Below are 115,343 nucleotides of genomic sequence, written 5' to 3' on the forward strand. Positions count from 1 at the left end.
TTTTAATCCACCATTACCATTAGAAATCATTGCATCAGATCTTAGTTCTTCTGATTTATATTTAACTATTTCTTGGAATGCATCTCTTGTTCCTGATCCTTCTTCTCTTGAAGCAACAACTATTGGTGCATCTTTTCCGCCTTCAATTTCCTTCCAATTAGTTATTTTACCAGTATATATACCCTTTATTTCATCTAGTGTAATATTCTTAATAGGATTGTTTTTATTAGTTATAATTGCTATACCATCATATGCTATAACTGTTCCCTTAACTTCTTTTGCCTCTTCAGGTTTCAATTCTCTTGAAGACATTCCAAGTTCTGATACTCCATTTATAGTATCTTTAATTCCTGCTGATGATCCTACTTGATTTATCTCTATTGAAATATTCTTATTGTCACTTTCATACTTTTCAGCAAGTTTCTCCATTAATGGTCCAACTGATGTTGATCCTGAAATTGATATAGTTGTTGACTCTTTCTTGCTTTTTTTGTCGCCTTCTTTATCGCTTGAACAACCTACAAAAGCTCCTCCTACTATTGAAACTAATAAGGCAGTGCATATAAGTTTTAAGCTCTTTCTTTTCATAAAATTCTCCTCCAAATTAATAATTTAAATTTAAAAATTTAAATCTATTCATTTCTATTATTAATTTTCTTTACATACTAATATTAGTCCCTAAAAGTTAAATAAATATTAGTTAAAAGTTAAAAAAAGTTATATAAATGTTAAAAATTTTTAACAATAACAGCTTTTTATATGCAAAAAAGGAAAAGACTAATAAAATCCTTTCCTTTTAATAGATAGAGTCATTAAATTTTATACTTTTTCTTAATTTTATAGTGAATTTAGTACCTATATTTAATTTAGACTTAACAAAAATTTCTCCATTAAACATCTTTACTATATGTTTTACTATTGCCAGCCCTAATCCTGTTCCACCCTTAGCTCTTGATTTATCAACTCTATAAAACCTTTCAAATATTCTTGGTAAATCTTCTTTTGGAATGCCGACTCCATTATCTTCTACTTCTATATAAACATATTCTTTAATATCATAAGTTATTATCTTTATATTAGATCTATTGCTTGAATACTTAATTGCATTTTCTACTAAATTTAATATCATTTGAAAGAACTTATCACTATCTCCAATTAATTCATTAGTTCCTTCATTTATAAATTCAATAGTTATTTCTTTTTTGCCCATTTGAGGAGTCACCATATTTATTACATCTTCTATAACTTTATTTGGATTAAATTTATCTTTTTTCATTTTATGATTATTTTCAATATTAGAAAGAATTAAAATATCATTTATTAAATTTGTAAGCCTTTCTGCTTCTTTATCAATTATATCTAAAAATTTATTTCTAGTATTTATATCCTCAACAAACTTAAGTGTTTCTGCAAAACCTTTTATAGATGTTAATGGTGTTTTTAACTCGTGGGAAACATTTGCAACAAATTGGCTTCTAATATTTTCAAGCCTTTTTATATCTGTTATATCTTGTACAGTTACAACAACTCCTATAGGTATCTTTTTATCATTTATTATAGGAGATTTTTTTATTCTAAGTTCTTTTGGTATAGGATGAATAAGTTTTATTTCTTTCGTTTCTATTGCTGGTATATTTCTCATGAAACTTATTATATCATAATCTATTATATACTCTGATATATTTTCACCTATAATATCCTTTGTTATTCCAAACAAATTTTTAGCATATGGATTTATCAACATTACTTTTTGCTTATTGTCTATAGCAATTACTCCACTTTCCATACTTTCTAAAATGGCCTCTAATTTATTCCTCTTGTCTAAAGAATCATTTATTTTAGATTGTAACTGATCTGCCATATTATTGAATGTATTTGCTAATGAACCTATTTCATCATTTGTATATATATTCACCCTTCTACTATAATCTCCATTAGCTATTTTGTTTGTCGCAATTTCTAGTTCTTTAACAGGATAAATAATAGCTCTTATTAGCTTTAATGATAGCCCTAAGGATAAAAGAACTACAAATATTATTACAATAATATAGTATTTAATATAATCTTCTGAAAAGACCCTTATTGTATATAAAGGTAATGAAGCTCTTATTATCATGTTATCATTTATCTTTGTTGCATAGTAAACTACATTAGTCCCTTGAGTACTACTATATCTAGTTGAAGACGCCTCGTCATTTTTAAATGCTGCAATTACTTCTTCTCTATTTAAATGATTTTCTAAATTTTCATTATCTGTATCACTTAACACATTTCCATCTTTATCTATAAGTGTAAATCTAACTTTAGTATTATTTATTTTAAAATCTTGTAAGTCCTCATTATTAAATCTATTTAATTTTATTACTAAATTGTTATAAATAGATAAAACTTCCTTAGTTTTATCTATTTCTTTAAGGTTTACTAAGGCAATAAAAGAACATGTAACTATTAGTAATGCAAATATTACAGTTATTAATGATGATAATAATATTCTTTTTTTCATAGCTTAATTATTAGGATTAAACCTATATCCTACTCCTCTTATAGTCTCTATAAATCTTGGATTTTTATCATCTACTTCAATTTTCTTTCTTAAATATCTTATATGTACATCTACAGTTCTAGTTTCACCTACATATTCATATCCCCATATTTTATCTAAAAGAGTTTCCCTAGTTAATATTTTACCTCTATTTTTAACCAATATTTCTAATAATTCAAATTCTTTTAATGTTAAATCTATTTTTTTATCTTGTATAATTACTTCTCTTCTATCAAAGTTTATAAATATACCATTAGCCTTAAAGATTTCTTCACTTCTATCTAAGGATTTTGTTCTTCTTAAAACTGCTTTTATTCTTGCTAATAATTCTCTTATAGAAAAAGGTTTTGTCATATAATCATCTGCGCCAAGCTCTAATCCTAATATCTTATCTAATTCTTCCCCCTTTGCTGTAAGCATTATTACAGAAATATCTTTAGTTTCACTATCATTTCTAATAGCTTTACAAACATCAAATCCATCTAATCCAGGAATCATTAAATCTAATAACATAAGTTTTGGATTTTCTTCTTTGGCAAGTCTTACAGCATCTAACCCATTATTAGCTGTTATAACTTTATAACCTGAGCTTGTTAAATTATAACTTATTAATTCAACTATATGATCTTCATCATCTACTACTAATATCTTTTCTTCTGACATAAGTAACTCCTCCTTACTCTATAAATGCAAATGAAAATAATCGACCATAAGTACCCTCTGATTTTCTATAAGAATAAAGTTCTATATCATTTTCACAATAAGTACATAAATCAAGTAAATATATATTATTATCCATAATACCTAAATCTTTTAGGTCCTTTACAATGCATTCTTTTAAGCTTAAATTTCTTCCATTAAATAGTTTTTCCTCATCTATACCTGTTTTATCTAAAAAGTTTTGTTTCAATTCATTAGAAACTTCATAGCAGCATTGTTTTATATGTGGACCTATGAAAATCTTAGTTTCTTTTATATCTATCTTAAACTCTTCCTTCATCTTTATTAATGTTTTCAGTACTATTGAATTAAATGTTCCTTTCCATCCACTGTGAATAGTAGCAATAGCCTTAGATTTTTCATTAACTATAATTATAGGAACACAATCGGCTGTAAATACCCCTATTGCAATATCTTTCTCAGAAGTTATTATTCCATCTCCTTCTTCTTCTTTTATGTTTTTATAATCTTTGTTATAAATATAAACCTTGTCACTGTGGACTTGATTTAAATAAATAACATCTTTTAACTTAAAATCTTCCTTTATACTATTTAAATTTTCTACTCCATACTCTGTATGCCTATTAAAACTTCTATCTTCTTCTGCTGTAGAAAATACTACATTTGTACTACCAACTTTGTAAATTAAAAAATCTCTTTTTTTATCAAAATTATTTGGTGTTAAGATTATCATAACGCCACCTCTTTTAATTTATTTTAATATATTTTACCATTTATTGATCATATTTTCTATTTTTTTAATTATTTAAGTATATTTTAACCTATTTTTAACCAAAAAAGTTAACTTAAAATAGATCTTTCTATTTTAAGTTAACTAATTATTCCTTAGAAACTAGATTTTTAATTTCTTCCAAAAATGTATTTATGTCTTTAAATTGTCTATAAACTGAAGCAAATCTAACATAAGATATTTCATCTAAATTCTTAAGTCTTTCCATAACCATTTCTCCAATAATCTTAGACTCTACTTCTGTTATCATCTTATTAGAAATAGATTTTTCTATATCTTCTGCCAGCTCTTCTATTTGTTTTCTTGATATAGGTCTCTTTTGACAAGCTATTATAAGTCCATTAATTATCTTTTCCTTATTAAAATTTTCTCTTGTCAAATCTCTCTTAACAACTAATATAGGAATGTCTTCAACTTTTTCATAAGTAGTATATCTTTTATTACAACTTAAACATTCTCTTCTTCTTCTAATAGTAGTGTTATCGTCTGTAGATCTAGAATCTACAACTTTACTCTCTTCAAATAAGCAAAAGGGACATCTCATTTCTATCCACGCCTTTCCTAAGTATTATCTTAAGTATATATAAATTATACAAGCTTTTTTAATCTATTGCTAGATATTATTTGATAAATTAAAATCATCTATATCAGAACCATTAACTAATATAACCTCTATACCTGCTTTTGTTACTTTACTCCATGGTATTTCCAAGTCCTCTTCCTTACTAAACCAACTCTTGTTAGTTCCTGGTAATATAATTGATATTACTTTGCTTTCTTCAACATCAATAACAAAATCTTTTATAAAACCCATTTTAGATCCTGTTTTTATATCTATTACCTCCATTGTTCTAAGAGCATTTAAAGAATGTAATAAAAGTTCTTCCTCAGTCTCTGAATACATATCAGCTTCTACTTTTGTGTTATCAAATAACCCCATAAACTTATCCCCCTTTAAATAATGGCATGTACATATTTTATTAGTTTAAAAGAGCTCTTTAAGAGCTCTATACATATTTTCTCATATGCTTTAATGCAGTTTTTTCTAATCTAGATACTTGAGCTTGAGATATGCCTATCTCATCCGCTACCTCCATTTGAGTTCTTCCATTAAAAAATCTTAATGTTAGTATTAATTTTTCTCTATCATTTAATTTTTTCATAGCCTCTTTAATAGATATATTTTCAAGCCAGTTTTCATCAGTATTTTTAGAATCACTTATTTGGTCCATTACATATATAGCATCTCCACCATCATGATATATAGGTTCAAATAGAGACACTGGATCTTGAATAGCATCTAATGCAAATACTACCTCTTCTCTTGGTAAATTAAGTTCTTTAGCTATTTGTGAGATATTAGGTTCCTTATTATTATCTTTTATAAGTTTATCTCTAACTAATAATGCCTTGTAAGCAATATCCCTTAATGATCTACTTACTCTTATTGAATTATTATCTCTTAAATACCTTCTTATTTCACCTATTATCATGGGTACTGCATAAGTTGAAAACTTAACATTTTGACCTAAATCAAAGTTATCTATGGCTTTCATTAATCCTATACATCCAACTTGAAATAAGTCATCAACATTTTCCCCTCTATTATTGAATCTCTGTATCACACTTAAAACTAACCTTAAGTTTCCCTTAATAAAAGTTTCTCTAGCATCTTTATTTCCATCTCTCATACTTAAAAGTAGTTCTCTTTTTTCTTTCTCTTTTAATATAGGTAGTTTGGAGGTATTTACACCACATATCTCTACTTTATTAATAATCAAGCTCATCAACCCCTTCGGAAGTAATAACATACTGCATTAAAAAGTATCCCCGAGAGTTATAGCTTTTATACTAAAGACAACCTAAATCATTTTATTGATTTCTTTTTTTAATCTATTTATTATTTTCTTTTCTAATCTAGAAATATAAGATTGAGATATTCCAAGCATGTCAGCTACTTCTTTTTGTGTCTTTTCTCTAGTACCATTTAAACCAAATCTTAGTTTTACAATTTCTTTTTCTCTATCATTTAAATGTTTTAATGCTAAAAATAATAATTCTCTATCAACTTCATCCTCTATTAAGTTATAAACTGTATCATTTTCTGTTCCTAAAATATCAGATAGTAAAAGTTCATTACCATCCCAATCTATATTTAAAGGCTCATAAAATGATATTTCTGCTTTTACCTTACTATTTCTCCTTAAATACATCAAAATTTCATTTTCAATACATCTTGAAGCATATGTAGCTAACTTTATTTTTTTCTCAGGATTAAATGTATTAACAGCTTTAATTAATCCTATCGTTCCTACAGATATTAAGTCTTCTACGCATACTCCTGTATTTTCAAATTTTCTAGCTATATAAACAACTAGCCTTAAATTTCTCTCTATTAATATATCTCTTATAGATTCATCTCCATGTATAAGCTTTTCTACAAGTTCTTCTTCTTCTTCTTTTTTTAATGGTGGCGGAAGTGCATCATTCCCACCTACATAATGAACTTCTCTTCTAAAAATTTTAATCTTTTGTAAAATCCTATTTATTAATACTCTTAAACTTATCATAATATCACCTATATTACCCCTCTTGATAGTAATGCATTAAATTCATTTTCTTTACTTAATTTATTTTTACAACTACAAATTATAACTTCTACTGTTTTCCATTCTTTATCTTCTCCTCGAATTCTAACTCTTTCACTTTTGAATCCCTTTAAATTTCCTTCTTCTCCTATAGTGCTATATGGAATATAAAATTCTTCATCACTTGGTAAATTAAATCCATTCAAAAAATTATTTTCTATTATTATACAAGGCAAATTTGTTACAGGTTCCCTTAGGGCATTTCCAGTATCTAATAAACCTTTTAAAAATAAAGTATTCTTCTCATGTGAAATCTCTATTTCGTATATAAAGTTTTTTATTAAGGCTCTTTCTCTTAAGTAATCTACTACTCTAACTATAACTATGTATAGTATCATTATTGAGATTATTAAATATTTTATAGAATAATTTCTAATTTCAAAAACTCTAAAAACACTATATTGATTGTCCATCATTGAAAAGGCAAAGCAAATCCCGCATAATGTAAAAGATACTATCAAAAAAGTTGCTGAAGCCTTTATTATATTTATTGTTTTAAGACTTTTATTAGTTATTACTATCATTAATAAAACAACAGCAATTTTAAATGGTAAAGATGTTAAAATACTATTTTCTAAAAATAAAGCTATTGTATAAAAAGCTCCTACTATAGCCCCAATATAAATAGTTTTGCTATATTTATATCTAAGTACTTTCATAGTAATTAATAATAAAAATAAGTTTACAATAAAGTTTTCTATTATAAGTATATCTATGTAAACTACCATACGCATCTCCCCCTCTGTAATTAAATTATAAACTGTTAGCTTTTAAAATTTTGTCATAAAAACTCTTTATAAAATATATTTTCATCCCTTATTTACTACATATATTTACACTTATTTGATTATTTTAATAAAAAATAACAAGGAAATACTATAATTATTAATATGTGATAGAAATAAAAAAAGACTAAGAAAGCATCACTTTCTTAGTCTTTTTTATAATTTACTTATTTTCTTGATCTTAAGAAACTAGGAATATTTACACTATCAGTTTCAATATCTAAAAGAGGATCTACTCTTTTTGTTGGTTCTGATATCTCTACTTCACTTTTCAATGGTTGCTCTTTAACAATTCTCTTTTCAAATATAGGCTCGTGATTTAATATTTTATTATTATCTTCTTCGAAACCTGTAGCTATAACAGTTATTCTTATTTCATCTGTTAAAGTTTCATCTATAACTGCACCAAATATTATGTTTGCATCTGGGTCTGCTGATTCTCTTACTATATCTGCTGCTTCATAAACTTCTATAGCACCTAAATCAACTCCACCTGTAAAGTTTATAATAACTCCTGTTGCTCCATCTATAGATGTTTCAAGTAATGGAGATGAAATAGCTTGTCTTACAGCATCTTGCGCTTTATTATCCCCTGTTCCATGTCCAACACCCATATGTGCAAGGCCTTTATTTAACATAACAGTTTCTATGTCAGCAAAGTCCGCATTAACTACCCCTGGGATTGTAATAAGGTCTGAAATAGCTTGTACCCCTTGTCTTAATACATCATCAGCTAATCTAAATGAATCTAAAAGAGTTGTCTTTTTGTCAGCCATGCTTAATAATCTTTCATTTGGAATTATAACTAAAGTATCAACTGCCTTCATAAGGTTCTCTATCCCCATTTCAGCATGTCTCATTCTTCTTTTTCCCTCAAATGGAAATGGCTTTGTAACTACTCCTACAGTTAATATGTTCATAGATTTAGCTATTTCTGCAACTACAGGAGCTGCACCAGTTCCTGTTCCACCTCCCATACCAGCTGTTATAAATACCATATTTGCGCCTTTTATAGCTTCTGCTATTTCTTCTCTACTTTCCTCTGCAGCCTTTTTTCCTATTTCAGGATTAGCTCCAGCTCCAAGACCCTTTGTTAACTTTTCTCCAATTTGAATTTTAACATTAGCATGAGATAGCATTAAAGCTTGTTTATCTGTATTAACGGCAATAAACTCAACGTTTTTTAGCCCTTCAGCGATCATTCTATTAACGGCATTTCCACCGCCGCCTCCACAACCAATTACCTTAATATTGGTTAATTCTTGCATATCTACTTCGAAATCTAACAAAATAATTCCTCCTTTAGAAAATATCTACTAGTAATTTTTCTACTTTGTTTCTTCTCTTCTTAATAATCTCAATTCAATCCTAATATATAGTAATATATATTAATTCTACATCATACTGTACCTTTTTAACAATACTTTAATAAACTAAATAAGAAAGATTTTGTTATTTAAAGACAATAAATGTATATTTTCGAACTTTTATTTACATTTTATTACTTAAATTCTTTGTGATTATTCTTACAATATGGAAATTAATATAAAATCTATTCACTTTTATAAAAATAACCATTATTTTTATAATTAAATTTAATAAAATTCAATTATTATTTTATCATTTATAATTAAATAACTCAACTATTTAGTTCATATTATAATAATTTTTAAATAGTATTATAAACATACATCATTATCTATTATTAAAATATATTAAAAATATTTATAAATCTTATATTCAACAAAGATTTTAAATTTCCTTTATTAAATTTTATTATTTTATAAATTTTAATAAAAAAAACAGAGATGTTCTCTGTTTTTTTATAAAACCATTATTCTTTTTATAGTTTCTCTATCAACTGAATATGTTAGTGCAGTTTCTTCATCTATAATTCCTTTTTTATATAATTCTGCTAATGCCATATCCATTGTTTTCATACCATATTTTCCACCAGTTTGAATAGCTGATTCTATTTGGTGTGTTTTACCTTCTCTAATTAAATTTTGAATTCCTGGTGTTGTAGTCATCACTTCTAAAGATGCAACTCTCCCCTTATTATCTTCAGTTGGTACTAGCTGTTGCGATATAACTCCCTGTAGTACTGCAGCCAGTTGAACTCTTATTTGTTGCTGTTGGTGTGGCGGAAAAACATCTATTATTCTATCTATAGTTTTAGCAGCTCCTATTGTATGTAGAGTGGAGAATACTAAATGACCAGTTTCTGCTGCTGTTATAGCAATAGAAATAGTTTCGAGGTCTCTCATCTCCCCTACAAGTATAACATCTGGATCCTCTCTTAAAATAGCCTTAAGTGCAGTTTTATAACTTTTACTATCTTTTCCTATTTCTCTTTGATTAATTATGCACTTATTATGCTTATGAAGATATTCTATTGGATCTTCTAATGTTATAATATGCGCTTCTCTTGTATTATTTATTTCATTTATCATAGCTGCTAATGTTGTACTTTTACCACTTCCAGTTGGTCCAGTAACTAATACTAATCCCCTCTGTTTGTTTATTATGTTCTTTATTACCTTTGGGTGTTTTAGCTCATCTAAAGTCGGTATTTTTAATGCAATTACTCTTACAGCAATAGCATCACTATTTCTTTGTTTAAATATATTTACTCTAAATCTACCTGTTCCCGAAATAGAATAAGATGTATCCATTTCACCTATCTTTTCATATAATTCAAAATTATCTCCTAGTATTTCCTTAGCAAAATCTCTTAATGCATTGGGACTTAATTTCTCAGTCCCTAATTTAATCAAACTACCATTAACTCTTATTGTTGGCGGTAATCCAACTGTTAAGTGTAAATCCGACGCTTCTTTTTCTATTGTCTCATTTAATAAATCATTTAACACATACATTGCTTTATATCCTCCATGTTGATATAATATGTTTCTTTTACATATTCGATAAAAATTCCAACATTCCTTCTTTATATTGCATAATATTTCAACATAAGATATATTTATATATGTTTTTATTTGCTAGACATTTCTTTTCTCAATTTTCTAAGAGCTTTTTTTTCTATTCTAGAAACATATGATCTCGATATTCCAAGTAATGCTGCTATTTCCCTTTGCGTTCTACATCTTCCATCAATTAATCCATATCTCATTTTTAAAATTTCCCCTTCTCTTTCACTTAGAGAAACACAAATTTTATTGTACAATTGTTTAATTTGAAGATTACTTTCAACTTTTTCTAATACTGAATCTTTGTCACTACTTAATACATCAATTAAACATATTTCATTACCTTCTTTGTCCACTCCAATTGGATCTTGTAAATAAATTTCATTTTTTTGCTTCTTATTATTTCTAAAAAGCATTAATATCTCATTTTCTATACATCTTGATGCATAAGTCGCTAATCTAGTTCCTTTTGATGAATCAAAAGAATCTATAGCCTTTATAAGTCCAACTGTTCCTATAGATATTAATTCATCTATATCTTTATTTGGAAAATTATACTTCTTTACTATATGGGCTACTAACCTAAGATTTCTTTCTATCAATATACTTTTTGCTTCCTTATCTCCATTTTTTAAAAGTTTTAAATAATGCTCCTCTTCTTCTTCTTCAAGCGGTTTTGGAAATGTATTATTTCCTGTAATATAACCAGTTAAAAATATAGAATTACATAACAGCTCTATAATATTAGATAAAAAAAACACAGAACTTCCTCCTCGTAGTGCTTATTATATAATATGATGAAATCCAAAAATATTGCTTGTGTTTTTTAAAATAAAATTGGAATATTTTCTTATATAGACTTATAAAATTATTTTATCCTTTAATAATTAGTTTAAAATTAAAAAAACTATTTAATATATTATTTATGAACTTATAGCATAATAAAAACTGCTATAAGCTCAAATCTTTATTTGAGCTTATAGCAGCTTCATTTATTTAAGAAGTATTTTTATTATATCCCTAAAAATAGGTGCTCCAGTATTTCCCCCACCTAGTTCTCTTCCATCTGGGTGCTTTTCTCCAATATTGGGAGCAATAACAACTATAGTATATTTTTTTCCTTCCATTTCAAAATATCCTGCAAACCACCCATGGTTAGTACCACCAGTTCCCGTAGAAGTTCCTGTTTTTCCTCCTATGTTTACGCCTTCTACCTTAGCCTCAAATCCTGATCCTTCCCAAATTACCTTTGACATTGTTTCTTGAGATATTTTAGCTGCGGTTTCACTAAATATTCTAGTAGATTTTTCTTTAAATTCTTTTACAACATTATCATTATTATCTATAATGGATCCTACTATTGTAGGCTTTATATAAATCCCATTATTTACTATTGTATTGTATAATCCTGCCATTTGTACTGGTGTAACCATAATAGTTTGACCTATAGATATATTGTTCATGCTATTTTCTTCAGTAGGTTTAACTCCTGAAGCTTCATTTCTATTTTCTCCCTTCAGGTTAAATACCGGCTTAAATAACCCCATTTTCTCCATATATGTCACCATTTTATCATATCCAATTTTTGCTCCTACCTTTGCAAAAACATCATTACAAGATACTTTCAACGCATCTTCTACAGAGATATCTCCATGACCGTAGGCTTTGCCATTTTTACTGCATATTTCTCCTGTACATGAAAAAACATCATAAGGACTTATTAATCCTAAATCTAATGCAACAGTTTCTGTTATAACTTTAAATATAGAACCTGGCTCATATCCTAGTTGCTCTATTCCTAAATTCACGTTAGCTTGAGTTTCGTCCTTTTGAACCATAGCTCTTATTTTACCGCTTTCTGCTTCAGAAACTACAACGCCTACGTTCTTTAAAAAAGAATAATCCTCTTTTTTAAGTACCTCCCTAATCTTTTCTTCCCACTCTTCATTTATAGTTAGTTTTATATTATTATTTTCTCCCTCATTTAATAAGCCGTCTCCATAAATAGCTTTTTCATCTAAATAAAACTTTGCTTCTGGGTAATTATTGTATTTTATATAAGAATTTAAGTCATTCTCTAAAGAATCTTCTACTACATTTTCATCATTTATATTAGCTAAAAAATTATTCGTTTTCCAAGCTTCTTTAGTATCTACTTCATCATATATATATGTGTATATTCCTTTTATATTTTTTAATTTATTTACCTTATTAAAAGTTTCCTCACTCACTGTATAATATATTTTTTTTCCACTATTTTTCATTAAGTCTGAATAATTAAAGTCAGGATTCTCAGATTTCATTATAAAATTTAAGGCCATTAAATCTTCTAAGGTTTCTTCATAATTATTAAGCATAAAAGGCTTTGTATCTACTATAACAATGTACTTTTTTGTATAATCTATTAAGTCTTTTCCATTAGTATCAAATATTCTATACTTCATTTGAGATAAATTTTCAGATTGATAATTTTTCATTTCACCAGAAACATATGATGATGGATGTATTTGAAGGAAATATAATCTTAATATTAATAATAGAATAATTAAAAGATAGCCCCCCATTATAATTACAACTCTTTTAAAATTCACTTTATTTTTTACTTCTAACAAAAAAACACCTCCCTAGGCTTAATTCTAGCCTTTAGAGGTGTCTTTTATACATTTATTTACTATTTTAATATATCTTTTATCTTTGTAACAAGTATATCTATAGCAACTTTATTTTGTCCGCCTTCTGGAACTATAATATCTGCATATCTTTTAGTCGGCTCTGTAAATTGCATGTGCATAGGTCTTACTACACTCAAATATTGGTTAATAACTGATTCAACAGTTCTTTCTCTTTCATTAATATCTCTTACTAATCTTCTAAGAATTCTTATATCAGCATCTGTATCTACATATACCTTTATATCTAATAGTTCTCTAAGTCTTTCATCTTCAAGTACTAATATACCCTCAACTATTATTATATCCTTAGGTTCAACTCTTACTATTTCTTTTGCTCTATTATGCTCAGCAAAGTCATATATAGGCTTATCTATTCCAATTCCATTGATTAAATCAGACAAATGCTTAATTAATAAGTCATTATCAAAAGCTTTTGGATGGTCATAGTTAGTTTTTACTCTTTCATCCATAGTTAAATGACTTTGATCTTTATAATACATATCCTGTTGTATCATTGCAATACATTCATTGGAAAAACTTGAGTATATAGCATCTGCAATACTACTTTTGCCTGATCCAGTTCCTCCTGTTATCCCAATTAATATTGGCTTTTTCATTATAGTTCCCCCTTCTTTTGTCTAAAGCTCTAAAACTTTCTTTCCTTTAATTAACATGTCTTTTTCTTTTAATGGAGTTTCAACCTTAGCTTTGAACATCATATGAGCTCTATTAGCTACATTAGTTTTAACATCCTTTTCCACATCGAACATCTCATTTAAAGTTATATTAAAGTTAGGTGTATGAGCTCTTAAAACTTCAACTTCATCTCCTTCAAAGACTCTATTTTTTTGAAGAATAGTCGCCTCTTTAGTTTCTGAATCATAACTTTGAACAATACCTACTATATCATAATCTCTTACATAAGATGATACATCATAGTTTTGTTCACCTGTTTTACCAAAGAAGAAACCTGTATGATACTGTCTATGACTTATCTTTAATAATGTATCCATCCATTCTTGCTTAAACTCGTAAGTTTCTGGATTAGCCATATATGCATCTATAGCTTCTCTATAAGCCTTAACAACAGAAGCAACATAGAATTCACTCTTCATTCTACCTTCTATTTTAAAAGAATGTACTCCACTTTTCATAAGTTCAGGAATATGCTTTATCATACATAAATCTTTTGAATTCATTATATATGTACCATCATCATCTTCTACAACTGGATAATATTCACCCGGTCTTGTTTCTTCTACTAAGTAATATTTATATCTACACGCATTTGAACATATACCTTTATTAGCATCTCTTCCTAACATATAGTTTGAAATAAGACATCTTCCTGAATAAGCTATGCACATTGAACCATGTATAAATACTTCTAATTCACAATCTTCTGAAATATTCTCTTTTATAACATTTATTTCATTAAGTGTTAATTCTCTAGCTAAAACTATTCTTTTAACTCCTTGCTCATACCAAAACTTAGTTGCCATCCAGTTAACTGTATTAGCTTGAGTACTTAAATGTATTTCTAAATCTGGTGCTGCTGATTTAGCAGCCATTATTATTGAAGGATCTGCTACTATAATTGCATCTACGCCTAAATCATATAAACCTTTAATATATTCTTCTACACCCTTTAAATCATGGTTTCTTGGGAATACATTCATAGTAACATATAATTTTTTACCTCTATCATGGCAATATTTAACTCCTTCAGCCATTTCATCATTGGTGAAGTTATCTGAGAAAGCTCTTAAGTTTAACCTTCCTCCACCTATATATACAGCATCTGCTCCAAAATCTATTGCTATTTTTAATTTTTCTAGACTTCCTGCTGGTGCTAAAATCTCTGGTTTAATCATAATTTTACCTCCTTTTAGTCACTGCAATTCCATCCCCCATTGGTATTACAGAAGTAATTAAATTTCTATCTTTTGATACTAATTCTAAGTATTCTCTCATTCTTTTAACTATTGTTATTTTTCTTCTTTTTACTAATTCATTTGATGCAACCATACCCCTAAATAAAACATTATCTGCTACTATAATTCCATCACTTTTTAACAGCCTTAAACAATGCGGTAAAAAATGATTGTAGTGTCCTTTGCCTGCATCCATAAATATTAAATCATAAGGTTCATTTAGATTTTCTAGAATCTCTAAACAATCCCCCTCTTTAATTTCTATTTTTTCACTAAGACCGTACTTATTAAAATTTTCTCTAGAATATCTTATCATAATTTCGTCACGTTCTATAGTAGTAATACTTGGTTTTGTTCCTGAAGCTTCATACATTAAAATCGCTGAATATCCAATTGCAGTTCCAAGTTCTAAAATTCTTAAAGGCTTCTTCATACTAACTATGAATTCTAAAAACTTTGCAGTTTCCTTTTGTGCTATAGGAACCTTATTTTCCTTCGCAAAATTTTCTAACTCTTTATACTTATCATCATTTTCTAGTATTAAGCTTCTTATATATTCTTCCATATAATCATGGGTTATTCCACTCATGTTACTCCTCCGAATAGTAAGTTTGTTATTAATATCCAAGTTCCTTTAATTTATTCATAAAGTCAACATCACTATTAGTAAAATAATGAGTTTTATCATCTTGAAGTACATAAAATAAATAATCAGTCTTCTCTGGTTTTAATGCGGCCTTAATTGATTCTAAACCTGGATTAGATATAGGACCTATAGGTAAACCATAGTTTTTATATGTATTATATGGAGAATCTATTTCTAAATGTTTATCTAAAACAGTATTTACATGTTCTCCTAAAGCATAAATAACTGTAGCATCTATTTGAAGCATCTTATCATCATTTAATCTATTAATTATAACTGATGAAATTAAAGGTCTTTCACTATCTATCCTTGCCTCTTTTTCTATCATAGAAGCTATATTTACAACAGTTTCTATATCCTCATCTTTAACTGTCATATTTGTTTCCTTAAGAGCTCCCTGTAGGACTTCCTTAAATCTAAAAACCATTTTACTAATTATTTCTCTAGGTGTTTCTCCAACTTTTATTAAATATGTATCTGGAAATAAATATCCTTCTAAATTATATCTCTTTTCACTATTTATCTTCACAAATGATGGTGGTTCATACTCTTTTACAGCTCTAATGAAATCATCTTTGCTACAAATTCCTTCTTTTTCTAGCTTTTCAGCTATATCATCAATTGTGTATCCTTCAGGTACTGTAAATTTAACTACATCTAGTGTAGAATCACTAGTTAATGTATTTATTAATTCATTAACACTTAAATCATTACGTAAAACATATTCACCTGGCTTAACATCTATGTTTTTACCTGAAAGTTTAACATATAATTTAATAATCGGTACACCTTTAATTTGATTTTCCTTAGATAATGAATCTATTATACTATAAAAACTATCCCCTTCTTGCACATTTATAACTATATCTTCAGATGTATTAAAAGGTTTGTTTATTATTCTTTTAAATAAAACAAAAGAACTTATTGTTAATATTAAAATGATTATTATGGGAATCATTTTTGACTTAAAGCTTCTCATAAAAACCCCCTATATATAAAGTAAATAGCCATTATAGGCTATTCACTTTATTATAATACTTTTTTTTCAACTTATAAAGACATTTTATTTCATTTATTATTTTCTATTTCTACTTGTTATTCTTCTTCTTTCTGCTGAATCTAAAACTCTTTTTCTCATTCTTATGCTTTCTGGTGTAACTTCAACTAATTCATCTGAATTTATAAACTCAAGACATTGCTCTAATGTCATTTGTCTTGGAGGTATTAATTTAACTGCATCATCTGATCCTGATGCTCTAGTATTAGTTAATTTCTTTCCTTTACATATATTAATATCTATATCTTCAGCTCTAGAACATTCTCCAACTATCATACCTTGATATACTGGTATTCCAGCATTTATAAATAATATACCTCTTTCTTGAGCATTGAATAATCCATATGATATTGCATCTCCATCTTCAAATGAACATATTGAACCTCTACTTCTTCCTGGAAGTTCTCCTTTATAGCTATCATAACCATGGAATACATGGTTCATTATTCCATTACCTTTTGTATCTGTCATAAATTCATTTCTAAATCCAATTAATCCTCTTGCAGGTACTATGAATTCAAGTCTTGTATAACCATTAACAGCTGAAGTCATATTAACCATTTCAGCCTTTCTTGGTCCAAGCTTTTCCATAACTGGTCCCATAAATTCTTCTGGTACATCTACAGTTAAATATTCCATTGGTTCTAGTTTTTTACCATTTTCTTCTTTGAAGATAACATTTGCTTTCGAAACTTGGAACTCATAACCTTCTCTTCTCATTGTTTCAATAAGAATTGATAAGTGTAGTTCCCCTCTTCCTGAAACTTCGAAGCAATCTGAAGATATTTCATTAACTCTTAAACTTACATTTGTTTCTAATTCTTTTAATAATCTATCTCTTAAATGTCTTGAAGTTACGAATTCACCTTCTCTACCGGCAAAAGGAGAATCATTAACCATAAAGTTCATACTTAATGTAGGCTCATCTATTTCAACGAATGGTAATGCTTCAGGTTCTTGAGCATCTGCAATAGTTTCACCTATATTACAATCTGGAATACCACTTAATGCTATTATATCTCCAAGTGAAGCTTCTTGAGCATCTTCTCTATTTAATCCGTTATAAGTAAATATACTTGAAACTTTATAATTTGATGTAGTTCCATCTTTTCTTACTAATGCAACTTGTTGATTCTTTTTAACAATTCCTCTATGTATTTTACCAATTGCTATTCTACCTACATATTCGTTTGTATCTAAAGTAGTAACTAACATTTGGAATGGGCCGTCTATATATCCCTTTGGTGCTTCTACGTTTTCTAATATAGTTTCAAATAATGGAACCATATCAGTATTTGTATCTTCAACATTATATCTTGCAAATCCCTCTCTTGCTGATGCATATATTATTTGGAAATCCAATTGTTCATCATCTGCACCAAGTTCTAAGAATAATTCGAATACTTCATCAATTACTTCTTCTGGTCTTGCATTTGGTTTGTCTATTTTATTTATAACAACTATAGGTTGTAACCCTAGTTCTAATGCCTTCTTTAAAACGAATTTAGTTTGCGGCATTGGTCCTTCATAAGAGTCAACTACTAATAAAACAGAATCAACCATTTTAAGTACACGTTCAACTTCGCCACCAAAATCAGCATGTCCTGGAGTATCTACTACATTTATTTTTACTCCATTATACATAATAGCTGTGTTTTTTGAAAGAATTGTAATTCCTCTTTCCTTTTCTAAGTCATTTGAATCCATAACTCTTTCTTCTACTTTTTCGTTGCTTCTAAAAACATGGCTTTCTTTTAATAATGCATCCACCAATGTAGTTTTACCATGGTCAACGTGAGCTATTATAGCTATATTTCTTATATCATCTCTACTTATTAATTTCATTTGATTTCCTCCAGTATATATTTTTATAATGTAAACCTATAACTTATTTTTCCCAAAATAAAATTGGATACACTGGTATCCAATTTTAAATAAAAATTTATTTTAGACTATAATATATTCTAAGATTATTATTCTAAAATGTCAATATCACAGATTATATTTCCATGATTATTGGTAATATCATAGGCTTTCTTTTTGTTTTTTCATAAAGGTAACTTCTAAGCTCATCTCTTACTTTAGACTTTAAGCTTGCCCAATCAGTTATGTTATTTTCCTCACATTCCCTTAGTGCATTCTTAACTATTTCTTTAGCCTCGTCCATTAATCCTTCTGATTCCCTAACATAAACAAATCCCCTAGATATTATATCTGGACCTGCAATAACTGAATTATTTTCTCTTGATAAAGTTACTACAACAGTTAATATTCCATCTTGAGATAAGTGTTTTCTATCTCTTAGAACTATGTTTCCAACATCTCCAACACCTAATCCATCAACAAAAATTTGCCCTGAAATAACTGAACCATTTTTTCTTATACTACTTCTGTTTACTTCTATAACTCCACCATTTTCTGGTATAAGGACATTGTTTTCTGGCATACCTAATGATATAGCTAATTCTCCATGTTGTTTTAAATGTCTATATTCACCATGAATAGGTATGAAAAATTTAGGTCTTACTAAAGATTGCATTAACTTTAGTTCTTCTTGACATGCATGCCCAGATACATGAATTTCTGCTAAAGATTTATATATAACTTCAGCACCTTTTTGGAATAATTGATTTATAACCTTTGAAACTAACTTTTCATTTCCAGGTATAGGTGTTGCTGAAATTATTACAGTATCTCCTTCAACTATATTTACTTTTCTATGCTCTGAATTTGCCATTCTTGTCAGGGCTGACATTGGTTCCCCTTGACTTCCTGTAGTAATAATAACAACTTGATTATTATTATATTTATTAATTTGATCTATGCTTACTAGAACATCTTTTTCAAACTCCAAATATCCAAGCTCTGCTGCTACTGCAACTATATTTTCCATACTTCTTCCTGAAACTGCAACTTTTCTTCCATACATACTCGCAGCATCAATTATTTGCTGTATTCTATGAACATTAGATGCAAAAGTAGCAACTATTACTCTCCCCTTTGCCTTTGAAAATAGTCTTGCAAAACTTTCACCTACTACTTTTTCAGACATAGTGTAGCCCGGCTTTTCAACATTAGTTGAATCAGCCATCATAGCTAAAACTCCTTTTCTACCAATCTCAGCAAATCTTGCAAAATCCATTGGTTCTCCATCTATTGGGGTGTAGTCTATTTTGAAATCTCCTGTGTGTAGAACTACTCCAAGTGGAGTGTGTATTGCTATTGCTACTGAATCTGCAATGGAGTGATTAGTTTTTATAAACTCCACTGATACGGAGTTTAATTTAATTACATCTCTTGGCTTTACTCTTATTAGTTCTGTTGAACTTAACAATCCATGCTCCTTAAGCTTTGTTTCAACAATTCCAAGTGTTAACTTTGTTCCATATACAGGTACATTTAATTGTTTTAAAACATATGGTAATGCTCCTATATGGTCCTCATGTCCGTGAGTTAAAAATATTCCTCTTACTTTATCTTTGTTTTTTAATAAATAATTAACATCTGGTATTACTAAATCAATACCGAACATATCTTCTTCTGGGAATTTTAGGCCACAATCTATAACTACTATATCATTTTTATACTCAATTACAGTTATATTTTTACCTATTTCATTTATCCCACCTAAAGGAATAATCTTAACTTTTGCCTTTTCGTTTTTCAATATGTCCCCTCCTTCTTCTTAAAATATGTATTACAAAGGTTGTCATCTCCTTAGAGAGGAGCTCCTTTATTTATCCTGCTTATAATTCATCTCTTTTTGGCATTTTCTACAAACACCAAAGAATTTAACACTATGATCTAAAATTTTGAATCCATATGATCTCTCAACTTCTTCTTCAAGCTCATCTAAAAGATCATCTTGAACTTCTATAACACCCTTGCATTCATTACAAACTAAGTGATGATGTCTATGACCTTCATCCTTGCGAACCAATTCATATCTGCTACAACCATCATTTAAGTCTAGTTTGCATATAACCCCTAATTCTTCTAATAAAATAATCGTTCTATATACAGTAGCTAAACCAATTTCCGGACAACTTCTTTTAACTTCATCATAAATTTCTTCTGCAGTTAAATGCTCTCCTTCTTTATCTATAATAGTATCAACTATAGCTCTTCTTTGAGGAGTTAACTTATACCCTTTTTGTTTTAAATCTTCTTTTAGAACATTAAAATCTATACTATTTGATTGTTCCACAGACAACACCCCTTTCTTTATTTCTAGTTAGCTTTTATTCTTCATCGGCAAAAATAGTATCATAAGCTTCTTGAACTGCCGCTAATTCAACTTCATCATCTATAGGTATTAAAAGATCATCTCCATCTTCATCTACTCCTACCCTTAATGCAAATATATCATCCTCAGTATAATCATTATCATATACTATGACATATTCACTCTTTTCTTCTGTATCAGGGTTTACCATATCAAAAAATGCAACAACATTTAACTTTACTAAATTTCCATCCTCATCATATAATTCCAATTGTTTTAAATCTTTATCCATTAAATTTCTCTCCTTTTTATAATTGTAATTTTTAGATTATAGGTTGTCAATAATAATTTTCAATTGGGAATCAAATATTATTTCATACTAAGTCTATCTAAGTACCCTTGCAATATGTACGTAGCAGCTATTTTATCAACTATTTTCTTCCTTTTCCCTCTTGATAAATCAGCCTCTAGCATAGCTTTATGTGCAGCTACTGTAGTTAATCTTTCATCCCACATCTCAACTTTTATTCCAGTAGATTCTTTTATAACTTCTGAAAGCTCTAATACTCTTTCTCCAGATTCTCCTATGGTGCCATTCATATTTTTAGGCAAACCTATAACTATAGTTTCTACTGAATATTCTTTACATAACTTTTTAATTTCTTCTATGTCTTGCTCTTTTTTAGTTCTTCTTATTGTAGTGATTCCTTGGGCAGTCCATCCTAATGGATCACTTATAGCAACACCTATAGTTTTAGATCCAACATCTAAACCAAGTATCCTCATATTTATCTCCTTAAACACTAAAGAGTGCCCGATTAAACGGGCACTCTTTATTTTATTTCTAAATAAGATTTTATAACTTCCTCAAGAATTTCATCTCTTTCAAGTTTTCTTAGTAAAGCTCTTGCTCCGTTGTAGCTTGTAATGTAAGAAGGGTCCCCTGAAATAAGATATCCAACCAACTGGTTTATCGGATTATAACCTTTCTCCTGTAACGCATTGTAAACATCTGTTAGTATTGATTTTGTTAAATCTTCTTTGTTGATGTTTAAGTTAAATTGCATTGTTTGATCTAAGTTATTATTCATATAACTGCTGCTAATTGCAGCTCACCCCCTTACTTATATTTAGTTAATAGTATCCCTAGTAATAGTATTTCACATTTTTAAAATTCTATTCACTGATTTTACTTAATTTAATTATACTCCATATAATTATAAAAGTACACTATTTTACTAAAGATTCTATTACTGAATATGTTTTTTCTATTGCAGATTTAATATTTTCAGGATTCTTACCACCAGCTTGAGCCATATCTGGTCTTCCTCCACCGCCTCCGCCAACAACTGCTGCAACTTCTTTAATTATCTTTCCACAATGGATTCCTTTTTCTAATACATCCTTTGTAGCCATAGATATTACATTAACCTTTCCACTTACATTACTTAATAAAACAACCACTCCACTTGAAAGCTTGCTTCTCATTTTATCCCCTAGGTCTCTTAAGGCATTTCCATCTATTCCTTCTAGTCCATAAGCTACAACCTTAACTCCCTTTACATCTTTAACTGAAGCTAAAATATCATCCTCAATTCCTGATGTTAATTTACTCTTAAGTTCTAAAATTTCTTTTTCCTTTTCTTTAATTTCTGCACCTTGTGAAACTATCTTTTTGAGTACATCTTTTTCATTGCATTTCAATGCACTACATGCTTCTTTTAAAAGTCTTTGCTTTTCTTCCATATGCTTTATAGCATTTAATCCAGTTACAGCTTCTATTCTTCTTATTCCTGCTGCAACACCAATTTCAGCTATTATTTTAAATAATCCAATTTCTCCTGAGTTATGAACGTGAGTACCTCCACAAAGTTCTTTTGAGAATTCTCCAACACTTACAACTCTAACTTTATCACCATATTTATCATCAAATAAAGCCATTGCATCTGATTCTCTTGCTTCATCTAAAGTCATAAGATTTGTATCTACTGCAAATACTTCCATTATCTTTTTATTAACTAATTCTTCAACTTTTTCTATTTCTTCTTCTGTTAACCCTTGGAAATGTGCAAAGTCAAATCTTAATCTTTCATCATCCACATAAGAACCAGCTTGATTAACATGCTTTCCTACAACTTGTTTTAAAGCTTCATGTAACATATGTGTAGCGGTATGGTTCTTTGCTATATTATTTCTTCTTAAGATATCTATTTTAAGATTTGCTTCTTCATTAATTTTTATTGTACCATCTACAACCTTAACGTAATGAATAGTTTTTCCACCAACATTTTTCTTTGTATCATAAACATATGCTTCTCCAGACGCTGTCTTTATAGTTCCTTTGTCTCCTACTTGACCACCCATTTCAGCATAGAAAGGAGTTTTTTCAGTAACTATATACCCTTTTTCTCCATTAGATAATTCTTCTACAAAATTATTATCATCAGCTAAAACTAATATGCTTGATTTTTCATCAATATTACTATAGCCTATAAACTCTGTATTTATAGAAGCATCAATTTTATTTATTGGATTCTCATCATTTCCCATATATGATGACTCTCCCCTTGCACTTCTAGCCCTTTGTCTTTGCTCATCCATTTCTTTTCTGAATGCTTCGTGGTCAACATTCATCCCCTTTTCTTCTAATATTTCTTCTGTTAATTCTATAGGGAATCCATAAGTATCATATAACTTAAATGCCTTTTCGCCTTTTAATATTTTTTCGTTAGAAGACTCCATTTCTTCTATATAATTATTTAAAATATTCATTCCAGAATCTATAGTTTCATTAAATCTTTCCTCTTCTAAAGAAACTATTCTTTCTATATATTCTTTATTTTCTAAAAGAATTGGATAAGCACAGCTATAATTTTCAACTACTGATTCAACTATTTCAGTTAAGAATAAATCCTTTATTCCAAGCAGTCTTCCATGTCTTGCAGCTCTTCTTAAAAGTCTTCTCAATACATATCCTCTACCTTCATTACTTGGTTGAACCCCATCAGAAATAAGCATAGTTACAGATTTAACATGATCTGTAATTATTCTTAAAGAAATATCCTTAAGCTTATCTTCTCCATATTTTACACTTGAAAGCTCTGATACTTTTTGTAGTATATTTTTAACTGTATCTATTTCAAATATATTATCTACACCTTGCATTATTGTTGCTATTCTTTCAAGCCCCATTCCTGTATCTATATTAGGATTTGCAAGTTTATTATAACTTCCTTCTTCATCCCTATCGAATTGAGTAAATACAAGATTCCAAAACTCAACTACTCTATCTTCGTCACTAGCTCTTACAAATTCATCTGCATTTGTAATTACTCCTTCACCTCTATCATAGTGAATTTCTGTACAAGGTCCACATGGTCCTACTCCTATTTCCCAGAAGTTATCATCTTTTCCAAGTCTAAATATTCTCTTTGGATCTACATCTGTTTTCTTGCACCATATATGAAAAGCTTCATCATCTTCTAAATATATAGTTACATATAATTTATCCTTTGGAATTTGAAGAGTTTCAGTTATAAACTCCCAAGCCCAAGGAATAATCTCCTCTTTAAAATAATCTCCAAAAGAGAAGTTCCCAAGCATTTCGAAAAATGTTCCATGTCTTGATGTTTTACCTACGTTTTCTATATCACCTGTTCTTATACACTTTTGACAAGTTGTTATTCTTTTCCTTGGTGGCTCTTGTAATCCAGTAAAATATGGCTTAAGTGGTGCCATACCTGCATTTATCAATAATAATGATTTATCATTTTTAGGGACTAGAGGGAAACTCTCTAATCTTAAATGATCTTTTGATTCAAAAAAGCTTAAATAAGCTTCTCTTAATTCGTTTGTTCCCATGAATTTCATAGCTATTACCTCCAAATTTGCTTTATATAATAAAAAAAGTTTCCATCCCTAAAAAAGGGACGAAAACATAAATTCCGCGGTGCCACCCTAATTATGTATTAAAAAAATACATCACTTAGATAATATAGCTCCAAGATAGCTTCAATATATAATGTAAGAAGTTTTCAGCATCCACTTCCTCTCTGCATACATAAACTATATTTACTCATTCTTTTCAACGCTAAATATTAAATTTTCTTATATTTCAATGAAATTATAGTTTATTTATTAAAATATGTCAATTATTTTATTTAAAACAAATAATTATTAATATCATCATATATAACCTTTATTATAACTCCTATTGGAACTGCAACTATCATACCTACAAAACCACCTAACTTCTGCCCTACTAAAAGAAGTATCATTATAATTATAGGATGCATATTAGTACTATCTCCAGTTATTTTAGGAGACAATATATTTCCTTCTATTTGTTGAATTATAAACACAGCAATAAGTGTCCACAGAGCCTTATTAGGTGATTCAATTAAAGCTACAAATATAGCTGGAACTCCACCAATTATTGGACCAAAATAAGGTATTATATTTAGTACACCATTAAAGATTCCAAGTATTAAGGCAAATTTCACTCCTATAATCATGAGAACTGCAAAGGTTAAAACTCCAATTATTCCCGATAACAACAACTGACTTATTATGTATCTCGCTAGAACTTTATCTATATGACTAATAAGCTTTTTAGTTATTATTCTTTTTTCTGTAGGTAATATTAATAAAAGTTTATTATAAATCAAATCTCCATCTACTAAAAAATAATATGTAACTATAGGTATAATGGCGAGAGAGATTAAACTTTCAAAACACATAAATAACTTCTCAAGGAAATTGCCAGCGAGATTGCTAAAAAATATATTTACTTCCTCACTTATTTTAAAATATAGTGTTTGAAAAAATGATATATCATTTAAATGCATCTTATAAGCTAAATTTTCAATATATTCATCAATATTATCTAATATGTATCCAATATTATAACTTTCTCTTATTAATGAAGGTATTACTATATATGAAATTAAACATAAGCTTAATAATATTATTAATATAATTGAAATTGATGATATTTTTTTGCTTATATTAAATTTCTCACTTATACTATCTCTCATAGGTTTTAGAGCATAAGCTAAAATAAAGCTAATAAAAACAATATTTACTATACTATTTATTGTATTTATTTTTATATATAAAATTAGGATTATTATAAAAGATAAGATTATTAAAATTGGATTTATCACTTTTTTATATTTTTTATAACTCAGCATGTTTTTCTCTTACGAGGCAAGCTTTGAAGCCTAACCTCATCACTACCATAATATAAAATAAAATCTTCCCCTAATACACAATTTTTTAAAAGCAATATTTCCTTACCCTTTATTATCCTATCAAATATTCCAGAACTCATTATTAATCCTTTTATAGAAAAATCATTTTTTTCTATAATTAAATCCTCTAAAATCCCTCTCATAACATTATTTTTATCTTTTATATCAATATCTTTTATTGATTTAAATGATAATCCCTCTTTTTCACTTAACTCTTTTACAATCATAACTTCTTCTAAAGAAATTATATCATCAACCTTTACAAAATTCTTTTTGCTAAATAAAAAGTAGTTAGATATAAAAAAACCTTTTATTTCACCATTGTAAAAATCGATATAAATATCATCTACTATCCCTAAGTACTTCCCCCTTATATTATAAACCTTTAACAAATAGAAATCCTTGGTCTTTAACATAGTTAATCTCCTTTCTATAAAACAATAACTATATTATCCCCCAAAGAACAAAAAAAAATTCTCATTGATCATCTATGAGAATTTTTATTTTATTTATAGAATTTTTTCTATTATTCCACCACCAACAACTATATTTCCATCATAAAATACAACTGATTGACCTTTAGTAATTGCTCTTTGTTTATCTTTAAAAGAAACTTTAACTCTACCATTAGGAAGTGGTGAAATTGTAGCTTCTGCTGGTTTTGCTTGATATCTTACCTTAGAAGAAACCTTTATTTCTTCATTTAAAGTATCAAATGGAATAAAGTTAACATCCTTAGCAACTAAGTCTGTCTTAAACACATCTTCTTCTGGCCCTATAACAACTTCATTAGTTCTTGGATTTATATCTGTAACAAAAACAGGAGTACCTAAAGATAAACCTAACCCTTTCCTTTGGCCTATTGTATAATAAACTATCCCCTTATGCTTACCAAGTACATTACCATTTTTATCAACAAAATTCCCTTGTTGTATTTCATTAGGTCTAACTAGTGTAATATACTTACCATGATTATTATCAGGTATAAAACATATTTCTTCACTATCTTTTTTATTGTGAACAGCAAGACCAATTTCTTTAGCTATTTCCCTTATTTTATCTTTAGTATAATCTCCACAAGGCATTAATGTTTGACTTAATTGTTCTTGAGTAAAGTTATATAAAGCATATGTTTGATCCTTTTTATCATCATCAGCCTTTATTAAAAAATATCTACCATATTCATTTTTTTCTATTTTAGCATAATGTCCTGTAGCTACATAATCAGCTCCAATACCTTTAGATCTTCTTAAAAATTCATCAAACTTTATATGTTTATTACAAGCTATGCACGGATTTGGTGTCTTTCCTTCCATGTATTCTTGAACAAAATAATCTATAACTTTTTCTTTAAAGGAATCCTTAAAATTTAGAACATAAAAAGGGATTCCTAATTTGTCAGCAACTCTTCTAGCATCTTCTACTGATGAAAGTGAACAACATCCACCTTCTCTTTCAATATAATCTTCAGATTCATCATCAAAATGTTTCATTGTCACGCCTATTACATCGTAACCTTGTTCTTTTAAAAGGTATGCAGCAACAGAGCTATCTACTCCACCACTCATACCTACAACAACTTTCTTTTTCATACTCTGTTACCTATTCATGACCGTGAACATGATCATGTATATCATCATGCTCTTCAAAATCCCAAAGCTCTAAACCTGAATTTTTTCTATAATCATTAATTGCCTTATGAATTGCTTCTTCTGCTAATACTGAGCAATGCATTTTTACAGGTGGAAGTCCATCTAAAGCTTCTGCAACTGCTTTATTGGATAATTCCCAAGCTTCTTCTACAGTCCTTCCTTTAATTAATTCTGTTGCCATTGATGATGAAGCAATAGCTGATCCACACCCAAATGTTTTGAACTTAACATCTTTAACTATATTTTCTTCAATTTTTAAATAAACCTTCATTATATCTCCACATTTAGCGTTTCCAACTTCCCCTACTCCATTTGCATCTTCAATTTCCCCTACATTTCTTGGATTTCTAAAATGATCCATTACCTTATCGCTGTACATCATAATATTTTTCTCCCTTCTTTAAAAAGTCTTCCCATAATGGAGACATATTTCTAAGTCTTTCTATAATAGGTGGAACAACTTCTAATACATAATCTACATCTTCCTCTGTTGAAGCATCACCTAATGTTAATCTTAAAGATCCATGAGCTAACTCATGAGGTAAACCTATTGCTAATAACACGTGAGATGGATCAAGTGATCCTGAAGTACATGCACTACCACTTGATGCACATACCCCTTCAAAATCTAAAGATAGAAGTATTGATTCACCTTCTATAAATTCAAAAGTTATATTAGCATTACCTGGCAATCTTTTATCACCTTTAGGTCCATTTAATCTTGTATGAGGCACCTTTAATAATCCCTCTATTAATTTATCTCTAAGTGCAGTTAATTTCCTATTATGTTCTTCTAAACTCTCTGTTGCAAGTTCTATAGCCTTTCCAAGACCAACTATTGAAGATGTATTTTCAGTACCTGCCCTTCTAGCTCTTTCTTGGCCACCGCCATGAATTAAATTATCTATTCTTACACCTTTTCTTATATAAAGTGCACCCGTTCCCTTAGGTCCATAAATCTTATGTCCTGCTAATGATAATAAATCTATATTCATTTCTTTAACATCTACAGGAATATTTCCAATTGCTTGAACTGCATCTGTATGGAATAATACTTTTCTTCCTCTACAAATTTCACCTATTTCTTTAACAGGTTGAATTGTTCCAATTTCATTATTTGCAAACATAATTGAAACTAATATAGTTTTATCAGTTATAGCATTTTCTAATTCTTGTAAATTTATAAATCCCTCTTCATCAACATTTAAATATGTTACTTCAAATCCATTTTTTTCTAAATACTCACAAGTGTGAAGTACTGCATGATGCTCAACCTTAGTAGTTATAATATGATTTCCTTTTTTTCTATGGGCTGATGCTATTCCCTTAATAGCCCAGTTGTCTGCTTCTGATCCACCCCCTGTAAAATAAACTTCATTTGGATCACAAGTCAAAGCTTTTGCAACTCTACTTCTAGCTTTATCAATAGCCATTTTAGTTTCTCTAGAAATACCATAAAAAGATGATGGATTTCCATATTTCTCTGTGAAATACGGCATCATTTCTTCTAGAACTTCTGGTTTAACATATGTAGTTGCTGCATAATCCATATAAACATTTCTCATATTTATTCGCTCCTCTTTACAATCTTAATGGATTGATTTTCATCCTTCATTCTCGTATAGTCATCAACTATATCTTGAAGTGTTATATTTTTCATTACTTCATCAATACTATTTTTAATTTTTTCCCATAACAATCTAGTAGCACAAAAATCAATATTATCACACTCTGTTCCTTCAATACATTCTGCAATTTCAACAGGACCTTCAAGAACATCCATTACATCTGCTACTGTTATATCCTTTGGGGTTCTATTTAATACATAACCACCTTGAGCTCCTCTTATGCTCTTTATAAGTTTAGCTTTTCTAAGTGGTGAAAATAATTGCTCCAAATAATATTCTGATATACTTTGTCTTTGTGATATTGTTTTTATTGAAACGGGGGCATCTCCGTAGTGCATTGCAAGGTCTACCATAGCCTTGACCCCGTATCTACCTTTAGTAGAAAGCTTCATTATACTTCCCCCTTTTTAATGTTGACTATTTTAGTAGCCTTTACTTTTATATCTTATCAAACCACTCTACTATTGTCAATAATTCCAACTCTTCTCATAAAGCCTATTTTATGCTGGTCCAGTACTTATTTATACTTTCTTCATATTTATTTTTTTGAGGAAAATAGTATTTTGTATTATCTAAGTTATCAGGCATATATTGTTGTTTTATATAATGATTTTCATAATCATGGGGATATTTATAACCTCCAACACCTAGATTCTCTGCTCCACTATAATGGGAATCCTTTAGGTGATTTGGTACATCTCCTATATTTTTATTTTCTAAATCCTTTATTGCATTAGAAATAGCTAAATATGTACTATTTGATTTTGGTAATGTTGCTAAGTATATAACAAGCTCTGATAATATTAAAGAAGCTTCTGGAAGCCCTACCTTTAAAGCCAGTTCTATACCTGAATTAACAACAGTCAATGCATTGGGATGAGCAAGCCCTACATCCTCAGCTACTATTACAGAAATTCTTCTTATTATTGCCGTTAAGTTTCCTGATTTAATAAGCCTAGCTAAATAGTGTATAGCTGCATCTGCATCACTACCTCTTATACTTTTCTGAAGAGCACTTAACAAATTATAATACTCATCTCCACTTGCATCTGCTCTCATATGAGATTGATTTAAGCTTTCTATATATTCTACAGAAATATTTTTCACTTTTTTAAGTTGAGAATTTATAGCAAGTTCTAATATATTGTAAGCCTTTCTATAATCTCCTTGAGAAATTTCACTGATATATTTTAATGCTTCTAATGAATATTCCACCTCTATATCTTCATTAATTAACTTCTTTATTGCCTTTTCTAGCCCCTCAGTTATTTCTTCTATATTTAAGGCTTCAAATTTAAATATGTTGCATCTACTTAATATAGCCTTATGAATTGCAAAATATGGATTTTCTGTAGTGCTAGCTATTAATGTAACTCTACCATTTTCAATAAACTCTAACAAAGCTTGTTGTTGCTTTTTACTAAAATGCTGAAGCTCATCTATATAAATAACTACTCCATTATAATTAAGTAAACTATCTAAGCTTTCAGTTATTTCTTGAATATCTTTAACAGAAGCTGTAGTTGCATTTAACTTATAGAATTTTTTATCCACATAGTTAGCCATTATATTAGCTAAAGTTGTTTTCCCCGTTCCTGGTGGCCCATATAATATACAGTTAGGAATCATCTTGTTTATAATTAAATTATATAAAGGTTTTCCTTTAGCCAATATATTTTTTTGACCTACAAAATCCTCTAATCTTTTAGGTCTCATTATTTCTGCTAATGGTTTCATATCATATCCACACTTTCTTAAATACTTTAACTTTATTTAAATCCTTCATTTAATTCTGCTGCTTTTTCAATGTTTTCATACTCAGTAAGCCCTTCTATAAAATATAGCCCATCTTTTTCTTTTACAACAACTTCAACAGGAATATTTTCTCCTGTTGCTTCATCACTTGCTTTTTCATCACCATGAATCTCTACTGCCTTTGCTTTTATATTTAAAATCATACAAACCTTATACTTACCATTTTCTTCTTTAATACTTTTAACTGAGCTTTCATATTTTTCAAGATTTAGTTCACCTATATATAAGGAATAAAATTCTACATAATTGCAAACATAAAAGTTTTTTTCACTTATATGCTTTTTCATAGTATCATCATATCCATTTTTATAAGATAAAACTAGATCTATTGTTTCTTTTATGTCTTTTTCTTTTCCTTTACTTATACCCTGAGAACATCCAAACATAAGTATTTGTATAAATATTAAAAAAGTAACTACTAAAATTCTTTTTTTCATAAACTTCCTCCACTTTTAATGTTAATCTTATAAGCCCTTAAATAAGTTGTATTTATAAATAATATCATATTTTTTTTGTATATATGTATAGTTAGGCAATAAAAAATAGAGGATACTTTTAAAATCCTCTATTTTTTCTCTTATATATTATTTTTTCTTAGTTTCTTTTTTAACTTCTTTTACTTTTAGTCCTTCATAAGCATTTATATACATTTGTTTAATTTCGCTCATTAATGGATATCTTGGGTTAGCTCCTGTACATTGATCATCAAATGCTTGCTCAACCATTTCATCAATTGTTGCATAGAAGCTTTCTTTTAATACTCCTGCATCTGCTATTGATTTTGGCATTCCAACTTTATCTTTTAATTCGTCTATAGCCTTTGTTAATAATTCAACTTTTTCAGCTTCTGTATTTCCACCTAGTTGTAGGTAATCTGCTATTCTAGCATATCTCCAAGCTGCATTTGGATATTTGTATTGAGCAAAGGCTGTTTGCTTAGTTGGTGCATCTGCTGCATTAAATTTAATTGATTCATTTATTAATAATGCATTAGCCATACCGTGTGGTAAGTGATGGAATGAACCTAGCTTATGAGCCATTGAGTGGCAAATTCCAAGGAAAGCATTAGCAAATGCTAAACCTGCTATTGATGCAGCGTGAGCCATTTTTTCTCTTGCTTTTACATTTGTACTTCCTTCATTGTATGCTACTGGTAAATACTTAAATACTAATCTTATTGCTTCTAACGCTAATCCATTAGTATATTCTGATGCTAATACTGAAACATAAGCCTCAATTGCATGAACTAAAACATCAATACCTGAAGCAGCTGTTAATCCTCTTGGCATACTCATCATAAGTTCAGCATCAACTATAGCCATATCTGGAGTTAGTTCGTAATCTGCAAGTGGATATTTAACACCTGTTTTTTCATCAGTTATAACTGCAAATGGTGTAACTTCTGATCCTGTACCAGCAGAAGTTGGAATAGCAACCATCATTGCTTTTTCACCCATAGTTGGGAATTTATAAACTCTCTTTCTTATATCCATAAATCTCATAGCTAAATCTTCGAATCTAACTTCTGGATGTTCATACATTACCCACATAATTTTAGCTGCATCCATTGGTGATCCTCCACCTAATGAAATTATAACATCTGGATTGAATGCAAGCATTGCTTCTGCACCTTTTTTAGCTGCTGCTAGAGTTGGATCTGGCTCAACTTCTGAGAATATTCTAAAGTCTATTCCATATCTTTCTAAAACGTCTGTTATTCTAGCTGTATATCCAAGTTCAGCCAAAATTTTATCTGTTACTATAAATACTTTCTTTTTACCCATATCATGTAATTCTTGTAAAGCGATTGGTAAACATCCATATTTGAAGTAAGTCTTTTCTGGAACTCTAAACCAAAGCATATTTTCTCTCCTCTCAGCAACACTCTTTACGTTAATTAAATGCTTAGGACCAACGTTTTCTGAAACTGAGTTTCCTCCCCATGATCCACATCCTAGTGTTAATGAAGGCGCTAGTCTAAAGTTGTATATATCTCCAATAGCTCCTTGTGATGCTGGCATATTTATTAATGTTCTTGCAGTCTTCATAGCTGCTCCGAATCTAGCGATTCTCTCTGTTGATTTTATTTGATCTGTATAGAATACAGAAGTATGACCCATGCCACCTAATTCTATTAATCTACAAGCTTTTGTTAGAGCTTCATCAAAAGTTTTAACTCTGTACATAGCAAGTACTGGTGATAATTTTTCATGTGAAAATGGTTCTTCTAACTCTACTGATTCAACTTCCCCAACTAAAACTTTAGCTCCTACTGGAACTTTAACCCCAGCCATTTCAGCTATCTTGTATGCTGGTTGGCCAACCATATTAGCATTTAAGCCACCTTTTTCATTTAAAATTATCTTTCTAACCTTATCTACTTCTTCACCTTTTAATATGTATGCTCCTCTTGCAGATAATTCCTTTTTAACTTCTTCATAAACTTCATCCATAACTAAGATGCTTTGTTCTGATGCACAAATAACTCCATTATCAAAAGTTTTTGAAAGAAGTATTGAGTTTACAGCCATTTTTATATGAGCTGTTTCATCTATAATAGCTGGAGTATTTCCTGCTCCAACTCCTAAAGCTGGTCTTCCTGATGAGTAAGCTGATTTAACCATTGCAGGACCACCTGTAGCTAGTATTATATCGGATTCTCTCATAACATTTTGTGATAATTCAACTGATGGTTCATCTATCCAAGCTATTATTCCTTCTGGTGCACCTGCTTTAACAGCTGCATCTAAAACTATTTTAGCTGCTTCAATTGTAGCTTTTTTAGCTCTTGGATGTGGTGATATAATTATTGCATTTCTTGTTTTTAATGCAATTAATGTTTTAAATATTGCTGTTGATGTTGGATTTGTAGTTGGAACTATAGCTGCTACAACTCCTATAGGCTCTGCTATTTTAGTTATACCAAAAGTATGATCTTCTTCTATAACTCCGCAAGTTTTCATATCTTTATATTGATTATATATATATTCTGCAGCAAAGTGATTTTTAATTACCTTGTCTTCTACAATTCCCATTCCACTTTCTTCAACTGCCATTTTAGCAAGTTTAATTCTATTGTCACTTGCTGCCATAGCTGCTTGTCTGAATATTTCATCTACTTGTTCTTGTGTGTAAGTGGCAAATACCTTTTGCGCTTCTCTTAATTCTTTAATTCTTTGAGTTAATTCTTGTGCATTTGTTACAGCCATTTTAATTCCTCCTACATATCTATATAATAATTTTATTTTCTAAATTTTCTTTTTTGTCTATCGACTAAGTACAAGTTTATTTTAGTATATTGTCTAATTTTTGTCAATCTTTTTTGTTAAAAATTTATCATATTTTTTAAAATTATTTTTTCGTCCTATTTTAATACATTATTATAAAGTTATTTTGCACATATTTAAACCGTTTTCCCCTTATTATGTTCATATAATATAATATTCGACTTTTATTATTAAGTTATTTTCTGATTATTTGTGTTATTTTGAATATTGATATAATCTAATCGTAACTAATCTCTTAAATGTATATGGCATTTTAAGTAATATTATTGTTATATATATAACAATAATATTTTAATTTCTTACTTTTCATCTTTTTAAATACTCTCATCTAGATTTTAATATACAATTAGAACTTAATTACTATTACTTTTCCTAAAAATCATATTAAATATTCATATCATATAAAGGTTGTTATAAAAAAATAAATAGAAGGTTGTAATATAAATAAAACCTTCTATTTATTCAATAATACTATGCTAGTAAAGTTCTATCACTTAAATCTTCATTTACATTAGCTTCCTCAAATAATTTCATTAATTTGGAATGAGTTAACTCTTCTTTTTCCTTATCTTTTACATCAATTATAATTTGTTCACTATGCATCATAATAAGTCTATTTCCACTTTTAATAGCTTGTTTTAAATTATGAGTCACCATAATAGTAGTTACTCCAGTTTCTTTAACCATTTTTTCCGTTATATCCATTATCTTTAAAGAAGTTTTAGGATCTAATGCTGCAGTGTGCTCATCCAATAATAATAATTTGAGCTTTGTCATAACAGCCATTAATAATGTCAAAGCTTGTCTTTGTCCTCCAGATAATAAATTTACTTTTGTATATAATTTATCTTCTAATCCTAAATCTAATTCTTTAAGAATATTTTTATAATAGTTAATTCTTTTTTTATTTATTGCGAAAGACAATCCATAAATTTTTCCTTTGTTATCAGCTAACGATAAGTTCTCTAATATAGTCATGTTCGGTGATATACCAAGAGATGGATTTTGAAAAACTCTACCTATATTTTTGGACCTTTTATATTCATCCTTATTTGAAACATCTTCTCCATCTAATAGTATAATTCCACTATCACACTCTATATTACCAGATACTATATTTAATAACGTTGATTTTCCAGCACCATTAGATCCAATTATACTTATGAAATCTCCTTTTTTTTACTTCTAAAGAGAATTTAGAAAAAACTTTATTTTCATTATTTTTTTGTAAATAAAAATATTATAAAGCTAAAAATAAATTAAAGTTTAAGGGGCTGTTATAAAATAACAGCCCCTTAAACTTTAATTTTACTATTTATTCCGGAACAGCTCTATGTCCTATTCCTATCACAACCTCATCTAAATGTAATAGTCCAACACTAAGGAAAATACATACACTTAAGTGCTCACCTTTTCTAGCAATGCCTACTTTTCCTCCTACATTTTGACCACTTGCTCTATTCCAAACTTGCATTAAAGCATCTCTTGTTGCTCCTATTACTCCACCTTCATGCAAGTGTTCTTCTCTTATTACTCCATTTCTTTTAGAGGCTACTAAAGCCCTTTCTAATATTTTAGAAGTTGAGTCATTTATATTTCCGCCTATATTAACAGCAGTAACTAATACACCTTTTTTCTTGAATTCAGTTTTTAATTCTTCTTCCTCTTCTCTTGATGAAATAGCCATTCTTACTGAATATTTAGCAACATCTAAACTAGTGTTTCCCATAATATCCTCCCACACTCTAATTATTTACCCCTTAATAATATCACAAATATATTACTGAATATAGTAAAATTAAACTGTTGAAAGTAAATAACTGAAAGTTTATTCCAAATATTATTCTATTGATTCACATTTCTCCTTAAAATAATTATTCAGTTTTTCTAAAGATTCTACAAGGACATCTCTTTCGTTATCTAAAAGTCCACCCATCATAGATTTAACCATTTCATTATGAAATCTTTCGTGTAGCCTATGTGCAACTTTTCCTTTCTTCGTTAACTCTACAAGAACTACTCTTCTATCTTCTTCTATTCTTTTTCTATCTACATACCCCTTTTTAATTAGCCTATTTATTGCTGTTGTTAAGGTACCCACAGTAATCCCTAAGTCTTGTGCAACCTCACTCATCATTCTTTGTTTTCTTCCTATTGCTTCAATAGTATGCATTTCTCTAACTGATAAATCTGAAAAATGTCCATTTCTTAATGTTTTTTCTTCAATCTGTAGTATTTCGTTAAATATCTTTACTAATAACTCATTAACTACATTTTCACTTCTTTCCATAATAATTTTATCCCATCCTTTTTCTATAGTTCCTCAATTAAATAATAATCTAATATAAACTAAAATTCAATTACATAATGAATATTTTTATATAAAATATTTTGATTATCAAAGTTGTTTTACCTTTATTATATTAATATCATTTTATTACATTTAAATATACTATATTTTTATTATTTTTTAGATCATTTAATATAGTTTCAAAGCTAATATATTGAGGCTTTAATATAGTATAAATTGCATGAACTTCTTCTTTTGAACTATCTTCTTCTAATAAATACTCTATAACTTTAATAATTAAATTTTTACCTTCTAAATACTTTTCTATTTCTAACTTAGTATCCTCTAAATTATTATACTTAATTTCAATTTTTTTAATTACATTTTTAGATATGAACCTGTTTTCTATGCTTTTTAAAAATACTAGAGTTATTACAATTATTATAGCTCCAAATATACTTACATAATACTCGCCCATACCTATAGATAATCCTAAACATGCTACCACCCATAATGTTGCTGCTGTTGTTAACCCCTTTATATTACCTTTAGTATGCACTATAGCTCCAGCTCCAATAAACCCAACTCCAGTTATTACTTGAGCGCCTAATCTTCCATAATCTATTTTTATAATTTCACTTAGATCCTTGTTAGCTTCAATAATTGCTATAGCCTTATTTCCTATATCAATTTGTAGCAAAGATATTATTGTAGCTCCTACACAAACTAATATATGTGTCCTAAGTCCTGCTGCTCTGCGTTTTCTTTCCCTTTCATATCCTATAATACCACCAACAAAAACTGAAAATATCAACCTTATTATTATTTCCCTAATACTTAATGGCATGTTTTCCTCCCTTAAGAGTTTATAATATTATAGTATTTAATTTATATAAATTTGCCATCAGCCTATATATTTAGTAAAGCCTTATGAATATATAAACTTATAAAAATAAATTGAAACAATATTATTAAGGGAGCTAATTTTTAGCTCCCTTTATTTAAAGCATTGTGATCGCTAATAAAGTTACTATTATTCCTATAGCTATAATTAGATAGTAAAACCTATACTTACTTTCATTATCATATAGTTTTAATTTTTCTATCTTCCCTTTTGGATATATTACTTCAATTTCATCTCCTCGTTCTAAATTAATCTTATTACTTAAATATGAAATCGCTATTCTTACTTTTTTATCATCATCTTCAACCTCTAATATAGGATATAAATTTGCATTATATACTGTATTATATTCAGTTCCAGGCATTAGATAAGTGTAACTTTCAAAGCCTATTACTTTAGCTTTTTTTATAATAGATTTTTTATTTAATATAATGTTTTTCTCTAAATAAAAGAAAGTAAATATAGTTAAAATCAACCCAATAATTGCAAATAAAACTCCCATGGAAATCCCCCATTTAATGTATTATTTTATTATCTTCTTCACTAATATAGTATGCTATATCTTTTTAAAAGATATCTAATATGCTATTTTTCATATTTTTCTAATAAATTCTTTAATTATCTACTATTTTCTTTCACAATCTATACTATTAATAATAATTTATTAGTTTTTTAGGCATTTTATAAACTTTTTTAAATTTAACTTTTGTAAATAATAGACATTTATTTCGTTTACTAATTTACGTTATTAGGCTATTATTTAATTATAGCTATTAATAGGAGGTATCTTGTTTATATGAATTATACAAAAGTTAAGTTTGAAATATATATTCCTTCTGATTATTCAGACAAATTAAGAGAAGCTATAAATAGAACAGGCGCTTTAACTATAGGAGATTATGATAACTGTATGTCTATAAGTGAAGTCTCTGGATATTTTAGACCTTTAAAAGGATCAAATCCTCATATTGGAAAAGAAGGAGACTTATCTATTGAAAAAGAGGCTAAGATAGAATTTAGATGTGATAAAGATTTAGCCTTTGAGGTTATTAATGTTATAAAAAACCTTCATCCATATGAAGAACCAGTTTATAACATATTTCCAGTAATAAATTAAATAATAAAGATATTTGTGGTGGCTTAATTATAGTCACCATTATCTTTATGTTATAAATTTTATTTATAAGTAGCATTTTTATATAATTAGAATAATTTATTATAAACATTAATATATGAGGTACAAAATAATGAAAGTTGTTATAATTGGTGGTGGATTTGCAGGCTGCCAAGCTGCTATACAATCAAGGAAAATGGGTGCTGAAGTTCATATCTTAGAAAGAACTGATATGCTTTTAGGAGTTGGAAATGTAGGAGGTATAATGAGAAATAATGGTAGGTACACTGCTTCCGAAGAACTATCATTATTAGGAGCTCCAGAATTAATAGACATAATGGATTCTTTAGCTATCCATAAAAATATAGATTTTTCTGGTCATAAACATGCAAACTTAACGGATATAGGTAAAGCAGAACCAGAAATCAGAAGATATATATTATCTTTAGGTATTAATATACATTTTAAAAATAGAGCCATTAATGTACACCTAGAAAATAATACTATAACTAAAATAAAATTATCTGATGGGTCCTTTATGGATGGTGATGTCTTTATTGAAACTACAGGTTCTACCGGATCTATGACTAACTGCTCACGTTATGGAAATGGATGCTCAATGTGCATTTTAAGATGTCCAAGCTTTGGAGGTAGAGAAAGCTTAAGTTCTAAAGCAGGTATAAAAGACATTATTGGAGAAAGAAATAACGGTGTACCAGGAGCCATGAGTGGATCCTGTGAATTACCACGTGAATCTTTATCTAAGGATATATTAGATAAACTAGATAAGTATGGAGTTGTTTCACTACCAATTCCTAAAGAGGATATTAATTTAGATAAATTAAGTCAAAAAGTTTGCCAACAATATGCTTTAAAGGATTTTGCAGAAAATATTATTTTATTAGATACTGGTCACATTAAACTTATGACTTCATATTATCCTTTAGAAAAGCTTAGAAAAATACCTGGACTTGAAAATGCAAGATATATAGATCCTCTATCTGGTGGCAACTCTAATTCTATTAGATATCTAGCCTCTAGTCCTAGAGATAATACTATGAGAATACTTGGCATAGATAATATGTTTTGTGCTGGTGAAAAATCCGGATTTTTTGTTGGCCATACAGAAGCAATGGTTACAGGTGCACTAGCTGGATACAACGCTTTTAAATATATCTCAAAGGAAGAACCATTAATACTTCCTAGAAGCTTAGCAATTGGAGATATAATAGCTTTTGCAAATGAAACTATAGACATGGAAAATGGCAAAAGCATTAGACATACATTTTCTGGTGGAGAGTACTTTGAAAGAATGAAAGAATTAAATTTATATACAACAAATAAAAATCAAATTCTAGATAAAGTAAAGACTCTAAAGCTCCTAAATATATTTAATAAATAAAAAATGTTAGCCTTAAATTGATTTTAAGGCTAACATCTCTTCTTAATTAAATATAGTTACTACTAATTAGAAAATATATTTTTTATTGCTCCTGTTGGACATTTCTTAGTACATAATTGACAATTTACACACTTATCATAATCAACCTTAGCTAGATTATTAACCACGTGAACAGCATCTTTAGGACAGTTTCTTTCACAAAGCTTACATCCTATACAGGCTGCTGAACAATTTTCCTTTACGTGCCTTCCTATTTCAATATTGTTACACTCAACTCTTACTTTCTTTGAAACTGGAACAGATTCAATAAGTCCTTTAGGACATATATTTATACAAGCTCCACAATTTGTACATTTATCTAAATTTACTTTAGCAATTCCATTTATTATTTCTAATGCATCAAACTCACAAACATTTACACAACTTCCAAGGCCCAAACATCCATATGAACATGACTTTGAACCTCCATCAATCATAAGTGAAGCTGTTAGACAATCACTTACCCCTTCTAACTCATATCTTGATTTAGCTGAATCACAATTTCCATTACATTTTACAAAGGCAGTCATCTTTTCAGCGGCATCTACCTTAATACCTAAAATCCCACCAATATCTTCTGCTGTTTTTGCTCCCCCTACAGAGCATAAATTAGGCTTTGCTCCTACTGTTACAACTGCTTCAGCATATGCATCACATCCAGCAAAACCGCATCCCCCACAGTTAGCACCCGGTAAACATTCTCTTAACATTGGTATTTTAGGATCAACCTTTACTTCAAAAGCTTTTGCTGCAAAACCTAGTAGTACTCCAAAAATCAACCCTAGAATTCCCAAACTTAAAGCTGCAAATAAAATATTCATTTTAAATCTCCTCCTAGTGAATTAATCCCTGGAATCCTAAAAAGGCAATTGACATTAAAGCTGCTGTAAATAATGTAATTGGTAATCCTCTTAGAACTACTGGTATATTTTCATTATTATCTATTCTTTCTCTTATAAAAGCTAGTAGCACTATAGATAACATATAACCTAATGCAGCTCCTAAACCATTTACTATAGACTCTATAAAGCTATATCCTTCTTGTATATTTAAAGTTGCCACACCTAAAACTGCACAATTTGTTGTTATAAGAGGTAAATATATCCCAAGTGCTTTATGAAGAGCTGGAGATAATTTTTTCATCGCCATTTCAACAAATTGAACTAATGCTGCAATAACTAGTACATTAGCTATTGTCTTTAAGTATTCTAATTCTAATGGAACTAGCATTCCATTATATACAATCCATGACATTATAGAAGCTAATGTCATAACGAAGGTTACTGCAAGTCCCATACCTATAGCTGAATCCTTTTTCTTTGAAACTCCAAGGAATGAACATATTCCTAGGAATTTTGAAAGAACAAAGTTATTTACAAGCATTGCTGCTATGAAAATCATAAATAATTCCATTTGTTACACCCCTCTTAGTCCTTCTTTTTCTCTTTTATTTCTATTTCTTTTATTTCTATTCCGTTATTGCTTCCACAAGAACCAGTTCCACATCCTGAACAACTTCCGCAACTATGTTCTAAAGATTTAACTGCTTCTCCAGTTCTAGCTGCTTTTCTTATATTGTAGGCATTTAAAATTACCATAAGTCCACCTAAAGTAAAGAATGCTCCTGGTGCTAATATCATTATAGAAGCTGGTTTAATGCTTTCTGGTAATATTTGAATTCCTAGAATTTGTCCAGCTCCTAAAATTTCTCTAAAAGTTCCTATTAGGAATAATGCAATTGTAAAGCCAATTCCCATTCCAATAGCATCAAAAATAGATGGTAAAACTGGATTTTTTGAAGCATATGCTTCTGCTCTACCTAAGATTATACAGTTAACAACTATTAATGGTATAAAAATTCCTAAAGATGAATAAAGACTTGGAACATATCCTTGCATTAACATATCTACTATTGTAACGAATGATGCAATAACTACTATATATGCTGGTATTCTAATCTTATCTGGAATTAATTTTCTTATTGCTGAAATCATCATATTAGAAAATATTAAAACTATAGTTGAAGCTAGTCCCATACCTAATGCATTTTTAGCATTTGTTGTAACTGCTAAAGTAGGACACATAGCTAAAACTTGAACAAAAATCGGATTTTCGGTAATTATTCCATTTTTTAATCTTTCAATTAATTTATTCATTTTTCTCCTCCTAATTTATTATTAGTTTGCACTTGCTCCTGTATCTGCGTCAGTACCTTCTTGTGGTGCTAATTCCTCACCTTTTATATTTTCTAAATAAAAAGAAATTGCTTCATTTACTGCAGTCACAGATGCCTTACTTGAAATTGTAGCTCCTGATATAGCTTCTAATTCATTATCTTTATTAGGAGTTGTTTTAACTACTTCTAAATATCCATTTGCAGGTTTACCTTTAAATCTTGAAGTAAATTTATCTTCTGAAATTTTAGCTCCAAGACCTGGTGTCTCACTATGTGATAGAACTTTAACTCCTGCAACTTTATCATCTTTTGATATACCTACAACAAAATCTATTGGTCCATGGAAGCCTTTACTGTTGATCTTTAATACATATCCAACAACGTCACTCCCACTTACTGCTTCGTATATTTCCTTTACATTGCCTTCTGAATCTAAATTTATATCCATATCTTTAATACCTTCAGCTTGTGGTAATATATAACTTAAATCCTCTTTACTAATTTTAGAATTTTCTATAATTGCTTCTTTAGTTAAATCATTAGCAAAACCAAGTAATAGTCCTGCTATCATAGTTATAATTAGAAGGATTCCTCCTAGCTTAAAATTCTCTTTCATACTCTATTAAGCCTCCTTCTTAACTTTTATTTTTTTAGTTGTAAAATATTCTATAAGAGGAGTAAATAAATTAGTTATTATTATTGCATAATAAGGCCCTTCTGGATTAAAACCTTTTACTGCTATAATTGATGCACAAACCCCTGCTATTAATCCAAATATGTACTGCCCAACTTTTGTCATTGGTGTTGTTCCATAATCTGTGGTCATAAATATTCCTGCTATAAAAAATGCTCCTGGAAGTAATAAGTCTTTTCCAAAATAATTATACATTAGCATTGATGATATTATAAATGTAAGCGGAGCTCTTAAACTAATTCTTCCTCTTAACACTAAATATAATCCACCTATACATAGAGCTAAAATAGAAACTTCTCCTATGCTTCCATTTGCTTGTCCTATTATTTTGTCTATTAAAGGTACTACTACTTCTGAAGTTTCAGATGCTGATGATGTTGCATCTGCTACTGGTTTTGCCATTACTCCAGCCCATGATGCAATTAAAAACGCCTTAGTTGCAGCTGCTGGATTCATAAAGTTCTGTCCAAGGCCACCAAAAAATTGTTTTACAACAATTGTTGCAAATATTGATCCTATAATTGGTATCCATAATGGAACATAGGTTGGCATAATAAGTGCTAAGATAATACCTAATACTATTGGACTTAAATCACTTAAAAAAGCCCTTTTCTTTACAAACTTATTCCAAATACCTTCTGCTATAATACTAGTTAAAACTGTTGCAACTATTACTTTAACAGCATCAATTTTATAAAAATATACTCCTGCAAATATTGCCGGAATTAATGCTATAATAAAATCGATCATTATCTTATTAATCCCAAGCCCCTTTTTAATATAAGGTGCTGGTGATATTTTAAGATTTCTATTTTCCACACTCTTCACTCCTATTCAGATTTTATATTACTTATTTGAATGTTTTTGCAGTTTTTATAGTTTGTGCGATTTCTATATTAGAAGGACATACAAAGCTACATAAACCACAATCAATACATTTTTCTCCACCAAATTTAATAAATTCTTCTTTTTCTCCCATTTTATGAAGTTCGACTAATTTTATTGGATTTAATCCTTCTGGACAAATTCTTAAACATTTTCCGCATCTTATACAGCTATAGCTTTCCTCAGATAGTGAATCTTTTTCTGTTAAAAATAGTATTCCTTTAGAATTGTCTGATACTACTGAATCTAAATTATATATAGGTGTTCCATTTATACTTCCACCATCAATAACCTTCTTAAGTTCATCAGCTTTACCATTTAAAGCTTCAAAGACTTCTTTATATGTTGTTCCTTTTTTTAACGCAACAACTTTTCTACCATCTATAGCACTTCCATAAACAGTAGATAATATCTCTACTCTTTTTCCTCCTAAAGTTTGTCCCAATTGTACTACTTCTACTAAATCATAAATAATAGCCTCTTGAACATTTCCATAAGCTTTAGAAATTAATTTATTAGAATATAAATCTGTTATAGGTGATACTTTTATAACTTCTCCATATTCTTTCAATGCTTCTTGTAGACTTTTATCTTTTCCATCTACTACAAATTTCATTTCTGAAATTGACTTAATTTTTTCTAGTCCTTTTTTTAAATCTTCTTTTCTTTCTTTTACTATTGTTCCATATCCATTTAAATTAGGTTGAAAACTAAAAGCTTTAATTATAACTTTTTTACCTCTATTATTTTCATAAGGTAAAATCAAGCTTTCTTCGATTTCCTTAGCATTTAATTCTTTAGAATTATCAACTGATAATTCTAATATGCTAGCATCACTAAGTGTAAATAATTTGTTCAAAACATTTACACTATTAAAAAGACTACTTAACACTATAAAAAACCTCCTACTTTTATGCAAGTATTTACCGTTAAAATATACCACATTATCCGTATATTTTAACGGTTACAATGATATAGTACCATAAATAGAGTATTCTCACAACTTTTGTAATATTTTTAACAAAGTTTTTAATAAAAATTTAAAAATTTTTATACAAAACATTATAAACTCAAGAATCTCCATTAAAATCATAAAAAAGATTTTTTTTAAAATTTGTTTTTTAGTTATTTTTTTAACTATTCCTTTCAAATGAAAAAAGCAAGCTATTACAGCTTACTTTTTAAATAGTCATTATATTCCTTTAAATTTCTTAATTTATCTAATTCTTTGTCCTTCATCATATAATCTAAAAATAAATCATTTAATTCTATACTCTTTACTAAATCCTTAAAAGATTTATGTAATTCATCTATATTAGAGTAAAAACAACTTCTATTATAATATAAAAAGCCTGAATCGCTATTATTTTCTATTCCTTCCGTAATAACTTCTATAGCTTTATAAAAATAATTTTTCTCTCTATATAAAACCGCTAAATTTAAATAACTATATGGATAATATGGATTTTTTTCTATAGATTTTTTATAATATTTCTCTGCCTCATTGGCTTTATTTAGATTTTTAAGCAAAACTCCCATATTAAATAGAATTCTAAAATTGTTTGAATCTATTTCTAATGCCTTTTCCATATATTTAAGTGCTTTCTGAAACTCTCCAAGTTCTTCATAAATACATCCTAAATTTGCATTTGCCCATAAATCCTCTGGAACTAAATCTAAAGTCTTATTATAATATTTTATTGCATTTTGCTTATCACTTATTTCATCATATGCATTTGCTAGATAAAAATATGCTCTATCATAGTTATTATCTAACTTAATAGCAGTTTTATAATATTCTATAGCCTCTTCTAAAAATTCATCTTCATCATATAAAACCCCTAAGCCATAATAAGCCCTTGCATCTTTTTCCTCTACTAATATAGCCTCTCTATATTTTTCTTCTGATAAGTCCTTATACCCTAATTTATCATATAAAAGTGCCATATCTAGTATAAGCTCTATATCTTTTCTACCCTCTTCAAATCTATATGCCTTTCTGTAAAACTTTAGTGCTTTTGCATATTCTTTTTCAGTTATAAAGCCTCTTGCTATATTAATATAATTTTCAAAAAGATATCTATTATCTTTCATTTTATGACCTCATTTTAATTTTATTTATCTAATCTGTAAAGTTTCTTATTCCTTTACTTATTATGTTAAAGAAAAATATTTCTATTAGAATTATAAATACTATAACAATAAATATATTCATATTAAAGTATATTGATGCAGATGCTAAGAAAATATATAATGATCCCTCTAATAAAACAACTTCTCCAATCCATTTAGAAAATAGCTTTATATCTTTAATTTCTGAAAGATTAAAATTATTATTTATCATAGAAAAACTTTCTACTATAACTTTTAAAAGTAAAAGTTTCTTTTTTAATAATACAGTTATTCCAAGTATAAGCTCAATAAATCCCCATATTAATAATATATATTTAAAAACCATACTTAACTCCCCTTTATTATTTACCACAACACTTTTTATATTTTTTATTACTTCCACAAGGACATGGATCATTTCTTCCTATCTTGTCACTATTTACTATAGTCTTTTTATTCTTTTCAATTTCACCTTCTGAATTTCCTTTTAAAGTCCATCTTCTTACAGTCATAGATAGCTTTTTTAGCTCTTCTTTAAGTATATTATTTTCTTCTTCACTTTCTATTTCATATGCCTCTAAAAATACCTCTATAGCCTCTTCCAATGAAGCTTCATTTTTTATAGCTATAGAAAAGCTATCTATTTCCTCTTTTAGTATCTTTTTATCTATAACAAAAAGTTCATTTAGAACCTTTTCAAGCCTATTAGTTTGTTTGTTTTCTTCAATATAATCAGGTTTTGCAGCTTTAAATAATGTCTTTTTATCAAACTTTGCAAAACTTATATCTGTATTTTTATTAGTTTCTTCTATTATTAATCTAGGTTCCTCTACATCTATATGATAAATAATATCTTCATCTAATTGATAATCAAAGCCTAGTTCTTGTCCATCTAAAAGTAAACTTCTAATTCTTTCTTCTTCAAACTCATAATTGTAATCTTCTCTAATAATCTTACAAATATCCTTTATTGTAAGAGCACCATAAAAATAAATTATTCCAGCTGAAAGCTTTATAACTTCTGAGTTTAAAATAGAATTTAATCTTAATTCTTGATTTAACTTATCTTTTATTATATCACATAATTCTTTAGGCGTTACCACAAATAGTTTTGCTTTTTCAACTCCAGTAAACATTATTCCTCTATTTCTAAAATAGTTAGCATTTATCAGCTCTGAACCAAAATATTGTTTTTTACCATTTAAATTTATTATTTCACTTAAGTATGAAAATGCATCAAAATCTAATAAGTTTAATATATAATCAATATTATTTATAATTCCATCTTTAACTTTTAATAGAGCATCTGATTTTTTTAATGATGTAATTCCTTTAACTGAATATTTACTTCCTACTTTCACTAATTCTTCTTTAGTCATTCTATCTAAATGATATTCTAAAGATTCATTATCTTCTACATCTTTCCAAAGCTTTTCTACTTTTCTAATATCTTTTTTTATTATTTCTTCTTGTATTTTACTTATATCCTTATCCATACTAGTCACCTCTTAACTTCAATTAAAAAACATATACAATTATATATGTTTTTTTAATTTGTGTACATATTAAGATTTTTAACATAATAAAATAGATGATATAATTTTTAGCTATATCATCTACTTGTCTTTTAATAATTTATTTAACTTCTCTCTATTTTGAACTCATTATTTTCTATAAATACTTTACACTTCCCTCCTTTTGAAAGCCCTCCAAATAGCAATTCATCCACCAATAATGGCTTTACCTCAGAATTTATTACTCTTAATATTTCTCTCGCTCCAAACTCTTTAGATAATCCCCTTTCACTTATAAACTTAATACATTCACTACTAAATTCTAAATTTACGTTTTTACTAAGAAGTTTTTCACTAAATTTCTTTAGTTCTTTTTCTGCTATTTCCGTAGCTATTTCTTTGTTTATTTGGTTAAACACAACTATTTTATCTAACCTATTTCTAAATTCTGGAGTAAATATTTTCTTAACTTCATCATTTATAGCTTCCATTTTTATAGAGTCTCTTCCAAAACCAACAAGATTTTTACCTATATCTCTTGCACCAGCATTAGAAGTCATAATTATTATTACGTTTCTAAAATCAACCTTTCTTCCTCTATTATCTGTAAGTGTTGCATAGTCCATCACTTGTAATAATACACTTAAGATATCTACATGCGCCTTTTCTATTTCATCTAATAGTAGAACACAGTTTGGTTTTTTTCTTATAGTGTCTGTTAATAATCCGCCTTCTTCATAACCTACATAACCTGGTGGAGACCCTATAAGCTTTGAAGCAGCATGTTTCTCTCCATACTCACTCATATCAAATCTAACCAAATCGATTCCTAGTGTCTTTGCTAGTATTTTTGCTATTTCTGTCTTTCCTACTCCAGTTGGCCCAACAAAAAGCATTGATGCAATTGTCTTATTATCATCATTAAGCCCTGCTCTAGACATCTTTATGCATCTTGTTACTTCTTCTATAGCAGTATTTTGCCCAAAAATATTTTTCTTAAGTTCACCTTCTAAGGCTTTAAGAGAATTTATCTCTGTATTTTCAATAGTTTGTTTTGGTATAAGACAAATCTTTGATATTATTTCTTCAATTATATTTTCATCTACAATTCCATCTTTATAATATTCTCTATTTATATCAACATAAGCTCCTGACTCATCTATAATATCTATTGCCTTATCTGGTAAAAACCTATCACTTATATACTTTGAACTTAAATTTACAGCCAGTTCTAGTGCTTCTTTTGTGTATCTTACATTATGATAATTTTCAAAATTTTCTTTAATTCCTTCTAATATTTTTATGCTTTCTTCTATACTAGTTTCTTTAACCTCAACAATTTGAAATCTTCTTATTAAAGCCTTATCTTTTTCAAAATATTTCTTATACTCATCAAATGTAGTTGCTCCTATAAACCTTATTTTACCCTCTAATAAATATCCTTTTATTAAACTACCACCATCTAATGAGCCTCCATTTAAGGCACCTGCTCCTACTATATTATGGATCTCATCTATATAAACTATAGGATTTTCATAGCTTTTTATTTCATCTAATATTTGTTTTATTCTTTCTTCAAAGTCTCCTCTATATTTTGTACCTGCAAGTATTGATCCAATATCTAAGGAAAATATTTGTGAGTTTTTAAGCTTATCTGGTACATTTCCTTCTTTTATAAGCTTTGCAAGCCCTAAAGTTATTGCTGTTTTTCCAACACCCGGCTCTCCTACATGAACTGGATTATTTTTAGTTCTTCTACAAAGAATTTGGATAGTTCTATCTATTATATCCTTTCTTCCTACTAAAGGATCATTTTCCTCGTTAGATAGAGTCTCTGTTAAATTAATACAATAACTACTTAATATACTCTTTTTGGAGCTATTTCTATTATTAATCCCCATCATATTTATAGAGTTTCTAGTTGCATTATCTTCTCTAGATTTGTTATGAGAAAGTTGAAATAGCAAATCTGATCTATTTATATCTTGCTTCTGTAAAAAATATGCTGCATAACTGTCTTTAAGAGCATAAATTGCTGCTATTATATGTTCTAGTTCAACTATATTTCTCTCACTAAATGCAGCTTGTTGTGTTGCTAATATAAATATATTTCCTATTCCATAGCTTTCTTCTGGATCTTTATCCTGTGATTTTTCTACATACTCATTTATATAGCTTATTAAGTCATTTTTTAGCTCTTCTATGTTACAATTTAATTTACTAAGTATTTCTTTAAAATTTTCTTCTTCTAATGCACTTAGCAATAAATGTTCCGGTGTTACATATTCATCTTTATTTTCTTTTGCCATTTTATATGCTCTAAGTAAAATATCCTTAACAACTTTACTAATATCCATTTTAATCCTCCTCTACTGTAAGCTTAAAGGGAAATTCTTCTTCCTTTGCAATAGCCATAGCTTTACTTGCTTTAGATATAGCTATATCATATGGATATATTCCCGCTGTTCCCTTACCATTTTTATGAACTTCTATCATTATTTTGTTAGCTTCCTCTATACTTTTATTAAATATATCACTTAAAATAGCAACAACAAACTCCATAGTTGTAAAATCATCATTATGCATTATAACTCTAAACCTTTTAGGTACTTTTATATCTACAAGTTCTTTTTCTATTACATTAACATTAGTTTCCAAATTAATTCCTCCATAATTGTAATTTTTTATATAAATCTTATTTAAAATTATAGAATTTTTGATATCCTATATAAATCATACTAAAATATAATTATATATATTATATTATTTAAAGTCATAAAATATCAATCATAATAAACCAACTGATTAAACCTATTTAAAATACTTTTGAGCATTTATCTATTTTCTATGTACCTAATATATGCTAAATCATATATTATAATGAGGTGATAAAAATTGGAAGATCAAATTTTAAATTTAGTAAATATAACATCTCATGCTAAAAACAATACAGATATTACATTACAAGAAACAAACGAAATCCTTAAACAACTACCTAAAATATTAAATCAAATGAAAAGTGTTATTTTAAATACTAGTCATAACCTTGCTGTTTTACAAACAGAAGTCCAATTTATAAAAACTGAACAAGATAAGTTTAAAACTGATATTACTCAAGTGCTAAATATTTTATCAGATAAATATACATCCATAGATAAGGTTCGAGAAGATTTATCTGTGTTAGATCAAGTTTTAGGAAAAAGAATGACTGAGCTAGAGGATGAACTAGTATTAACTCAACAAATGTCGACCAAAAGTTTGAATGAAGTTCTTAAATTCAAAGAACATTGGAAAATCTAATAGGACTGTATAGTAATTACAGTCCTATTAGATTTATCTTTTACTTTTTAAATAAACTACGTGTAAATTAAAAGGATAAATACAATGATAGCATTTATCCCTTAAAATTTATTTAACTTCCATAGTTCCTGTTACTTTTGATTTTTCATCCATATGGAATGTATTTTTTGCATCTTCATTTTTGAAATAAACATTCCCATCTATTATTGCATCTTGTAATATCACTCCATTTACTTCTACATATACATCACCTTTAACTGTTCCACCTTCAATTTTTGCATTTTCATCTTTTATTGTAAGCTTTGGTGTAGTTAATGTATATGTGGCTGCTTTAGCATTGTTTTCACCCTTTTTATATAATGCTAAAACACGAGGTGTTACCACCATTTTACTCGGATCATTTTTGTCAGCTTTTTTAAAGCCAGTATTAAGTACTACTTCTTTAGTAGTGTTAACATCATTTTCTAAAATTACAATCCAGCTTCCTTCAACTGCTTTAAATAGATTTCCTTCGTCTGTTACTCTTGATGGAGATGTCACAGCATCTGTTACTGGTGGTGTATTTTGATTTGTAGTACCATCTTCGGTTTTTTTATTACAACCAACGGATATTAGTGCTACCATTACTAAAGGAATTATTAATGATTTAGATTTCATATCAATGTCCTCCTTAAATTTTTCATTAATAATTTTCCCTTATTTATATTAAATTATTTATACTTAATTTATTTAATAATTAAAAACTTAATCCTGTAAGCAAATAGAACAATAATAAAATACTTATTATTGCACAAATATTAGTAGCTGCTTTTGATTTTCTTTTTTTAACATTTTCATCATTTTTATCTTCTGTTACATAACTAAATAAACTTTCAAATTTTTGTTTAAAATTACTCATAATACCAACTCCTAAAATTTGTGCAAAAAGGATAGCTTTAATACTATCCTTTTTGCTTTTCATTTTATTTTAATATTATTATTTATAGGGCACTTTATACTTCTTAAGCAATTTCTGCTTGCTCCATTTCTAAGTTCTTCTTATCAGCATAAGCAACGAATGGTAAGTAAATTATTATAGAAACTACGATGTTTAATAATGCTACTGCACCACCTTGCCATTGACCAGTTGCTAAGATTGCGGATATTACTGGTGGACAAGTCCATGGAACTATTACTGATGCTGGTGCAACGAATCCTATCACACTTAATCCATAAGCTATTAAAGCTGATGCTATTGGAGCTAATATAAATGGTATAATATATATTGGATTTAATACTATTGGTAATCCAAATATAACTGGTTCGTTAATGTTAAAGAATGCTGGACCTGATGCAATATTTCTTATTGATTTATTAATAGCACTCTTTGACTTAATCATCATGGCTATCATTAAAGCAACTGTTAATCCAGCTCCACCAAGGTTAACATATGAATCTAAGAATTGGCTGTTTATAATGTTAATTCCTTGAGTGTTTCCTGCTGCTATAGCTGCCATGTTGTCAGCTGTTAATGCAAGGAATATTGAACTTATAATTGGTGCTAATATATTTGATCCATGTAATCCAAAGAACCATAAAATTTGTTGTATTAGTATTAATAGTAATAATACTGGTAAAGAGTTTGCAAGCCCCATTAATGGTTTTTGTATTAATGTATAAACTTGTAAGTAAACTTCTTGATATCCAAAAGCTTCTAATATCGCAAATACTATACCTACTAAAGTTAAAGTAATCATTGTTGGTAATAAGGCTGAGAATGATCTTGATACTGCTGGTGGTACTCCATCAGGTAACTTAATAACTAACTTCTTATTTTTAGCTAATTTAGCAAAAATTGTACCTGTAATTAAAGTTGTTATTAATATAGTAATTAATCCTGAAGGTCCAAGCCATTTTGTAAATAAACCAGGTTCCCATCCAAGTGTTCCAGCATCAAATCCTCCCCAAGTAACTGGAGCTTTGTAAGCAAACATATTTGTTAAAATTAAGCATGATGCTAATGTAACTAATCCAGTTGCAAATCCATCAACATCATATGACTTTCCTAAAGCATATCCTATTGATATTGCAGCGAATAATCCCATAAGGAACATTGATCCCCCATATACATTTAGCGCAATCACATCTAACCAATGCAAAGGTTGCCCTGCAGCAAATAAATCCTTAACTGCTTTAATTGGAAAGTTGTGAATTAAAAGACCGAAAGAACCAATAATCATAAGTGGCATTATTGTAGCAAAACCATCACGTATAGCTACTAAGTGTCTTTGAGCACCTACTTTAGATGCTATAGGAACTATATATCGTTCCATCCAATTCATGAATTTTTCCATTTAAATTCCCCCTTAAAATTTTTTGTTTATTTTTACTGATTTTCTCTAGAATATTTTTTATTGATAATTTCACTATAAAGAGTAAATCAGTTAATAACATTTTTTTAAAATCCTTTACATAAAAAATTTGTTTATTTTTGTTTTTCTCTTGCCTATATATAAAGCAATTTGCGTGCCAACTTTTTTTAAAACATTTTTTCTTAAAACCCTTGATATATCTAGCTTTCATCAACTGTTTTTTTACACACTTATTTTTTTATCTCTGTGTAATCGCATTACACAAATTTATATAAAAATTTATTTGTGTAATAATATGTTAATATTTCAAACTTTAATAGCTTATATGCTATAAATAATTTATCCAAAAATTTAAAAAATATAATTTCCTATAGAGTAAAAAAAATTCTGGAAAAAACCAGAATTTTTTTTAACCACTAGATTAAATAATATCTATTTTTTTAATTTAAATGAAAATTTACTCCAAGGTTTTATATAATCTAATAGGAATATTTCATCTTCAACTATCTTAGCAACTACATTTGTCTTTCCAGTATTTTTCATATCCTTTAAAGCTACTTGTAGCTCTCCTGCATATCTAGTGTACAGCTCCGTATCAATTAAAATATCCCCTCTTTTTATATCTACCAAATTATATGGTGGGAAGCTTTCCTCCTTATATTTAACTCTACTTTGAGTACTTCTTGCCATATATTCTGAAGAATCTCCTCTATTAAAATGAAACTCTTCTAAAACTATTTTTTTATCTAAATCTCTTATTTCATTTACTAATTCAACAGTAAACTCTAGCATTTCCTTGTTTAAATCACTTAAAGCTTTAAGCTCCTCTTCTGATGCAAAAGCATTTGCTATTATAACATCATCAATTAAACCTGTTGCAAATAAGTGCTTTGCTTGTACATCTATCGGCAAATCTCTATGCATTTCTAAAGTGCATAGCCCTTCTGATACTGGCCAAGGCCCATATTCTGCAGAAGGTGAATTAACAAAAGCTGCTGTTCTTATCCCTAACTCTTTAAATTGCTTACTTGAATTTATAAAGTTTTCATAAGATAAGCCTGTATAAATATGAGGATAAAAGTTATGACATCCATAAAGGTTATTTAAATTAGCTTTATATGAAAGTATATTATCTACATATCTTGTTCCATTACTAATGTTTAACTCTATTTTCAACCCATACTCGTTAAATGTCATAACTGACTCTTCATATCCACTAAACCCCATATCAAGCCTTATACCTGAAAGCCCCATATCCTTGAATACTTTTAAATCAAATATAGATGCCTTTAATTTATTAAATACAGTTGGATCTATATCTGCTATAACTTCCATACCATTTTCATTAGCTACATTTAATATATCCTTAAATTCAGCCAAAATACTATCAATATCTTTATCACTTGCAGATATTAAACATGTAAATATTCTTTTAAACCCATACTTAGCAGCAAGCCTTATATAATCTTTTATTTTATCAATTGAAGTATTATTAGGATATATTGATATCCCAAGCTTATTCATTCTTATATTCCACCTTATTTAATTTTTCATGAAGATCTATAATTTCTTCTGCTAAATCCTTTACAACCATTGATGTCATTAAATGATCTTGTGCATGAACTAATAATAATGATACTTCACATCTATTTCCTGATGCTTCTCCTTGAATTAAGCTAGTTTGCGTTGCATGGGCATCACCTAAAGTCTCTTTTGATTTTTCTATTAATTCTCTTGCTTCATCAATTTGTCCACTTTTAGCTAATTGCATGGCTTCCATTGCATAGCTTCTAGCTTCCCCACTAAAGATAATTAGATCCATTATAATTTTTTCCATTGGTTACACCCCTTTTACGATTATTGCTACTTATTGCTTATTAAAAGCGCTTGTTTTAAAACCTTTTCCCCATTCATTGTTCCATAGTCCACTGTGTTAATTACTTCCACTGGAACCCCCATTGGCTCGAATTTAGCTTTCATTTTGCTTAATAAAAATCTAACTTGTGGCCCTAATAATAATACATCTATTTCATTTTCATGTTTCTTTAATTCTGCCTCTCCAACAGCATTTATTGTACAATCAATTCCTTGAGCCTTAGCTGCTGCTTGCATCTTACTAACTAATAATGATGTTGACATTCCTGCTGAACAAACAAGTAATATTCTTTTCATTTAAATTCCCTCCTCATATATATAATTCCTTACACTATATTTAATAGCAATTTTAATGCCAAATTGAATTTTATAAAATTTCTAATTACTATTAACTTGAAAGCCCCTTTTTTAGGGACTTTCAAGTTATATTAAAAGAAACTTTAGTGTGTAACACTTAATTACACACTTTTAGCTCATATTATATGTTCAATCTTATTTTACACAGAAGTCTTATTATTAACTACCATCTTAACAATATGGGCTAACTCATTTTCACCTATATTTACATTATAATTTTCTTCTAAAAGTTTTAAGCATTGTTTTATAAGTATAAATTCTCTATTATTAGAATGTCTAAATTCATTTAACATAACAAATGGAGTTTCTTTACCACCTTTATTTAACTTATCTATTAGAAAACATATATGAATAAGAATACCAATCTTTACTTCATGAATTAACCTAATATTTAAATGCTCTTCAATATGAATTAAAGTTTTTCTTATATCTCTTATTAATTTATATGAATCTATATTTTCTATTTGTTTTTCCATGCTTTCCACTATCTTATGATACTCTTCTTCTTGTAATATAAGTTTTTCTAAATCGTTAATCCCTTCACCTGAAAGTATATCTGCTGCAGATATAAATTGAATATTAGGAACATAAGTATTCATCACTCCAACCATTGCAATAATATTATATTTTTCTTCTAAGGATTCTATATTACTGTAAAAATCATCTTTATATAATATGTTAAGTGCATGAATCTTAATATTTGTTTTACTATTAATATTATTTTCTATTATTTCTTTTAATCTTTGTGCTGATCCATCTCCAGTAAAGCAGGATGTTATTATAATGCTTTCCTTTTGGTCTATTTTAGATGCAGCTCCTTGAATTCCATATCTCTTAATTTCTAAGCATGATTCATATATTTCTTTTAAACCTCTTCCATTTAAAGCTTTTCTACCAGCTTCAATAACTAATAAAGTAGTAACCATATCAATAGTTTTTACATTAATATCAGTTTCATCCTTTATCATATCTGCAAAATTAGTCAAAGATCCCATATCTACTAATAAAAAGACACCTTTTCCAGTATGAATTTCCTTTATTTTTTCCATAGCTAATTTATACATATCTTCTGCTTTCATACTTAATGGCATATCCAAAGCCTTAACATATTCTTCCCCAATTAAAGAGTTTGCAACTTCTACCATAGATGAAGCTGTAGAATGACCATGCATTATTACTAAAACAGCCACTCTTTCATCCTTTGCTTTATCTTTTTCATAAGGATTTGTGGCTAAGAACATAGTTATATAACCAATTTCGTCTAAGGGAACTTCTATTACAAATTTTTTATCTATTATACTAGCTATTTCCATTGCTACTATAAATTCTCTAGCATACTCGCCTCTAATAAAGTTTAGTTTAGGATGAAATATCTTAACACCTTTCCTTATTCGCTCTAGGCTACCTTGAATATGAAGGGCTAACCCAAAATAAACTTTTTCATCGTAATCCCTATTTATTTTTTTTGATGCATATAAAAGAATTTCTTCAACTAAATTAACTATTTCAACATCAACAACTTTTGATATTTCTTCTTTTCTAAATCTTTCTGGCAAATCTCGTATATATTTTCTGAAATATTTTTCTATATCTATATTTAATATTTCATCTATTTCTTTTTCTTCTATTCCATCTTTTCTTAACTCTTCTATTTTTTGCTCTATTCTATCATAAAACATAGTTCCATCTTTAAATTCTTCTAAACCTGTTTTATCTTCAATTAAAGCAATTTTATCTTTATATGAAAACTTAAGCACATCTCCCATATTGCTTAATATCTCATCAACCTCATCCCTATATTCCTGTAACTTCATAAGTCCCACTTTCACTCGTTGATGCAAATCTTCTTGATCTACTAATATATAATCTTTATTTTTTGCTTTATATTTCAAAAAGGCTCTTGCACATGAAAGTTGAATATCACTTTTTAACTGTCCTATATTATTAGGACAATCATATAATAAAAATGATATTAAAGCACTTTTATTAAAATAAATACTTTTTGATACTCTTTGTGATTCAATTTCTATAAATTCCCTTAATAAGTAATATCTTTCCTTTATATTTTTTTCTTTTAAGGATGGTAACGTTATAACCATTGGTATTCTTCTACTAAAGGTTTTAAGTAAAAATGATTGAGGATCCTCAGTTGTAGCTGCAATAATTTGTGCTTCTACATGAACTAATTTTTCTGTATCACCTAAAACTCTAAAATGTCCTTTATCAATATATGTAAATAACATTTCTTGACCTTGTGGAGATAATCTATGAATTTCATCTAAAAATAATATTCCCCCATTTGCTTTCTTTAGTAAACCATCTCTATTAGAATCTGCACCTGTATAAGCACCTTTCTTAACACCAAATATTTGTGCCATAACTAGTTGTGGATTATCTGCATAATCAGCGCAGTTAAATCTTACAAAAGGTGCTTCATCATTTATAACTTTAGACTCAATTGCAAAATTATACATAGCTTCTGCAAACATAGATTTACCAACACCAGTTTCCCCTAAAATTAAAGTGTGTAATCCTCTTGGGGGATATAAAATTGCTGCCTTGGCTTGTTGAATCGGAATCTGCAAACTTAATTTTGCACCAACTAGTGTGTCTAGACTATTTCTTTTTTTCTCTTTTACGACTTTCTTATTTTCTTTTGATTTAGATACTTCGGTTCTTACTATAGAACTATATTTTACTGGATGGCCATCTATTTTATCAACTACACCATCTTTATAAAGCTGATTTAAATATCTGCTTACATTAGCCCTATCTAAGTTCATAAAAGCACTAAGCTCGCTTGCTGTTATTCCTTTTTTACTTTTCATTTCTAACCGCTTTAAAGCATCATAAACTTCATTTATCTTACTCATATTTTTTAATATCACCCCAATGTAAACATTTATTTGCTATTAATTTTAACATACATTTATTTTTTTTACATTAGTAAAATTTTTTAATTCAAAATAAAAACCCTTCTAAAATTTTAGAGGGTTTTTTTCTAATATTTATAATTTAGTTTAAATTGCTTTTATTCTTATGGTAATTATATATATAAAATGGCACTCCTAATAACATAAGTATAAATCCCCACATTACAATTTCTGCTCCTGAACCATATATTGTCCATAATGTATATATAAATGCTAGTAATGGAATTATTCCTTTTTTAATGAAAATTTGTAAATTAAACTTACTTTCCCCTCTAAACATAATCATCATTTCTGCTGCTGCAGTTAATAAATATATTGGCAAAAATGCTAGCGTTGCTAATATAGTTATAAATGTAAATGCTGAAACCATACTTTTTTGGTAATTCATTATTAAAAGTATATTAACTAATATGGATCCAATTATTAAAGCATTAGCTGGAGTTGAATATTTAGAATGTAATTTCCCAAAACATTTAGGAAATACACCATCTTCTCCTGCTGCATAAGCAACTCGTGCAGTAGATAATAACCACCCAATAGTTGTTCCTAAAATACATATAACTACTGAAATTGCTAATGGCTTTCCAATTGATGTTCCTAAAATTTTAGTTAATATATCAGTAAGTGGCGCGGAACTTGAAGCTAATTCTTTGTTAGACATTACTCCCATACTAGCAACACTTATTAATATGTATATTACTGCTGATATTAGCATTCCATAAATAGTGCTTTTCTTAACATTTTTTTCTGGATTACTAATTTCTCCTGCAGTTACTGTGGCACTTTCTAAACCTACAAATGCCCATAAAGTTGATGTTGCCGCAAGAGGTATTGAATTTACTCCCTTTCCTTCTGGCATTAAAGGCAATAAATTGGAACTATCAAAATTTAAAAATGCTATTACTATAAACAATGCGAAAAATACAATTTTAAATACAGTTACAAACGATTGAACCTTTCCAGCTTTTTTTACTCCAACAATGTTTATAAATGTAAATATCCATAAGATAGAACTTGTATAAATTATTGATATTAGTGGATTATTTAGTGCTGGAATTATAGCTGCACTATAACTTGCCAATGCTACTATTATAGCTGCATTTCCTATCCATGAACCATTCCAATAAAGCCAAGCACTTAAAAATCCTGCAAATTCTCCAAAAGCTTCTTTTGTGTATTGATAAGCTCCTCCAGTAGATGGATACTTTGAACCTAAATTAGCAAAGGATATAGCTATTAAAATAGATCCTATAGTTGTTATTACCCATGCAATAATAGTTGCCATTGGACCTGATAATTCTGCTAATGTAGCAGGTAACATAAAAACTCCTGAGCCTATCATATTTCCACAAACAAGCATTGTAGCCATAAATAAAGTGATTTCTTTTTTCATATGTTTCTTTTCCATTTTTTTCTCCTAAAAAAAGTAAGCTCAAAGATTATTCTTTGAGCTTATATTTATTGCAAACTTTAGACAATAATAAAGATAGCTCTCCACAAAAATATTGTGGCAGTTTTGTATATATTTTATACAATCCCAGTATATAACCTTTAAGCTAATCTATATACTTCGGCAATAACCCCTTTCATATTAAATCATAGTGCTTACCTCATTAATATTACTTTTAGCTATTGCAGCCTCTACCAATAAAATATTAAATTTCCTTCTTAATTCTATCAAAATTTATATATATGTCAAGGAAATATCAACTATTTATACATTTGCCTTAAACTTTCTAAGCCTTAAGGCATTTAATAATACTGATACTGAGCTTAAACTCATTGCTCCTGCTGCTATCATAGGATTTAATAATGGCCCACCAAACACATGAAGAATTCCCATTGCTACTGGTATTCCTAGTACATTATAAGCAAATGCCCAAAATAAATTTTGCTTTATATTATTAATAGTTGCTTTACTTAATTGAATAGCCTTTATAACATCTATTAAATCACTCTTCATTAAAACTATATCTGCCGACTCTATTGCTACATCTGTACCTGATCCTATTGCAATTCCTACATCTGCTTGAACTAATGCTGGTGCATCATTTATACCATCTCCCACCATAGCAACCTTCTTATTTTCGCCTTGTAACTTTTTAACTTCATTTGCTTTATCCTCTGGTAATACTTCAGCTAAAACTATATCTATTCCAACTTCTTTTGCAATTGCTTTAGCTGTTTTTTCATTATCACCAGTAATCATAGCCACTTTTATTCCCATACTATGAATTGCTTTTATTGCCTTTTTACTATTTTCTTTTACAGTATCAGCTACTGCTACAATTCCTTGGATTTTATTTTCTACTGCTAAGAACATAGGTGTTTTACCTTCTTCTGCTAACTTATTTGATTTCTCTTCTAAATCTTCTAAGTTTATTCCCCTATCCTTCATTAACTTTTTATTTCCTAAAAGAATATTTTCATTTTCTATTTTAACTTCTATTCCATGTCCTGGTATTGCCTTAAAATCATTTATTTCTTTTAGTTTGAGACCTTTATCTTCAGCTTCTTTAACTATTGCCTCACCTAATGGATGTTCTGATCCTTTTTCAGCACTAGCTGCTAAAATTAAAATTTCTTTTTCACTTAAATCCATTGTTATTATATTAGTTACTTTAGGCTTTCCTTCTGTTATAGTTCCTGTCTTATCAAATACAATAGTCTCAACTTTATATGCAGTTTCTAACGCTTCTCCACCTTTTATAAGAACTCCATTTTCAGCACCTTTTCCTGTTCCTACCATTATTGCAGTAGGTGTTGCTAATCCAAGTGCACATGGACAAGCAATAACTAGTACTGATATAAATATAGTTAGTGAAAATACTGCTGACTCTCCTGATATATACCATCCTAATGCAGCTATAATGGCTAATATAATTACAGTTGGTACAAAATATGCTGATATTACGTCTGCAAGTTTTGCAATTGGCGCTTTTGTTCCTTGAGCATCTTCAACCAATTTAATTATTTGTGCAAGAGCAGTATCATCCCCTACCTTAGTAGCCTTATATTTAATAAATCCTGTTTTATTTATACTTGCTCCAATAACTTTGTTTCCTATACTCTTTTCCACCGGAATACTTTCACCTGTAAGCATAGACTCATCTATTGATGTATTTCCCTCTATAACCTCACCATCAACAGGTAACTTTTCACCTGGCTTTACTAATACAACATCTCCTACTATTACTTCTTCAATAGGAACAGTAAGTTCGCTACCATCTCTAACAATATTTGCAGTTTTAGGAGCTAATCCCATAAGTTTCTTAATTGCCTCAGATGTTTTTCCTTTTGATACAGCTTCTAAATATTTTCCTAGAGTTATTAATGCAAGTATTACTGCTGCTGATTCAAAATATAAATGCATTGCATAATCATGATCACCTAGATTTATTTTATATATAGCAAATAATCCATAAATTACTGCTGCTAAGGTTCCTATTGATATTAATGAATCCATGTTAGGACTCAGTTTAAATAAGTTTTTAAATCCTATTAAATAGAATTTATATCCTACTATCATAACTGGTATAGTTAATAACAATTGCGTTATTGCAAAATTTAAAGGATTCATCATAGGATCTATAATTTTCGGCAAATGCATTCCTACCATGTGTCCCATTGATATTATTAGTAATGGAACTGTAAATACTAAGGATAATACAAATCTATACCAGAGTTTTTTATAATCTGGAGTTCTATTTGAGGAACTCTCCTTTTTCTCTTCTATAATTAATTTATATCCCGCTTTTTCTACTATGCTTTTTATATCTTTGATAGATATTTTATTTTCATCAAAGCTTATATTAAGCTTTTCAGTAGCAAAATTTACAGATGAATCTAATACACCATCCGCTTTTTTAGTAGCTCTTTCCACTCTATTTGCACAAGCTGAACAAGTCATTCCCTCCACTTTAAAACTATAGCTCTTAGTCTTCTTTTCTACACTATATCCAGCTTTTTCAACTGCTTTCTCAATGTCCGAGCTATTTAACTTTTCATTGTCATATTTAATACTTAAAGTTTCTGTAGCGAAATTCACACTTGCACTATCTACTCCTTCAAGCTTGTTCATTACTCTTTCCACTCTACTTGCACAAGCAGTACATGTCATACCTGATATTTTAACTTTTTCTTCTTTCATATTAAACCCTCCTTTTACCCCTCCCCAGGGGTGTGGTATAACTTTATTATACTCTTTTCATTTATAATGTCAATAATAATTCTCAATATAAATAAAATAGACATATGTATACATTGTACACATATGTCTATTATTTAACTTCCTGCACTCTCATATACGCTAATACCTTTTAGCCATATTTTATATGATACTATTATAGATATTAAACTTACTAAAAACGGTAAGAGTACACCGCTTATCATATTACCTTTCCCAATAAAATATGCTCCCGGATAATAACCTGTAAATGCAAATGGAATAAGAAATGTTAATATAAATTTTATAGCAGCCGGATAAATACTTATAGGATATTTAGCAAATGTACTTATCTGATATGTCATAAACATATATGACTGTGAGAATTTTACCCAAAATGCTATTGATGCTGTTGCAAGCTTTATAGATGTATATATTAATGTTGCACATATAACTACAAAAATAAACTCTACTATCTTAATAGGTGAATATATAATATTTAAATTGCATGATGCTGTTATTAATAAAATTAAACCAATTATAACTTCTCCAAATCCATCTGGTTGAAAACTTTCAGATATAACTTGAAATAATGGATTTATAGGTCTTAATAAATATTTATCAAATTCACCTTTAACTATAGTTTTCCAACTAAATATCCATAGATAATCAGTAAAAATATGATCTATACCTCTTGGTATTTGAGCAAATCCATATATAAATAATATTTCGTAAAAGCTCCATCCATCTAATGTAGGTATAACGTTAAAAATTAACTTTATAAATATAACTCCAGCAAATTGAACAAATATAAATCCTATAAGCCCTAATATAAAATCAAGTCGATATTCCATTAAAGTTTTTATATATTGTTTAAGAAATTTTACATATAATTTTATATATCTATTCATTTTACCCTCCTAATATAGTTAATTCTTTTATTAAAGCTTTCCACATTAATCTAGCTATAATCATAAGTATTAAAACCCATAGAAATTGAATGGACATAGCTTTAATAACTTCAATATTAGTCAACTTTCCTATATATATCATACTAGGAGTATATATCATAGAACTAAAAGGAAGAAAATTAAATACACCTTGTATCCAATTAGGAAAAAATACTATAGGTATTAGTGCACCTGATAATAATTGTGATATAGCATTCATAATTTGAGCTAATCCCCACATATTTGTTACTTTAAAAGATAATAATCCGAAAATATAGCTATAATAAAAATTAATCATAAACCCATTAATAATACTTATAAAATATAAAACTATATTTATAATTGAAAAACTACCTCCATAAGATATTTGTAATATAGTTACTATTATAAAACCTATTAGAAATACAACTATGAAGCTATACATTAGATTTCCTAGGGATTCAAAAAACATTCTTTTTTTATAATTTATGGGTCTAATTAAATTTATGGCTATAGACCCATCTTTAACTTCCCTACTTATTGAATGACTTATATCTGAACTAGTTACTACAGTTGTTATAAATGATATAAGCACATATATTATCATTTCATTTAAACTAAATCCTTTTATAATTAAAGTTTCTGAATTCCTATATATTGCTTTCCACAAATAATATGTAACAAATAACATAATAAGCTCACCTAAGAAAAATATAATTGCATTTGCTCTATAAGATAAATTTTTTTGAAATGTATTTTTTGTAAAGGTTAAATATGATTTTACGTCAAAAATAGACTTCAATATTTACACCTCTTTTCTATATATCTTTTTTATTATATCTTCAATGCTTGTCTCAACAATAGAAAAGTCCAATACATTAAATTTATTTATAATTTTAGAAATTATTTCTGCTTGAGTGATAACGTTTCTATTGAATCTTATTATAATTTTGTTATCTTGAGATTCCATATTTAAGTTATCGTCACTTATATTTAATTCATTATTAATATTAAACTCATTATAACCATTCAAATTCTTCACTTGAACTTCAATAGTTGTTATATATCCATAATTATCTTTTATTTCTTTTAAACTACCATCGTATATCTTGATGCCATTATCTATTATTATAATTCTATTACATAATTCTTCTATATCATTTAAATCATGAGTTGTTAATATAATTGTAGTTTCGTATTTTTTATTTATTTCTTTTATTGCACTTCTAACCTTTTCCTTAACAACTACATCTAGTCCTATAGTAGGCTCATCTAAATATATTATTTTAGGGTTATGTAATAATGCCGCAGCTAAATCGGCTCTCATTCTTTGTCCAAGAGACAATGTTCTAACAGGACTCAGTATGAAGTCATTTATATCTAAAACCTCACTCAAAAATCCCATTCTTTCCATATAATCGTTATCATTTACTTCATATATATCCTTCAGAAGAGAAAATGTTTCTGAAAGTGGTAGATCCCACCATAATTGAGTTCTTTGTCCAAACACGACACCTATATTCTTTGCGTTCTTTTCTCTATCTTCATATGGAATCAATCCATTTATGGAAATGTTTCCAGAAGTAGGCGTCAAAATTCCTGTCATCATTTTTATAGTAGTCGACTTTCCTGCGCCATTTGCACCTATATATCCTACAATTTCTCCATCATTTATTTCAAAACTAATATTATCAACTGCTTTCTTGATTACATATTCTCTTGAAAAAAAAGATTTGATTGCTCCTTTAAATCCAGGATACTTCTTATTACTTTTAAATTCCTTAGTTAAACCTTCGACTTTTATCATATTTTCACCAACTTTCAAACTACAATTAAATATTTCCAATTAATTCTACAGCCCACTAACTATATAGTCAATAAAATATACTTTTAAAATACTTTTATTTAAAATATTTGTATTTTAATACAATATATAGTCAATTAAATTGTTTTATTTTATAAAATTCACTATTAAATTTTAAACAATTTGATTTTTATAACTAAAAAGCCACCTAAAATTAGGTGGCTTTGAATTTATTATTTAACAGAATCTAAGACATCTTTTACAGCTTTTACATAAGTTCCAACTTTAATTGATACTCCTGACACCGCATCAGTATTTCCTTCATCATTAGTTAACTTAACCTTTGAAAGATCGAAGTTATTTTCAATCATGAACTTTTCTAATAATTCCATTTGTTCATGCCATTTCTTTGCTTCGCCTTCCTTCATTACATATTTTCCTTCTTCTGAAGCTTTTCTCTTCATTGTTCCGTCTTCTTGCTTAACATCAATATTTACTCCTACTGGTTTTCCATGATTAAATACAACTTTTGTAACCACAATATCTTTTTTCTTTCCAGTTGAATCATAAGGTGTCTCTGCAATTTTAGCTCCAGTATAGCCTGTTTCTAGTTCTTTTCCTGACTTAACTGAATCTACAACTTCTTTAATAGCATTTAAGTATGAACCAACTTTAATTGATACTCCTGATACTGCATCAGTATTTCCTTGATCATTAGTTAGTTTAACTTTCGATGTATCCACTTTGTTTTCATTAAGGAAAGATTCTAACAACTCCATTTGCTCTCCCCAGTTCTTAGCTTCACCTTGCTTCATTACATATTTTCCTTCTCTAGCTGCTGCCTTTTTCATTGATCCATCTTCTTGACGAACATCAACTAAAACCTTTACAGCCTCCCCATCTTTAAACTCCACTTCTGTCACTATAACGTCACCTTTTTTACCAGTTGAATCGTATAAAGTTTCATAAGTTTTAGTTCCAGTAAACTTTTCACTTTTCTCTGTTGATGTAGCATTTTTACTATTTGAATTAGAAGCTTCTTTACTACCACATCCAACTAGTAATGCTGTTGATAATAGACATACAGCTATAATTTTTTTTGATATCATAAAATCTCTCCCCCTAAAATGAACTTTACAAGACAATTTTATAATGACTTTATATTTTTTTCAACAATATTGTTAAATTATTATCTTATATATATATCAATTTCATTTATTTATATAATATAAATTATTAATTTATTTATATTATAGGTTATTAAAAGTATTAATATTAAAAATATTAATACTTTATTATTAAATAACTATATCTTACCAATTACAATTGTATATTCTATAAAATAACATACTACATTCTTACCCCATTGTAAACGTATATATAAATTTAATAATCATCTTTTTTTAACGCTTATTTCTCTATTTTTCAATAAATATATATTAGTTTTATACTTATATCTTTACAAAAATTACTTTAATTTATTATTATAAAAAACCTCTATATCATTTCTAATTGCATATATAGTAGCTTGTACTCTATCTTCAACTTCTATTTTTTTAAATATACTTGTAATATAATTTTTAACTGTTTTCTCTGATAAGAATAGCTTTTCAGCAATTTCCTTATTCTTTAACCCCTGTGATACCTCATATAATATGCTTAACTCTCTATTAGTCAATAATTCTAAAGCTTCCACTTCTTTATGGTTATCTCTTATATTACTTTTAATATCTAAAAATATAGCTTTAATCAGAGATTTATCAATATATTTTTCTCCTAAATACACACTTCTTATTGCAGTTACAATTTCACTTCCAGCTGACTCCTTTAATATATATGCATCTGCTCCTACGTCTATTGCTTTCATTATAGTTTTTTTATCATTTTCAACTGTTAGCATAACAACTTTTATATCTTTATAATGTTCTTTTAGAGTTTTTAATGTATCTAACCCATTCTTTATTGGCATATTTATATCTAATAATATTACATCAGGCTGTTTATCATCTACTGCTAATAGTAATTCTTCTCCGTTTCTATATTGTCCTAATATTATTAAATCATCTTCAAAGCTTATTATTCTAGTCAATCCTTCTCTAATTAAATCATGATCATCAACTATTATAACCTTTATCTTATTATTAACCATTTTCTTGTACCTTTCTACTTATTGGAAGTCTTATTTTATATGTTGTGCCTTTTCCATAAGATGATTTTATTTCTATTTTCCCTCTTAACTGTTTAACTCTTTCAAATATGCCAATTAATCCATAGCAATTACCTTTTTGTTTTACTTTTAATAAAGTTTCTTTGACATTAAACCCAACTCCATCATCTTGAATGTAAATACATATGCAATCTTTTATATAATTAATTCTTAATTCTACAAACTTGGCTTTAGAATGTTTTTTCATATTATTAAATATTTCTTGAATAATTCTATATGTAGCAACTTGTATTATTTTTTCTACTTTATACTCACCTTCATCAATAAATGTTTTTATTGTTATATTATTTTCTGATGATATGATATTTACCATTTCCTTTATAGCTTCATATAATCCTAATTCTTCTAATGACAATGGTCTTAAATCATATATTATTCCTCTTACTTCTTTTAAAGCCATTCTAACATTTGATTTTAAATCATCTAATTCCCTTATTCCTTTATCTAAATCCTTTTTTACGACAACTTTACAAAAATCTACTCTCATCATAGCATTTGCTATATATTGTGCAGGACCATCATGTATTTCTCTAGCAATTCTTTTTCTTTCTAATTCCTGGTTTTCTAAAATCTTTATTCCTGTTATCATTTGAAATTTTTCATCTTTATCATTTAAAATATTTAAAACATTTCCTTCTAAATATCCTAATGCTATATTTATTTGATTCACTGCACCTTCAGCTTCTTGTATACTTAAACTATAATTTTTCAATGTCCTCTCTAGCGAATCTCTTTTTTGAACTAATTCTTTCTCCTCATTTTGCTTAGTTACATACTTTACTCTTATATCTAATGCTTCTTCATATACTTCTTTAAAAAAATTATTATCTGACTCTGATAACTTTTTAGACTCCTCAACTAATTTATTTCTCATAGATCTATCTATTTTTTCTAAATAGTCTACTTCATCAATAACTACAGAAAGTCTATTTTTAACTTCTATAAGCTCATTTTTTTTCACTTCTAATTCATCTCTCATTTTATCAGCTATATGAAAGATTTTACTCTTACTTGAGTCTATTTCTTCAATTACATCATGAATTACATCTTTTACATTATTTGTGAAATTAATTTCTTTTTCCATAATACCACCAGTCATATTTTAATAGTTAAATAATTAAATACTATTTTAAAATAACATAAATCCGTAAAATAGTAAAATATGTATAGTACTTTGTAACATATATAAAAATACTATCCTAGATTAACTCTAGGATAGTATTTTATATAGCCCATTTTTTGTTTTTAGTAAATGAGACATTCATCCATTTTTTTAAATCAAAATGATTTGTATTATTATCTATTATTTCTCTAACCTTGTCCATATCTTCTACTGATCTTATCTTTGAATCCTTAGATACTATAAAATCAATTTCTATTCTAAGCTCTCTACCTACTTTAGCAACTCTAGCTATAGAATCCTCTAAGTTATACTCTTCTTCAATTTCTTTTACTAATGTATTTATATCATAATTGATTTCATCATCAACCTTAAAATTAGTTACTTCTCTAAATGCTTCTAATATAGAAGTTATAGGCATTCTTAAAAATATTGTAGAACTTAAAATAACCATTCCTGGATCCACATAATTTGCTAAATTTGCTAACCCAATAGATTTTAAAAGTATTGAAACTAAAAATCCTACTAATACTCCTACACTTAACATAGCATCCATAAACCACTGATTACTTTCAACTTTAACTATCTCAGATTTTAGATTTTTTGATTCCTCCCTCATATATAAATAGACTGCAGTACATCCAATAGATGAAATCAATGCATATCCTAATGCGAATCCTGCTTCAACATCATTTCCTCCATTTAAAACTTCCCTTATAGAAGAAATCATGTTTATAGAACAAGTTATTAAAAGTACTAATGACTTAATAATTACTAATATAGGTTCTAATGTAGCCTTTCCAAAAGGATAATTTTTAAAATCGTTTTTGTTTATAAAATTAGTAGTAATAATTGCAAATAATGCTAAAATTAAACTTATAAATGAGTACAGTCCATCAAAAGTTATCATTTCTGAGTGTATAGCTCATCCCCATGTAATACCTAAGGCAGCGAAGAACAATCCACCTACTGCTGAAAACCTAAGAATTCTATTTTCCGCCTTCATAATATCACTCCTTTATACAAAAATATTCTAATAAAATTTTATTCTTTTACACTTATTTTCTCAACTCATTAAAATGTTATATAACTTCTATTAATATGACTATTCTCACTTTTATATTCTTATAAGAAAAGCATAAAAGTACATTTTATGTATTATATCTATACAAGGCAATACTCTAACTTACTATAAAGTGCTTATATTAATTTTTTACATTATTGTACTTATATTTATATATTTTTTATATTTCTTAAAACTTGCGATTTTTAATAATATAAAATGTATATTTATATAGTAATTTTTTTCCATAAGTTCTTGAAATTATTAGCGCTTAGGGGTAAACTATATATGTCAATTGAATGACAAAGTAATTTTATAGAAAGTTGGTATTTATGAGTAATAATAATCTTAATCCCCAAACACCAGAGGAAGTGGTGAAAATTAATGAAAAAAGTATAATTCCAATTTTGAAATCTTGGAAGTTTATACTTGCCTTATTTCTAATCCTAATTTCCGTTTTAGGTTATTGGTTAGTTAAAAATATCAATTTGGTTAATAGTTATTCTGATAAGGTATATCCTGGTGCTTATATACTAAATAAAGATCTAGCTGGATTAGATAGTAGTGATTTGCACACTACCCTTTTATCTTTAGTTGATGATATAAGTAATAAAAAAATTAGTGTTCAAGCTAATGGAAAAAACTTTGATATCTTATATAAAGATTTAGAAGCTACAATTAATTATGAAAAGCTTGAAAGTGAAATTTTAAGCTTTGGAAAAAATGATGGTTTTTTCAAGAAAGTAAATTTAATAAAAAGACCTGAAAATAGGGAGTATGAATTTGAAGTTCTTTTTAATGATGAAAATTTAAATTCATTCGTTACAAATATCTCTACTAATGTAGATACTAGCCCTACTAATGCTTCTATAAATATTTCTGGTAATTCTATAAATATATCAAATGATTCTACTGGACTTAAATTAAATTCAACAGAATTATTAGAAAATATAAAATCTAAAATAAAGGATATGAAAGCACCAAATGTGGTAGAGGTTGTTGGAAATGTAGAAGTTGTTGAAGCTAATATTAAAGCTGATGCATTAGGCACTGTAAATAATAAGATCTCATCATTTTCCACAAGCTATCCTGCGGGTCCAAGTGGTACAAACCTTCAATTAGCTGCAACAAATATAGATAATACAATAGTTATGCCTGGTGAAACTTTTTCAACCGAGAAAGCAATTGGACCAACTACTATTGAAAATGGATTTGTAGCTGCTAATACCTACGTTGGTGGTCAAGTAGTTCCAGGAATAGGTGGCGGTGTTTGCCAAGTTGCCTCAACACTTTACAATACAATGTTAAGAGCCGGAATACTACCTACAGAAAGACTTAATCATATGATGAGAGTTTCATATGTTCCTATAGGACTAGATGCAACTTTAGCTGATAACCTTATTGATTTAAAATTTACAAATAATTTTGATTTTCCTGTTGTAGTAAACTCTTATGCAGGAAATGGGAATTTAACCATTGAATTTTGGTCAAATGATACTGTTAAAAACGGAATAACTTATGAACCAGTATCAATACCTTTAGGTCCATTAAGTGCAGACGCTTATCTCCGTGGATATAATTCAAATGGTGAATTAGTTATTGATCAGTACTTAGATAGAAGTACCTATCAACCATTTCAATAATTAAATTTAACTAATTAATAAAAAAAGATAATTTGCATTTATTTAGCAAATTATCTTTTTTTATTTTTATTCTCCTAGCATTCCTGCTAAATATCCAGTTGAAAAAGCCATTTGAAGATTATATCCACCAGTTTCAGCGTCTATATCAATAACTTCTCCAGCAAAAAATAATTTTTTTATTTTCTTTGATTCCATAGTAGAGGAATTTATTTCTTTTACACTAACTCCCCCACTAGTAACCATAGCTGCTTTAATTGTAATTGTATCTTCTGCAGTTAAAGGCATTTCCTTTATATATTCTATTAGTTTTAATTCTTCTTCCTTTTTTAACTCTGCAATTTTAACTTCACTTAAATTCAGAATATTTAATATTTCTTTTATAAAATTTTGAGGTAAGTAGACTTTTAAATTATTTAATAAACTTTTATTTGAGTTAGATCTAATTATTTTAGATAATTCATCTTTAGATATTTCAGGTAAAAAATCTAATTTTATTTCTACTTCTTTTTCTTTTAAAATTTTATTTATGTAAGAGGAAAACTTTAAAACTCCAGGACCTGATATACCAAAATGGGCAAATATCATATCTCCTTGACGTTGAATTTTTTTCTTTTTTATAGTAGTACTTATAATTACTTCTTTCATTGATATTCCTTGAAGATTCTTAATAAATCCTTCTTTTATAACGAGAGGAATTAATGCTGGGTATAATGGATTTATAGTATGCCCGTGATTTTGTAATATATCATACATGCTACCATCAGACCCTGTAGTAGGATAACTTTTTCCTCCTGTTGTTACTATAACACTATCTGCGTATATTCTTTTTCCTTCTTCTGTTACTATTCCTTTAATAGACTCATCTTCCACTATTAAATCATTAACCTTTGTATTGTATAAAACTTTTACATCATTCTTCATAAGATCTCTCTTAAATATTTCTATAACTTCATCAGCCTTATCGCTTTTTGTAAATACTTTTTGATCATATTCCACTTTATATTCTAAATTATTATTTGAAAAATACTCAAGTAAATTAGTATTTGAAAAAGTATAAAATGCACTATATAAAAATTTCTTATTTGTTACTATTTTATCGAAAAACTCTTCTATATCTCTATTATTAGTTATATTACATCTTCCACCACCAGTAAGCTTTAACTTTTTACCTATCTCATTATTTCTTTCAATTAAAGTAACCTCATTGTTTTTTGAAGCTGATAATGCTGCCATTATACCAGAAGGTCCTGCTCCAACAACTATAACCTTTGCCATAATCTATCTCCTTAAAATAATCTCATTTAATCTTTGAACTATATTATATACTAAAAATAAATTAAATAAAATAAAATCACTTAAACTTCTAATTTAAGTGATTTTAAACCTTTTATTTCTCTATTAACTTTTTCTTTGATACATTAAATACATTTTTCCATAATAAAATATCTATTCCTAATAATACTACTGCATAAATATATAGCCAAGCTCCAGCAAAAGTTGCTCCTAAATGTCCCACTATTACTATAAGTATAAAAACTAAAGAAAATAGAAGTGAAATAATACTATCACCATTATTAGTTCCCTCAAACTTTTCTGAAAAAGGATATGATTTACTACTAACAGAAAAATTTAATATTATAATTAACACTAAAGATAAGAATGCCACTATTAAATGTTTTATTACAGAAAAAGAAAATAACATAGTAAATATTATTGATAAAACTATATATGGAGGTATAATTAATTTAAAAATTGTACCTTTAATTACCCCTTTATATATTGAAGATACCTTATTAATTGGAGCTACTTTGTATATCCATGCTCCATTATACCTTTCAGAATATCTAAGCATTATAAGTATATTAGGTATCATTAAAGCAAAAGCATATATAGTAAAAAATGACTTAGAATTCATTAGTTGCTCTCTTGTATGGCTAAAACTTACTCTCTCAAATCCTATCATCATAAATATAAAAGGAAATAAAACACCCATAGCCATGCTAGGATATACCTTAAGCTTAAATTCACGCTCTGAATCTATTATACCTATTGAGAAGTTAAAAAAAGCTCTTTCTATATTATCTCTACATATAAAATTACTAAGCTTTAAGGAAAGCTTGTCCTTCTTTCTCTTTTTTTCACTGTTATTATTTAACTTTTGTAAATACTTTTCAAAGGTTGGTGTTAATTTCATATAAAGTGCTATAGATGCTATTGGTATAACTAAAGCTAATACAGACATTGTTATTAAATGTATGTCTACTACTCCTCCATCTATTATTGCTAATGGAGCTGCAAACCACATAGGAGCAATAAAATAATGCCATCCTTTCATTTTATATGCAACTTTATCTATATCAACAAATTGGAATATTCTAGGCACAATTTGATATCCTATTATCATAAACACACTTAAAGCTATTTGCACAAAATTTATCATATCTTTTAGTTTTTCTCCATCAAAAAACTTTAAAACTAAAAGGTATGCTAAAGCAGTTATCATTATCATAAATACATCTATAAGCACTATTTCTAATAAAAATATCAAGAAAAATCCTATTCCATATTTAAAAGCTGCTAATAAAGAAAATCCAGTTAATGCTAAGGTTAAGGAAATTATATATATACAAACATGAGTGATTTTAGCTGCATTTATAGTTTTATTATTGACCCCTTTTGTAGCAATTATATTTTTATCTCTTACATCTAATATTACATAAGAAAAATCAGATATAAATATTGTAAGTATCATAAACATAATAGCTGCAAAATACATTGACATTTGGTACATTATATTTATTTTAAAAATCATTATAGATGCAAAAAATAACCCAATAAAAGCATATAATAGTAAGGACTTGTAAAACTCATTAGAATCCTTTTTCTTCTTTTTAACGTCATTATTAAAAACTGTTGCCTTTCTTCTTCCATCCATAGTAAGCTTAGCAGAAAGTATAAGCTTCATCATATCATAGTCAACACCTGTTTTAGCATATATCCATTTTAATCTATCTAATATCTTAAATACTTTAAAATTTTTCATACTTTATACCTCGTTAACTATAGATATAAAGTTTTCTGCTAATTCTTTATATTGATGGAAGCCTGTAAGTTCATTAAATATACTTTCAAGAGAGCTTTCTTTATAATTATTTTTTAGTTCTTCAAAATTACCATCTGCTATTATTTCACCATTATTAATTAAAATAATTCTATCGCTTATTTTCTCTACTACTTCCATTATGTGAGAAGAATAAAATACAGTTTTTCCATCCTTTGCAAGGTGAGCTAATATCTCTTTAATAATCATTACACTATTGGCATCTAATCCGCTTAATGGTTCATCTAAAAATAATATTTCTGGGTTATGAAGTAGACTTGATATAAGTATAAGTTTTTGCTTCATACCTTTAGAATAAGATGAAATTCTTTTCTCGTAAGCATCCAATATTCCAAGTATATTCATTAATTCTTTAGCTTTATTATCTGCTTTATTATAGTCTATTCCATATAATTGAGCTATAAATGTAAGATATTCCCTTCCTGTTAAACTATCATATATTTCAGGAACCTCTGGTACATAACCTATTTTCTTTTTATAACTACCATCACCTATAGAAACTTCTTCACCAAAAACTTTTATTTCTCCCGTGTATCCTGTAACTAATCCCATAATTAATTTTACAGTAGTACTTTTTCCAGCACCATTTGGTCCTATATATCCTATTATGCTTCCTTTATTAACCTGAAGATTTATTCCCTTTAAGACTTCTTTATCTCCAAAGCTCTTTTTTAAATTTATTAATTCTAAAACATTGTTATTACACATATTATCATCCCCTTTAAATAATTTTACATTATTAATTATAATTTGTAAAATTTTTACTAAGGATCATTTTATTACTTTTTTTCATTTGATAAATCATAATTTAATACAAAGTTTCTCTTTATATTTAATAAGTCTTCCATATCATTTAAAAACTGAAGAAGCTGTGCCCTATTTTCAAATTCTTCTCTTGTTTTTGGAAGAGACATTTTTTTAAAATCATTTTTTAGTATATTTAATTCTTCTAATAGCTCTTTACAATCATTTGTCTCTTTAATTTGATCTGCTACGTTTTTAGTAAACTTAGATATCATGTGAGTCTGTTCAAAAGACATATAAAAACGCTCAAAATGCAGTCTCATTTTCTTTATAATATCGAATTGATTTTTCCTCATATTTATATAATCAGTGTAATAGGAATCAATTTTATAAAAATTATTATTTGCTATTTTATAAGCTCTTTCATTACTTTCTTTTAATCTTTTTTCTAAATCTCTCATTAAATTTTCCTCATCTATATCTACTGTATGAGTCAATAATGATTTAGACATTTTTGATAAAATCATTCTATATCCTTTTTCTATATACTCCTTATCTTCATTAAATTTAAGATGAAGGGATGGCATAAAAATATTAGCTATTGATGCTACTCCAATTCCAATTATCATTATCAATAATTCATTTATTATCCAATATTGATTTATTGAACTTGCTATTAGTAAATGAGTTGATAATACTACAGCAGGAACCATTCCCTCGGAAATATTAAAATTTGAAGTAAAAGGTATAAAAATTAAAAGAAACAATCCAAAAGTCAAAGGATTTTGACCTATAAATCCATATATTAAAACTGATAATACAATAGCTACTAAGCAGGCAATCAATCTATTTTTTCCTACTATTAATGCCTTTTTTCTAGTATCTTGTACACTTAAAATTGCTATAACTGCTGCAACTGCTGCAAACTGTAAATCTAATAAATTTGCTAATAATAATGATACAGTTGCAGCTATAGACATTTTTACTGCTAAATTATAAATATATTTCATCTATACCCTCTCTTTTAATATTAATTATTTAAATTTTCTTTTTGCGTAGCCACACCTTTTACATAAGTCTTCAACTGCACGTCTCCTAGAAAAGCCATCATATATATTTCTTGCTCTTTCTGACTTTAATATATCTTCTAAGCTTTCAGTAAATATATTTCCTAATGGTATTTTTCCTTCACTATCTAAACAGCATGGTACTACTGTTCCATCTAATAAAATACCCATTTGATCTCTAAGTCCATGGCAAAACACTTCTTCACTTAAAAGTGAAAGATTAATATCCGGCCAACTAAATTTCTCTGCCATATTTAAATATACTCTTTCTTTTAACTTAAAACTTTTTTTCTCAATTAAAGCTTCACTTAAACTAAAATCAAGAGATAACTTCTCTTCTATTAATCTTAATATATTTAAATTTAAATCATTATTAGCCTTTAAATCCTCTGTATCTATATTCCAAAGTCTTAAAGCACATATAACTTCACTTTTTCTATTAGCCTCATTAATAAAATTCAGTACATTATTTATATACTCATAAAAATCTATATTGTTATCATTAGCTTCAAAGCTATGCAATGATAAATTTACTTGTCTTAATGCTTTACTAGATATTAATATATCCTTTACCTCATTTATTAAAGTTCCATTAGTTGTTATATTCACTTTTAAATTAGCTTCTTCTGCAATTAAAAGAAAATCCCTTAAGTTTTTATTTAAAAAAGGTTCTCCCATTAAATGAAGGTAAATATGATTAGTGTATCCCTTAACTTTATCCATAATTTTTTTAAAATCTTCTTTGCTCATAAATCCTAATTTTCTGCTAGTTTTAGGACAAAAGTTACAACTCAGATTACAAATATTAGTTGTTTCTATATATATTTTCTTAAATCTTGTCATCTGTTATCTCCTCTTTGATTATATTTATAAAATTAATTTATCACATTCTTGTCTTCTTTCCAAATATATTTAAATTTTATGACGAAATTAAATTGTAACATAATTAATTAAATAACTATATATTTATAATAAGTATATAACTATGAAGGATGTGAAACTATTTTGGATCCATATAAAGTTTTAGGGATTACTCCAGACTCTTCTAAAGATGAAATTAAGCAAGCTTATAAAAATATATTAGATGAATATAACCCTAATAATTCAGATTTTAACTCTCGCCCCCTTGCGGAAGAAGTAATTTCCGAAGCTAATATAGCCTATGATGTTTTAGTAAACGGTGCTATATATAAAGAAATTAGAAATCTTATAGATAATAATAATATTTCTTTAGCTGAAAGTAAATTAAACCTTCTAGACTTAAAAGACTCTGCTGAATGGAATTATCTCCAGGGATTTGTTTACTTTAAAAAAGGATGGTTCGACAGTGGAGTTCAACATATTGTAACGGCAAATGAACTTGATCCAAATAATGATGAATATGCCAGGACTTTAAACACTTTAAAAGCTCGTGCTAATGAAATAATAAATTATTATAAAAAGACTAACACTCAACCTCAACCTCAAAATAATATGAATGCTTGTGGTGGAGGCAACATGGGTGGTGGAAGTGGAGGAATGTGTTAGTTAAAATTAGCAATAATATAAGGAACAGTAAATAAGATTATATACTGTCCCTTATTATTTTTATTATTTATTTTTAACTAATTCTAATATTAATTTTGATAGTTTTTCTAGATCATCTATTATCATATGCTCTTCTAATGTATGTGGTTTTCTCTCTCCACTAGAAAGGTTAACTGCTTTTATACCATTTCCATTAAGTATATTAGTATCGCTTCCCCCTCCTGATGATGCTGTTTTCCCCTCTATTCCAATAGCTTTCATAGCCCTTTTAGCTTTATTTACTATTTCATCATTTTCATCTATCACAAATTGCCCAAATACTCTATTTACTTCTATTTCAGCTTTACCACCAAATTTTTCAGCATATTTTTTAAATGTTTCTACCATATGAGTCGTTTGATTTTCTAAAGAATTTATATCTGTACTTCTTGTTTCTGCTTCAATAATAACTTCTGGACAAACTATATTAGTAGCAACTCCTCCACTAATTTTACCTATATTTGCAGTAGTATTTTCATTTATTCTAAGTAACTTCATATTAGAAATAGCTTCTGCTGCTATTTGTATTGCACTAATTCCTGACTCTGGAGAAACTCCTGCATGAGCTGGCTTTCCTATAATTTTTACTAAAAGCTTATCTTGAGCTGGCCCCTTTACTATAATAGTTCCAATATCTCCACTTGAATCAAAAATATAAGCTTTTTTAGATTTTATCTTAGAATAATCTAAATTCTTAGCTCCATATATTCCTGCTTCCTCTGCAATTGTAAATACAACCTCTATATCTGTATGCTGGATTTCTTCTTCCTTTATAGCTGTTAAGGCTTCTATAATAGATGCCACTCCACCTTTATTATCTCCACCTAAAATCGTTGTTCCATCTGAATAAACTATTCCATCTTTTATTACTGGTTTTATTCCTTTTCCAGGTGTTACTGTGTCCATATGCCCGCAAAGCATTATAGTTTCCCCTTCAATATTGCCTTTTAACCTTGCTATTATATTTCCTGTATTTGAACCTACTATTTTACCTGCATTATCAAATTCCACTTCAAAGTCTAATTTTTCTAAATCTCTTTTTAATCTTTTTGCAAATTCACCTTCATTATAGCTTTCAGAATCAATTTGAATATACTGTAAGAATCTTTCAAGAACTCTTTCCTTATTTATCATATGTCTTCCTCCTAAAACAATTTAGTATATAATATATTTTACCAAAATATTAGATAGTTAACAGCTTTTTTAGTTTTTAATATTTAATAGACTTAAATCTTAACTTAATAAATAATTAATTTAATAAAACTCTATTTATAATTTATTATATTTTCTCTAAATTTCTTGTATAATTGCTTGAACTTAATAATATTAATAAATATATAATTATTTAGGAGAATATTATGGGTAAATCAAATCAAAACAAGAAAGCTAATGCAAAAGATAAAAAGAATGATAAGAAAGACTCATCAAAAAAAAACTCAAAAAAGAAAAAATAAGTATTAACAGTTATAATATTCTTTATCAAAGCTCTGATTTAAAAATAAAAAATCACCATATATTTTAACTATGGTGATTTCTTATTTTATTCTAATTGAGTTAATAACCTTCTCATTACATCTTTTAGCTTTCCTTCGCCAGTATCTTCATGAGTTACTGCAATTACTAGCTTTATATCATTATCTGATGGATCCCATTTATAAGCCTTCATATCCATTATTGCTTCCTCTGGTAAAATATCTTCCATATCAGTAGCTAACTCTTCAGATAAACTTATGTATTCTTCAAAAAGTTCATCTTCATTTAAACCTTCTATACTATAATCATCTTCTATAATTCCATTTAATGTATCTATATCTATACTTAAGTTAAAAGCTATTGTGTCTTCCCTTTTAGTTCCCTTACTCATATCTTTAATAATCTTAAATTCTGTATTATTCTCAATTTCATTTTTTACTTCTTCTGTATCAACTACTTTTCTTCCAAATGCAACGTACATAATTTCGCCTCCTTATTAATAAATATTTACATCTTTTTTAAAGTTATACCTTAAAGTTTTTTGTTGATTTCTTAATCAACTCCTTTAGCTTTTTTAATTCTTTTAGATACTTTTTATGCTCTAATTAGGAAAAGCTTAAATAAACCTTATATGTACTTTAATCTTAACTTACTTTTTTATCTTTATAGTACTCATTACATCACTAAATAAATTGTTATAGAAATTATCAAATCCATCATCATCCAGATTAATTTCTTCATTATCGCTTATATAAAACTTGTCCATAGTGGATACAATTAAATCAAATTTTTTCAAATCATTTTCTTCTAATAATATATTGAACAAGTATGCTAAATGATTTTGCATATATTTTTGCATTTCTTTAATATCTTTATCTTCTAACTTTCCTTCATCATATAACTTTTTAACAGGCCCATTTCTAAAGATAAAATAAGCTGATGCTTTTGTTATTTTAATTATATAATCTTTTGGTATTCTATCCTTCATTTTCTCACCTCAAAACTTATTGCTCATGTATATTTAACTATATTTAATAGTAAAAAACAACCCTACTATGTTAACAAACTGTTATAATTATCATATGAATTGATGAAAGTCATTCTTTGTATTATAATATATTTAATATATTTTACAGAGGTGTTAACATGAGATTTTTTCAGGGTATATATGGAATAGATTTATTATCATTAATGTTATTACTTTTAAGTTCTATACTTAATATATCTCATTATACAAGAATTATAGGATATGCAATATTTATAATTGTTATATTTAGAACATTTTCTAGGGATATCTATAAAAGACAACGTGAGCTTAATTCATTTGTTAGATTTATAAATAAGCCTTTATCAAAATTTGGATTTACTATTCCAAGCAATATTCCTCCTATTGATTTAAGATATTTTTCTTTTGCACTTACAATTCTAAAAAATAAAATAAATGAAAAGAAAAATTATAAAATAACAAAATGTCCAAGCTGTGGTCAAAAGTTAAGACTCCCTAGAAAAAAAGGGAAAATAGTAGTAACTTGTAAAAGATGTTACAATAAATTCGATTTTAGAACTTAGAATCATTAGATGCTAAAATAGCAGGATAGAAATCTAATATAAATAGATCTCTATCCTGTTTTAATTATATCTTAAGGAATATCTATCCCTCTTCCTGCTACATATATCTCAAACCATTGGTCTCTTGTAAGATTTATTTCCGTTGCTCTAATAGCTGATTTAATTCTATCTATGTTTCCAGAACCAACTATTGGCATAATCTTACTTGGATGCATTAGTATCCATGCATATACAACTTCATCAATATCCTTCGCTTCGACTTCCTCTTTTATCTTATTTAAAACTTTTCTAACTCTAACTGAAGCTTCATCTTCCCCCTTAAATATTCTTCCTCCAGCTAAAGGTGACCAAGCCATTGGGTTAACTCTTTTTTCAAGCATTAAATCAAGTGTTCCATTTTCAAAATGCTCTAAATTTAAAGGAGATACTTCTATTTGGTTAGTCACTAGCGTATTCTCTAAATATGAATTTAACATATTAAACTGTGCTGGTAAAAAGTTAGATACACCAAAGTTTCTTACTTTACCTTCACGCTTTAATTTTGTAAATGCTTCTGCTACTTCTTCAGGATTTAATAGTGCATCTACTCTATGAATTAATAAAATATCTAAATAATCTGTTTTAAAATTTTTTAAGGATCTTTCAGCTGACTTTATTATATGTTCTTTGCTTGTATCATAACAATGAGATTTATTCTCTGGTCTATTTACTGAAGGAAACTTAATTCCACACTTAGTTACTATTTGTAACTTTTCTCTTAGTCCATTTTTTAAATTTAATGCCTCTCCAAATTTTTCTTCACAGCAAAAATTACCATAAATATCAGCATGATCTATTGTTGTTATACCTAATTCGTAAACTTCTTCAACTAATTTTAATAGCTCTTCATTACTTAATTTCCAATCAATTAATCTCCAATGTCCATGAACTATTCTAGACATTTCTAAATTATCACTTAACTTAACTTTTTCCACTTATATTCACCCTTTCAATTTCATTTATCACAAATATATATTTAACATTTTCATATATAATTTACTATTAAATTATATCATAGCTTTTTAAAACTTTATTAATAATTAAAATATTAATAATGGTCAAAATTCCCTTAATATATTGCTTTAATATTGTACACAATAAATTTAAGTAATATTTTAAGGAGGTTTAATAGTGAGCAATAAAAAATTAGATAATGAAAAATTAACTTTATCCGCTCTTATATTAATTATTTTTACATCAGTCTACGGCTTTAATAATATTCCAAGAGCCTTTTACTTAATGGGCTATTCAGCAATTCCATGGTATTTATTTTCAGCATGTTTTTTCTTTATACCTTATGCATTTATGATGGCCGAGTATGGTGCAGCTTTTAGAAAAGAAACTGGTGGAATTTATACTTGGATGGATAGATCAATAGGACCTAAATATGCATTCGTTGGTACATTTATGTGGTACAGTTCTTATTTAATTTGGATGGTTAACGTATCATCATCTATTTGGGTGCCTTTATCCAATTTAATTTTTGGATCTGATAATACTTCAACTTGGTCTTTGTTTGGATTAAATGCACCAAGAACACTAGCTATATTAGGATCTATCTTCGTTATATTAATAACATTTATATCTTCTAAAGGTCTTAAAGGAATTGCTAAAGTTGCCTCTGTTGGAGGTATATTTGTAACTAGTGCTAACTTAGTTCTATTAATTGGTGGATTAATAGTATTAGTGGGAAATAACTTTAAGTTAGCTCAGCCTATAGATGTTAATGCATTCCTATCCTCTCCTAACCCAGCTTATCAATCTCCTTTAGGAATACTTGGATTTCTTGTTTTCGCATTATTTGCTTATGGAGGCCTTGAAGTTGTTGGAGGGTTAGTAGATTCAACTGAAAATCCTAAAATTACTTTTCCAAGAGGAATAAAAATAGCAGCAATATTTATTGCTATAGGCTATTCTCTTGCAATTTTATTTGAAGGTTTTTTTATAAATTGGAATAATGTTTTGAGCGGTAAAGAAGTTAACATGGCAAATGTGTCATATATAGTTATTAAAAATTTAGGTATTGAAATTGGAAAAGTTTTTGGTTTATCCTCTTCTTCAATTGATACTTTAGGATTTTGGTTTGCTAGATACATTGGACTTGCAATGTTTTTAGCCTTATTAGGCGCATTCTTTACATTAGCTTATTCTCCATTAAAGCAACTAATAGAAGGAACACCCGCTGGAATCTGGCCTAAATCATGGAGTGAAAAAGATAAAAATAATATGCATTCAAATGCAATGTGGGTACAATGCATTATAGTTGTAACAATAATATTAATTTCATCTTTTGGAGGCAAAAGTGCAAGTATATTTTTAAATTACTTAGTTTTAATGGCAAATGTAGCTATGACAATTCCCTATATGTTTTTATCTTTTGCATTTATTTACTTTAAAAAGAAGAAGGAAATTGAGAAGCCTTTTGAAATATACAAAAAAAGTTCATTTGCTACTGCCGCGGCAATTATTGTAACTTTAACTGTTGGTATTGCAAATTTATTTACAATACTTCAACCAGCAATAGAAGCAAAAGACTACATCTCTACTATATTTCAACTTGTTGGACCTATAGTATTTGCAGCTATAGCCCTAATTTTATATTCTTTATACGAAAAGAGAATTGCTAATAAATAGAATAATGGATGTAAGTTATCTTACATCCATTATTCTATAATCATTTATTTTCTTGCAATAATTTAACTTTTTCTAGTTCCCTTATAAAGCTATCTCCATTAGAATTATCTATATAAAAAACACACATTATATTATCATCCAGTTCATTAATAGTTGTCGTAATTCTTGTATGATTTATTAACTTATCTACTTCAAATTTTCTATTTAAATTTAAATATTTATTCTTGCCATTAATTTTTATATTTTTACAGTTATCCAGTACCTCTACCTTAACATCCTCTTTTGTTTTAATTCCTATAATCATTCCATTTTTAGTGTATTTAAAAGAATAGCCGTCTTGCTCAAAACTTCCCATCTCCTCTATACCATTTATAATTTCCTCATAGTTATCCCATTCTCTTTCTATATCATCTTTATCATAATAATAATACCTTATATACAAATCTAAATTAAAAATTTTACTACTACTGCTTTCTATATCAAAATCATCTTGGATATCTTTATGATAACTTTCTTTTAATTTTTTATTTATTTCAAATATATTTTCTTTTATTCCTTCACAATTTTTTCTTACCTTATCTATTGCTTCTTTAAAATTCTCGGCATCTATAGGTTTGTTTAATTGAAAGTCCATTAATATGATTTTAGAGTTATATCTTATTAAACCAATGTTGAATTTAATTTCATCATTTTCATTTTCTATTGAAGTTAAATTTTCTATAACATCACTAGTATTTTCTATAGAATTATTATTCTTTAAAATGTTTACTACTATATCTACAAACTCAACTCTTTTATTAAGCTTCTTCAGAACTATAGATACATTTTCTACTTTTCTTTCCCCAACTAAAGTTACCATTTCTGATAAATCTGATAATACCCCACTATTACATTTGTCTAATTTTAGTATTAGCCCATTAATGCTACTGTCAACCTTAATATTGTACTCATTTCTTAAATTAACTTCAATTTCTTCTTGTAACTTTCCTTCTCTGTCTGCTATATATCTATTTACAGAATCTTTATCTAATAATAGCTTTTTTGCTTTATTTAAATATCTTAAGCAATTATAATAACCTTCCATCAACTTTCTCTTATTTTGCCTATCACAATTTACATATAAATTTCTATAATTTCTTATTAATAGGTTAATGGCAGATAAAGCTTCTATAATCGATATTTCCATTTCACTTTTCACTGTTGATAATTTATATTTATGATCATAACATAACTCCTCATGATCTCTATTTCCACTTAAAAAATTCTTTAATATTGAATTTTCTAATTCTAATCTAGCTAGATTTATGTTATAAATATCTTTTCTTAAATAATGATAGCTTTCCAGTAAATCATCCTCTTCACTATATTCTCTAATAGCCTTAAATATATCACTTAATATCTCTATTGCTTCATCTAGTTTTTCTTCACATTTTGAAGACTTTTTAAAAATATTTAGCATATTCATAACATTCTCCTTCCTATCTCTACTGCATCTTATGTTAAATGCATTATATTTATTTAGGTTATCCCATTTTAAGGTATTAATACATTTTTAGAATTTATTAATATTTTTCTTGACATTTTTTCCTTCAGGTTGTATTATGTATCTAAATCAAATACATGTGTTTTTTATATGAATACATTTTGATAAAAAGGGGGCTTTAATATGAAAAATAAATCATTAATACTAAAAATATTTATAGCATTAATAACAGGCATAATTTTGGGGCTAGCCTGTAAAAACTTTAACGTTGATTTTCCAATTAGACTTCTAGCAACTTTCAGTGAGCTATTTGGAAGTTTCTTATCATTTATTATTCCATTAATTATGATTGGTTTTATTGTTCCTGGAATAGCTTCTCTTGGACATAAATCTGGAAAAGGATTATTGATTACAACTTTAATTGCGTATATTTCTACACTATGTGCAGGATTTTTAGCATACTCAGCAGGGTCTTATTTGCTTCCTAAGTTATTAAAAGCAAATTCTTTAGTTATAGATTCAGGTACTGGGGTAAATCCTTTCTTCAAAATTGATATTCCTCCTATGATGACTGTAATGTCTGCTTTAGTATTTTCATTTATTATGGGGATAAGCTTATCTAAAATTAAAAATAGTAGTATATTAAATATCTTTAATGAATTTAGCTCAATAGTTTCTAAAATTGTCTCCAATGTTCTTATACCTATAGTTCCTATATATATTGGAGCAATTTTCGCTAAACTTAGTTTTAGTGGAGAAATATTTAGTACTTTAAAAAGCTTTGCTTTAGTTTATATAATTTTATTTTCTATTCAAGGAATATATCTTTTAATGCAATATTCAATTGCTGGTAGTATTAAAAAAGAGAATCCATTAAAACTTCTTAAAAATATGATTCCTGCATATTTAACGGCTGTTGGTACTCAGTCATCTTCTGCTACAATCCCTGTAACAGTTGAATGTGTTAATAATAATAAAGTTAATGAGGAAGTAACTGATTTTGTAGTTCCTTTAGCTGCAACTATACACTTAGCTGGTGATACTATTACTCTTGTATTAACATCTATGGCTGTCATGTATATGACTGGTAGAACTCCTAGCTTTGTATTAATGCTTCCATTTATATTTATGCTTGGAGTAACTATGGTTGCTGCTCCTGGAGTTCCTGGTGGTGGAGTTATGGCGGCTCTTGGAATATTAGAGTCAATGCTTGGTTTTGGAACACTTGAAAAACCTATTATGATTGCGCTTCATGCTGCTCAAGATAGTTTCGGAACTGCAACTAATGTAACAGGGGATGGAGCTATTGCTATAATAATCGATAGTGTTTTAAACTCTAATGAAGTAGTGGCAGAAAATTTAGAAGAACTTAGAGTTCTAGAATAAATAAAAAGAGATATGAAAAAATAAATTCATATCTCTTTTTGTTTACTCTATTTTTTAGTTTTTATATCTATATTTTCTCCATCAGACAATATTGTTATTTGCCCTTGTTTGTCTGTTCTATAAGCCTTTATTCCATAATTATTTATTTTTTGTAATGTTTCTTTGTGTGGATGTCCATATTTATTATCTACTCCACAACTAATTACTCCATACTTTGGTGAAACTGATTCAATAAATTCTTTTGTTGATGAGGTACTAGATCCATGGTGTCCAAATTTTAATACATCGGCATCTAAATTTTTAGGATATTTAGCTACAACGTCTTGCTCAGCATGAGCTTCTGCATCACCTGTAAACATATAGCTTGTATTTCCAAATGTTAATTTCATTATAGGTGAATAATCATTAAACTCTTCATATGATTCATAAATTGGAGAATAGACATCTATTTTTGCTCCTTCTCCTAAATCAAAATTCATTCCTTCTTTTATAACTTTTACTTTTAAGCCTTCCTTCTTAACAGCATTTATCATATTTTCGAAAGTTTTTGTATTATGAGTTACCTTAGGCATATAAAAATTTTCTACTTTATATTTTTCAAAAACTTTTTCCATTCCACCAATATGATCTTCATGAGGATGAGTTGCTATAACAATTTCAAAGTCATCTATATTTTTTTCCTCTAATTGTTTTATAAGCTTATCTGCATCACTCCTTGGCCCTGCATCTATTAATATATCAAAATCATTTACTTTAATATAAGCTGCATCACCTTGTCCAACATCTAAATAAGATATCTCTAATTTACCACTTGAAACCCCTGTATTGAAATTTTTAATATCTTTCCCAAAATATAAAGATATTAATGCAATTATTCCAAATACAATAATAGTTATAAATTGTGCTTTTTTGTTTCCCTTATGCTTTCTCATAGTTTCTTCAAAGGATTTTTTTAATTCTTTTTCTTTAGTCAAAGCTTTATCTCTCCTTACTTCCAAACATATATTCTTATATTAATACTTATTATATGTTTTTATAGTAAAAATGTCAAAAGGCGTTGCATTCTGTCCTGCAACGCCCCATAGCCATAGTCAAATTTAAAATATAACTTCTGACTATGCTAATATTATTTGCTTTTTTATTAATTTTATTCTTTTTAATTACTTAGATTTTCAAAATTTTCTTGGGTCTTTAATTTTTTACTTGAATTATATTTTATTAAGGTCTTAGTAATGGTTGAAACTAATATAATTCCAAGAGCTAGTACTCCTGCCGAAGCTAAAGTTTTTATTCCAGTTTCCAAGGACTTCATAACATTCCCTGTAATGGCTTCAACCATTGTATAATACATGCCACCACCAGGAACTAATGGTATTAAAGCTGCTATTACAAATGTAGTTACTGGTGTCTTTAATATTCTTGCAAAAATTTCTGAATACACACTTAGTCCCACAGCTGCCCAAAATAAAGCTGTTGTATCAGAACCACCCACCTTTATTGAAAACTTGTATATAAACCATCCTAATGCACCACATAAAGCTGAAAAAAATAAATTTTTACCTTTAATATTAAAAACTATTCCAAATGCAAAAGATGAGATAAAAGCAGATAACACTTCAATAATCATATTTATACTCCTCCAAATACTCTAATCCAAAAACTTAAAACTACACCAGTACCAATAGCAACTGCTATAGCTGTCAAAAATGCTTCTGCTCCTCGTGCAAGCCCAGATACTAAGTCACCTGCAACAGTATCTCTTATTGCATTAGTAATTGCAAGTCCTGGAACTAAAAGCATTATAGACCCTATTATAACCTTGTCTATATCAAATGCTAACCCAACTTTTATAGATATAATTGCTAAAAAAGCTAAAATTCCAGCACAAATACTTGTTATAAAAAATGAATTTAATCCTATTCCTTCTCCCTTTATAGAAAAATGTTTAACTACTATTCCTATTAAAAATGCTGCGATAGCATCTCTTAAAGATCCTCCAAATAAAAAAACAAACCCAAAGGCTCCTATTGCTGAAAATAAAATTGTCACCTTATTTGAATATCTCTTTTCTTCCTCTATTTCTTTAAGTTTAATCTTCAATTCCTTTACAGTAAAATTACTTTTTGATATATTTCTTGCTAAATCATTAACCTTATGAATCTTTTGCAAATCTACCGATCGATTTAAAATTCTAACTACAAGTGATTTTATTTCTCCTTCATGTGAAGCTGACGCTATAATTACTGTTGGAGTAGCATAACTATCAGCTACCTCTATTCCAAATGAATTACAAATTTTATTCATAGTTTCTTCAACTCTATAAGCTTCTGCTCCACTTTCTAACATTATTTTCCCTGCGTAAGCTGCTACTTGAAGTATATTATTTATTTCCATTTCTTTTCCCTTCTTTTATATTTAACTGCATATATTATACAATTCTCATAACAGCCTGTCTATATTGATTTTACTCTTTTAAAAATTTTATTTCTTAACAAAATAAAGGAAAAAATCTTATAGATTTTTTCCTTTAAAACTATATATTATTAATTATATTTGATATACTTTGAACTGAAGTATTTCTTATAGTAAAAATCATGTCTTCACCTATTCTAAGCTTACATTCATTTTCATTTATTTTAACTTTATTTAAATTTAATCCTGTAGCTCCAAATTCCTTATATTTAGTTGGTGCTACATCTATTTCAAATTTACTATTTTTAGCTCCTGTAATTTTTATTAAACTTCCTTCACATTCATTATCTTGTATATTTAAAGTTATTATATTATTTCCTTTTAGAACTATTTTATCTTCTGGAACTGCTATTACTGATACCTTTCCAGTCATAGTCATCCATCCACCACTTAACTTTATTTTAGAAAGTAATTCAACTTTGTATTCTTTTGTGATATTACTTAATAATTGTCCTAATTCATATACGTTTAAATTGTATTTCATCTTTCTTCATCCCTCACAGTATTTTATAAAATATATTTTATTATACTATAACTCTATACGAATAACTATAAATATCTTTTAATAATTATTATCTGTTTCTATATACTCTCTATCTATATATTCAAGAAATCTACTTGTTTCATTTTTTCTATTGTAATCTTCATTTAAATGTGCTACTAAATATAAATGTTTTCTTGCTCTAGTTAATGCTACATAAAAGGTTCTTTTTTCTTCTTCTAAATTATTTGATTTAATTGACATATAGGCTGGAAAAGTATTTTCTTGAAGTCCAACAATAAACACACTATCAAATTCCAACCCTTTAGATTGGTGAACAGTTATAATTGGAATTCTCTTCTTATTAGTTCTATTTATAATTAAATTTTCAAGCTCTCCATTAGAAAGACCTGTTAATTTAATTATATCTAATAAAGAATCTCTATTACTTTTTTTATTATCATCCAATTCTCTTACTAATACATAAAAATCTCTAAGTCTTTCTATCTTTTCTCTTCCTTCTTTAACTGCTTCAAGACCTCTTCCTGAATATAATGTTTTTATATTAAATTTATTTATAATCTCTACTATTATATCTTGCGGTCTTTTAAATTCAACTTCTTTAAATAATTCATTAAGCTTATCACTAATATATGAAAATGCCTTTAAATGCTTAGACATATAATTTATTCTTTTAATAGACGTCGGAATTAAATCATTATTTATGGCTCTAACTAGTAAATCACTAGTAGCCAGTATATCGTCCATAGCATCATGACTTGGTTTATTTCTAGTTTCAAATATATTGCTTAATGTTTCTAATTTATAATTAATTAAATTTGGATGAAATCTTCTGTATATATCTAATGTGTCATAAAAAGTTTTGAATTTATGTTCTTCTAAATTATTTCTATAAAGTTCACTTGTTAAAATATTTATATCATATTGAACATTGTGTCCTACTACTACAGTATCTTTTGAAAACTCCAAAAATTCTTTTAATACCTTTTGCTTATCTTCACCTTTTTCATTTAAAAATTCATCACTAAACCCATGTACATTAAATGATGAAGCTACAGATTTTTTATTTTTTAAAAACCTTTCAAAGCTATCAATAACTTCTCCATACTTATTGATTTTTATAGCTGCTATTTGAATTATTTCATCTTCTGTTACATCTGTTCCTGTGCTTTCAACATCAAAAACTATTATACTATCTTTTGCAAATTCATTTATTAATAATGAATACTTTTCACCATAAACTCTTGCATTTATATCTATAAAATCTGATAGAGTAATTCCAACCTCTCTATATTCTTTTGATTCAATAATTTGAAAGGTTTTATCACCAATACCTGTTGGAAGCCTTTTTACTATTCTCTTTAAGCTAACATTGTCATATTTATTTGCAATAAGCTTTAAAAAAGCTATTATATCTTTTATTTCTTTCCTTCTAAAAAACTTAAATTGATCTACTAATATAAATTCAAAATCTGCTCCTTCATAGCCAATTATATTTCCTAGCTCTCTACTTAATTTTATATTATAATTGTTATCTCTACTTAAGATACAAAGCTTCGATATATCTTCGTCTTTTTCTTTTAAAGATTTTACTTCCTCAAATATAAATCTAGCTTCTTCTCTTAAAGTATTACACATCTTTAATTGTATTTTTTCTCCATTATCTTCTGCTTCTGAATATATTTCATTTCTATATATAGATTTATATTGTGATTCAAAAGCATTCTTTAAAAAGCTTAAAGAACCATTAGTTATATTCTTTGTTGATCTATAATTTTTAGAAAACACTATTTCAATTGGATTATAAGATTCCTTAAAGTATTCTAATATTTTATATGGTTCTGAACCTCTCCAACCATAAATAGTTTGAAACATATCTCCACAAAGCAAGATGTTATTTCCTTTAAATATCTTCTCAATTATAAAATATTCTAATGTACTTGTGTCTTGAACTTCATCTATATTTATATATCTATATTTTTCTCTTAAATTTAAAACAAGTTTATCGTCCCTTAAAATTTCCTTTGCCTTTGAAGTTAAATCTGTAAAATCTAATCCATGATTATTATAAAGCAATGAATTATATAAATTAACTAAAAAATGGCCTTTTTCTAATAGAAAATACTTCATTTCATTATTCAAAGTACCTTTCTCACTACAAATAGAATTTATTTTGCTTTCCTTATATTTGAATATATTTTTTATAGTTTCACTATAATCATCTAGAATATTATTACTATATAAATTAAGCTTTGCTCTTTCTATTTTTATCAGCTCTATAAATTGCTGTAATTTAAAAACAGAATAGTTATAATAATTACATTCTTTTATTATTTCTCTACAATCTTCTTCATCAAAAACTATGAAGTCAGTAAATATATCCGTTCTTTTTTTTGCATCACTTTTAATTAAATCATAACAAAAACTATGAAAAGTTCTTATAGTAATATCTTTAGCTTCTTCTTTAACGACTTTTTCTAAACGTTCTCTCATTTCTGCACATGCTTTATTAGTAAAAGTTATACATAATATTTCTGATGCCTTTGCTTTTTTGCTATTTATAATATTGGAAATTCTACTTGATAAAGTATTAGTTTTACCGGTACCTGCAGAGGCAAGTAATAAAATGTTTTTTTCTAATTCATTTACAACTAAAGCTTGTTCTTGATTTAAATTCACATTTACTCCTCCTAGCTTTAATATTTCAAGTTAATTTTATCATATATAACTAAATTAATATAAAAATATTATAGTAACTTAGTAATATATATATAATTTATGTTATTTTGTTTAAAAATACTGTTATGTTATAATAGAATATATAATATTCTATAAAAATAGTAAACATAAGTGAACTAACTCGAATAAGCTTAAATTAACATAAATTTAAAGGGTGTCGCAAAAGCTGACACCCTTTCTTTATTAATTTATTTCATAACTTAAAAAAATAAATCTTTCTATATCTTCTTCTATAAGTTTTAAAGAGTTTCTCCAGAAGTTAGCATTATGAACATCTATATTCATTATTTTTGTTACATCACAAACTTTTTCTTTTCCTGTGACAGCTAATAACTCTTCATACTCCTTGCAAAAGATTTCACCTCTTTTTAAATATTCAGCATATAAACCTTTTGCAAATAAGTTTCCAAATGCATATGGGAAGTTATAGAAGTTAGCTGTAGCATAATAGTAATGTGGCTTCCAAGTCCACATATATTTATGCAAGAAGTTACTATCAAGTCCATCTCCATAAGCTTCCTCTTGAGCTTTTATCATAACATCATTAATTTCTTCTACTGAAAGAGAACTTTCTTTTCTTTTTTCAAAAATTTCACTTTCAAATAAGAATCTTGAATATATATCAACTATTACTTGATTGCAATCTGATATTTCCGCTTCTAAAATAGCAAAAGCTTCTTCTTTAGTTGCATCTTTTATTGCACCTCTTTTAACTATTATTTCACAGAAATTAGATGCTGTTTCTGCCAAAGTCATTGGATATTCTGAATTTAATACAGTTTCATTTCTTAAGCAATGACTATGAAATCCATGTCCAAGCTCATGTGCCATAGTTACAACATCACTAAAGCTATTACCATAGTTTAATAGTATTCTACTTTCATTTATATCTTTTATACTTTCGCAGAATGCTCCACCTACTTTACCTTCTTTAGGCATTACATCTATCCAATTATTATTAAATGCTTTTATAACAAAGTCTGCTAAATTTTCACTAAAGCTTCTAAAATTCTTTTCAACAAAAGCCTTCCCTTGCTCGTAAGAAAATTTCATTTCTTTATTTATAACTGGTGCGTATAAGTCATAAAATGGTAATCCATTCTTATGTCCTAAAATTTCAGCCTTTCTTTTTAAATATTTTCTAAAGGATGGTAAACTTTCTTTTATAGCCGTAAGCATAGCATTTAAAATATCCTCATCCATTCTTGACTCTTCTAAAGTCATATGAAGAGGTGACTTATATCCTTTAAGCTCTGAAGTAGTTAAAACTTCTCCTTTAATTCCATTTAAAGCTGCTGCTACTCCATCTTCTATTTTTTCATAAGACTTAATTTCTGCTTCATAAGCTTTTTTTCTTAAGTCTGCATCTTGACTATATGCCATGTTTAATACAACTGTTAATGGTAATGATTTATCTTCATTATCAATATTAATATCAACTTTATGTGTTGATATTAATAAATCCTTATAATTTAACCAAGCATCTGAACCTGTATTTCTCATTTTAGCAATTATAGCTTCTTCTTTTTCACTTAGCATGTATTTATTTTTTTCTATTATTTCTTTTATAAAGAATTTATGCTCTTTTAATAAATTAGATGAATTAATTAAACTATCTATATTATCTATATTTGCTACCCATTTGTAAATTTTAGTTAATGGTTCTGCTAAAAGACTATATTTAGAATTTATAACATCTAAATATTTTCTTCCTTCTGGATTTTTTGAGTCAGTGCTTAAAGTTAAATTTGCATAAGCACCTATTTTATTTAAAAGTAAATTTATACTTTCTAACTTATTTATTAACTCTTCTAATTTTATTAAATCATCTGACTTTTGATCAGTATTTTTAGCAAATGTTTTAATTTCTTCTATTCCTTCATCCACTCTTTTTAAGTCTAACCTAAACTCATCTGAAGTGAATGATGGATATAGCTCTTTTAAGCTCCATTCTAATGACATAATTACTCTCCTTTTATACTTATTTTTAATTATATGCTCTGTTAGACATTTTTCCTCTAACATAGTCTAATTATATTATTAAAATTATTTTTATTCAATTATTTACCACTTATATTGAATAATTTTTATTTCTAAATTCTGATGGCGATATTCCTACTATCTTTTTAAAGGTATTAGTAAAATGACTTTGATCATGAAATCCTAACAATATGCTTATTTCTAATATACTTTTTTCTGTACTTAACAGTAACGTCTTTGATCTTTCAATCTTTATTTCTCTCAAATACTTCATAATAGATATTCCCTTATATTTTTTAAAACAAGTTGATGCATAGCCTACTGATATATTTAAATTATTACATATTGATTCTAGTGATGTATGATTTTCAATATTTAAATGAAGAGCTTGTAAAAGCTTATTAACTGTAAAGCTATCAGTAATTTCCGTATCATTTATTAGTAAATCCACATATTCATTTATCATTTTTGTCTCAATAATTTGTAAACTACTTATGCTATTAGCCTCTTTAATTTGCCTATAAAATTTATTATAAATTGGATGAAGATATTTTTTAGATATTCCATTTTTTATAATCTCTCTAGTATATACTGCATTCCAAATTATTAAATCATCTCTTTTATGCTCTTTATCAACATCATCTATAACTTCAGATTTATGTTTTTCATTAACTATATTTATTATTTCTTCTTTGTTTCTTGACTCCATTAAAAGTGATATTTTGTTACTAAAAATATTAAAATCGGATTCAAAACTTTCATACCCATCCTTCATAAATTATCTCCTAATCATATTTAATAAAAAGTATATACATATTATATTTCAAATATACAAATTCTAGCAACAAATTTTATTATTAATTCAATATCTCTTCCTTAAATATGCAAGATATAAATTAAAACAATTTAAATAAAAAAGTAGGCAGATTCTATTTTATGAAATCCACCTACTATATATAAAAATCTAAGGGCTTTTTTTATTTAGCTGCTGCTTCTAAAGCTTTATTTACAGCTTCTAATACACCTTTTGATGAATTAGTTGCACCTGATATAGCTTCAACGCCTTCAGTACTTTGTTTCTTTATTATTTCTGGAACTAAGTTGTCTTTAACACCATCTACTAAAGTCTTAGTTTCATGTTGCTCTGTTAAGTTTATTTCTGATATCTTTCCTTTTGCAACTTTAACTTCTACTTTTATTGCTCCAGAAGCTCCTTGTCCTTCACCTGTATATGTTCCATCTTTATATTTTCCGCCACCACAGCCAACAAGTACTGTTGCTGACAATGCTATTGCTCCTAATATCGCAGTTAACTTCTTCATTCTTCTTCCTCCTACAATGTTATTTATCTATTTTTTTATATATGCAGCTGCATTCTTTCCAGCAGTTCTACCAAATGTAACTATATCTGCTAATGCATTTCCACCTAATCTGTTTCCACCGTGTACTCCACCAGTTACTTCTCCTGCTGCAAATAAACCTTTAATAACATTTCCATCTTTATTTACAACTTCAGCATTTGTATTTATTTTTAATCCACCCATTGTGTGGTGAACAGCAGGTGTTACAGGTATTGCATATACCTTACCTTGATTTAATTGTCTTGGAAGATCTTCTCTCTTGAATTCCGAATCAGTTTTAGCTGCTGCAAATTCATTATATTTATTAACTGTTTGAACCATTGTATCTTTATCTATTGATAGTTTTTCTGCTAATTCTGCTACTGAATCTGCTTCTGTAACTAATCCCATATTAAAGTATTCTTCTGTTGCTTTTAAGCTCTTTCTTAATCCTTCATCAAAGAAAAGATAAGCTACTCCATCTTTTTGTTCTAATATAGCCTTAGAAACAACGTCTCTTGTAAATAATTCATTTGTAAATCTCTTACCATCTTTATTAATAAGTATTGCACCATTTCCTCTTACTGCTTCTGTAACCATTACAGCCTTTTCTGGGACAACTGTTGGATGTGTTTGAATTTCTGTCATATCTACTAAGTCTGCTCCAAGTTTTTCTCCAAGAACTATACCGTCCCCAGTAGCTCCAGTATGGTTAGTTGTTGCAAAACCTTTTAAATCTTCTTTATAGCTAACTACCATTTCTTGATTAGCTGAGAAACCACCAGCTGCTATAACAACAGCTTTTGTATTTATTGTATATTCTTTACCTTCTTTATTTGTTACTTTAACTCCTGAAACATTACCATCTTTATCTACAACTATTTCTTTAGCTTCATTCCATAATCTTAAATCAACTTTTTCTTTTTCAGCAGATGCTTTTAACGTATCAACTAAGTGAGCTCCTACTGCCGCTCCACCTGTTGGTCTGTGTGTTCTATAATTTGTAGCTCCTGCCATTCTACCAACATCTGATAAGTCTGCACCTAAATCTGTTAACCATTTAACTGAGTCTTTAGCTTCATTAGATAGTTTCTTAACTAATTCAGGGTTGTTCTTTTCATATCCACCCTTCATTGTATCGTTGTACATAGTTTCAATAGAATCCTCTATGCCTTTTGATTTTTGTTGTTCAGTTTCTGCTGCATTTAATCCACCAGTAGCTCTATTAGTATTTCCTCCTACTATAGGCATTTTTTCTAAAACAACAACATTCTCTACTCCCTCTTGTTTAGCTTGTACTGCCGCAGATAAACCTGCTCCACCAGCTCCTATAACTACTACGTCAGCAGTTTCTTTTTTTCCACCACAACCAACTAAAGTTGTTGGAACTAATATTAAAGCTGACATTATTAATGCTAAAGTCTTCTTCTTCATTAACATTTCTCCCCTTAATCCTTAATTATTCTTTAAATATTTACAACTTTAGTATATTTGTTAATTTATAATCAATCAATATTGTGGTCTTATTGTTTATTTTGGTCTTTTTGGTCTTATTTTTTGATTATGTAAAAGTTTGTAGGCCTTCCTATCTTACCATATTCTTGAATTATATCTACTTTTCCTTCTCCAACCATTTTTTCTAAGTATCTTCTTGCTGTTACCCTAGCAAGTCCACTTCCCTTCGCCACTTCTTCTGCTGTCAATTTAGTTTTATTTTTAACATTCATATATTCTATTATTTTGTTATATGTCTTTAAACTTAATCCTTTACATAATTCTCTTTCTTCTGCCTCCTCTTCAATATAATCTTTATTTATTTTTAATATGTACTGATCAATATATTCTTGATTTATATTATCTATATTTTTCATTTCAAAAAATCTATCTTTATAATTAGATAATGCTTCTTTAAATCTTTCAAACTTAAATGGTTTTATTAAATAGTCTACAGCTCCATATTTAAAGGCTTCGTTTACTGAAGCCTTGCATTTATCTGCTGTAATTAGTATTGTATCCATATTAATTTCATTTAATCTAATCCATTTTAACAAATCTAATCCTTTTCCATCTGGTAGAAATACATCTAGTAAAATCAAATCAACCTTACTTTTAGCAATTTTCTCTTTAGCTTCTTTTATATTACTTGCTTCTCCAACTACTTCAAACCCTTCTAGCTTCTCTAAAAATCTTGTATTTATTTCTTTTACCATTGGATCATCTTCAATAATAAAAACTTTTATCTTAGTCATTACTATATTTCAACCTCCCATTTAGTTATTTTATCTGAAGTTAACTTTAAACGTCCATTTAATGAATCTATAATATTTTTTATGTTATATAAGCCAAGCCCTCTGAACTCTCCCTTTGTACTAAATCCTCTTTTAAATATTTTTTCTTTTATTTCATCTTCAATCTTATTTCCATTATTTTTAACTATTATTTTTATTTTTTCTTCTTGGAAAATTCCCACATACACATATCCACCCTCTTTTCCTTTTACTTCTTCTATAGAATTCTCTATAAGATTTCCTATAATGGTTAATATATCCTGTATTCTAATATTGCTAGGAATAGTTTTTAAATATGAGTTTTCATCAATTTCGAACTTTATTTTCATTTCATCAGCTTTATTATATTTTGAAAATAGTAATCCTTGTAATGATAGTTCTTTTATTTTACTTAAACTATCTGTAATTATTCCTCTTGTCTCTGTAGTTTGAAATATATATTCTAACGCTTTATCATTTTCCTCTAATTGTATTAATCCTGCTATAGTATGTAATTTGTTCATAAATTCATGATTTTGAGCTCTTAAGTTCCAAGTTAATTCCTTTACACCTGTTAATTCTTCAGCCATATTATGCACTTTTGTAAAGTCCTGAAGACTAGCAATTGCTCCTACAACTTTACCATACTCTCCTATAATACTATAGAAATTTCCCATAACTATAATATTATTATCTAATCGTATTTCCTTATTAAATATTCTACTTCTTCTATACATTACTTCATATAATAAGTTTATTATTTTATTATCTATTTCCTCATCTGAATTTATCTTTAAAATTTCCAATGCTTTATTGTTTATTGTTGTTATATGTCCTGAACTATTTAATGCTATTAATCCTTCTTCTATATTATTTATAATAGATTCTTTTTCTCTAAGCTGAATAGCTATCTCTTCAGGTTCTAATCCGTAAATATCTTCTTTTATATTGTGTGCTAACTTTCTTGCAAGAAATATTATTACTATTAATACACCTATAAATACTGGTATTAAATCAACAACATATTCTCTAACCTCTTCTTTTAAATCTCTCTTTAAAATCCCTACAGATACTACTCCAACTTGCACCCCATCTTTGTAAATTGGCACAAAAGATCTAATAGATTTCCCTAAATGACCTTCTCCTTCAGATATATAAGTTTCACCATTTTCTAAGGCTAATTTTTCATCTCCACCTAAAAATTTTCTACCTATATTATCCGGAATTGGATGAGAATATCGTACGCCTTCGTTATCCATAATTGTTATAAATAATAAGCCTGTCTTTAATCTTACTCTTTCAGCAAAGTTTTGTACTTTAAGATTGGTAGGGTCTTCTTTATCTGCTAACTCTTTTTGAATCATCGGATTCGCTGCTATAACAAAAGCTGTATCTGTAAGACTTTTTCCTATTGTTTCAGAAACTTTCTTATTTATTATAGCTAATGAAAAAATGCTTATAATAAATATAACAGCTATAAATATAGCAATTGTTAATTTTGTAATCTTTTTTTCTAGATTCATTTATATAGTCCTCTATGTTTTACTTTATTTAATATTTTTACACAATAATTATACATTAATATATAGCTTACAACAAATAAAAAAATTAACATATATAAGTTTACTTATTCCGTCACTCCGCTCAAAGTCAACGTAAACTTACATATGTCCACTTCCAAACTGAATGTAAGGACAGTATAAAACAAATCTATTTTTTCAAATTAAATTTCTAAAAACATTATCTATTCACATTTTCAAAACTTTAATCTTTCATACTTTCCTAGATATAAAAAGGATGAGAAATTTTTCTCATCCTTTTTATATATTTTTTATTATATTTAATACATATGATTTAAATTCTTCAAAGCTTCCATTTTGTATTGAAGCCCCTTTATTTATCTTTCCACTATTAAAGTTATACTCTGCTGATCCATAATTAAAACTTGCGCTTGAAACTATTATACTAGACTCTGTAACTCTATAGTTAACTTTTGACATCATTACATCTCTGCAAAATTCTATAAAAGCATTAGCTTTTTGTACATCTCCACCGGAAACAACTCTCATAGTAAACTTAAATAATTCATATCCTCCAATAAGCGGAATCATAGTTCCATTTGCCATATAAAATACTTTTCCCATATTATAGAAATATTTCATATCTCCAAAACTCATTGTTCTAAATTCATAGTTAATATCTAAGCTTTCATTATTTAATCCTTGGAATTTTTCTACTATATCATCCCATGCTTTTGCTTCTGCACTTTTATTATTGCTTATAATACGTTTAAATTGTGAAAAAGCATTTTCTAAATCCTTATCTTTATTTACAACTGATCCATTAACACTCACACTGTATTCATTATTTTCATATATCAATTCTACTCTATTATTCATATTAAACTCTCCTTATTAATAATTATAAAATTATTATTTAATAATAATTATTATAACATAATTTATTTTAACATTTCAAGAAGTAATATTTTTTAACTATACATACTAGTTCCGGGTAATACTACTTTAAAGTAGTCATCTTCAATAGAGTTTATTAGCTTTACTTTTCCAACTCCATAAAAGGCTTTTTTAATCCTAGAAAATCCCCCACCATTATTTAAAAATCTTTTATTGTTATCCAATGTTATTAGCTTTTCATAAATCCACATATTTCTTTTACTATGAGTTGATACTTTATCTGAACTATTTTTTTCTATTAAAGCTCCTGGACTAATTATAGATATAGTCTTAAATCCAATATTAACCTCTATAATTCTATTAGTTGATGAATAATCTCTATACAAAACTGCATTTTTTATCCCTTCCACTATTGCTGATTTAGGATAATTCTTAGGCAATATATTAGAAATTATTGTTTCTGACTTATCTACCATTTGCAGAATACTTCCTTGAATTATTATAACCTCATTTTCATTTTTATTTACTTTATTTATTATCTTTATCATATTTTGAGGTAGCCATAAGCTATTATGATTTGAAAAAATTAATAATCCACCTAAAGTACAATTCATTTTTTCACTTTCTTTTTCCCTATATGCTATTCTAGAATTTTCTAAAAGAAATTCTTTATTTTCTTCATTAAGCTCTATTCCCTTATTTTCAAAATATTTTTTAAGTAAATTTTCATCTAAAAGTGATATATTACTTTTCATTATAATAGATGTTTCCATAAAAAAATCTAAATTTTCTTCAAAAGCTTCAATTAACTCCTGTTTTCTCATAGTATCAGTTGTAGAACCTCTTCTTATATAAAAAGCTCCATTTTCCCTAATCTGATATGGTTTTTGATCTCCTGAATATATAGTTATTATACAAATTTTTTTATCATATATTTCAACTGTGTCTACTGACACTGGAATTGGTGGTTCACATCTTGATGTAATTATTTGTTGCACCTTTTCTTCATTAATTATATCAATATCATTTAGTCCAATAACCTTCTTACTTTTATCTTCAATGCCAACTATTATATATCCTCTTCCACCTCTAGAATTGGCAATTGCACAAACATCTTTTGCAAGTTCCTTTTTGCTACTTTCATATTGTAAGGATAGTTTTAATTTAAAATCTAGCTTTACTCCTTCTTCCTTTTTTATTAAGGACATTAACTTTTTGCTATCCACTAAACCATCCTCCTATCTAAAAATAACTACTATATAATGTTATATTACTATAAAAATATAAGATCAGACACATAAAATTTTGCCTGATCTTACACTTTTACATATATTTATTATTTGTCACTATTTTATAAGCTTTTTAATATAATTATTTAATTCTGTTTCAGTTACTGCCCCTTCTTTATCAACTACTATATTTCCATCTATATCAATAAGTATTGTTCTCGGAATCCCTCTAACTCTATATGCATTTGCAGCACTTAATTTTTCATCAAATAAAATATTCATATCAAAATTATTCTCTTTTATATACTTAAGAGCTTTTTCCTTAGTTTCTCTTTGGCCATCAGTTAGATTAATCATAAGTATTTCAACATCATCACTATATTTTTTCATAGCTTTTTCAAAATATGGCATTTCTGATTTACATGGTCCACACCAACTAGCCCAAATATTAATTATTACTGGTTTCTTTCCTTTGTAGTCTGATAATTTTATAGTTTCTCCAGCTTCATTATAAACTTCAATGTCAGGTGCTTTCTTAGTTTCTTCAGTTCCTTTTTTATCTATAGTTTCAACTGGCATAACATCTTCTGATAAATAATTATACCCAAGCTTAACTATAACCAATAAAAGAACTAATGATATAACTATGGTTATTAACCTTTTCTTATTATTCAAAACCCTTAAACCTCCTAATTAAATGTAAGTAATCCTAGTAAAGTATTTAAATATCCTGTCATCATTAAAATACCTATTAATATAAGTAATACTCCTGAAATAATATTTATAGTTTTATAGTTTCTCTTTATAAAAGTAAAAGCTCCCTTTAAGCTCTCTATAAGTAGTGCTGATATTATAAAAGGGATTCCTAGGCCTAAGCTATATGTAAGTAACATAAATATCCCTTCCATTGAATTCTGGCTACTTGCAGCTATCATCAAAGCTGATCCTAAAAAAGTTCCAACACATGGAGTCCATCCTATTGCAAAAATTACACCAAATAAAACTGATTTTCTTAAATTAAGATTATTTAAGTCACTCTTAGTTCTTAACTTAAAACTTCTTTCTAATATACCTATTTTAAATAATCCAATATAATTAAGTCCAAATATAACTAACAAACCTCCAGCAACAATGTTGAAGACATTCATATATCTTTGTATAAAAGCTCCAAACGTGCCTGCTGCTGCTCCTAAAACAGTAAAAATTATTGAAAATCCAATAACAAAACCTATTGAGTTTATTAAAGCCTTATTCTCCTTATCATCTTCATTACTTCCCATAAAGTAAGAAATATATATAGGTAACATAGGTAATATACATGGAGAAATAAAAGTTATTATCCCTTCCAAAAATAAGATAAAATAATTCAATTAACCACTCCTTTACTCTTTTGGATAGTATATCATAATATTTGGAATAATAAAATAAGTTACTTTTTTGATACCTTGTTATTGTATAATAAGAAACTATGCTCTTTATATCTATAGTAATTACTAAATATATTACACAAAAATAGCTAGTATATTTTTTAAATTTTACACTAGCTATACTAAAAAAACATTATCATAAATTTTAATATGAAGCACCTTAAATTTAATGATTTAAATTTATCTTTATTGCCTCTAAGTCATCTTCATTTATTTCAAGTAATTTAATTATAGTTTCTTCATCTAACCCTAAGTTTTTAAGATTTAGAAACCTTGCTATTACTGTCTGTAATTCTACTTCTCTCTTTACACCCATTTTTATCTCACTCTCTTAGAATATTACTCTTCATCATGACTGAAGTCTTTTCCTGTTTTCAGTGCTATTCTTTCAGCAACTAGATTCTTTAACAATACATTTACAGTCCAATCAATTGATGTTTCAGTAACAGTTGCTTTTAAAACATTATTAATTCTAAATTTCTTTAAATTTTCAATAAATATTCCCATCTTCGCACCAGAAATATTATTAAATATTATAGCTTTATTTTTTATTCCATCTTCTGAATCATTTGATATAGTACCCTCTAGTACATCTTTCAAAATTGAATTTCCATTTTTATAATTTAAAGTTATTTTATCTTTAATTCCTAACATTCCAGCAAGATTACCTATTGTTTTTATTTCATTTGAATTGAAGTTACATAATATTATACAACTTCTACCTTCTTTAACTTCTGTATCTTTAATATCTAATTTTTCAAATGACATATCTTTCTCCTTCTTATTCATTAAATTTCTATATCTATATCATATAAAAATAATAAAAATTAAGCAACCTTCAAATTTATTATGTTACTGGATATTTTAATATGTGAATTTTAACTTTGGATTACGGGAGTTCTATAAAGCATTTTAACTGTTATTATAAAATCAAGTAACATTATAAATAAACCTATAACATTTGATATTTTCAAAAATCTTTCTAAACTTAAGTACATACTATTTATAATTGGTTGAACTAAATTTATACCAATGCAGCATAAAATCATCCAATATATGGAAAATCTTAATGTTATTAATCCTTTATAATTATATTTCAATTTAGAATAATCCCAATATTGTTTATTAAATATTTCTTTTAATAAATATCCACTTATAAATTCAACAGTTGTTGGAACTATTAAAGATATTATAAGAGTTTCTGATAAGTTTAAATCAAGATATCTATTAAACAATACTAAAATTGTAAAAGCAATACCATACATAGGCTTATACGGCCCCTTCATAAATCCTTCTTTTTTAAACTTACCACATATAATGTAGCTATATATTCCTTCTATTAGCCATCCAACAATTGAGTATAGTAGAAAATTAAAAATAGTAAAGTTTATCATAGTCATAAAAACACACCAACCTTAATTAATTTTACTCTTAGTTTAACCAAAGTATATTAATTGATACCTCTCTCCCCTATTTACTTTTAAAAACATATTTCTCTAGTCATGTTTTTTACATTTTATATAATAGAAGCTCATTGTAACTTTTGAAATTTGTAAGAATAAAATGAAATTATAGGTTATTTGTAAAGGAGCGATTGATTATAGAATCAAATTATGAAAAAGTAAAATTTATACTTCTAATATTGCTAATTGCTAATGTACTTGTTGCAGCTTCAAAAATATTAGTTGGATTAGTTATAAATAGTTCTAGTGTTATGGCCGATGGATTTCACTCTATTTCGGATAGTGCTTCAAATATTGTTGGCATAATTGGAATTGTTCTTGCATCAAAACCTAAAGATAATGATCACCCTTATGGTCATAAAAAATTTGAGACAATCGCTAGTATGTTTATTGGAACTATGCTTTTATTTATATCTTTTAATGTAATTACATCTTCTATAAGCAAGCTATTTAACCCTTCTGCATTAGAAGTTAGTATAGAAAGTTTAATTATAGTATTAGTAACATTATTTATTAATATTTGTGTTGCATTTTATGAAAGAAAACAGGGAGTTAAACTTAATAGTCAATTATTAATAGCAGATTCTCTTCATACTAGAAGCGATATCTTTGTTTCTATTGGAGTACTTATAGCTTTGTTCGCTGTAAAGTTAGGACTTCCACCTATTATCGATACTATATTTTCATTTATAGTTGCTTTATTTATATTACATTCTTCTTATGAAATATTCAAAGACAATATCTCTACCTTAACTGATAAGGTAATATTAGATGAAGAAGTAGTAGTAGATATTTTAGAAGAGTTTACACACATAAAAAATGTGCATAATATAAGATCTAGGGGCTCTAAAGATTATGTATTTTTAGATATGCATATAAAAGTAGATTCTAATTTAAGCATTGATGAAGCTCATAAATTAGTTCATGAAGTAGAGGATACACTCTCTAATAGACTAGGTAAAAAAATGGATGTTATTATTCACGTAGAGCCTAATAAGATGTAAATTTCAAATTAATAAACCAAAAGGAACTAGTTATAAAAAATTAAAAACTTTATAACTAGTTCCTTTTTGTTAAAAATATTGGTTATCTGGTGGGTTCACCTTTATATATTCTATTATATTAAAGTAATATTCTCCATTATATTCTATTTTACCTAAAGCTTTAATCCACTGACCTTCCTTTAAATTATCCTGACAAAATGAATTTAAACCTATAATTACAGAATCAGCTACACAGCAATTCATTTCTTCTCTTGCTAAAATAAATTTATTTTCATCATTGTACTTATGAACGAATCCAGTAAATACTATATTTTCACCTAGGAAATCAATACCATTTTCATTTATTTCATCTATTATATGATGATTTTCATAAGATATTTCTAATGAATCATTAATCCCATTACTTTTAAATTTATATTCATCTATTTCTAAATCGTTATTTAAAATACTATTATTAAATATAATAATTACGCCTATCATTAAAGTAAATATTATTGGTAAATAACTAATAGACCTATCCACTCTAGAATTAAAAGTTATTACTTTAAAGAGCTGTACTATAATAAGAATTGGTAATATTCCTAAAGCTACATAAAGATTTTTAGCAGTTTTAGGACTTAAAAACTTATACACATCCCCAGATGTCATTAAATAAGCAATAAATATTGTTAAAAGTATTAATATTAATAACCATATAAATTCATCTACATTGAACTTTCTCATATTTCCTCCTATATGATTATTGTTAAGCTTGCTGAAAATGCTAGTACAACTAGTGTAATTACCGTTATAAGCTTAAAAGCAAATTCCTTTTTAAAATATGATCCCATTATTATAACATTCTTTAAATCTACCATTGGTCCCAGTATTAAAAATCCTGAAATTGCTGGTAATCCAAAACTCGCTAGAAACCCTTTTGCTATAAAAGCATCAGCTTCTGAACATAAAGAAAGCAAGAAGGATATTAGCATCATTATAATTATAGATAGGTATTTTCCATTTGACATTTTATTTAACATAGATTCATTAACTATGGTTATAAAAACACTTGATAAAAAAGAACCAAATATGTAGTACTTAAGTATATTTGAAAATTCCTTATTAGCGTGCTCTAAACATAATCTTATTTTAGATTTATTATAAAAGTATTGTGATTCTATACATCCACAATCACAAATATTTTTATAACTATTATCATCTTTTATAACCTCTGTTCCCCTTCTAGAAATAAATTCTATTAATAGTCCTATAATAATAGCACATAATACCCCTCCAAATATTCTTATTAATACTACTTTTATGTCATTAAAAGCATAATATGTTGAGGCTATGACTACAGGATTTACTATTGGCACTGAAATCATAAATACTATTGCTACTCCAACTGGAACGCCTTTTTTTATTAAGCTTTTTGCAATAGGCACTATTGCACATTCACATATAGGTATAAAAATTCCAATAAAAGCTGCAAATAATATGGATATAAATTTATTTTGGGGTAATATTTTTTTTACTATGTCTTCTGAAATATACATTTGTATAGCTGCTGAAATTATAGAACCAATCAATATAAATGGTAAAGCTTCTAATATCATACTTATAAATATAGTTGCCCATTTTTCTAACCCTAAAGTCACCTTATTTTTCTCCCTTCTTAAAAAGAGTTGAAAGTTTTCTAGATAATAACCCCTTTTTAAAATAACTACTTGATTTTAAATCACTATCTAATACATCTATACTTTTTGAATATATTATTGGAGCTGTAAAATTAATATTTTCAATTATTTTTATTAACGTACTCTTTTTACTTTTATCTACTAAATTCAAATTATTTAACACAATAAGCTTACTTGACTGTATAAATGGAACAAGTATTTCTCCCATATTCTTTAAATATATTTCTAAAGTACTAGCATCACCTATATAGTAATTTCCATAAAACTTTACTACTTTACTTACTTCTCTATCATTAATTAAAGTACTTATTATATTCAAATCATAAGTTCCGTTAAATTCAATTATTAGTTTGATATAGTTATTTTCTTTTACTTTATCTAAAATTGTTTCTTTTAGATATTTTGAATTCCTTAGGTAAACTATGTGTATACAATCCAAACTTCTTATTACATCCTTAGATCCTTTTTCTAATAAAATTACTAGTATATTTTCATCTTTACATATATCTGTAGTTAAATATGAATTTATAAAAGATGTTTTACCAGATCCTAAAAAACCACTTACAACTTCTAATTTACACTTCATTTATTAATCCTCATTTAAAAAGACTTTTTATTTCTTCTTTATTTAAATTAATTCCTATAAATGAAATTACACTTTTATTAATTTCTTTTATTTCTCTAATTTGAAACTCATCCTTTACAAAATCAAATTGCCCATTACTTCCATCTAATAGCTTAATAATCCCTTTTGCTCTTAGTACATCCCCATAGCTTTTTGAAGCTGAAATAAATTTAAACTTAGAAACTAACTCTGCCTTAGATATTTTAGAATTTGGATAAATTGCAAAAGTTTCAAAAACTTCATCTGCACTTTTATTCTCTATATCATTTTTGTTTAATTTCACTTTTATGCCATTACTTTCTCTTATATTTAATTTACTATATTTATTACCCTCTAAAATATAATCTCCATCTACCTTATCCCATGGATCAGTTATTATTGAAATTCTTGAATTTATTCTTTTTAATTCTAAAACTATCTCTTCTATTTTTTCTTTATTTAACTTTTGAGTTCTACTTAAAACTACCTTTTTTGTGTTTAATATTTGATCCTTATAAAATTCTTTAAAGTTTTCAATATACATACTAAATTTTTCTGGATCTACAACAGTTATTATATTTTCCACCTTTGTTTTTTCTTTAAGTTCTTTATCCTTAAAAACTTTAATTATATCTGTTAACTTAGCTACTCCTGAAGGCTCTATTATTATTCTACTTGGGTTATATTTTTCTATTACTTCTAATATAGCCTTCTTAAAATCTCCTTTAACTTGACAGCAAATGCAACCTGAATTTATTTCCTTAACCTCTATATTTGAATCTCTTAATATAGCTCCATCAATGCTAACTTCTCCAAACTCATTTTCTATTATTGCAATTTCCTTCTCATAATGCCCTTCTTTAATTAATTTTTTAATAAGCATAGTTTTACCTGCACCTAGAAATCCTGAATATATATCTATATTTACTTTCATATAACACCTCTATATAGTAATTGCTTATATAATTGTTCTAAACATTTTATGTGACAAATAATTAATATATTCATAGATTGTCTAAATAAAAAAGCTATAAACCAAATAAAGATTTCTCTAAATTTTAGTTTATAGCTTTTAATTATCTTAAATTAGCTTTGTACTTTTTTAAAAGTTAAATTTTCAAAAGAGTTAGTTAAAATAAATTTACCTTCCCCAACTTTTATAAATTTCACTCTAATCTTGTCTCCTACAGAGCTTAAAGCCACTTCTCTTGAAGTCTCTGTTGAAACTGTATAAATATTTTCACTACCTTTAATCTTTATATCATAAATACTAGTTCCATCTTTTACTACTAATCCTATTCTTTCTATTTCTCCTTCTAAAACTTCCTCGCTATTGCTTCCTTCTAGAGAAATATTAGTATTAGTTAGACCTTCTAAATAATTATTAAGAGTTGACTGAAGTGAATCACCAACACCAACTACATTATAATTTTTCACATTTACCATAGCATATTGTTTTACTAATCCATTAGAATCCTTTAAAGTAGTAAAATAAGTAGGTTCATTTTGTATATTTATTAGATATGGGAAAGTTGCTGTATATTTATATTGTTGAACCTTACCTTCTGCTGACTTCATACTTGCTGTTTCTGTTGCTCCTGAAGTCTTATACATACTTGTTTCTCCAGTTCTAGTATTAGTTAAAGTAAATCCAACTAAACCTTCATCATTTCCTACTGATGTTATTCCAGTATAGTAATAGCAAGTATCATTATTATATATTAAATTCATTCCCTCTGTAGTTTTCAGCTTGTCCTTGTCACTAAAATTGAATATTCCATGTACAAGTTCTCCCCATTTATCTATATAATTCATTATATATCTATCTGGTTGAATTCGATCTATCCATTTTGGTGCATCATTTATATCATATACCTCTGAATCTCCTGTTTGTGCATCTATTACTAACACTCCTGTTGCTTTAGCTTCTGTAAATCCAATTGCATTATCATATCTTGTTATTGCCCAATAAGGATTTCCTTCATCATCTAGTTCAAAAGTAAAATCAGTATGTCCAGCTCTCATATCTCTTAAATAAGATGCTCTCTCTAAATCACTAAATAAAAATGCAGATTCTAAATACTTTATTTTAATATCTTTTCCATTTAATTCTGTAACTAATTGAACATCACTTTCATTAGTTGCACTAATCTTTATATATCCTGGAGTTCCTTCTCTATTTGTAATCCATTTAAATAGTGAAGAATGCTCTAATGGTGCAACATAATAAAGCTGTTTGTTTACACTTTGAAGAGTTAAATCACCTATTGTTACTTGACTACCTAAGCTTGGAATCTCACCTAACTTTTTATCTGCTAACTTATAGGCAACATCTTTATCAATTATCGGTAATTGCTTTAAGTCAATATGCTTTATTTCATTAGTGAAGTCTACTTCATCAACCTTACCTATTAATTCTCTATGAGCTTTGTAGTTAATTAAAGGACTAAAGATAACTAACCCTAAAATATATAAAACAGCTACAAAAGCTGCTAAAGCTCCATATTTTTTGTTCATTGTTATAATTGCATAAAATGCAGTTACAACTACAAATACTGCTACAATGTAAAATAAACTTAATGTTATATCTAGTATTAGATTACTACTAAAAAGTAAAAATACCCCTACTATTAAGTAAGCCGATATTAACCAACCTAGATACGTTGAAAGTTTTCCTTTTTTCGGTGCAAAATTTCGTATATTCTCCATTTTAATCCCCCTAATTATATCTTTTACTCCGTTATATGGTATATAATACAATATAATATATTGTTTGTAAATACATTTTCACTAAATTTTTTAATAAAACATTTTATAGATTTAGTTTACTATTTTGTAAATTATTGTATAATGATATTAGTATAAATTTTAGAGGTGTAAAAATGAATAGATTAGAACTAAAATCAAAAGCAAAGGAACAATTAAGAGGTCGTTGGGGAGTAGCACTAATTACTGTCTTCGTAGCTAATTTAATAATTAATTCTAGTATAACCAAAGAAACCATTGACTTTTTTGGAGAATTTTCTAGCTCTGTTTCTATTTCTATTAATATAATCTCACTTCTTTTTGGTGGAGTTATATCTGTAGGACTAAGTAAATTTTTACTAAATTTCATAACTAATAATGAAGAGCCTCAGTTTAAAGATTTATTTTCAAATTTTAATATTTACTTTAAAACTCTAGGCTTATATATTTTAATGATGCTTGCAATTGGTATTGCAACTTTATTTTTGATAATTCCTGGAATTATAGTAGCTTTAATGTTTTCTCAAGCTTTTTATATTTTAGCTGAAGATCCAAGTAAAGGCATATTTGAATGCTTAGAAGAAAGTTCAAATATTATGTCAGGTCATAAATGGGATTTCTTTGTATTAGAATTATCCTTTATAGGTTGGTGGCTTTTAGCTATTCTTACCTTTGGTATAGCTGGGTTATGGATTTCTCCTTATCAAAATTTAACAGAAGCAAATTTCTATTTAAGTTTGAAAAATTACGAATAATAATTTTCTTTACTCCGTGGCATCACTTCAAGCTGTCATAAAATTATTATCCTCACTTAGAATTACTAAAAAATAAATTATAAAAACTTTATAATTTGCTAAAGAATAAAAAAACAACAGGAGTTACTAAACCTAACTCCTGTCATTTTTTTCATATATAATATAAGTAAAACTAATTATTGATAAAAGATTCTACAACATAAACTACTTTTAATTGCAGAACTCTTAATTAACAATTATTTACCCCATTGATTATCTGTAGCTGTCTTCTTATCTCTATGACCTTCAGTAACGCTACTATTTCTTTTTTCCTTATGTTTTTTATTATTTCCATTGTTCATAATAAACACCTCCTATATAATACAAATTTATTATCTGCATTTATAAAATTTTAATTCTATAAAAAATGTTCATTATATGGATTTAAATATAAAATTTAATATTAATATGTTGAGTTTGATTCTGTTCCTTCACATATTGATATTGAAGCTGAAGCACCAATTCTTGTAGCTCCATTCTCAATCATAGCTATAGCATCTGCATTACTTCTAACTCCGCCTGAAGCTTTAACTCCAAGTTCTAGTCCTACTGTTTCTCTCATAAGTTTTATATCACTAGCAGTAGCTCCTCCAGTGCTAAATCCTGTAGAAGTCTTTACAAAGTCTGCCCCAGCTTCTTTTGATAATTTACAAGCAGTTACTTTTTCTTCATCAGTTAAAAGGCAAGTTTCTATAATTACTTTTGTTAAAGCCTTTCCTTTTGCAGAATTAACAACAGCTTCTATATCCTTTTTAACATATTCTAAATTTCCTTCTTTAAGCTTTCCTATATTTATAACCATGTCAACTTCTGTTGCGCCCTTTTTAATAACATCTTCAGTTTCAAAAGCTTTTACTTCTGTTGTAGTTGCTCCTAAAGGAAATCCAATAACTGTACAAACCTTTACATCACTACCCTTTAACATAGTTGCAGCTTTTTCTACCATAGCTGGATTAATGCAAACTGATGCAAAATTATACTCTAATGCTTCATTACAAAGTTTTTCAACTTCCATTTCTGTAGCATCTGCCTTTAAGATAGTATGATCTATCATTCTTGCTAAATCTTTTTTATTCATATAAGATCTCCTCCTGTATGTTTAACTATTTTTTCTCTAGAAATTTATTATAAATGAAAAACTCTAATAATTAAAGGGATTTTAAAACAAAGAGTATTTTTTATAAATATTAATTCATTTTTAAAATAAACTAAGTTGTTCCATTGTATTTTCCTTAAATGATGATATAGTAACTCCTATTAATCTAACTCCTTTTTTTAGTTCCTCATTATTTAGTATTTCCTTGCAAGTCTTATATATATCCTCAAAATTATTTGTATAGTAACTTAATGTTTTACTTCTTGTATGATTTTGAAAATCACTTGTTTTATATTTTACTGTTATTGTTTTACCTTCTATATTTGCTCTCATAAGATATTTACTGATTTCATTAGAGAATTCCTTTAAATAAATAATTAACTCTTCTTTATCATCAGTATCTGTTTTTAAGGTTCTTTCTTTGCCATAAGATTTTCTATCTCTTTCTACTTCTACTTCTCTATTATCAATTCCACGTATTCTATCATAAATTTCTAAACCATATTTTCCAAGATACTCTATATAAAAACTTTTTGGCATTTCATATAAGTCCTTTATTAAAAATATACCTATGTTATTTAGCTTTTCAACTGACTTTTTTCCCAATCCATGTATTTTAGATATTGGAAGCGGTAGCAAAATTTCAGGTATCATTTCTTTTGTTATAACCTTAATACCATTAGGCTTATTCCAATCAGATGCTAATTTTGCTAAAAATTTATTATATGATATCCCAATTGAAATAGTTAAACCAATTTCTTTGAAAACTCTGCTTTTTATATATTTTGCAGCCTCTATTCCATTATTAAAATTACTATTAGTTATATCTAAATAAGCTTCATCTATTGAAAGAGGCTCTATAATTTGGGTAACATCTTTTAATATATTGAATACTTGATTTGAAACTTCCTTATATCGAATATATCTAGTTCTTAAGTATATTGCATGTGGACATAATTTTTGTGCTATAAAAATAGGCATTGCAGAATGTACTCCGTACTTTCTAGCTTCATATGAACAAGTAGAAACAACTCCTCGTTCACTTACTCCACCAACTATTACTGGCTTTCCTCTAAGCTTTTTATTATCTAGTTGTTCTACTGATGCAAAAAATGCATCCATATCTACATGTAAAATCAACCTTTCCATATTTACTCCCTTTAAGCTAAGGCTTCAGCAAACATCCCTTTATTTTTCGACTTTATAAAGCAATATACTCCTTGAGCTAATAGTTCATCTATATAGTTTCTTTTATCAGAAATATTTATAAATGATAATATAGATATTGCAATAATAGTTCTAAAACCTTTATCCATATAATATTCATATTCACTTTCTTCTTCACAAAGAGTATCTACTACGTCTTCAATTAAATCAATGTTTTTTCTCATATCATTATTTGATAATACTCCTAGTAAAGGTAAGAATTGTTGAGCTAACTTTATATCTCTTTTTTCTAATTGTAGCATAAATTCTATTGTTCTATACATATTTCCTGAAGAACCATTTAACATTATTGCATTAGTTAGTCCTTGAATACTATTTTTTGACTTAATATTTAAATCTGTCATATGACTATAAATAGTCTCTATAAACTCATCAATTGTACTAACATCTATGTCGTTCAATGCCCATAATGCACAAACTAAATAGTCATCTTCTCCAGTTATATTATAATATTTTTCCTTTAACAAAATATAAACTTCCTTCATTTTATATGCAATTTCATTCTTATCCTTATTATTACCATACTTAGCTATAACAAATGCTGTTAGTACTAAGTAATCACATTCATTAAATCCTTGAAATTTAAGAATATCCATAACTTCATATATATCATCTATTAGTTGATTTTCATTACCTTCTTCTAATGAAATTAATAAAGATAGAATATAAAGCATGTCCCCTCTAAAAGGTGACACCCTAGAAGAAGTTCCCTTTATATACTTTCTAATTTCTTTTACTTTTTCAAATGGAATTTCTTTTTTGTAATGAGCGAAAACTAAAGATGCAAAATGGTTAATTAAATCTCCATCATTTCTAAGATCTTTTTTTGCATTTCTATAGTTCTCAATTGTCAGATTAATTCTGTCTATGAGAAGTTTCTCCATATATAATATTCCCTCACTTTACTTTAAGCATATTAATTACTCAAGACTATTATACTATAAAAACTGTGTCAGTTTTATAACAAAATTATAACAATTTATAAAAATTAAATTAAAGGTTCTCCTTTTATCTAAAGTTTAGGTAATACATAATATGTTTAGCTAATGCTATTGTTTACTTATTTAAGGCTATTTTATAGTTATATGATACATTTATAATTTTTAGTAATAATTATGTTTATAAATAAACTAAAAAAGAAAGATTATATATCATACATTTATAAATATTTTAAGTAGCTAAAATAAAGTGAATAATATTTTTTTTATAGGCAATAATACTAATGGATACATCGATTAGTATCCTCTTAGTATTATGAAAAAAGATGGGAGACTTAATAAATCTCTCATCTTTTTATTTCTTATATAAGAAAGTATTATCCTTTATAAGCTTCTAACATAAAACCCTTTATTATATACTTCTTTATCATATTTTATCTCAATACCATTACATAACTTCTCATCTTTTTTAGCTATAACGAATTTTACATCACTAATTATAACTTCAAAATCTTCATCTGAAATAAAATCTGCATATAAATCATATGCAGGCTTTCCACAACCGATAGCTACTACCTTTACTCTTATTTGATTATAGTTGCTTTTTTCCACTTCACTTAACAATGCCTCTTTAGTTTTTTCATCAAATATTATGTTCATTTTATCCTCCTTTAGTTTTTTAATACTCATTTTAAGTTTAATTGTATATTATTCCTAAAATTAAAAATAATATAGTATATATTATACTACTATATTGTTTTCATATTTCAACTATTAGTTTTATATCACTATAAATGATATCTTCATATATTATAATAATAAATAATTTAAAGGTGATATCATGAAAAGTGATTATAAAAACTTAAATCTTAACTGCTCATTAGACTTACCTTATCCACA

The 115,343-nt window shown here is 27.5% G+C and carries 112 protein-coding genes, 1 pseudogene, 1 riboswitch and 1 other annotated feature (2 of these 115 only partly in view); of the genes and pseudogenes, 11 read left to right on the plus strand and 102 right to left on the minus strand.

Translation table 11 applies throughout. The features are described from left to right. The 38 genes and pseudogenes from ACYUEX_RS09605 to ACYUEX_RS09790 all read right to left on the minus strand — a co-directional run. Positions 1-588: the 5' portion of a phosphate ABC transporter substrate-binding protein gene (locus ACYUEX_RS09605; protein WP_460287846.1), read on the minus strand. It extends 261 nt beyond the left edge of the window; only the first 588 of its 849 coding nucleotides appear in the window; the start codon lies at positions 586-588; the stop codon falls past the left edge of the window. 208 nt (positions 589-796) lie between these two features. Beyond that, the gene (locus tag ACYUEX_RS09610) at positions 797-2,503 is read right to left on the minus strand and encodes a HAMP domain-containing sensor histidine kinase (protein WP_460287847.1); all 1,707 of its coding nucleotides are present in this window, start codon (positions 2,501-2,503) and stop codon (positions 797-799) included. A 3-nt stretch (positions 2,504-2,506) separates the two neighbouring features. Continuing rightward, a complete protein-coding gene (locus tag ACYUEX_RS09615) occupies positions 2,507-3,205 on the minus strand; it encodes a winged helix-turn-helix domain-containing protein (RefSeq protein WP_411170472.1) in 699 nt (232 codons plus the stop codon). Positions 3,206-3,218: 13 nt separating this feature from the next. Beyond that, the gene (gene pgeF / locus ACYUEX_RS09620; RefSeq protein WP_411170471.1) at positions 3,219-3,956 is read right to left on the minus strand and encodes a peptidoglycan editing factor PgeF; all 738 of its coding nucleotides are present in this window, start codon (positions 3,954-3,956) and stop codon (positions 3,219-3,221) included. Between the two features lie 145 nt (positions 3,957-4,101). Next, positions 4,102-4,557, minus strand: a complete 456-nt coding sequence (gene nrdR / locus ACYUEX_RS09625) for a transcriptional regulator NrdR (RefSeq protein WP_411170470.1) — start codon at positions 4,555-4,557, stop codon at positions 4,102-4,104. A 69-nt stretch (positions 4,558-4,626) separates the two neighbouring features. Beyond that, positions 4,627-4,953 (minus strand): YlmC/YmxH family sporulation protein, encoded by a 327-nt coding sequence (locus ACYUEX_RS09630; protein WP_460287848.1) that lies wholly within the window; start codon positions 4,951-4,953, stop codon positions 4,627-4,629. Between the two features lie 67 nt (positions 4,954-5,020). Continuing rightward, positions 5,021-5,794 carry an RNA polymerase sporulation sigma factor SigG gene (gene sigG / locus ACYUEX_RS09635; RefSeq protein ID WP_411170468.1) on the minus strand — a complete coding sequence of 258 codons (774 nt, stop codon included), beginning with the start codon at positions 5,792-5,794 and terminating at the stop codon, positions 5,021-5,023. Positions 5,795-5,875: 81 nt separating this feature from the next. Beyond that, on the minus strand, positions 5,876-6,583 hold the full coding sequence (gene sigE, locus ACYUEX_RS09640) for an RNA polymerase sporulation sigma factor SigE (protein WP_411170467.1): 708 nt from the start codon (positions 6,581-6,583) through the stop codon (positions 5,876-5,878). Between the two features lie 8 nt (positions 6,584-6,591). After that, the gene (gene spoIIGA / locus ACYUEX_RS09645; protein WP_460287850.1) at positions 6,592-7,389 is read right to left on the minus strand and encodes a sigma-E processing peptidase SpoIIGA; all 798 of its coding nucleotides are present in this window, start codon (positions 7,387-7,389) and stop codon (positions 6,592-6,594) included. A gap of 224 nt (positions 7,390-7,613) precedes the next feature. Continuing rightward, positions 7,614-8,735: a cell division protein FtsZ gene (gene ftsZ, locus ACYUEX_RS09650; protein ID WP_411170465.1), complete on the minus strand. Its 1,122-nt coding sequence runs from the start codon at positions 8,733-8,735 to the stop codon at positions 7,614-7,616. Between the two features lie 534 nt (positions 8,736-9,269). Next, the gene (locus ACYUEX_RS09655) at positions 9,270-10,325 is read right to left on the minus strand and encodes a type IV pilus twitching motility protein PilT (protein WP_460287851.1); all 1,056 of its coding nucleotides are present in this window, start codon (positions 10,323-10,325) and stop codon (positions 9,270-9,272) included. Between the two features lie 116 nt (positions 10,326-10,441). Further along, positions 10,442-11,137, minus strand: coding sequence for an RNA polymerase sporulation sigma factor SigK (gene sigK, locus ACYUEX_RS09660; protein ID WP_411170463.1), 696 nt, complete (start codon positions 11,135-11,137; stop codon positions 10,442-10,444). A gap of 231 nt (positions 11,138-11,368) precedes the next feature. Beyond that, positions 11,369-12,940 carry a penicillin-binding transpeptidase domain-containing protein gene (locus tag ACYUEX_RS09665; protein WP_460288192.1) on the minus strand — a complete coding sequence of 524 codons (1,572 nt, stop codon included), beginning with the start codon at positions 12,938-12,940 and terminating at the stop codon, positions 11,369-11,371. A gap of 107 nt (positions 12,941-13,047) precedes the next feature. After that, complete coding sequence (gene udk, locus ACYUEX_RS09670) at positions 13,048-13,665, minus strand: uridine kinase (RefSeq protein ID WP_411170462.1); 618 nt, start codon at positions 13,663-13,665, stop codon at positions 13,048-13,050. Positions 13,666-13,686: 21 nt separating this feature from the next. Next, positions 13,687-14,922 carry a peptidase U32 family protein gene (locus ACYUEX_RS09675; RefSeq protein WP_460287853.1) on the minus strand — a complete coding sequence of 412 codons (1,236 nt, stop codon included), beginning with the start codon at positions 14,920-14,922 and terminating at the stop codon, positions 13,687-13,689. A gap of 4 nt (positions 14,923-14,926) precedes the next feature. Further along, entirely contained in the window at positions 14,927-15,571 is a 645-nt protein-coding gene (locus ACYUEX_RS09680; RefSeq protein WP_460287855.1) for an O-methyltransferase, read from the minus strand. Between the two features lie 28 nt (positions 15,572-15,599). Next, positions 15,600-16,607: an endolytic transglycosylase MltG gene (mltG, locus tag ACYUEX_RS09685; protein ID WP_460287856.1), complete on the minus strand. Its 1,008-nt coding sequence runs from the start codon at positions 16,605-16,607 to the stop codon at positions 15,600-15,602. Positions 16,608-16,703: 96 nt separating this feature from the next. Then, positions 16,704-18,530 (minus strand): translational GTPase TypA, encoded by a 1,827-nt coding sequence (typA, locus tag ACYUEX_RS09690; protein WP_460287857.1) that lies wholly within the window; start codon positions 18,528-18,530, stop codon positions 16,704-16,706. Positions 18,531-18,684: 154 nt separating this feature from the next. Then, complete coding sequence (locus ACYUEX_RS09695; protein ID WP_411170457.1) at positions 18,685-20,352, minus strand: ribonuclease J; 1,668 nt, start codon at positions 20,350-20,352, stop codon at positions 18,685-18,687. 66 nt (positions 20,353-20,418) lie between these two features. Beyond that, positions 20,419-20,892 carry a Fur family transcriptional regulator gene (locus ACYUEX_RS09700; RefSeq protein WP_460287859.1) on the minus strand — a complete coding sequence of 158 codons (474 nt, stop codon included), beginning with the start codon at positions 20,890-20,892 and terminating at the stop codon, positions 20,419-20,421. 34 nt (positions 20,893-20,926) lie between these two features. Continuing rightward, entirely contained in the window at positions 20,927-21,202 is a 276-nt protein-coding gene (locus tag ACYUEX_RS09705; protein WP_411170455.1) for a DUF1292 domain-containing protein, read from the minus strand. A 77-nt stretch (positions 21,203-21,279) separates the two neighbouring features. After that, a complete protein-coding gene (gene ruvX, locus ACYUEX_RS09710) occupies positions 21,280-21,696 on the minus strand; it encodes a Holliday junction resolvase RuvX (RefSeq protein WP_411170454.1) in 417 nt (138 codons plus the stop codon). A gap of 47 nt (positions 21,697-21,743) precedes the next feature. Next, entirely contained in the window at positions 21,744-22,001 is a 258-nt protein-coding gene (locus ACYUEX_RS09715) for an IreB family regulatory phosphoprotein (RefSeq protein WP_008678270.1), read from the minus strand. Positions 22,002-22,140: 139 nt separating this feature from the next. Then, a complete protein-coding gene (gene alaS, locus ACYUEX_RS09720; protein WP_460287860.1) occupies positions 22,141-24,780 on the minus strand; it encodes an alanine--tRNA ligase in 2,640 nt (879 codons plus the stop codon). Positions 24,781-24,832: 52 nt separating this feature from the next. After that, positions 24,833-25,007 (minus strand) — a binding site (T-box leader). Positions 25,008-25,070: 63 nt separating this feature from the next. Further along, positions 25,071-26,102, minus strand: a complete 1,032-nt coding sequence (locus tag ACYUEX_RS09725) for an AI-2E family transporter (protein ID WP_460287862.1) — start codon at positions 26,100-26,102, stop codon at positions 25,071-25,073. Then, positions 26,096-26,578, minus strand: a complete 483-nt coding sequence (locus ACYUEX_RS09730; RefSeq protein ID WP_411170451.1) for a PRC-barrel domain-containing protein — start codon at positions 26,576-26,578, stop codon at positions 26,096-26,098. Before ACYUEX_RS09730 ends, ACYUEX_RS09725 begins: the two co-directional genes overlap by 7 nt. Before the next feature lie 93 nt (positions 26,579-26,671). Further along, positions 26,672-27,754 (minus strand): tRNA 2-thiouridine(34) synthase MnmA, encoded by a 1,083-nt coding sequence (gene mnmA / locus ACYUEX_RS09735; RefSeq protein WP_460287864.1) that lies wholly within the window; start codon positions 27,752-27,754, stop codon positions 26,672-26,674. A gap of 10 nt (positions 27,755-27,764) precedes the next feature. After that, positions 27,765-28,196, minus strand: a complete 432-nt coding sequence (gene nifU, locus ACYUEX_RS09740) for a Fe-S cluster assembly scaffold protein NifU (RefSeq protein WP_460287866.1) — start codon at positions 28,194-28,196, stop codon at positions 27,765-27,767. Beyond that, positions 28,180-29,379, minus strand: a complete 1,200-nt coding sequence (gene nifS / locus ACYUEX_RS09745) for a cysteine desulfurase NifS (RefSeq protein WP_411170448.1) — start codon at positions 29,377-29,379, stop codon at positions 28,180-28,182. The genes nifU and nifS overlap by 17 nt, the downstream gene beginning before the upstream one ends. Before the next feature lie 2 nt (positions 29,380-29,381). Then, positions 29,382-29,834 carry an RrF2 family transcriptional regulator gene (locus ACYUEX_RS09750; protein ID WP_460287867.1) on the minus strand — a complete coding sequence of 151 codons (453 nt, stop codon included), beginning with the start codon at positions 29,832-29,834 and terminating at the stop codon, positions 29,382-29,384. A 103-nt stretch (positions 29,835-29,937) separates the two neighbouring features. Continuing rightward, positions 29,938-31,179: a replication-associated recombination protein A gene (locus ACYUEX_RS09755; RefSeq protein WP_460287869.1), complete on the minus strand. Its 1,242-nt coding sequence runs from the start codon at positions 31,177-31,179 to the stop codon at positions 29,938-29,940. A gap of 32 nt (positions 31,180-31,211) precedes the next feature. Then, entirely contained in the window at positions 31,212-31,694 is a 483-nt protein-coding gene (locus ACYUEX_RS09760) for a hypothetical protein (RefSeq protein ID WP_460287871.1), read from the minus strand. Between the two features lie 147 nt (positions 31,695-31,841). Continuing rightward, a complete protein-coding gene (adhE, locus tag ACYUEX_RS09765; protein ID WP_460287872.1) occupies positions 31,842-34,466 on the minus strand; it encodes a bifunctional acetaldehyde-CoA/alcohol dehydrogenase in 2,625 nt (874 codons plus the stop codon). A gap of 549 nt (positions 34,467-35,015) precedes the next feature. Next, a pseudogene (locus ACYUEX_RS09770) lies at positions 35,016-35,763 on the minus strand (ABC transporter ATP-binding protein); the annotation flags it as partial. A gap of 96 nt (positions 35,764-35,859) precedes the next feature. Next, entirely contained in the window at positions 35,860-36,273 is a 414-nt protein-coding gene (locus tag ACYUEX_RS09775) for a HutP family protein (protein ID WP_411170443.1), read from the minus strand. Between the two features lie 111 nt (positions 36,274-36,384). Next, the gene (locus ACYUEX_RS09780) at positions 36,385-36,834 is read right to left on the minus strand and encodes a MarR family winged helix-turn-helix transcriptional regulator (protein ID WP_460287874.1); all 450 of its coding nucleotides are present in this window, start codon (positions 36,832-36,834) and stop codon (positions 36,385-36,387) included. 139 nt (positions 36,835-36,973) lie between these two features. After that, positions 36,974-37,681 (minus strand): MgtC/SapB family protein, encoded by a 708-nt coding sequence (locus tag ACYUEX_RS09785; RefSeq protein ID WP_460287876.1) that lies wholly within the window; start codon positions 37,679-37,681, stop codon positions 36,974-36,976. Between the two features lie 154 nt (positions 37,682-37,835). Next, complete coding sequence (locus ACYUEX_RS09790; RefSeq protein ID WP_460287877.1) at positions 37,836-38,240, minus strand: hypothetical protein; 405 nt, start codon at positions 38,238-38,240, stop codon at positions 37,836-37,838. Between the two features lie 294 nt (positions 38,241-38,534). Between ACYUEX_RS09790 and ACYUEX_RS09795 the strand changes: the two genes are divergently transcribed. Continuing rightward, entirely contained in the window at positions 38,535-38,855 is a 321-nt protein-coding gene (locus ACYUEX_RS09795; RefSeq protein ID WP_411170440.1) for a YqfO family protein, read from the plus strand. A gap of 130 nt (positions 38,856-38,985) precedes the next feature. Next, entirely contained in the window at positions 38,986-40,254 is a 1,269-nt protein-coding gene (locus ACYUEX_RS09800) for an FAD-dependent oxidoreductase (RefSeq protein ID WP_460287879.1), read from the plus strand. Positions 40,255-40,316: 62 nt separating this feature from the next. On the opposite strand, the gene ACYUEX_RS09805 is transcribed toward ACYUEX_RS09800, so the two are convergent. The 11 genes from ACYUEX_RS09805 to ACYUEX_RS09855 form a co-directional block, all read right to left on the minus strand. Next, positions 40,317-41,114 carry an RnfABCDGE type electron transport complex subunit B gene (locus ACYUEX_RS09805; RefSeq protein WP_460287881.1) on the minus strand — a complete coding sequence of 266 codons (798 nt, stop codon included), beginning with the start codon at positions 41,112-41,114 and terminating at the stop codon, positions 40,317-40,319. Positions 41,115-41,127: 13 nt separating this feature from the next. Then, complete coding sequence (gene rsxA / locus ACYUEX_RS09810) at positions 41,128-41,706, minus strand: electron transport complex subunit RsxA (protein WP_411170437.1); 579 nt, start codon at positions 41,704-41,706, stop codon at positions 41,128-41,130. Between the two features lie 14 nt (positions 41,707-41,720). Next, positions 41,721-42,449: an electron transport complex subunit RsxE gene (rsxE, locus tag ACYUEX_RS09815; protein ID WP_411170436.1), complete on the minus strand. Its 729-nt coding sequence runs from the start codon at positions 42,447-42,449 to the stop codon at positions 41,721-41,723. Positions 42,450-42,470: 21 nt separating this feature from the next. Next, positions 42,471-43,085: an RnfABCDGE type electron transport complex subunit G gene (locus ACYUEX_RS09820; RefSeq protein ID WP_411170435.1), complete on the minus strand. Its 615-nt coding sequence runs from the start codon at positions 43,083-43,085 to the stop codon at positions 42,471-42,473. 6 nt (positions 43,086-43,091) lie between these two features. Continuing rightward, positions 43,092-43,982, minus strand: coding sequence for an RnfABCDGE type electron transport complex subunit D (locus ACYUEX_RS09825; protein ID WP_411170434.1), 891 nt, complete (start codon positions 43,980-43,982; stop codon positions 43,092-43,094). A 31-nt stretch (positions 43,983-44,013) separates the two neighbouring features. Further along, entirely contained in the window at positions 44,014-44,940 is a 927-nt protein-coding gene (locus ACYUEX_RS09830) for a 4Fe-4S dicluster domain-containing protein (protein ID WP_460287883.1), read from the minus strand. A gap of 275 nt (positions 44,941-45,215) precedes the next feature. Further along, the gene (locus ACYUEX_RS09835; RefSeq protein ID WP_460287884.1) at positions 45,216-46,142 is read right to left on the minus strand and encodes a tetratricopeptide repeat protein; all 927 of its coding nucleotides are present in this window, start codon (positions 46,140-46,142) and stop codon (positions 45,216-45,218) included. A gap of 28 nt (positions 46,143-46,170) precedes the next feature. After that, positions 46,171-46,506, minus strand: coding sequence for a hypothetical protein (locus ACYUEX_RS09840; RefSeq protein ID WP_460287885.1), 336 nt, complete (start codon positions 46,504-46,506; stop codon positions 46,171-46,173). A gap of 16 nt (positions 46,507-46,522) precedes the next feature. Next, positions 46,523-47,656, minus strand: coding sequence for an SEC-C metal-binding domain-containing protein (locus tag ACYUEX_RS09845; RefSeq protein ID WP_460287886.1), 1,134 nt, complete (start codon positions 47,654-47,656; stop codon positions 46,523-46,525). A 143-nt stretch (positions 47,657-47,799) separates the two neighbouring features. Then, entirely contained in the window at positions 47,800-50,031 is a 2,232-nt protein-coding gene (locus ACYUEX_RS09850; RefSeq protein ID WP_460287888.1) for an AAA family ATPase, read from the minus strand. Between the two features lies 1 nt (position 50,032). Then, complete coding sequence (locus tag ACYUEX_RS09855; protein WP_460287890.1) at positions 50,033-50,332, minus strand: ATP-dependent Clp protease adaptor ClpS; 300 nt, start codon at positions 50,330-50,332, stop codon at positions 50,033-50,035. A 237-nt stretch (positions 50,333-50,569) separates the two neighbouring features. On the opposite strand from ACYUEX_RS09855, the gene ACYUEX_RS09860 reads away from it, so the two are divergent. Beyond that, complete coding sequence (locus tag ACYUEX_RS09860) at positions 50,570-50,974, plus strand: hypothetical protein (RefSeq protein WP_411170427.1); 405 nt, start codon at positions 50,570-50,572, stop codon at positions 50,972-50,974. Between the two features lie 108 nt (positions 50,975-51,082). Here ACYUEX_RS09860 and ACYUEX_RS09865 read toward each other — a convergent pair whose 3' ends face one another. The 16 genes from ACYUEX_RS09865 to ACYUEX_RS09940 form a co-directional block, all read right to left on the minus strand. Next, positions 51,083-51,631: a hypothetical protein gene (locus ACYUEX_RS09865; RefSeq protein ID WP_460287892.1), complete on the minus strand. Its 549-nt coding sequence runs from the start codon at positions 51,629-51,631 to the stop codon at positions 51,083-51,085. A gap of 79 nt (positions 51,632-51,710) precedes the next feature. After that, the gene (locus ACYUEX_RS09870) at positions 51,711-51,872 is read right to left on the minus strand and encodes a hypothetical protein (RefSeq protein ID WP_460287893.1); all 162 of its coding nucleotides are present in this window, start codon (positions 51,870-51,872) and stop codon (positions 51,711-51,713) included. A gap of 103 nt (positions 51,873-51,975) precedes the next feature. Then, a complete protein-coding gene (locus ACYUEX_RS09875) occupies positions 51,976-53,307 on the minus strand; it encodes a PTS sugar transporter subunit IIC (protein ID WP_460287894.1) in 1,332 nt (443 codons plus the stop codon). Between the two features lie 450 nt (positions 53,308-53,757). After that, positions 53,758-54,849: a DUF871 domain-containing protein gene (locus ACYUEX_RS09880; RefSeq protein ID WP_460287895.1), complete on the minus strand. Its 1,092-nt coding sequence runs from the start codon at positions 54,847-54,849 to the stop codon at positions 53,758-53,760. Then, positions 54,842-55,162, minus strand: a complete 321-nt coding sequence (locus ACYUEX_RS09885) for a PTS lactose/cellobiose transporter subunit IIA (protein WP_411170422.1) — start codon at positions 55,160-55,162, stop codon at positions 54,842-54,844. Before ACYUEX_RS09885 ends, ACYUEX_RS09880 begins: the two co-directional genes overlap by 8 nt. 26 nt (positions 55,163-55,188) lie before the next feature. Then, the gene (locus ACYUEX_RS09890) at positions 55,189-55,497 is read right to left on the minus strand and encodes a PTS sugar transporter subunit IIB (RefSeq protein ID WP_322545722.1); all 309 of its coding nucleotides are present in this window, start codon (positions 55,495-55,497) and stop codon (positions 55,189-55,191) included. A 200-nt stretch (positions 55,498-55,697) separates the two neighbouring features. After that, the gene (locus ACYUEX_RS09895) at positions 55,698-58,430 is read right to left on the minus strand and encodes a sigma 54-interacting transcriptional regulator (protein ID WP_460287896.1); all 2,733 of its coding nucleotides are present in this window, start codon (positions 58,428-58,430) and stop codon (positions 55,698-55,700) included. 142 nt (positions 58,431-58,572) lie between these two features. After that, positions 58,573-59,898 (minus strand): APC family permease, encoded by a 1,326-nt coding sequence (locus ACYUEX_RS09900; RefSeq protein WP_460287897.1) that lies wholly within the window; start codon positions 59,896-59,898, stop codon positions 58,573-58,575. A 71-nt stretch (positions 59,899-59,969) separates the two neighbouring features. Then, positions 59,970-60,142: riboswitch (Lysine riboswitch) on the minus strand. 62 nt (positions 60,143-60,204) lie between these two features. Then, a complete protein-coding gene (locus tag ACYUEX_RS09905) occupies positions 60,205-62,640 on the minus strand; it encodes a heavy metal translocating P-type ATPase (protein WP_460287898.1) in 2,436 nt (811 codons plus the stop codon). 134 nt (positions 62,641-62,774) lie between these two features. Continuing rightward, positions 62,775-63,566, minus strand: coding sequence for an ABC transporter permease (locus ACYUEX_RS09910; protein ID WP_460287899.1), 792 nt, complete (start codon positions 63,564-63,566; stop codon positions 62,775-62,777). 1 nt (position 63,567) lies between these two features. Beyond that, positions 63,568-64,386, minus strand: coding sequence for an ABC transporter permease (locus tag ACYUEX_RS09915; RefSeq protein ID WP_460287900.1), 819 nt, complete (start codon positions 64,384-64,386; stop codon positions 63,568-63,570). Positions 64,387-64,389: 3 nt separating this feature from the next. Beyond that, positions 64,390-65,391 carry an ABC transporter ATP-binding protein gene (locus ACYUEX_RS09920; protein WP_460288193.1) on the minus strand — a complete coding sequence of 334 codons (1,002 nt, stop codon included), beginning with the start codon at positions 65,389-65,391 and terminating at the stop codon, positions 64,390-64,392. Positions 65,392-65,621: 230 nt separating this feature from the next. Beyond that, positions 65,622-66,497: a hypothetical protein gene (locus tag ACYUEX_RS09925; protein WP_460287902.1), complete on the minus strand. Its 876-nt coding sequence runs from the start codon at positions 66,495-66,497 to the stop codon at positions 65,622-65,624. A gap of 359 nt (positions 66,498-66,856) precedes the next feature. After that, positions 66,857-67,537 carry a response regulator gene (locus ACYUEX_RS09930; RefSeq protein WP_460287903.1) on the minus strand — a complete coding sequence of 227 codons (681 nt, stop codon included), beginning with the start codon at positions 67,535-67,537 and terminating at the stop codon, positions 66,857-66,859. Further along, a complete protein-coding gene (locus ACYUEX_RS09935; RefSeq protein ID WP_460287905.1) occupies positions 67,530-68,699 on the minus strand; it encodes a sensor histidine kinase in 1,170 nt (389 codons plus the stop codon). Before ACYUEX_RS09935 ends, ACYUEX_RS09930 begins: the two co-directional genes overlap by 8 nt. A 139-nt stretch (positions 68,700-68,838) precedes the next feature. Further along, a complete protein-coding gene (locus ACYUEX_RS09940; protein WP_411170413.1) occupies positions 68,839-69,645 on the minus strand; it encodes a cation diffusion facilitator family transporter in 807 nt (268 codons plus the stop codon). A 485-nt stretch (positions 69,646-70,130) separates the two neighbouring features. Between ACYUEX_RS09940 and ACYUEX_RS09945 the strand changes: the two genes are divergently transcribed. Further along, positions 70,131-71,441, plus strand: a complete 1,311-nt coding sequence (locus ACYUEX_RS09945; RefSeq protein WP_460287906.1) for a VanW family protein — start codon at positions 70,131-70,133, stop codon at positions 71,439-71,441. Between the two features lie 66 nt (positions 71,442-71,507). On the opposite strand, the gene ACYUEX_RS09950 is transcribed toward ACYUEX_RS09945, so the two are convergent. The 5 genes from ACYUEX_RS09950 to ACYUEX_RS09970 all read right to left on the minus strand — a co-directional run bounded on the left by ACYUEX_RS09950 (position 71,508) and on the right by ACYUEX_RS09970 (position 77,216). Next, positions 71,508-72,716 (minus strand): BaiN/RdsA family NAD(P)/FAD-dependent oxidoreductase, encoded by a 1,209-nt coding sequence (locus tag ACYUEX_RS09950; RefSeq protein ID WP_460287907.1) that lies wholly within the window; start codon positions 72,714-72,716, stop codon positions 71,508-71,510. Positions 72,717-72,828: 112 nt separating this feature from the next. Continuing rightward, positions 72,829-74,484, minus strand: coding sequence for a hypothetical protein (locus ACYUEX_RS09955; protein WP_460287909.1), 1,656 nt, complete (start codon positions 74,482-74,484; stop codon positions 72,829-72,831). Between the two features lie 3 nt (positions 74,485-74,487). Next, entirely contained in the window at positions 74,488-75,270 is a 783-nt protein-coding gene (locus tag ACYUEX_RS09960) for an ABC transporter ATP-binding protein (RefSeq protein ID WP_460287910.1), read from the minus strand. Positions 75,271-75,341: 71 nt separating this feature from the next. After that, on the minus strand, positions 75,342-76,316 hold the full coding sequence (locus ACYUEX_RS09965) for an aromatic acid exporter family protein (RefSeq protein ID WP_460287911.1): 975 nt from the start codon (positions 76,314-76,316) through the stop codon (positions 75,342-75,344). A 24-nt stretch (positions 76,317-76,340) separates the two neighbouring features. Next, the gene (locus ACYUEX_RS09970) at positions 76,341-77,216 is read right to left on the minus strand and encodes a radical SAM/SPASM domain-containing protein (protein WP_460287913.1); all 876 of its coding nucleotides are present in this window, start codon (positions 77,214-77,216) and stop codon (positions 76,341-76,343) included. 162 nt (positions 77,217-77,378) lie between these two features. Between ACYUEX_RS09970 and ACYUEX_RS09975 the strand changes: the two genes are divergently transcribed. Then, positions 77,379-77,900, plus strand: a complete 522-nt coding sequence (locus tag ACYUEX_RS09975) for a J domain-containing protein (protein ID WP_411170406.1) — start codon at positions 77,379-77,381, stop codon at positions 77,898-77,900. Positions 77,901-77,963: 63 nt separating this feature from the next. Here the strand turns inward: ACYUEX_RS09975 and ACYUEX_RS09980 are convergent, their stop codons facing one another. The 3 genes from ACYUEX_RS09980 to ACYUEX_RS09990 form a co-directional block, all read right to left on the minus strand. After that, complete coding sequence (locus ACYUEX_RS09980) at positions 77,964-79,073, minus strand: M20/M25/M40 family metallo-hydrolase (RefSeq protein WP_460287915.1); 1,110 nt, start codon at positions 79,071-79,073, stop codon at positions 77,964-77,966. A 406-nt stretch (positions 79,074-79,479) separates the two neighbouring features. After that, a complete protein-coding gene (locus ACYUEX_RS09985; protein ID WP_460287917.1) occupies positions 79,480-79,893 on the minus strand; it encodes a hypothetical protein in 414 nt (137 codons plus the stop codon). A 168-nt stretch (positions 79,894-80,061) separates the two neighbouring features. Beyond that, positions 80,062-80,400, minus strand: coding sequence for a hypothetical protein (locus tag ACYUEX_RS09990; RefSeq protein WP_460287919.1), 339 nt, complete (start codon positions 80,398-80,400; stop codon positions 80,062-80,064). 158 nt (positions 80,401-80,558) lie between these two features. Here ACYUEX_RS09990 and ACYUEX_RS09995 point away from each other — a divergent pair, with 158 nt between their 5' ends. Further along, positions 80,559-80,981: a hypothetical protein gene (locus ACYUEX_RS09995; RefSeq protein ID WP_460287921.1), complete on the plus strand. Its 423-nt coding sequence runs from the start codon at positions 80,559-80,561 to the stop codon at positions 80,979-80,981. A gap of 71 nt (positions 80,982-81,052) precedes the next feature. Here the strand turns inward: ACYUEX_RS09995 and ACYUEX_RS10000 are convergent, their stop codons facing one another. Continuing rightward, complete coding sequence (locus ACYUEX_RS10000) at positions 81,053-81,955, minus strand: aldo/keto reductase (RefSeq protein WP_460287922.1); 903 nt, start codon at positions 81,953-81,955, stop codon at positions 81,053-81,055. 196 nt (positions 81,956-82,151) lie between these two features. On the opposite strand from ACYUEX_RS10000, the gene yjeM reads away from it, so the two are divergent. Beyond that, positions 82,152-83,654 (plus strand): glutamate/gamma-aminobutyrate family transporter YjeM, encoded by a 1,503-nt coding sequence (gene yjeM, locus ACYUEX_RS10005; RefSeq protein ID WP_460287924.1) that lies wholly within the window; start codon positions 82,152-82,154, stop codon positions 83,652-83,654. 40 nt (positions 83,655-83,694) lie between these two features. Here the strand turns inward: yjeM and ACYUEX_RS10010 are convergent, their stop codons facing one another. Beyond that, positions 83,695-85,119, minus strand: coding sequence for a hypothetical protein (locus ACYUEX_RS10010; RefSeq protein WP_460287926.1), 1,425 nt, complete (start codon positions 85,117-85,119; stop codon positions 83,695-83,697). A gap of 201 nt (positions 85,120-85,320) precedes the next feature. Between ACYUEX_RS10010 and ACYUEX_RS10015 the strand changes: the two genes are divergently transcribed. Further along, positions 85,321-86,523: a dicarboxylate/amino acid:cation symporter gene (locus ACYUEX_RS10015; RefSeq protein ID WP_460287928.1), complete on the plus strand. Its 1,203-nt coding sequence runs from the start codon at positions 85,321-85,323 to the stop codon at positions 86,521-86,523. A 47-nt stretch (positions 86,524-86,570) separates the two neighbouring features. On the opposite strand, the gene ACYUEX_RS10020 is transcribed toward ACYUEX_RS10015, so the two are convergent. From ACYUEX_RS10020 to ACYUEX_RS10105, 18 genes are all read right to left on the minus strand, one after another. Further along, entirely contained in the window at positions 86,571-87,455 is an 885-nt protein-coding gene (locus ACYUEX_RS10020) for a ComEC/Rec2 family competence protein (RefSeq protein ID WP_460288194.1), read from the minus strand. A gap of 224 nt (positions 87,456-87,679) precedes the next feature. Then, on the minus strand, positions 87,680-88,150 hold the full coding sequence (locus ACYUEX_RS10025; protein WP_460287930.1) for a threonine/serine exporter family protein: 471 nt from the start codon (positions 88,148-88,150) through the stop codon (positions 87,680-87,682). Positions 88,151-88,152: 2 nt separating this feature from the next. Next, entirely contained in the window at positions 88,153-88,917 is a 765-nt protein-coding gene (locus ACYUEX_RS10030; protein ID WP_460287932.1) for a threonine/serine exporter family protein, read from the minus strand. Between the two features lie 139 nt (positions 88,918-89,056). After that, positions 89,057-89,479, minus strand: coding sequence for a UDP-N-acetylglucosamine pyrophosphorylase (locus tag ACYUEX_RS10035; RefSeq protein WP_460287934.1), 423 nt, complete (start codon positions 89,477-89,479; stop codon positions 89,057-89,059). A gap of 78 nt (positions 89,480-89,557) precedes the next feature. Continuing rightward, on the minus strand, positions 89,558-92,176 hold the full coding sequence (locus ACYUEX_RS10040) for a 3'-5' exonuclease (protein ID WP_460287936.1): 2,619 nt from the start codon (positions 92,174-92,176) through the stop codon (positions 89,558-89,560). Positions 92,177-92,419: 243 nt separating this feature from the next. After that, on the minus strand, positions 92,420-94,198 hold the full coding sequence (locus tag ACYUEX_RS10045; RefSeq protein WP_460287937.1) for a M3 family oligoendopeptidase: 1,779 nt from the start codon (positions 94,196-94,198) through the stop codon (positions 92,420-92,422). Positions 94,199-94,307: 109 nt separating this feature from the next. Further along, positions 94,308-94,991, minus strand: a complete 684-nt coding sequence (locus ACYUEX_RS10050; protein WP_460287940.1) for a helix-turn-helix domain-containing protein — start codon at positions 94,989-94,991, stop codon at positions 94,308-94,310. 202 nt (positions 94,992-95,193) lie between these two features. Further along, positions 95,194-95,538: an FMN-binding protein gene (locus ACYUEX_RS10055; protein ID WP_460287942.1), complete on the minus strand. Its 345-nt coding sequence runs from the start codon at positions 95,536-95,538 to the stop codon at positions 95,194-95,196. Between the two features lie 27 nt (positions 95,539-95,565). Further along, positions 95,566-96,990 (minus strand): flavocytochrome c, encoded by a 1,425-nt coding sequence (locus ACYUEX_RS10060; RefSeq protein ID WP_460287944.1) that lies wholly within the window; start codon positions 96,988-96,990, stop codon positions 95,566-95,568. A gap of 116 nt (positions 96,991-97,106) precedes the next feature. Next, a complete protein-coding gene (locus ACYUEX_RS10065; protein ID WP_460287946.1) occupies positions 97,107-97,805 on the minus strand; it encodes a response regulator in 699 nt (232 codons plus the stop codon). 2 nt (positions 97,806-97,807) lie between these two features. Next, positions 97,808-99,346 (minus strand): ATP-binding protein, encoded by a 1,539-nt coding sequence (locus tag ACYUEX_RS10070; protein WP_460287947.1) that lies wholly within the window; start codon positions 99,344-99,346, stop codon positions 97,808-97,810. A 297-nt stretch (positions 99,347-99,643) separates the two neighbouring features. Then, complete coding sequence (locus tag ACYUEX_RS10075) at positions 99,644-100,222, minus strand: hypothetical protein (RefSeq protein ID WP_460287948.1); 579 nt, start codon at positions 100,220-100,222, stop codon at positions 99,644-99,646. Positions 100,223-100,314: 92 nt separating this feature from the next. Then, positions 100,315-101,466 carry an AlbA family DNA-binding domain-containing protein gene (locus ACYUEX_RS10080; protein ID WP_460287950.1) on the minus strand — a complete coding sequence of 384 codons (1,152 nt, stop codon included), beginning with the start codon at positions 101,464-101,466 and terminating at the stop codon, positions 100,315-100,317. Positions 101,467-101,586: 120 nt separating this feature from the next. Beyond that, positions 101,587-102,144 (minus strand): TlpA family protein disulfide reductase, encoded by a 558-nt coding sequence (locus ACYUEX_RS10085; RefSeq protein ID WP_460287951.1) that lies wholly within the window; start codon positions 102,142-102,144, stop codon positions 101,587-101,589. A gap of 14 nt (positions 102,145-102,158) precedes the next feature. Next, positions 102,159-102,839 (minus strand): cytochrome c biogenesis CcdA family protein, encoded by a 681-nt coding sequence (locus ACYUEX_RS10090; protein WP_460287953.1) that lies wholly within the window; start codon positions 102,837-102,839, stop codon positions 102,159-102,161. A 223-nt stretch (positions 102,840-103,062) separates the two neighbouring features. Further along, positions 103,063-103,212 carry a hypothetical protein gene (locus tag ACYUEX_RS10095; RefSeq protein WP_460287954.1) on the minus strand — a complete coding sequence of 50 codons (150 nt, stop codon included), beginning with the start codon at positions 103,210-103,212 and terminating at the stop codon, positions 103,063-103,065. Between the two features lie 23 nt (positions 103,213-103,235). After that, on the minus strand, positions 103,236-103,664 hold the full coding sequence (locus tag ACYUEX_RS10100) for a DUF3783 domain-containing protein (protein WP_460287955.1): 429 nt from the start codon (positions 103,662-103,664) through the stop codon (positions 103,236-103,238). Between the two features lie 110 nt (positions 103,665-103,774). Beyond that, positions 103,775-104,296, minus strand: a complete 522-nt coding sequence (locus ACYUEX_RS10105) for a putative ABC transporter permease (protein ID WP_460287956.1) — start codon at positions 104,294-104,296, stop codon at positions 103,775-103,777. Positions 104,297-104,490: 194 nt separating this feature from the next. On the opposite strand from ACYUEX_RS10105, the gene ACYUEX_RS10110 reads away from it, so the two are divergent. Further along, positions 104,491-105,363: a cation diffusion facilitator family transporter gene (locus ACYUEX_RS10110; RefSeq protein ID WP_460287958.1), complete on the plus strand. Its 873-nt coding sequence runs from the start codon at positions 104,491-104,493 to the stop codon at positions 105,361-105,363. A 69-nt stretch (positions 105,364-105,432) separates the two neighbouring features. Here the strand turns inward: ACYUEX_RS10110 and ACYUEX_RS10115 are convergent, their stop codons facing one another. The 5 genes from ACYUEX_RS10115 to ACYUEX_RS10135 form a co-directional block, all read right to left on the minus strand. Then, positions 105,433-106,086, minus strand: coding sequence for a TIGR03943 family putative permease subunit (locus ACYUEX_RS10115; protein ID WP_460287959.1), 654 nt, complete (start codon positions 106,084-106,086; stop codon positions 105,433-105,435). Positions 106,087-106,094: 8 nt separating this feature from the next. Beyond that, on the minus strand, positions 106,095-107,000 hold the full coding sequence (locus ACYUEX_RS10120) for a permease (protein WP_460287960.1): 906 nt from the start codon (positions 106,998-107,000) through the stop codon (positions 106,095-106,097). 1 nt (position 107,001) lies between these two features. Next, a complete protein-coding gene (locus ACYUEX_RS10125) occupies positions 107,002-107,625 on the minus strand; it encodes a GTP-binding protein (protein WP_460287961.1) in 624 nt (207 codons plus the stop codon). 10 nt (positions 107,626-107,635) lie between these two features. After that, the gene (locus tag ACYUEX_RS10130; RefSeq protein ID WP_460287962.1) at positions 107,636-108,577 is read right to left on the minus strand and encodes a CobW family GTP-binding protein; all 942 of its coding nucleotides are present in this window, start codon (positions 108,575-108,577) and stop codon (positions 107,636-107,638) included. Positions 108,578-108,729: 152 nt separating this feature from the next. Beyond that, positions 108,730-110,352 carry a cell shape-determining protein gene (locus ACYUEX_RS10135; protein ID WP_411170376.1) on the minus strand — a complete coding sequence of 541 codons (1,623 nt, stop codon included), beginning with the start codon at positions 110,350-110,352 and terminating at the stop codon, positions 108,730-108,732. A gap of 173 nt (positions 110,353-110,525) precedes the next feature. Between ACYUEX_RS10135 and ACYUEX_RS10140 the strand changes: the two genes are divergently transcribed. Further along, entirely contained in the window at positions 110,526-111,143 is a 618-nt protein-coding gene (locus ACYUEX_RS10140) for a DUF975 family protein (protein ID WP_460287963.1), read from the plus strand. Between the two features lie 442 nt (positions 111,144-111,585). Here the strand turns inward: ACYUEX_RS10140 and deoC are convergent, their stop codons facing one another. The 4 genes from deoC to ACYUEX_RS10160 all read right to left on the minus strand — a co-directional run bounded on the left by deoC (position 111,586) and on the right by ACYUEX_RS10160 (position 115,103). Next, on the minus strand, positions 111,586-112,260 hold the full coding sequence (gene deoC / locus ACYUEX_RS10145) for a deoxyribose-phosphate aldolase (protein ID WP_460287965.1): 675 nt from the start codon (positions 112,258-112,260) through the stop codon (positions 111,586-111,588). 120 nt (positions 112,261-112,380) lie between these two features. After that, complete coding sequence (locus ACYUEX_RS10150; RefSeq protein WP_411170373.1) at positions 112,381-113,427, minus strand: DNA polymerase IV; 1,047 nt, start codon at positions 113,425-113,427, stop codon at positions 112,381-112,383. A gap of 11 nt (positions 113,428-113,438) precedes the next feature. After that, entirely contained in the window at positions 113,439-114,389 is a 951-nt protein-coding gene (locus ACYUEX_RS10155; protein WP_411170372.1) for a DUF4003 family protein, read from the minus strand. Between the two features lie 438 nt (positions 114,390-114,827). After that, a complete protein-coding gene (locus tag ACYUEX_RS10160) occupies positions 114,828-115,103 on the minus strand; it encodes a hypothetical protein (RefSeq protein ID WP_411170371.1) in 276 nt (91 codons plus the stop codon). A 181-nt stretch (positions 115,104-115,284) separates the two neighbouring features. On the opposite strand from ACYUEX_RS10160, the gene ACYUEX_RS10165 reads away from it, so the two are divergent. Further along, positions 115,285-115,343, plus strand: partial view of a ferritin-like domain-containing protein gene (locus tag ACYUEX_RS10165; protein WP_411170370.1) — the 5' end (the start) only. It continues 463 nt past the right edge of the window; 59 of the gene's 522 nt are visible here — the first part of the coding sequence; it begins with the start codon at positions 115,285-115,287; the stop codon falls past the right edge of the window.

It is taken from the genome of Clostridium sp. CTA-7 (assembly GCF_054768095.1).

Bases quoted from the DNA above. Each gene is read 5' to 3' on its own strand.
- ACYUEX_RS09610 (WP_460287847.1), bottom strand. From the start codon at position 2,503: ATGAAAAAAAGAATATTATTATCATCATTAATAACTGTAATATTTGCA.
- ACYUEX_RS09615 (WP_411170472.1), bottom strand. From the start codon at position 3,205: ATGTCAGAAGAAAAGATATTAGTAGTAGATGATGAAGATCATATAGTT.
- pgeF (WP_411170471.1), bottom strand. From the start codon at position 3,956: ATGATAATCTTAACACCAAATAATTTTGATAAAAAAAGAGATTTTTTA.
- nrdR (WP_411170470.1), bottom strand. From the start codon at position 4,557: ATGAGATGTCCCTTTTGCTTATTTGAAGAGAGTAAAGTTGTAGATTCT.
- ACYUEX_RS09630 (WP_460287848.1), bottom strand. From the start codon at position 4,953: ATGGGGTTATTTGATAACACAAAAGTAGAAGCTGATATGTATTCAGAG.
- sigE (WP_411170467.1), bottom strand. From the start codon at position 6,583: ATGATAAGTTTAAGAGTATTAATAAATAGGATTTTACAAAAGATTAAA.
- spoIIGA (WP_460287850.1), bottom strand. From the start codon at position 7,389: ATGGTAGTTTACATAGATATACTTATAATAGAAAACTTTATTGTAAAC.
- ACYUEX_RS09655 (WP_460287851.1), bottom strand. From the start codon at position 10,325: ATGTATGTGTTAAATGATTTATTAAATGAGACAATAGAAAAAGAAGCG.
- ACYUEX_RS09665 (WP_460288192.1), bottom strand. From the start codon at position 12,940: ATGGGGGGCTATCTTTTAATTATTCTATTATTAATATTAAGATTATAT.
- udk (WP_411170462.1), bottom strand. From the start codon at position 13,665: ATGAAAAAGCCAATATTAATTGGGATAACAGGAGGAACTGGATCAGGC.
- ACYUEX_RS09675 (WP_460287853.1), bottom strand. From the start codon at position 14,922: ATGATTAAACCAGAGATTTTAGCACCAGCAGGAAGTCTAGAAAAATTA.
- ACYUEX_RS09680 (WP_460287855.1), bottom strand. From the start codon at position 15,571: ATGAGTGGAATAACCCATGATTATATGGAAGAATATATAAGAAGCTTA.
- mltG (WP_460287856.1), bottom strand. From the start codon at position 16,607: ATGAGAAGCTTTAAGTCAAAAATGATTCCCATAATAATCATTTTAATA.
- typA (WP_460287857.1), bottom strand. From the start codon at position 18,530: ATGAAATTAATAAGTAGAGATGATATAAGAAATATAGCTATAATAGCT.
- ACYUEX_RS09705 (WP_411170455.1), bottom strand. From the start codon at position 21,202: ATGGATAAAGATTTAAAACAATTGGAATTATATGATGAGGATGGAAAT.
- ruvX (WP_411170454.1), bottom strand. From the start codon at position 21,696: ATGAGGATACTTGGTTTAGATGTTGGATCTAAAACTATAGGTGTTGCT.
- ACYUEX_RS09715 (WP_008678270.1), bottom strand. From the start codon at position 22,001: ATGAATAATAACTTAGATCAAACAATGCAATTTAACTTAAACATCAAC.
- alaS (WP_460287860.1), bottom strand. From the start codon at position 24,780: ATGAAATTCATGGGAACAAACGAATTAAGAGAAGCTTATTTAAGCTTT.
- ACYUEX_RS09725 (WP_460287862.1), bottom strand. From the start codon at position 26,102: ATGCTGAGTTATAAAAAATATAAAAAAGTGATAAATCCAATTTTAATA.
- ACYUEX_RS09730 (WP_411170451.1), bottom strand. From the start codon at position 26,578: ATGTTAAAGACCAAGGATTTCTATTTGTTAAAGGTTTATAATATAAGG.
- mnmA (WP_460287864.1), bottom strand. From the start codon at position 27,754: ATGAAAAAGAAAGTTGTTGTAGGTATGAGTGGTGGAGTAGATAGCTCT.
- nifU (WP_460287866.1), bottom strand. From the start codon at position 28,196: ATGATGTACAGCGATAAGGTAATGGATCATTTTAGAAATCCAAGAAAT.
- nifS (WP_411170448.1), bottom strand. From the start codon at position 29,379: ATGAGAAATGTTTATATGGATTATGCAGCAACTACATATGTTAAACCA.
- ACYUEX_RS09750 (WP_460287867.1), bottom strand. From the start codon at position 29,834: ATGAAGCTTTCTACTAAAGGTAGATACGGGGTCAAGGCTATGGTAGAC.
- ACYUEX_RS09755 (WP_460287869.1), bottom strand. From the start codon at position 31,179: ATGAAACCATTAGCAGAAATAATGAGACCTAAAAGATTAGAGGATTTT.
- ACYUEX_RS09760 (WP_460287871.1), bottom strand. From the start codon at position 31,694: ATGAAAAAAAGAATTTTAGTAGTTACTTTTTTAATATTTATACAAATA.
- adhE (WP_460287872.1), bottom strand. From the start codon at position 34,466: ATGGCTGTAACAAATGCACAAGAATTAACTCAAAGAATTAAAGAATTA.
- ACYUEX_RS09775 (WP_411170443.1), bottom strand. From the start codon at position 36,273: ATGGGAAACACTAGTTTAGATGTTGCTAAATATTCAGTAAGAATGGCT.
- ACYUEX_RS09780 (WP_460287874.1), bottom strand. From the start codon at position 36,834: ATGGAAAGAAGTGAAAATGTAGTTAATGAGTTATTAGTAAAGATATTT.
- ACYUEX_RS09785 (WP_460287876.1), bottom strand. From the start codon at position 37,681: ATGCCATTAAGTATTAGGGAAATAATAATAAGGTTGATATTTTCAGTT.
- ACYUEX_RS09790 (WP_460287877.1), bottom strand. From the start codon at position 38,240: ATGGGAGTTTTATTTGCAATTATTGGGTTGATTTTAACTATATTTACT.
- ACYUEX_RS09795 (WP_411170440.1), top strand. From the start codon at position 38,535: ATGAATTATACAAAAGTTAAGTTTGAAATATATATTCCTTCTGATTAT.
- ACYUEX_RS09800 (WP_460287879.1), top strand. From the start codon at position 38,986: ATGAAAGTTGTTATAATTGGTGGTGGATTTGCAGGCTGCCAAGCTGCT.
- ACYUEX_RS09805 (WP_460287881.1), bottom strand. From the start codon at position 41,114: ATGAATATTTTATTTGCAGCTTTAAGTTTGGGAATTCTAGGGTTGATT.
- rsxA (WP_411170437.1), bottom strand. From the start codon at position 41,706: ATGGAATTATTTATGATTTTCATAGCAGCAATGCTTGTAAATAACTTT.
- rsxE (WP_411170436.1), bottom strand. From the start codon at position 42,449: ATGAATAAATTAATTGAAAGATTAAAAAATGGAATAATTACCGAAAAT.
- ACYUEX_RS09820 (WP_411170435.1), bottom strand. From the start codon at position 43,085: ATGAAAGAGAATTTTAAGCTAGGAGGAATCCTTCTAATTATAACTATG.
- ACYUEX_RS09835 (WP_460287884.1), bottom strand. From the start codon at position 46,142: ATGAAAGATAATAGATATCTTTTTGAAAATTATATTAATATAGCAAGA.
- ACYUEX_RS09840 (WP_460287885.1), bottom strand. From the start codon at position 46,506: ATGGTTTTTAAATATATATTATTAATATGGGGATTTATTGAGCTTATA.
- ACYUEX_RS09845 (WP_460287886.1), bottom strand. From the start codon at position 47,656: ATGGATAAGGATATAAGTAAAATACAAGAAGAAATAATAAAAAAAGAT.
- ACYUEX_RS09850 (WP_460287888.1), bottom strand. From the start codon at position 50,031: ATGGATATTAGTAAAGTTGTTAAGGATATTTTACTTAGAGCATATAAA.
- ACYUEX_RS09865 (WP_460287892.1), bottom strand. From the start codon at position 51,631: ATGAAATCTAAATCATTAATAATTCCTTTAGTAATGGTAGCACTAATA.
- ACYUEX_RS09870 (WP_460287893.1), bottom strand. From the start codon at position 51,872: ATGAGTAATTTTAAACAAAAATTTGAAAGTTTATTTAGTTATGTAACA.
- ACYUEX_RS09875 (WP_460287894.1), bottom strand. From the start codon at position 53,307: ATGGAAAAATTCATGAATTGGATGGAACGATATATAGTTCCTATAGCA.
- ACYUEX_RS09880 (WP_460287895.1), bottom strand. From the start codon at position 54,849: ATGAATAAGCTTGGGATATCAATATATCCTAATAATACTTCAATTGAT.
- ACYUEX_RS09885 (WP_411170422.1), bottom strand. From the start codon at position 55,162: ATGGAAAAAATTATAATGGATCTAATTATCTTTAGTGGGGAAGCTAGA.
- ACYUEX_RS09890 (WP_322545722.1), bottom strand. From the start codon at position 55,497: ATGAAAAGAATATTACTTGTTTGTTCAGCAGGAATGTCAACATCATTA.
- ACYUEX_RS09895 (WP_460287896.1), bottom strand. From the start codon at position 58,430: ATGAGTAAGATAAATGAAGTTTATGATGCTTTAAAGCGGTTAGAAATG.
- ACYUEX_RS09900 (WP_460287897.1), bottom strand. From the start codon at position 59,898: ATGGAAAAGAAACATATGAAAAAAGAAATCACTTTATTTATGGCTACA.
- ACYUEX_RS09905 (WP_460287898.1), bottom strand. From the start codon at position 62,640: ATGAAAGAAGAAAAAGTTAAAATATCAGGTATGACATGTACTGCTTGT.
- ACYUEX_RS09910 (WP_460287899.1), bottom strand. From the start codon at position 63,566: ATGAATAGATATATAAAATTATATGTAAAATTTCTTAAACAATATATA.
- ACYUEX_RS09920 (WP_460288193.1), bottom strand. From the start codon at position 65,391: ATGATAAAAGTCGAAGGTTTAACTAAGGAATTTAAAAGTAATAAGAAG.
- ACYUEX_RS09925 (WP_460287902.1), bottom strand. From the start codon at position 66,497: ATGATATCAAAAAAAATTATAGCTGTATGTCTATTATCAACAGCATTA.
- ACYUEX_RS09930 (WP_460287903.1), bottom strand. From the start codon at position 67,537: ATGGTTAATAATAAGATAAAGGTTATAATAGTTGATGATCATGATTTA.
- ACYUEX_RS09935 (WP_460287905.1), bottom strand. From the start codon at position 68,699: ATGGAAAAAGAAATTAATTTCACAAATAATGTAAAAGATGTAATTCAT.
- ACYUEX_RS09940 (WP_411170413.1), bottom strand. From the start codon at position 69,645: ATGATAACTTTTGATGGACTGTACTCATTTATAAGTTTAATTTTAGCA.
- ACYUEX_RS09945 (WP_460287906.1), top strand. From the start codon at position 70,131: ATGAGTAATAATAATCTTAATCCCCAAACACCAGAGGAAGTGGTGAAA.
- ACYUEX_RS09950 (WP_460287907.1), bottom strand. From the start codon at position 72,716: ATGGCAAAGGTTATAGTTGTTGGAGCAGGACCTTCTGGTATAATGGCA.
- ACYUEX_RS09955 (WP_460287909.1), bottom strand. From the start codon at position 74,484: ATGAAAAATTTTAAAGTATTTAAGATATTAGATAGATTAAAATGGATA.
- ACYUEX_RS09960 (WP_460287910.1), bottom strand. From the start codon at position 75,270: ATGTGTAATAACAATGTTTTAGAATTAATAAATTTAAAAAAGAGCTTT.
- ACYUEX_RS09965 (WP_460287911.1), bottom strand. From the start codon at position 76,316: ATGAAATATATTTATAATTTAGCAGTAAAAATGTCTATAGCTGCAACT.
- ACYUEX_RS09970 (WP_460287913.1), bottom strand. From the start codon at position 77,216: ATGACAAGATTTAAGAAAATATATATAGAAACAACTAATATTTGTAAT.
- ACYUEX_RS09980 (WP_460287915.1), bottom strand. From the start codon at position 79,073: ATGATAAATAAGGAAAGAGTTCTTGAAAGATTCTTACAGTATATTCAA.
- ACYUEX_RS09985 (WP_460287917.1), bottom strand. From the start codon at position 79,893: ATGTACGTTGCATTTGGAAGAAAAGTAGTTGATACAGAAGAAGTAAAA.
- ACYUEX_RS09990 (WP_460287919.1), bottom strand. From the start codon at position 80,400: ATGAAGGATAGAATACCAAAAGATTATATAATTAAAATAACAAAAGCA.
- ACYUEX_RS09995 (WP_460287921.1), top strand. From the start codon at position 80,559: ATGAGATTTTTTCAGGGTATATATGGAATAGATTTATTATCATTAATG.
- ACYUEX_RS10010 (WP_460287926.1), bottom strand. From the start codon at position 85,119: ATGAATATGCTAAATATTTTTAAAAAGTCTTCAAAATGTGAAGAAAAA.
- ACYUEX_RS10015 (WP_460287928.1), top strand. From the start codon at position 85,321: ATGAAAAATAAATCATTAATACTAAAAATATTTATAGCATTAATAACA.
- ACYUEX_RS10020 (WP_460288194.1), bottom strand. From the start codon at position 87,455: ATGAGAAAGCATAAGGGAAACAAAAAAGCACAATTTATAACTATTATT.
- ACYUEX_RS10025 (WP_460287930.1), bottom strand. From the start codon at position 88,150: ATGATTATTGAAGTGTTATCTGCTTTTATCTCATCTTTTGCATTTGGA.
- ACYUEX_RS10030 (WP_460287932.1), bottom strand. From the start codon at position 88,917: ATGGAAATAAATAATATACTTCAAGTAGCAGCTTACGCAGGGAAAATA.
- ACYUEX_RS10035 (WP_460287934.1), bottom strand. From the start codon at position 89,479: ATGAAATACAATTTAAACGTATATGAATTAGGACAATTATTAAGTAAT.
- ACYUEX_RS10045 (WP_460287937.1), bottom strand. From the start codon at position 94,198: ATGTCATTAGAATGGAGCTTAAAAGAGCTATATCCATCATTCACTTCA.
- ACYUEX_RS10050 (WP_460287940.1), bottom strand. From the start codon at position 94,991: ATGAAGGATGGGTATGAAAGTTTTGAATCCGATTTTAATATTTTTAGT.
- ACYUEX_RS10055 (WP_460287942.1), bottom strand. From the start codon at position 95,538: ATGAAGAAGTTAACTGCGATATTAGGAGCAATAGCATTGTCAGCAACA.
- ACYUEX_RS10060 (WP_460287944.1), bottom strand. From the start codon at position 96,990: ATGAAGAAGAAGACTTTAGCATTAATAATGTCAGCTTTAATATTAGTT.
- ACYUEX_RS10065 (WP_460287946.1), bottom strand. From the start codon at position 97,805: ATGACTAAGATAAAAGTTTTTATTATTGAAGATGATCCAATGGTAAAA.
- ACYUEX_RS10070 (WP_460287947.1), bottom strand. From the start codon at position 99,346: ATGAATCTAGAAAAAAAGATTACAAAATTAACAATTGCTATATTTATA.
- ACYUEX_RS10075 (WP_460287948.1), bottom strand. From the start codon at position 100,222: ATGAATAATAGAGTAGAATTGATATATGAAAATAATGAATACAGTGTG.
- ACYUEX_RS10095 (WP_460287954.1), bottom strand. From the start codon at position 103,212: ATGGGTGTAAAGAGAGAAGTAGAATTACAGACAGTAATAGCAAGGTTT.
- ACYUEX_RS10100 (WP_460287955.1), bottom strand. From the start codon at position 103,664: ATGTCATTTGAAAAATTAGATATTAAAGATACAGAAGTTAAAGAAGGT.
- ACYUEX_RS10105 (WP_460287956.1), bottom strand. From the start codon at position 104,296: ATGACTATGATAAACTTTACTATTTTTAATTTTCTACTATACTCAATT.
- ACYUEX_RS10115 (WP_460287959.1), bottom strand. From the start codon at position 106,086: ATGAGAAAGTTCAATGTAGATGAATTTATATGGTTATTAATATTAATA.
- ACYUEX_RS10125 (WP_460287961.1), bottom strand. From the start codon at position 107,625: ATGAAGTGTAAATTAGAAGTTGTAAGTGGTTTTTTAGGATCTGGTAAA.
- ACYUEX_RS10130 (WP_460287962.1), bottom strand. From the start codon at position 108,577: ATGAAAGTAAATATAGATATATATTCAGGATTTCTAGGTGCAGGTAAA.
- ACYUEX_RS10135 (WP_411170376.1), bottom strand. From the start codon at position 110,352: ATGGAGAATATACGAAATTTTGCACCGAAAAAAGGAAAACTTTCAACG.
- ACYUEX_RS10140 (WP_460287963.1), top strand. From the start codon at position 110,526: ATGAATAGATTAGAACTAAAATCAAAAGCAAAGGAACAATTAAGAGGT.
- deoC (WP_460287965.1), bottom strand. From the start codon at position 112,260: ATGAATAAAAAAGATTTAGCAAGAATGATAGATCATACTATCTTAAAG.
- ACYUEX_RS10150 (WP_411170373.1), bottom strand. From the start codon at position 113,427: ATGGAAAGGTTGATTTTACATGTAGATATGGATGCATTTTTTGCATCA.
- ACYUEX_RS10155 (WP_411170372.1), bottom strand. From the start codon at position 114,389: ATGGAGAAACTTCTCATAGACAGAATTAATCTGACAATTGAGAACTAT.
- ACYUEX_RS10160 (WP_411170371.1), bottom strand. From the start codon at position 115,103: ATGAACATAATATTTGATGAAAAAACTAAAGAGGCATTGTTAAGTGAA.